This window comes from Enterobacter sp. BNK-16 (genome assembly GCF_048684955.1).
In the GTDB taxonomy this organism is placed as follows: Bacteria; Pseudomonadota; Gammaproteobacteria; order Enterobacterales; family Enterobacteriaceae; genus Enterobacter; species Enterobacter bugandensis.
In genome coordinates, this window is sequence record NZ_JBLQTQ010000001.1 from 4,618,818 (window position 1) to 4,734,160 (window position 115,343).

Annotated in this window: 101 protein-coding genes (1 of these 101 only partly in view); 32 read left to right on the plus strand and 69 right to left on the minus strand. The window is 57.7% G+C overall.

Annotated features, from left to right (window positions below; translation table 11 throughout):
- Both bamC and dapA read right to left on the minus strand, forming a co-directional pair.
- Positions 1-89, minus strand: the beginning of a protein-coding gene (bamC, locus tag ACMGGH_RS22175) for an outer membrane protein assembly factor BamC (RefSeq protein WP_028014020.1). Its footprint begins 946 nt before the window's first position; the window shows 89 of its 1,035 coding nt (coding positions 1-89); it begins with the start codon at positions 87-89; its stop codon lies off the left edge, out of view.
- A 16-nt stretch (positions 90-105) separates the two neighbouring features.
- Positions 106-984 (minus strand): 4-hydroxy-tetrahydrodipicolinate synthase, encoded by an 879-nt coding sequence (gene dapA, locus ACMGGH_RS22180; RefSeq protein WP_028014021.1) that lies wholly within the window; start codon positions 982-984, stop codon positions 106-108.
- A gap of 145 nt (positions 985-1,129) precedes the next feature.
- Here dapA and ACMGGH_RS22185 point away from each other — a divergent pair, with 145 nt between their 5' ends.
- Entirely contained in the window at positions 1,130-1,699 is a 570-nt protein-coding gene (locus ACMGGH_RS22185; protein WP_028014022.1) for a glycine cleavage system transcriptional repressor, read from the plus strand.
- On the plus strand, positions 1,699-2,169 hold the full coding sequence (gene bcp, locus ACMGGH_RS22190) for a thioredoxin-dependent thiol peroxidase (protein ID WP_232948913.1): 471 nt from the start codon (positions 1,699-1,701) through the stop codon (positions 2,167-2,169). Before ACMGGH_RS22185 ends, bcp begins: the two co-directional genes overlap by 1 nt.
- Positions 2,170-2,264: 95 nt before the next feature.
- On the opposite strand, the gene ACMGGH_RS22195 is transcribed toward bcp, so the two are convergent.
- Positions 2,265-3,329, minus strand: coding sequence for an AI-2E family transporter (locus tag ACMGGH_RS22195; protein WP_028014023.1), 1,065 nt, complete (start codon positions 3,327-3,329; stop codon positions 2,265-2,267).
- Positions 3,330-3,550: 221 nt separating this feature from the next.
- On the opposite strand from ACMGGH_RS22195, the gene bepA reads away from it, so the two are divergent.
- Both bepA and arsC read left to right on the plus strand, forming a co-directional pair.
- The gene (gene bepA, locus ACMGGH_RS22200) at positions 3,551-5,014 is read left to right on the plus strand and encodes a beta-barrel assembly-enhancing protease (protein ID WP_232948914.1); all 1,464 of its coding nucleotides are present in this window, start codon (positions 3,551-3,553) and stop codon (positions 5,012-5,014) included.
- A gap of 13 nt (positions 5,015-5,027) precedes the next feature.
- Entirely contained in the window at positions 5,028-5,384 is a 357-nt protein-coding gene (arsC, locus tag ACMGGH_RS22205; RefSeq protein ID WP_047368071.1) for an arsenate reductase (glutaredoxin), read from the plus strand.
- On the opposite strand, the gene ACMGGH_RS22210 is transcribed toward arsC, so the two are convergent.
- Positions 5,381-6,205, minus strand: a complete 825-nt coding sequence (locus tag ACMGGH_RS22210; protein WP_136343622.1) for an XRE family transcriptional regulator — start codon at positions 6,203-6,205, stop codon at positions 5,381-5,383. The two genes, arsC and ACMGGH_RS22210, sit on opposite strands and share 4 nt — an antisense overlap.
- A gap of 147 nt (positions 6,206-6,352) precedes the next feature.
- Here ACMGGH_RS22210 and celB point away from each other — a divergent pair, with 147 nt between their 5' ends.
- Genes celB through ACMGGH_RS22225 form a run of 3 tightly spaced genes read left to right on the plus strand, consistent with a single transcriptional unit; the run spans position 6,353 to position 10,050 of the window.
- Positions 6,353-7,672, plus strand: coding sequence for a PTS cellobiose transporter subunit IIC (celB, locus tag ACMGGH_RS22215; protein ID WP_232948915.1), 1,320 nt, complete (start codon positions 6,353-6,355; stop codon positions 7,670-7,672).
- Positions 7,673-7,675: 3 nt separating this feature from the next.
- Entirely contained in the window at positions 7,676-8,632 is a 957-nt protein-coding gene (locus ACMGGH_RS22220) for a N(4)-(beta-N-acetylglucosaminyl)-L-asparaginase (protein WP_232948916.1), read from the plus strand.
- Positions 8,632-10,050: a leucyl aminopeptidase family protein gene (locus ACMGGH_RS22225; RefSeq protein WP_232948952.1), complete on the plus strand. Its 1,419-nt coding sequence runs from the start codon at positions 8,632-8,634 to the stop codon at positions 10,048-10,050. The genes ACMGGH_RS22220 and ACMGGH_RS22225 overlap by 1 nt, the downstream gene beginning before the upstream one ends.
- A gap of 86 nt (positions 10,051-10,136) precedes the next feature.
- On the opposite strand, the gene ACMGGH_RS22230 is transcribed toward ACMGGH_RS22225, so the two are convergent.
- From ACMGGH_RS22230 to ACMGGH_RS22245, 4 genes are all read right to left on the minus strand, one after another.
- Positions 10,137-10,838: a DnaA inactivator Hda gene (locus tag ACMGGH_RS22230; protein WP_211438414.1), complete on the minus strand. Its 702-nt coding sequence runs from the start codon at positions 10,836-10,838 to the stop codon at positions 10,137-10,139.
- A 96-nt stretch (positions 10,839-10,934) separates the two neighbouring features.
- On the minus strand, positions 10,935-12,224 hold the full coding sequence (gene uraA, locus ACMGGH_RS22235; protein WP_017692944.1) for a uracil permease: 1,290 nt from the start codon (positions 12,222-12,224) through the stop codon (positions 10,935-10,937).
- Positions 12,225-12,306: 82 nt separating this feature from the next.
- Positions 12,307-12,933 (minus strand): uracil phosphoribosyltransferase, encoded by a 627-nt coding sequence (upp, locus tag ACMGGH_RS22240; RefSeq protein ID WP_008501641.1) that lies wholly within the window; start codon positions 12,931-12,933, stop codon positions 12,307-12,309.
- A gap of 217 nt (positions 12,934-13,150) precedes the next feature.
- Positions 13,151-14,581, minus strand: a complete 1,431-nt coding sequence (locus ACMGGH_RS22245) for a 6-phospho-beta-glucosidase (protein ID WP_028014031.1) — start codon at positions 14,579-14,581, stop codon at positions 13,151-13,153.
- A 266-nt stretch (positions 14,582-14,847) separates the two neighbouring features.
- On the opposite strand from ACMGGH_RS22245, the gene purM reads away from it, so the two are divergent.
- The 4 genes from purM (at position 14,848) to ppx (ending at position 20,309) form a co-directional block, all read left to right on the plus strand.
- The gene (gene purM / locus ACMGGH_RS22250) at positions 14,848-15,885 is read left to right on the plus strand and encodes a phosphoribosylformylglycinamidine cyclo-ligase (RefSeq protein ID WP_008501643.1); all 1,038 of its coding nucleotides are present in this window, start codon (positions 14,848-14,850) and stop codon (positions 15,883-15,885) included.
- The gene (purN, locus tag ACMGGH_RS22255; protein ID WP_028014032.1) at positions 15,882-16,523 is read left to right on the plus strand and encodes a phosphoribosylglycinamide formyltransferase; all 642 of its coding nucleotides are present in this window, start codon (positions 15,882-15,884) and stop codon (positions 16,521-16,523) included. Before purM ends, purN begins: the two co-directional genes overlap by 4 nt.
- A 183-nt stretch (positions 16,524-16,706) precedes the next feature.
- Positions 16,707-18,767: a polyphosphate kinase 1 gene (gene ppk1 / locus ACMGGH_RS22260; protein ID WP_420299204.1), complete on the plus strand. Its 2,061-nt coding sequence runs from the start codon at positions 16,707-16,709 to the stop codon at positions 18,765-18,767.
- A 3-nt stretch (positions 18,768-18,770) separates the two neighbouring features.
- A complete protein-coding gene (gene ppx / locus ACMGGH_RS22265) occupies positions 18,771-20,309 on the plus strand; it encodes an exopolyphosphatase (RefSeq protein WP_028014034.1) in 1,539 nt (512 codons plus the stop codon).
- A gap of 4 nt (positions 20,310-20,313) precedes the next feature.
- On the opposite strand, the gene ACMGGH_RS22270 is transcribed toward ppx, so the two are convergent.
- Entirely contained in the window at positions 20,314-22,554 is a 2,241-nt protein-coding gene (locus ACMGGH_RS22270) for an EAL domain-containing protein (RefSeq protein ID WP_420299205.1), read from the minus strand.
- 369 nt (positions 22,555-22,923) lie between these two features.
- Here ACMGGH_RS22270 and ACMGGH_RS22275 point away from each other — a divergent pair, with 369 nt between their 5' ends.
- A complete protein-coding gene (locus ACMGGH_RS22275; RefSeq protein ID WP_023337595.1) occupies positions 22,924-23,094 on the plus strand; it encodes a YfgG family protein in 171 nt (56 codons plus the stop codon).
- Here ACMGGH_RS22275 and ACMGGH_RS22280 read toward each other — a convergent pair.
- Positions 23,091-23,981, minus strand: coding sequence for a LysR family transcriptional regulator (locus ACMGGH_RS22280; protein WP_045631007.1), 891 nt, complete (start codon positions 23,979-23,981; stop codon positions 23,091-23,093). The two genes, ACMGGH_RS22275 and ACMGGH_RS22280, sit on opposite strands and share 4 nt — an antisense overlap.
- Positions 23,982-24,078: 97 nt before the next feature.
- Between ACMGGH_RS22280 and ACMGGH_RS22285 the strand changes: the two genes are divergently transcribed.
- The 3 genes from ACMGGH_RS22285 to ACMGGH_RS22295 are packed head-to-tail and all read left to right on the plus strand — an operon-like array spanning position 24,079 to position 26,580.
- Positions 24,079-25,308 carry an MFS transporter gene (locus tag ACMGGH_RS22285; RefSeq protein ID WP_232948918.1) on the plus strand — a complete coding sequence of 410 codons (1,230 nt, stop codon included), beginning with the start codon at positions 24,079-24,081 and terminating at the stop codon, positions 25,306-25,308.
- Between the two features lie 49 nt (positions 25,309-25,357).
- On the plus strand, positions 25,358-25,825 hold the full coding sequence (locus ACMGGH_RS22290; RefSeq protein ID WP_232948919.1) for a DUF6130 family protein: 468 nt from the start codon (positions 25,358-25,360) through the stop codon (positions 25,823-25,825).
- Between the two features lie 11 nt (positions 25,826-25,836).
- Positions 25,837-26,580, plus strand: a complete 744-nt coding sequence (locus ACMGGH_RS22295; RefSeq protein WP_232948920.1) for an alpha/beta fold hydrolase — start codon at positions 25,837-25,839, stop codon at positions 26,578-26,580.
- A gap of 89 nt (positions 26,581-26,669) precedes the next feature.
- Here the strand turns inward: ACMGGH_RS22295 and iolB are convergent, their stop codons facing one another.
- The 10 genes from iolB to ACMGGH_RS22345 all read right to left on the minus strand — a co-directional run bounded on the left by iolB (position 26,670) and on the right by ACMGGH_RS22345 (position 39,791).
- Positions 26,670-27,494 carry a 5-deoxy-glucuronate isomerase gene (iolB, locus tag ACMGGH_RS22300; protein ID WP_420299206.1) on the minus strand — a complete coding sequence of 275 codons (825 nt, stop codon included), beginning with the start codon at positions 27,492-27,494 and terminating at the stop codon, positions 26,670-26,672.
- 9 nt (positions 27,495-27,503) lie between these two features.
- Positions 27,504-28,394, minus strand: a complete 891-nt coding sequence (gene iolE / locus ACMGGH_RS22305; protein ID WP_045260203.1) for a myo-inosose-2 dehydratase — start codon at positions 28,392-28,394, stop codon at positions 27,504-27,506.
- Between the two features lie 11 nt (positions 28,395-28,405).
- Positions 28,406-30,310 (minus strand): bifunctional 5-dehydro-2-deoxygluconokinase/5-dehydro-2-deoxyphosphogluconate aldolase, encoded by a 1,905-nt coding sequence (locus ACMGGH_RS22310; protein WP_232948922.1) that lies wholly within the window; start codon positions 30,308-30,310, stop codon positions 28,406-28,408.
- Between the two features lie 12 nt (positions 30,311-30,322).
- Complete coding sequence (locus tag ACMGGH_RS22315; RefSeq protein ID WP_232948923.1) at positions 30,323-31,456, minus strand: Gfo/Idh/MocA family protein; 1,134 nt, start codon at positions 31,454-31,456, stop codon at positions 30,323-30,325.
- A gap of 8 nt (positions 31,457-31,464) precedes the next feature.
- Positions 31,465-32,493 (minus strand): ABC transporter permease, encoded by a 1,029-nt coding sequence (locus ACMGGH_RS22320; RefSeq protein ID WP_028014045.1) that lies wholly within the window; start codon positions 32,491-32,493, stop codon positions 31,465-31,467.
- Positions 32,494-32,504: 11 nt separating this feature from the next.
- Positions 32,505-34,052: a sugar ABC transporter ATP-binding protein gene (locus tag ACMGGH_RS22325; protein ID WP_048957773.1), complete on the minus strand. Its 1,548-nt coding sequence runs from the start codon at positions 34,050-34,052 to the stop codon at positions 32,505-32,507.
- A 48-nt stretch (positions 34,053-34,100) separates the two neighbouring features.
- Positions 34,101-35,030, minus strand: a complete 930-nt coding sequence (locus tag ACMGGH_RS22330) for a sugar ABC transporter substrate-binding protein (protein WP_041908742.1) — start codon at positions 35,028-35,030, stop codon at positions 34,101-34,103.
- Positions 35,031-35,061: 31 nt separating this feature from the next.
- A complete protein-coding gene (iolG, locus tag ACMGGH_RS22335) occupies positions 35,062-36,048 on the minus strand; it encodes an inositol 2-dehydrogenase (protein WP_232948924.1) in 987 nt (328 codons plus the stop codon).
- A gap of 300 nt (positions 36,049-36,348) precedes the next feature.
- Complete coding sequence (gene iolD / locus ACMGGH_RS22340) at positions 36,349-38,274, minus strand: 3D-(3,5/4)-trihydroxycyclohexane-1,2-dione acylhydrolase (decyclizing) (protein ID WP_232948925.1); 1,926 nt, start codon at positions 38,272-38,274, stop codon at positions 36,349-36,351.
- Between the two features lie 11 nt (positions 38,275-38,285).
- Positions 38,286-39,791, minus strand: coding sequence for a CoA-acylating methylmalonate-semialdehyde dehydrogenase (locus ACMGGH_RS22345; protein WP_045630997.1), 1,506 nt, complete (start codon positions 39,789-39,791; stop codon positions 38,286-38,288).
- Positions 39,792-40,084: 293 nt separating this feature from the next.
- On the opposite strand from ACMGGH_RS22345, the gene ACMGGH_RS22350 reads away from it, so the two are divergent.
- The gene (locus ACMGGH_RS22350; protein WP_008502123.1) at positions 40,085-40,915 is read left to right on the plus strand and encodes a MurR/RpiR family transcriptional regulator; all 831 of its coding nucleotides are present in this window, start codon (positions 40,085-40,087) and stop codon (positions 40,913-40,915) included.
- A gap of 56 nt (positions 40,916-40,971) precedes the next feature.
- Here ACMGGH_RS22350 and guaA read toward each other — a convergent pair whose 3' ends face one another.
- Positions 40,972-42,549 carry a glutamine-hydrolyzing GMP synthase gene (gene guaA / locus ACMGGH_RS22355; RefSeq protein ID WP_003860599.1) on the minus strand — a complete coding sequence of 526 codons (1,578 nt, stop codon included), beginning with the start codon at positions 42,547-42,549 and terminating at the stop codon, positions 40,972-40,974.
- A 66-nt stretch (positions 42,550-42,615) separates the two neighbouring features.
- Positions 42,616-44,082 carry an IMP dehydrogenase gene (gene guaB, locus ACMGGH_RS22360; RefSeq protein ID WP_014884799.1) on the minus strand — a complete coding sequence of 489 codons (1,467 nt, stop codon included), beginning with the start codon at positions 44,080-44,082 and terminating at the stop codon, positions 42,616-42,618.
- A gap of 158 nt (positions 44,083-44,240) precedes the next feature.
- On the opposite strand from guaB, the gene xseA reads away from it, so the two are divergent.
- Genes xseA through ACMGGH_RS22375 form a run of 3 tightly spaced genes read left to right on the plus strand, consistent with a single transcriptional unit; the run spans position 44,241 to position 47,043 of the window.
- Positions 44,241-45,614: an exodeoxyribonuclease VII large subunit gene (gene xseA / locus ACMGGH_RS22365; RefSeq protein ID WP_232948926.1), complete on the plus strand. Its 1,374-nt coding sequence runs from the start codon at positions 44,241-44,243 to the stop codon at positions 45,612-45,614.
- 58 nt (positions 45,615-45,672) lie between these two features.
- Complete coding sequence (locus ACMGGH_RS22370) at positions 45,673-46,692, plus strand: M4 family metallopeptidase (protein ID WP_028014052.1); 1,020 nt, start codon at positions 45,673-45,675, stop codon at positions 46,690-46,692.
- Positions 46,693-47,043: a protealysin inhibitor emfourin gene (locus ACMGGH_RS22375; protein WP_028014053.1), complete on the plus strand. Its 351-nt coding sequence runs from the start codon at positions 46,693-46,695 to the stop codon at positions 47,041-47,043.
- On the opposite strand, the gene ACMGGH_RS22380 is transcribed toward ACMGGH_RS22375, so the two are convergent.
- Genes ACMGGH_RS22380 through ACMGGH_RS22390 form a run of 3 tightly spaced genes read right to left on the minus strand, consistent with a single transcriptional unit; the run spans position 47,040 to position 49,946 of the window.
- On the minus strand, positions 47,040-47,261 hold the full coding sequence (locus ACMGGH_RS22380) for a zinc ribbon domain-containing protein (protein ID WP_232948927.1): 222 nt from the start codon (positions 47,259-47,261) through the stop codon (positions 47,040-47,042). The genes ACMGGH_RS22375 and ACMGGH_RS22380 overlap by 4 nt on opposite strands.
- A 47-nt stretch (positions 47,262-47,308) precedes the next feature.
- Positions 47,309-48,343 carry an oxidoreductase gene (locus ACMGGH_RS22385; RefSeq protein WP_232948928.1) on the minus strand — a complete coding sequence of 345 codons (1,035 nt, stop codon included), beginning with the start codon at positions 48,341-48,343 and terminating at the stop codon, positions 47,309-47,311.
- Between the two features lie 58 nt (positions 48,344-48,401).
- Positions 48,402-49,946: a peptide MFS transporter gene (locus ACMGGH_RS22390; protein ID WP_232948929.1), complete on the minus strand. Its 1,545-nt coding sequence runs from the start codon at positions 49,944-49,946 to the stop codon at positions 48,402-48,404.
- Positions 49,947-50,505: 559 nt separating this feature from the next.
- Here ACMGGH_RS22390 and ACMGGH_RS22395 point away from each other — a divergent pair.
- Both ACMGGH_RS22395 and ACMGGH_RS22400 read left to right on the plus strand, forming a co-directional pair.
- A complete protein-coding gene (locus ACMGGH_RS22395; RefSeq protein WP_131631813.1) occupies positions 50,506-51,408 on the plus strand; it encodes an abortive infection family protein in 903 nt (300 codons plus the stop codon).
- A gap of 96 nt (positions 51,409-51,504) precedes the next feature.
- Entirely contained in the window at positions 51,505-52,464 is a 960-nt protein-coding gene (locus tag ACMGGH_RS22400) for a hypothetical protein (protein ID WP_232948930.1), read from the plus strand.
- 460 nt (positions 52,465-52,924) lie between these two features.
- Here ACMGGH_RS22400 and ACMGGH_RS22405 read toward each other — a convergent pair whose 3' ends face one another.
- The 15 genes from ACMGGH_RS22405 to ACMGGH_RS22475 all read right to left on the minus strand — a co-directional run bounded on the left by ACMGGH_RS22405 (position 52,925) and on the right by ACMGGH_RS22475 (position 74,766).
- Complete coding sequence (locus ACMGGH_RS22405; RefSeq protein WP_420299207.1) at positions 52,925-53,428, minus strand: DNA-binding protein; 504 nt, start codon at positions 53,426-53,428, stop codon at positions 52,925-52,927.
- Between the two features lie 228 nt (positions 53,429-53,656).
- On the minus strand, positions 53,657-55,132 hold the full coding sequence (gene der / locus ACMGGH_RS22410) for a ribosome biogenesis GTPase Der (RefSeq protein WP_028014057.1): 1,476 nt from the start codon (positions 55,130-55,132) through the stop codon (positions 53,657-53,659).
- Positions 55,133-55,244: 112 nt separating this feature from the next.
- On the minus strand, positions 55,245-56,423 hold the full coding sequence (gene bamB / locus ACMGGH_RS22415; protein ID WP_028014058.1) for an outer membrane protein assembly factor BamB: 1,179 nt from the start codon (positions 56,421-56,423) through the stop codon (positions 55,245-55,247).
- Between the two features lie 10 nt (positions 56,424-56,433).
- Positions 56,434-57,054 (minus strand): YfgM family protein, encoded by a 621-nt coding sequence (locus ACMGGH_RS22420; RefSeq protein WP_028014059.1) that lies wholly within the window; start codon positions 57,052-57,054, stop codon positions 56,434-56,436.
- A 13-nt stretch (positions 57,055-57,067) separates the two neighbouring features.
- On the minus strand, positions 57,068-58,342 hold the full coding sequence (gene hisS / locus ACMGGH_RS22425) for a histidine--tRNA ligase (protein ID WP_028014060.1): 1,275 nt from the start codon (positions 58,340-58,342) through the stop codon (positions 57,068-57,070).
- A gap of 80 nt (positions 58,343-58,422) precedes the next feature.
- The gene (gene ispG / locus ACMGGH_RS22430; protein WP_025757688.1) at positions 58,423-59,541 is read right to left on the minus strand and encodes a flavodoxin-dependent (E)-4-hydroxy-3-methylbut-2-enyl-diphosphate synthase; all 1,119 of its coding nucleotides are present in this window, start codon (positions 59,539-59,541) and stop codon (positions 58,423-58,425) included.
- A 26-nt stretch (positions 59,542-59,567) separates the two neighbouring features.
- Positions 59,568-60,575 (minus strand): cytoskeleton protein RodZ, encoded by a 1,008-nt coding sequence (rodZ, locus tag ACMGGH_RS22435; RefSeq protein ID WP_047368095.1) that lies wholly within the window; start codon positions 60,573-60,575, stop codon positions 59,568-59,570.
- A 291-nt stretch (positions 60,576-60,866) separates the two neighbouring features.
- Positions 60,867-62,033: a bifunctional tRNA (adenosine(37)-C2)-methyltransferase TrmG/ribosomal RNA large subunit methyltransferase RlmN gene (locus ACMGGH_RS22440; RefSeq protein ID WP_028014062.1), complete on the minus strand. Its 1,167-nt coding sequence runs from the start codon at positions 62,031-62,033 to the stop codon at positions 60,867-60,869.
- A 147-nt stretch (positions 62,034-62,180) separates the two neighbouring features.
- On the minus strand, positions 62,181-62,612 hold the full coding sequence (gene ndk, locus ACMGGH_RS22445; protein ID WP_003860625.1) for a nucleoside-diphosphate kinase: 432 nt from the start codon (positions 62,610-62,612) through the stop codon (positions 62,181-62,183).
- 123 nt (positions 62,613-62,735) lie between these two features.
- Entirely contained in the window at positions 62,736-63,611 is an 876-nt protein-coding gene (locus ACMGGH_RS22450; protein WP_232948932.1) for a 4Fe-4S binding protein, read from the minus strand.
- Complete coding sequence (locus ACMGGH_RS22455; RefSeq protein WP_232948933.1) at positions 63,611-64,399, minus strand: dimethyl sulfoxide reductase anchor subunit family protein; 789 nt, start codon at positions 64,397-64,399, stop codon at positions 63,611-63,613. Before ACMGGH_RS22455 ends, ACMGGH_RS22450 begins: the two co-directional genes overlap by 1 nt.
- Positions 64,392-65,021 carry a DMSO/selenate family reductase complex B subunit gene (locus tag ACMGGH_RS22460; RefSeq protein ID WP_003860631.1) on the minus strand — a complete coding sequence of 210 codons (630 nt, stop codon included), beginning with the start codon at positions 65,019-65,021 and terminating at the stop codon, positions 64,392-64,394. The genes ACMGGH_RS22455 and ACMGGH_RS22460 overlap by 8 nt, the downstream gene beginning before the upstream one ends.
- Positions 65,018-67,396 carry a DMSO/selenate family reductase complex A subunit gene (locus tag ACMGGH_RS22465; RefSeq protein ID WP_332909148.1) on the minus strand — a complete coding sequence of 793 codons (2,379 nt, stop codon included), beginning with the start codon at positions 67,394-67,396 and terminating at the stop codon, positions 65,018-65,020. The genes ACMGGH_RS22460 and ACMGGH_RS22465 overlap by 4 nt, the downstream gene beginning before the upstream one ends.
- A gap of 88 nt (positions 67,397-67,484) precedes the next feature.
- Entirely contained in the window at positions 67,485-69,812 is a 2,328-nt protein-coding gene (gene pbpC / locus ACMGGH_RS22470; RefSeq protein ID WP_045630989.1) for a peptidoglycan glycosyltransferase PbpC, read from the minus strand.
- 1 nt (position 69,813) lies between these two features.
- Complete coding sequence (locus ACMGGH_RS22475; RefSeq protein WP_232948935.1) at positions 69,814-74,766, minus strand: alpha-2-macroglobulin family protein; 4,953 nt, start codon at positions 74,764-74,766, stop codon at positions 69,814-69,816.
- 287 nt (positions 74,767-75,053) lie between these two features.
- Between ACMGGH_RS22475 and ACMGGH_RS22480 the strand changes: the two genes are divergently transcribed.
- The 4 genes from ACMGGH_RS22480 to ACMGGH_RS22495 all read left to right on the plus strand — a co-directional run bounded on the left by ACMGGH_RS22480 (position 75,054) and on the right by ACMGGH_RS22495 (position 79,684).
- Positions 75,054-76,598 (plus strand): PTS transporter subunit EIIC, encoded by a 1,545-nt coding sequence (locus tag ACMGGH_RS22480; RefSeq protein ID WP_063943553.1) that lies wholly within the window; start codon positions 75,054-75,056, stop codon positions 76,596-76,598.
- Positions 76,599-76,610: 12 nt separating this feature from the next.
- Entirely contained in the window at positions 76,611-77,978 is a 1,368-nt protein-coding gene (locus ACMGGH_RS22485) for a 6-phospho-alpha-glucosidase (protein ID WP_150145448.1), read from the plus strand.
- A gap of 90 nt (positions 77,979-78,068) precedes the next feature.
- Positions 78,069-78,914, plus strand: coding sequence for a 3-mercaptopyruvate sulfurtransferase (sseA, locus tag ACMGGH_RS22490; RefSeq protein ID WP_150145446.1), 846 nt, complete (start codon positions 78,069-78,071; stop codon positions 78,912-78,914).
- A complete protein-coding gene (locus tag ACMGGH_RS22495) occupies positions 78,914-79,684 on the plus strand; it encodes a MurR/RpiR family transcriptional regulator (protein ID WP_028014071.1) in 771 nt (256 codons plus the stop codon). The genes sseA and ACMGGH_RS22495 overlap by 1 nt, the downstream gene beginning before the upstream one ends.
- Before the next feature lie 17 nt (positions 79,685-79,701).
- On the opposite strand, the gene sseB is transcribed toward ACMGGH_RS22495, so the two are convergent.
- From sseB to trmJ, 11 genes are all read right to left on the minus strand, one after another.
- Entirely contained in the window at positions 79,702-80,478 is a 777-nt protein-coding gene (gene sseB, locus ACMGGH_RS22500; RefSeq protein WP_153656508.1) for an enhanced serine sensitivity protein SseB, read from the minus strand.
- Positions 80,479-80,574: 96 nt separating this feature from the next.
- Positions 80,575-81,861, minus strand: a complete 1,287-nt coding sequence (gene pepB, locus ACMGGH_RS22505) for an aminopeptidase PepB (RefSeq protein ID WP_088204541.1) — start codon at positions 81,859-81,861, stop codon at positions 80,575-80,577.
- Positions 81,862-81,921: 60 nt separating this feature from the next.
- The gene (gene iscX, locus ACMGGH_RS22510) at positions 81,922-82,122 is read right to left on the minus strand and encodes a Fe-S cluster assembly protein IscX (protein ID WP_003860650.1); all 201 of its coding nucleotides are present in this window, start codon (positions 82,120-82,122) and stop codon (positions 81,922-81,924) included.
- Position 82,123: 1 nt separating this feature from the next.
- Entirely contained in the window at positions 82,124-82,459 is a 336-nt protein-coding gene (gene fdx / locus ACMGGH_RS22515) for an ISC system 2Fe-2S type ferredoxin (RefSeq protein ID WP_003860652.1), read from the minus strand.
- A 1-nt stretch (position 82,460) separates the two neighbouring features.
- Positions 82,461-84,311 (minus strand): Fe-S protein assembly chaperone HscA, encoded by a 1,851-nt coding sequence (hscA, locus tag ACMGGH_RS22520; RefSeq protein WP_232948936.1) that lies wholly within the window; start codon positions 84,309-84,311, stop codon positions 82,461-82,463.
- Positions 84,312-84,325: 14 nt separating this feature from the next.
- Positions 84,326-84,841, minus strand: coding sequence for a co-chaperone HscB (gene hscB / locus ACMGGH_RS22525; protein ID WP_193066279.1), 516 nt, complete (start codon positions 84,839-84,841; stop codon positions 84,326-84,328).
- Positions 84,842-84,917: 76 nt separating this feature from the next.
- On the minus strand, positions 84,918-85,241 hold the full coding sequence (gene iscA / locus ACMGGH_RS22530; RefSeq protein ID WP_003860659.1) for an iron-sulfur cluster assembly protein IscA: 324 nt from the start codon (positions 85,239-85,241) through the stop codon (positions 84,918-84,920).
- 13 nt (positions 85,242-85,254) lie between these two features.
- Positions 85,255-85,641 (minus strand): Fe-S cluster assembly scaffold IscU, encoded by a 387-nt coding sequence (gene iscU, locus ACMGGH_RS22535; RefSeq protein ID WP_003860661.1) that lies wholly within the window; start codon positions 85,639-85,641, stop codon positions 85,255-85,257.
- A 24-nt stretch (positions 85,642-85,665) separates the two neighbouring features.
- Entirely contained in the window at positions 85,666-86,880 is a 1,215-nt protein-coding gene (iscS, locus tag ACMGGH_RS22540; protein ID WP_193066278.1) for a cysteine desulfurase, read from the minus strand.
- 117 nt (positions 86,881-86,997) lie between these two features.
- Positions 86,998-87,489: a Fe-S cluster assembly transcriptional regulator IscR gene (iscR, locus tag ACMGGH_RS22545; protein WP_008502158.1), complete on the minus strand. Its 492-nt coding sequence runs from the start codon at positions 87,487-87,489 to the stop codon at positions 86,998-87,000.
- A gap of 216 nt (positions 87,490-87,705) precedes the next feature.
- Positions 87,706-88,431 (minus strand): tRNA (cytosine(32)/uridine(32)-2'-O)-methyltransferase TrmJ, encoded by a 726-nt coding sequence (gene trmJ, locus ACMGGH_RS22550; RefSeq protein ID WP_193066277.1) that lies wholly within the window; start codon positions 88,429-88,431, stop codon positions 87,706-87,708.
- A 132-nt stretch (positions 88,432-88,563) separates the two neighbouring features.
- On the opposite strand from trmJ, the gene suhB reads away from it, so the two are divergent.
- Positions 88,564-89,367 (plus strand): inositol-1-monophosphatase, encoded by an 804-nt coding sequence (gene suhB, locus ACMGGH_RS22555; protein WP_232948937.1) that lies wholly within the window; start codon positions 88,564-88,566, stop codon positions 89,365-89,367.
- 5 nt (positions 89,368-89,372) lie between these two features.
- On the opposite strand, the gene ACMGGH_RS22560 is transcribed toward suhB, so the two are convergent.
- Together ACMGGH_RS22560 and ACMGGH_RS22565 are read right to left on the minus strand one after the other, a co-directional pair.
- Positions 89,373-90,365 (minus strand): nickel/cobalt transporter, encoded by a 993-nt coding sequence (locus tag ACMGGH_RS22560; RefSeq protein ID WP_028014078.1) that lies wholly within the window; start codon positions 90,363-90,365, stop codon positions 89,373-89,375.
- Positions 90,356-90,994 carry a DUF1007 family protein gene (locus ACMGGH_RS22565; protein WP_028014079.1) on the minus strand — a complete coding sequence of 213 codons (639 nt, stop codon included), beginning with the start codon at positions 90,992-90,994 and terminating at the stop codon, positions 90,356-90,358. Before ACMGGH_RS22565 ends, ACMGGH_RS22560 begins: the two co-directional genes overlap by 10 nt.
- A gap of 125 nt (positions 90,995-91,119) precedes the next feature.
- Between ACMGGH_RS22565 and csiE the strand changes: the two genes are divergently transcribed.
- The gene (csiE, locus tag ACMGGH_RS22570; RefSeq protein WP_193066276.1) at positions 91,120-92,397 is read left to right on the plus strand and encodes a stationary phase inducible protein CsiE; all 1,278 of its coding nucleotides are present in this window, start codon (positions 91,120-91,122) and stop codon (positions 92,395-92,397) included.
- Here csiE and ACMGGH_RS22575 read toward each other — a convergent pair whose 3' ends face one another.
- Positions 92,398-93,537, minus strand: a complete 1,140-nt coding sequence (locus ACMGGH_RS22575; protein ID WP_048960048.1) for a 3-phenylpropionate MFS transporter — start codon at positions 93,535-93,537, stop codon at positions 92,398-92,400. It lies immediately after the preceding gene.
- 172 nt (positions 93,538-93,709) lie between these two features.
- Here ACMGGH_RS22575 and ACMGGH_RS22580 point away from each other — a divergent pair, with 172 nt between their 5' ends.
- A complete protein-coding gene (locus ACMGGH_RS22580; RefSeq protein WP_028014082.1) occupies positions 93,710-94,132 on the plus strand; it encodes a DoxX family protein in 423 nt (140 codons plus the stop codon).
- A 54-nt stretch (positions 94,133-94,186) separates the two neighbouring features.
- Here the strand turns inward: ACMGGH_RS22580 and glyA are convergent, their stop codons facing one another.
- Complete coding sequence (gene glyA / locus ACMGGH_RS22585; protein ID WP_025757663.1) at positions 94,187-95,440, minus strand: serine hydroxymethyltransferase; 1,254 nt, start codon at positions 95,438-95,440, stop codon at positions 94,187-94,189.
- A gap of 303 nt (positions 95,441-95,743) precedes the next feature.
- Here glyA and hmpA point away from each other — a divergent pair, with 303 nt between their 5' ends.
- Positions 95,744-96,934 (plus strand): NO-inducible flavohemoprotein, encoded by a 1,191-nt coding sequence (gene hmpA, locus ACMGGH_RS22590; RefSeq protein WP_232948938.1) that lies wholly within the window; start codon positions 95,744-95,746, stop codon positions 96,932-96,934.
- A gap of 52 nt (positions 96,935-96,986) precedes the next feature.
- Here hmpA and glnB read toward each other — a convergent pair whose 3' ends face one another.
- From glnB to purL, 5 genes are all read right to left on the minus strand, one after another.
- Entirely contained in the window at positions 96,987-97,325 is a 339-nt protein-coding gene (gene glnB / locus ACMGGH_RS22595; RefSeq protein ID WP_003860685.1) for a nitrogen regulatory protein P-II, read from the minus strand.
- A gap of 65 nt (positions 97,326-97,390) precedes the next feature.
- Complete coding sequence (gene glrR, locus ACMGGH_RS22600) at positions 97,391-98,728, minus strand: two-component system response regulator GlrR (RefSeq protein WP_028014084.1); 1,338 nt, start codon at positions 98,726-98,728, stop codon at positions 97,391-97,393.
- Entirely contained in the window at positions 98,715-99,452 is a 738-nt protein-coding gene (gene qseG, locus ACMGGH_RS22605) for a two-component system QseEF-associated lipoprotein QseG (protein ID WP_232948939.1), read from the minus strand. Before qseG ends, glrR begins: the two co-directional genes overlap by 14 nt.
- Positions 99,453-99,456: 4 nt before the next feature.
- The gene (qseE, locus tag ACMGGH_RS22610) at positions 99,457-100,881 is read right to left on the minus strand and encodes a two component system sensor histidine kinase QseE/GlrK (protein ID WP_232948940.1); all 1,425 of its coding nucleotides are present in this window, start codon (positions 100,879-100,881) and stop codon (positions 99,457-99,459) included.
- A 533-nt stretch (positions 100,882-101,414) separates the two neighbouring features.
- Entirely contained in the window at positions 101,415-105,302 is a 3,888-nt protein-coding gene (purL, locus tag ACMGGH_RS22615) for a phosphoribosylformylglycinamidine synthase (protein WP_232948941.1), read from the minus strand.
- A gap of 267 nt (positions 105,303-105,569) precedes the next feature.
- Here purL and mltF point away from each other — a divergent pair, with 267 nt between their 5' ends.
- Positions 105,570-107,120, plus strand: a complete 1,551-nt coding sequence (gene mltF, locus ACMGGH_RS22620) for a membrane-bound lytic murein transglycosylase MltF (RefSeq protein WP_232948942.1) — start codon at positions 105,570-105,572, stop codon at positions 107,118-107,120.
- Here the strand turns inward: mltF and tadA are convergent.
- From tadA to murQ, 4 genes are read right to left on the minus strand one after another with little or no spacing between them, the layout of a single operon-like run.
- Complete coding sequence (gene tadA / locus ACMGGH_RS22625) at positions 107,008-107,547, minus strand: tRNA adenosine(34) deaminase TadA (RefSeq protein ID WP_032644904.1); 540 nt, start codon at positions 107,545-107,547, stop codon at positions 107,008-107,010. The two genes, mltF and tadA, sit on opposite strands and share 113 nt — an antisense overlap.
- A gap of 24 nt (positions 107,548-107,571) precedes the next feature.
- The gene (yfhb, locus tag ACMGGH_RS22630) at positions 107,572-108,207 is read right to left on the minus strand and encodes a phosphatidylglycerophosphatase C (RefSeq protein WP_028014089.1); all 636 of its coding nucleotides are present in this window, start codon (positions 108,205-108,207) and stop codon (positions 107,572-107,574) included.
- A 3-nt stretch (positions 108,208-108,210) separates the two neighbouring features.
- On the minus strand, positions 108,211-109,572 hold the full coding sequence (locus tag ACMGGH_RS22635; RefSeq protein ID WP_232948943.1) for a PTS transporter subunit EIIC: 1,362 nt from the start codon (positions 109,570-109,572) through the stop codon (positions 108,211-108,213).
- A gap of 11 nt (positions 109,573-109,583) precedes the next feature.
- Positions 109,584-110,477 carry an N-acetylmuramic acid 6-phosphate etherase gene (gene murQ / locus ACMGGH_RS22640; RefSeq protein ID WP_232948944.1) on the minus strand — a complete coding sequence of 298 codons (894 nt, stop codon included), beginning with the start codon at positions 110,475-110,477 and terminating at the stop codon, positions 109,584-109,586.
- A gap of 118 nt (positions 110,478-110,595) precedes the next feature.
- Between murQ and ACMGGH_RS22645 the strand changes: the two genes are divergently transcribed.
- Positions 110,596-111,444 (plus strand): MurR/RpiR family transcriptional regulator, encoded by an 849-nt coding sequence (locus tag ACMGGH_RS22645; protein WP_028014092.1) that lies wholly within the window; start codon positions 110,596-110,598, stop codon positions 111,442-111,444.
- A 46-nt stretch (positions 111,445-111,490) separates the two neighbouring features.
- Positions 111,491-111,751: a YfhL family 4Fe-4S dicluster ferredoxin gene (locus tag ACMGGH_RS22650; protein ID WP_028014093.1), complete on the plus strand. Its 261-nt coding sequence runs from the start codon at positions 111,491-111,493 to the stop codon at positions 111,749-111,751.
- Here the strand turns inward: ACMGGH_RS22650 and acpS are convergent.
- Genes acpS through rnc form a run of 5 tightly spaced genes read right to left on the minus strand, consistent with a single transcriptional unit; the run spans position 111,748 to position 115,201 of the window.
- Positions 111,748-112,128 carry a holo-ACP synthase gene (gene acpS, locus ACMGGH_RS22655; RefSeq protein WP_048999420.1) on the minus strand — a complete coding sequence of 127 codons (381 nt, stop codon included), beginning with the start codon at positions 112,126-112,128 and terminating at the stop codon, positions 111,748-111,750. The genes ACMGGH_RS22650 and acpS overlap by 4 nt on opposite strands.
- Entirely contained in the window at positions 112,128-112,859 is a 732-nt protein-coding gene (pdxJ, locus tag ACMGGH_RS22660; RefSeq protein WP_041908673.1) for a pyridoxine 5'-phosphate synthase, read from the minus strand. The genes acpS and pdxJ overlap by 1 nt, the downstream gene beginning before the upstream one ends.
- Before the next feature lie 33 nt (positions 112,860-112,892).
- Positions 112,893-113,600, minus strand: a complete 708-nt coding sequence (recO, locus tag ACMGGH_RS22665) for a DNA repair protein RecO (protein ID WP_028014096.1) — start codon at positions 113,598-113,600, stop codon at positions 112,893-112,895.
- Positions 113,601-113,618: 18 nt separating this feature from the next.
- Positions 113,619-114,524 carry a GTPase Era gene (era, locus tag ACMGGH_RS22670; protein WP_028014097.1) on the minus strand — a complete coding sequence of 302 codons (906 nt, stop codon included), beginning with the start codon at positions 114,522-114,524 and terminating at the stop codon, positions 113,619-113,621.
- The gene (gene rnc / locus ACMGGH_RS22675) at positions 114,521-115,201 is read right to left on the minus strand and encodes a ribonuclease III (protein WP_003860711.1); all 681 of its coding nucleotides are present in this window, start codon (positions 115,199-115,201) and stop codon (positions 114,521-114,523) included. The genes era and rnc overlap by 4 nt, the downstream gene beginning before the upstream one ends.
- Positions 115,202-115,343 lie beyond the last annotated feature (142 nt).

The following is a 115,343-nucleotide window of genomic DNA, read 5'->3' on the forward strand; positions in this document are numbered from 1 at the left end:
CGCGAGTCTGAACTACAGGCAGCGAGCAGCATAACAAGCGAAACACTCGCAACCTTCGCCAGGCGCGACTTCTGTACTGAATAAGCCATCAAATCTCCCTAAACTTTACAGCAAACCGGCATGCTTCAGCGCTGCCCTGACGATGTCGCGACCGTGGTCGGTAATCGGTGTCATTGGCAAACGCAGCGTATCGGATGCTACAAGCCCCAACTCCTTACACGCCCATTTCACTGGGATCGGATTGGGTTCGACAAATAATTTATTGTGCAACGGCATCAGACGCTGATTAATGACACGCGCTTCATTATAGTGACCGGCTGCGGCCAGTTTGCACATTTCAGCCATATCGCGCGCCGCAACGTTCGCCGTTACGGAGATCACGCCATGACCACCAAGCTGCATAAAGTCCAGCGAGGTCGCATCATCACCACTCAACAGGATAAAGTCGTCTGAAACCAGCTCTTTGATCTGATGAACGCGGCTTAAGTTCCCTGTCGCCTCTTTAATACCGATAATATTTTTTACTTCCGAGAGACGACCAACGGTTTCCGGCAGCATATCGCAGCCGGTACGTGACGGCACATTATACAGAATTTGTGGCAAGTCAGTATGTTCAGCGATGGCTTTGAAGTGCTGGAACAAACCTTCCTGAGTAGGACGGTTGTAGTAAGGGGTGACCGTCAGACAGCCCACGATGCCGCTGTCGTTAAAACGTTTGGTCAGGCTGATCGCTTCTGCGGTCGCATTAGCACCTGTCCCCGCAATGACCGGAATACGTCCGTCAGCCAGTTCCAGGGTCAGCATAACCACATCGCCGTGCTCTTCGTGGCTCAGCGTTGCAGATTCACCGGTAGTCCCTACCGAAACGATCGCCGAGGTTCCATTGGCGACATGGTAATCAATCAGCTTTTTCATGCTGGACCGGCAGACATTACCTTTTTCATCCATCGGTGTAACAAGCGCGACAATACTTCCCGTGAACATGAGCCATCCTCTGTGCGAACAAGAGCCTCAATGGTACGTTTGGAACTGTAATAAAAGCAAGCGACCTGAGGCCCTCTGGCGGTTGTATGCACGTTTTTTTTATGCTTTCCTTAGGAAGACTTAACCATGCAAAGGAAGAACAGGTTTGACAACCTCATCACAACATTACCTGGTTATCACCGCGCTGGGTGCCGACAGGCCGGGTATCGTGAACACCATCACCCGTCACGTGAGCAGCTGCGGCTGTAACATCGAAGACAGCCGCCTGGCGATGCTCGGCGAAGAGTTCACGTTTATCATGCTGCTGTCCGGAACATGGAATGCCATTACCCTTATTGAATCCACCCTGCCGCTGAAAGGCGCGGAGCTGGATTTGCTGATCGTCATGAAGCGCACCACCGCGCGCCCGCGTCCGGCCATGCCCGCGACCGTCTGGGTGCAGGTTGAAGTCCCTGATTCTCCGCATCTGATTGAGCGCTTTACCGCGCTGTTCGACAGCCATCAGATGAACATTGCGGAACTCGTCTCTCGCACGCAGCCGGGCGACGAAAGCACCGTTCCTACGCTCTTTATTCAAATTACCGCACACAGCCCTGCCTCGCAGGATGCGTCAAATATCGAGCAAGCGTTCAAAGCCCTCTGTACAGAATTAAACGCGCAGGGCAGTATAAGCGTCGTCAATTATTCGCAGCACGAACAGGATGGAGTTGAGTAATGAATCCACTGAAAGCCGGTGACTTCGCACCGAAATTTAGCTTACCGGATCAAGACGGTGAGCAAGTAAATTTGACCGACTTCCAGGGACAGCGTGTTCTGGTCTATTTCTACCCGAAAGCCATGACCCCCGGCTGCACCGTACAGGCCTGCGGCTTACGCGACAACATGGACGAGTTGAAGAAAGTCGGCGTGGAAGTGCTGGGAATCAGCACGGATAAACCAGAAAAGCTGTCACGATTTGCGGAAAAAGAGTTGCTGAACTTCACGCTGCTTTCCGACGAAGACCACCAGGTCTGCGAGCAGTTCGGCGTCTGGGGTGAAAAGACCTTTATGGGTAAAACCTACGACGGCATTCACCGCATCAGCTTCCTGATTGACGCTGACGGTAAAGTTGAACATGTGTTTGACGACTTCAAAACCAGCAACCACCACGACGTGGTGTTGAACTGGCTGAAACAAAGCGCCTGATAAACAGCAAAATGGCAACCCAGGTTGCCGTTTTTAGTGTTTTCCCCTCTCCCACAGGGAGAGGGTCGGGGTGAGAGCATCAGGCCGCACAAAAACTACTTCTCTTCCACCGCAGGCACATCCGGCCACGCGTGCACCACCGCTTTAATCAGCGTCGCCAGCGGAATGGCAAAGAACACGCCCCAGAATCCCCACAGCCCGCCGAAAATCACCACCGACAGGATAATCACCAGCGGATGCAGGTTCACGGCCTCGGAGAACAGCACCGGCACCAGCAGGTTACCGTCCAGCCCCTGAATAATCAGGTATACCGCAAAGCAGCTCCAGAACTCGGTACCCAGACCAAACTGGAACAGCGCAACGCCCACCACCGGAATGGTTACCACAAACGCGCCGATATACGGGATCAGAACCGAAAATCCGACCAGCACCGCCAGCAGCAGCGAGTAGTTCAGGCCGAAGATCAGGAAGCCAATCCAGGTGGCGACTCCCACGACTATCATCTCCAGCACCTTGCCGCGAATGTAGTTGGTGATCTGCTGGTTCATCTCCTGCCAGACCTGCCCGGCCAGCCCGCGATTGCGCGGCAGCACGCGGCGTACCGCGTTCAGCATCTGCTCTTTGTCCTTGACCAGGAAGAACACCATTAGCGGCACGAGCACAAGATAGACGGCCAGCGTCAGCAGCCCCACCAGCGAGGCCAGAGAGTATTTCACCACCGAATCGCCCATCGTCATGATGCGGGCGCGCATGTTTTCGGCCATCGCATCTATGATCCCCGCATCCATCAGCGCGGGGTAACGACGCGGCAGCGTGGCGGCGAAATCAGACAGCTTGTTCAACATGCCGGGCATATCGCGGATCAGGTAGATCCCCTGCTGCCAGGCAACCGGCATCACCACAAATGCCATCAGCAGCAGAATGCCGACAAACAGCACCAGCACGATACTCGTTGCCCAGCGGCGCGAACAGCCGATATGTTCCAGGCGCGCCGTTGGCCACTCCAGCAGGTACGCGAGCACAATCGCCACCAGCAGAGGGGCGAGAAGGCCGCTGAAGAAGAACAGAATACCGAACCCGGCAACCAGAATAACCAGCAAAGCAATGGCTTCCGGGTCACTGAACCGACGCCGATACCACTGCATTAACATTTCGAGCATACAACCCTTCCCTGAATCGATTGGCGGGAGTGAGACGGTGAATTGTATCTAACTGTCACAAAAAAGACTTTCGCTTTTTGTATCCCTGTCACAATCCGCAAAAGCCTGATGAATGGGATTTTCTTCATGCGGTAACACGGCTACACTCGCAGGGCAGCAGAGATGAACGATATGCCGGTTCATCGGTCAAATTAGCACCTCCAACATACAGGACAGTGGTTATGTTCAGGCAGTTGAGAAAAACACTGGTTGCAACACTGATTGCCGCAGTGACGGTCGGTCAGGTGTTGCCCGCTTTCGCTGACTCGTCCGATTCATTGCCGGACATGGGCACCACGGCAGGAAGCACGCTCTCTATCGGGCAAGAGATGCAGATGGGTGATTACTATGTGCGCCAGCTGCGCGGTAGCGCCCCGCTGATCAACGACCCTTTGCTGGTGCAGTACATTAACGGGCTGGGGATGCGCCTGGTGGCGCACGCCGACTCGGTAAAAACGCCCTTCCACTTCTATTTGATTAATAACGACGAAATCAACGCCTTCGCCTTCTTCGGCGGAAACGTGGTGCTGCATTCGGCGTTATTCCGTTACTCAGACAACGAAAGCCAGCTGGCTTCGGTAATGGCGCACGAAATTTCGCACGTTACCCAGCGCCACCTCGCGCGTGCAATGGAAGACCAGAAGCGTAACGCCCCGCTCACCTGGGTGGGCGCACTGGGCTCTATTCTGCTGGCGATGGCCAGCCCGCAGGCCGGGATGGCGGCCCTGACCGGTACGCTTGCAGGAACGCGTCAGGGGATGATCAGCTTCACCCAGCAAAACGAGCAGGAAGCTGACCGCATCGGCATTCAGGTTTTACAGCGCTCCGGCTTTGACCCGCAGGCCATGCCGAGCTTCCTGGAAAAACTGCTCGACCAGGCACGGTATTCTTCCCGTCCGCCGGAAATTTTGCTCACCCACCCGCTGCCGGAAAGCCGTCTCTCGGATGCACGCAACCGTGCCAACCAGATGCGCCCGGTGGTCGTGCAGTCTTCGCAGGACTTCTACATGGCGAAAGTAAGAACGCTCGGCATGTACAACTCCGGACGTAACCAGCTCACCAGCGATCTGCTGGATACCCTGGTGAAAGGCAACGTGCGGGAAAAAAATGCCGCGCAGTATGGTCAGGCGCTACAGGCGATGGAAGCCAGTAAATACGACGAGGCGCGTAAAGCGCTGCAGCCGCTGCTGGCAGCCGACCCGAACAATCCGTGGTATCTCGATCTCTCGACGGATATCGATCTGGGGCAGAAGAAAGCCACTGACGCGATTAACCGCCTGAAAGGGGCGAAAGACATACGGACCAACCCGGTGCTGCAGCTTAACCTGGCGAACGCTTACTTGCAGGGCGGTCAGCCTGCGCAGGCCGTAACCATTCTGAACCGCTACACGTTTAACAATAAAGACGACCAGAACGGCTGGGAGCTGCTCGCTCAGGCACAGGGGCAACTGGGTAACCGCGATCAGGAACTGGCGGCGCGTGCTGAAGGGCTGGCGCTGGCGGGCCGTCTCGATCAGGCTATTTCCCTGCTCAGCAGCGCCAGCTCGCAGGTGAAGCTCGGCAGCCTGCAGCAGGCCCGCTACGACGCGCGTATCGACCAGCTGCGCGGCCTGCAACAACGCTTTAAGCCGTACGAGAAGATGTAATAAAGGAGAAGTCATGACAGACGCGGTACAAATTTACCATAACCCTCGCTGCTCCAAGAGCCGCGACACCCTCAGCCTGCTGAAATCTAACGGCATCGACCCGGAAGTGGTGCTGTATCTGGAGACGCCGCCGGACGCGCAGACGATCCGCGAGCTGCTGCACATGCTGGGGATGGGCAGCGCGCGCGAACTGATGCGTCAGAAAGAGGATCTGTATAAATCGCTTAATCTGGATGACAACCGCCTCACCGAGGCTGAGCTGGTACAGGCGATGGTCGACAATCCAAAGCTGATTGAGCGCCCGATTGTGGTGGCGAACGGCAAGGCGCGCATTGGCCGTCCGCCGGAAGATGTGCTCGAAATTCTCTAGTCCCTACGCCGCAGCGCTTCCAGAAACGCCTGCGGCGTACTCTCTCCCAGCTTTTTCTGCGTTTTGCCCCGGTTATAAAACTCGCACAGCGCGATCAACACCTCTCCCGCCGGTTCATCATTCACGCGAGGAATAACATCGCCTAATGGCACCGCTACCTGAAGCGCGTTGTGTTTTTGGGGATGCGTTTTTACAGCCACATCTTTTGCAGCCTCCGTCAGCTCAAAACCAAAAGTCTCAATAGATTGTATATCAGCCGGACAGTCATCAAGCAGCGCCCGCGTCCAGGTATTGAGCAACTGGGGCGACAGTCCCGCATAGAGCCGGGCATAACACCAGCCGCTCACCGGTTCGCGCGCCCAGAGCAGGTGTTGTTCACCCCCATCGTCCATGTGCAGGGATAAAGGCAGATGATGGAGCATCAGCGTATGCGGCCGCATGCCAGCCTTCAGTGCTTTTATTCCCTGCAACGGCCCCCCTTTTAGCTTCGCGGAGGCCGGTTTGAGATAGCGATTCAGCGTTGCCCTTGAAACGCGGATCCCCAGCACGTCGTTAACCATCTGCAGCAGTTCATCTAACGGCGCCCCTGAGATGTCGCGCAGCGCATTCACCAGCGCCACCTGTTCCTGTCTCAACGCTTTGTGTATCACTTTTGGCGTGGTGTGGTTATCCGAAACCTGGTCGCGGTTGCGCCAGCGCCTGACGGTCGTGACCGAGATCCCCAGCTCAACGGCAAGCTCTCTGTCGCTTTTATCTGACTGTTGCAGATAGCGGCGGATGCGCGGCGTGGTGGTCGCATTGGCGTGAAGTTTAATTTCCATCGCAACAATTCCGTTAACTAATCATATGAGATTTATATAACACAGGCGATTGCTTTGTGACCGGTTTCACCTTTCGCTCGCCGCGCTTCACTGATAATCCACAGACATAACATAAACAACACCCCTCAATCTTGTACGGAGTTCACAATGAACAATGTTCTGGGATTTCTTGAAGCAAAACTGATGCCCCTGGCGGCGAAAACGGCCCAGCAGCGTCATCTCGGGGCCATTCGCGGTGCCTACGTGTCATTCATGCCTTTTATTATCGTCGGCTCCATTCTGCTGGTTATCTCCTCCTTCCCTAACCAGGCCTATCAGCAGTTTATGTCTCAGGCCTTTGGTGAGAGCTGGAGCGCGATTATTGAAATTCCATTCAACGCGGTGTTCTCCACCATGTCGCTGTTCATCAGCTTCCTGGTCGCCTTCCGCCTGGCGGAACACTACGGCGAGGACCGCATCTCCTGCGGCATTCTGGCGCTGGTCGCGTTTCTGATCCTGACGCCGTTTATTAAGGTGGCGGAAAACGGCGGTATTACCGTGATGCCGGTGGAGTGGATTGGCAGCAAAGGATTGTTCGTGGCGATGATCGGCTCGCTGCTCTGGACGGAGCTGTTCTGCTGGCTGAAGCGCAAAAATCTGGTCATTAAAATGCCGGATGGCGTGCCTCCTGCGGTGCAGGAGTCGTTCGCGGCGCTGATCCCCGCCCTGCTGGTGATGATTCTGGTGCTGGGTATCCGCATCGTCTTCGAAAACACTCACTACAACACCATCCACCAGTTTATTTATGAAGTGGTTGCTACCCCGGTGCGCCACTACGGCACCTCCTATTTAGGTGCGCTGATGACCGTCTTCAGCATCACCATTCTCTGGTCAGTGGGCATTAACTCCGGCTCGATGATTAACGGCATCATTCGTCCGCTGTGGATGGAGAACCAGACCGACAACATCGCTGCGATCCAGGCGGGGACGACGCCGCCGCACATTATCACGGAACAGTTTTTTGACATGATCTGGATGGGCGGCGCGGGTGCCACGCTGTCGCTGGTAATTGCGATGCTGATTTTCGCCCGCAGTAAAAACATGCGCGAAGTGGCGCGCCTCGGCGCCGGGGCGTCGGTGTTTAACATCAACGAGCCGATTCTGTTTGGCCTGCCGGTGATCATGAACCCGATCATGCTTATTCCGTTCAACCTGGTGCCGCTGGTGCTGGTCACCGTGCAGTATGCGGCGATGAAGGTTGGCGCGGTCGCCGTCACCACCGGGGTGTTTATCCCCTGGACGCTGCCGCCGGTGATCAGCGGTTTTATCGTCACCGGACACCTGAGCGGCAGCGTGATGCAGCTAATCAACCTGCTGATTGGCGCCATGCTGTACCTGCCTTTCATGCGTATCGTGGACAAACAGTACCGCGCGGCGGAAATTGCCACCGTTACGCAAACCGACACCACCCTTGCAAAACAGGAGTAAAGCATGTGGGGAATTATCGCAACCTGGCGAATGGCGCTTGAAGGGGTAACGGAATCTGCGTCTGCCCTGGCGGCGGGAAAACCGGTCGCTACGGCGGTGGTTGATGCCGTCGCCGCCGTCGAAGACTTTCCGTTTTATAAATCCGTCGGCTACGGCGGGCTGCCGACCGAAAACGGCGAAGTCGAGCTGGACGCGGCATTCATGGACGGCGACACGCTGGCGTTCGGTGCCGTGGGGAACCTGGTGAATATCGCCAACCCGGTGCGCGTGGCGCACGCGCTCAGCCGCCAGCGCTACAACAGCCTGCTGGTCGGCCAGGGCGCGCGTGAATGGGCGCTGAGTCAGGGCTTTGCCGACAAAAGCATGCTCACCGAACGGGCTATGCAGCACTACCGCAAACGCTGCCGCGAGACGCTGGATAAGGGCTTAAGCCCGTACGACGGACACGACACCGTCGGCATTATCGGCCTCGATAAGCAGGGGTCGATGAGCGTTGCCACCTCCACCAGCGGCCTGTTTATGAAAAAACGCGGCCGCATTGGGGATTCGCCGATTATCGGCTCCGGCTTTTACTGCGACAGCGAAACCGGCGCGGCCACCGCTACGGGCGTCGGTGAAGATCTGATGAAAGGCTGCACGAGCTACGAAATCGTTCGTCGCATGGCGCAGGGTATGACGCCGCAGCAGGCGGCAGACTCCGTGGTGTTCGAGCTTGAAGACAAGCTGATGTCGCGCTTCGGTCGCGTGGGCGATCTCTCCGTGGTGTGCATGAACAACAGGGGCGAATTTGGCGCCGCCACTAACATCAAAACCTTCTCGTTTGTGGTGGCGACGGCCCGTCAGCCCCTCACCGTTTTTCGTACCGAGCGCCAGCGGGAGAAAACGCACTATCACGCCGTGGACGAAGAGTGGATGCAGGCCTACGCCGCGCGGATCCGCGCACCGATTGAGGAGTCATGATGATCTCGTATCAGTTTATCACCGCGCTTTCTGACGCGAAGCCACGAAGCCATTTAATCGCCCGCGTCTCCTGCGCGCAGTTGCCGCAAACCGCGCTTGTTGCGGAAATGCGTGACTCTGACGGCATCGCGGACACCCGCTTTGGCTGCGCGCCCTTTGCGCGCATCACCCTGCTGCCGGATGCGCTCTGGCATGACGCGCTCACTGAAGGCCTGCTTGCCGCCCTGCGACCGCTGATTGCCTCTCCCGTCAGCGCAGATATCGTGCTGGACGTGACGGATATCGACGAGGTGGTGCTGGCGCAGGTGCTGCGTTTTCTCTTTAATCAGGCGCACAGGCTGAGCGATTTACAGCTGAAAAAAACCAGTGAGTGCGTTCGTATTAAGCACATCACCGCCCTCTGCCTGCCGGAGCAGCAGGCAAAGCTGGAAACAATTTTCCGCCAGCAGCAGGCCATCGCTCACGGCATGGTCGCAGCGCGTCGCCTAGCGGATATACCGTCCGATCGCTGTACGCCGCAGTTTATGGTCGAAGAGGCGCAAAAACTGTGTGCCGCCTACCCTGCCCTGCGCTGCGAGGTGCTGAACGAAAAGGCTATTGTTGAGCAGGGTCTTGGGCTGCTGAACGCCGTCGGCAAAGGGGCGACCTGCCCGCCACGTCTGCTGGCTATTCATTACGACGGCGTTTCTGACGGCCCGGTGCGCTGCTACGTAGGTAAAGGCATCACCTTCGATACCGGCGGCCTGTGGCTGAAGGAAGGCGCAGGCATGTACACCATGAAATACGACATGTGCGGTGCGGCCAACGTGCTGGGGCTGATGCTGACCGTAGCAGAGCTGGCGCTGCCCGTACGCATCATGGGCGTGCTGGCGCTGGCGGAAAACGCCATCGGACCGGACGCCATGCAGCCCGGCTCGGTAGCAACGGCCTGCAACGGCATGACGGTTGAAATCAACAACACCGACGCCGAAGGCCGACTGGTGCTGGCGGATGCCATCGCCTGGGCCAGCCAGCGCCATCCGCAGGCGCGCTATATCATTGATATGGCGACCTTAACCGGTGCGGTGGTGAAAGCGCTGGGGTATGAGCTGAGCGGGCTGATGACGCAGGATGAACCGCTGCGCGCCGCGTTGACGCAGGCGGGAAAACGGAGCGGTGACGAGGTGTGGTCCCTGCCGCTGGATGCGCGGCTGAAAAAGCAGACCGACAGCGCGATTGCCGATCTGTGCAACACCCCGACAAACAACGCGGCAATCAGCGCCTCAGCGGCGTGGCTGCTTCACCATTTTTGCCCGCAGACGATCCCGTGGGCGCATCTGGACATCAGTGGCACGGCGCTGTGGCGCGAGAACGGCAGGAGCGTGGCGTCAGGAAGGCCGATTCCGCTGCTGGTGGAGCACTTGGTGGGGGATCTTTAGCCGGGTGACGGCTGCGCCTTACCCGGCCTACAAGGGGAGCGGTTTTCGTAGGCCCGGTAAGGCGTAGCCGCCACCGGGCAAAAAACTCAAAGCTTAAGAATATCTTTCACAAACGGAATGGTCAGCTTGCGCTGGGCGGTAATGGAGGCGCGATCGAGCTGATCGAGTGTATCAAACAGGGTACGCATCTCACGGTCCAGACGCTTGAGCAGGAAACGGCCCACGTCTTCCGGCAGCTCAAAGCCGCGCTGCTTTGCTCGCAGCTGTAACGCCTGCAGCTTATCTTCATCTGATAGCGGCTGGAGCTTGTAGATTTGTCCCCAGTCCAGACGAGACGCCAGATCCGGCAGCCCAAGATTAAGCTGGCGCGGCGGACGATCGCCGGTGATCAGCAGCCGGGTTTTGCCCGACTCCAGAATGCGGTTGTAGAGGTTAAAGATCGCCATTTCCCACGGCTCGTCCCCCGCCACGCATTCGATATTATCGATGCAGACCAGCGAGAGATGTTCCATGCCCTCAAGCACTTCAGGCACAAACCAGGTACGTTTATCCAGCGGCACATAGCCGACCGCATCGCCGCGCGCCGAAAGCTCGGCACAGGCCGCATGCAGCAGGTGACTGCGCCCCGCGCCTTCGCGTGACCAGATATAGATGTATCCGCTGTGATCCTGACGCAGCACGTTTTGCAGTGCAGCCAGTAAAGAGGGGTTATCACCCGGCCAGAAACTCGCAAAAGTTTCGTCGTCAGGGAGATAGAGTGGCAGAGAGAGCTGTGCCGGTCCGTTCAGAAATACCTCAACCAGAGATCTTACATAAAATCGGCGATGAGTTTAACACGGAACCCGCCAGGAGAGAACCGGGCGATCCTTCGCCCAGTTAATGGATCAGTGTGGGGCTTTTTCGCTTTCGTCAGCGTCCAGCACCACCTCTTCCGGGCGGATCACCGAGATCAGCTTGAAAATCAGGCTCAGGCCCACGCCCACGATGGTCGCCAGCGCCATGCCCTTCAGCTCGGCCGCACCGATGTGCACCTTCGCGCCGCTCACGCCGATGATCAGGATAACCGAGGTCAGGATCAGGTTTTGCGCCTTGCTGTAATCCACTTTGGATTCAATCAGCACGCGAATACCGGAGGCACCGATCACCCCGTACAGCAGCAGGGAAACGCCGCCCATTACCGGGACCGGGATAATCTGGATCGCTGCCGCCAGCTTGCCCACGCAGGAGAGCAGAATGGCGATGATCGCCGCGCCGCCGATAACCCAGGTACTGTAGACGCGGGTAATCGCCATTACGCCGATGTTTTCACCGTAGGTGGTGTTTGGCGTGGAACCGAAGAAACCGGAGATGATGGTGGAGAAACCGTTGGCAAACATGGAGCGGTGCAGACCCGGGTCGCGGATCAGGTCGCGCTTCACGATGTTCGCCGTCACCACCAGGTGGCCAACGTGCTCCGCAATTACCACCAGCGCGGCAGGCAGAATGGTGAAAATGGCGAACCATTCAAAGCGTGGGGTGTAGAAGGTTGGCAGCGCGAACCAGTGCGCCTCGGCAATCGGGGTGGTATCCACAACGCCCATGACGAAGGAGAGCGCGTAGCCCGCCAGCACGCCAATCAGGATCGGGATAATCGCCATAAAACCGCGGAACAGCACGGAGCCAAATACCGTCACGCCCAGCGTCACCAGCGAGATGATAATGGTTTTGGAGTCCGGTGACTGGCCGTCCGCAGGCAGCAGGCCGGCCATATTCGCCGCCACGCCCGCCAGCTCCAGGCCGATAACGGCAACGATGGCGCCCATCGCCGCAGGCGGGAACATCACGTCCAGCCAGCCGGTACCGGCTTTCTTCACAATGAAGGAAACCAGGCAGAACAGCACGCCACACATGATAAAGCCGCCCAGCGCGACCTCATAACCCAGGGGCAGCAGCAACAGCACCGGCGAGATAAAAGCAAAGCTCGACCCCAGATACGCCGGGATTTTGCCTTTACAGATAAAGAGGTACAGCAGCGTCCCGATGCCGTTGAACAGCAGCACGGTAGCCGGGTTAATGTGAAACAGGATTGGCACCAGCACGGTTGCGCCAAACATGGCGAACAGGTGCTGCAAACTAAGCGGGATAGTCTGTAAAAGCGGCGGTCTTTCACTCACCCCGATAGCACGGCGCGTCATAGCGTTTTCCTCTGTGTAGTATTGTTGGTTTTTATTCAAAAAAAAGCCGACTATCAAAGTCGGCTTATTTATCGTTATTCGATTATTTCGTACCAAAGATCTTATCGCCGGCATCGCCAAGCCCTGGGATGATGTACCCGTGCTCGTTCAGCCCCTGGTCGATAGAGGCGGTGTACAGCTCAACGTCCGGGTGCGCTTTTTCCAGCGCCGCGATCCCTTCCGGAGCAGCAACCAGCACCAGCACCTTGATGCTGCTGCAGCCCGCTTTTTTCAGCAGATCGATGGTGGCGATCATTGAACCGCCGGTCGCCAGCATTGGGTCAACCACCAGCGCCATGCGCTCGTCGATGTTAGAGACCAGCTTCTGGAAGTAAGGTACCGGCTCCAGCGTCTCTTCGTTACGGTAGATACCGACCACGCTGATGCGCGCGCTCGGTACGTGCTCCAGCACGCCTTCCATCATGCCAAGACCGGCACGCAGGATAGGCACTACGGTAATTTTCTTACCTTTGATCTGCTCAACCTGCACCGGGCCGTTCCAGCCTTCGATGGTCACTTTTTCCGTTTCCAGATCGGAGGTTGCTTCGTAGGTCAGCAGGCTGCCCACTTCAGAAGCCAGTTCGCGAAAACGCTTCGTGCTGATGTCATGCTCACGCATCAGGCCCAACTTGTGTTTAACGAGTGGGTGTTTCACTTCCACAATCTTCATTCTCTTTCTCCTCTGAGGTGGCATCCGCAAAAAAATCGCGGGATTATACCGCTTTTTTCGGATTGCGCCATACCCAACTTGCTTGACGTATATCAATCAAAAACAAAAAAACCGGAGGCTGGGCTCCGGCTTGGGTGCGGGGTCTTGCCCGGTGGCGCTGCGCTTACGCGGGCCTACGTGTATTGTAGGTCGGGTAAGCGTTAGCGCCACCCGACAATTAGAGGTTATCGCCGTTGCTCGCAATCACCTGCTTATACCAGTCGAACGATTTCTTCTTGCTGCGGTTCAGGGTGCCGTTACCTTCGTTATCTTTATCGACAAAGATAAAGCCGTAGCGTTTTTTCATTTCGCCCGTTCCGGCAGACACCAGGTCGATACAGCCCCACGGGGTATAGCCCATCAGATCCACGCCATCCTCCACCACTGCTTTTTTCATCTCGCGGATGTGCGCAGAAAGGTAATCGATGCGGTACTGGTCGTTCACCGTGCCGTCGCTCTCCTGCACGTCGATCGCGCCAAAGCCGTTCTCAACGATAAACAGCGGCAGCTGATAGTGATCCCAGAACCAGTTCAGGGAGTAGCGCAGCCCGACCGGATCAATCTGCCAGCCCCAGTCGGATTTCTGCACGTACGGGTTGGAGACCAGGCTCTTGCTCTCGTCGTAGTCCAGCGCCGGGTTATCTGCCGTCGCTTTGGTGGCGAAAGACATGTAGTAGCTGAACCCGATGTAATCCACGCAGCCCTGCGTGAGCGCCGCCTTATCTTCTTCGGTAATATCCAGCGCGAAGCCGCGACGTTCGAAGTAGTTGAGCAGATGCTGCGGATATTTGCCGCGCACGTGAACGTCGGTAAACCAGTAGCGACGGTGCATGGCGTTCATCGCCATCATCATGTCGTCCGGCGCACAGGTCAGCGGGTAGATAGGGCACATGGCAATCATGCAGCCGATCTGCAGCGACGGGTTAATCTCGCGGCCCGCCTTCACCGCCAGGGCGCTGGCCACCAGTTCGTAGTGCGCCGCCTGGAACATCACCGGCTCGCGGTCTTCACCCGGCGCGTACTTCAGCCCGGAGTTGGTAAATGGCGCAAAGTCTTCGTGGAAGTTGGCCTGGTTGTTGATCTCGTTAAAGGTCATCCAGTACTTCACTTTATGCTGGTAGCGCTCAAAAACGACCTTCGCGAAGCGGACAAAGAAGTCGATCAGCTTACGGTTGCGCCAGCCGCCGTATTCCGTCACCAGGTGGAACGGCATCTCGAAGTGGGAAAGCGTAATAACCGGTTCAATGCCGTACTTCAGGCATTCGTCGAACAGATCGTCATAGAATTTGAGGCCCGCCTCGTTCGGCTCCAGCTCGTCGCCTTTCGGGAAGATACGCGTCCAGGCGATGGAGGTACGGAAGCATTTGAACCCCATCTCGGCAAAGAGTTTGATGTCTTCTTTATAACGGTGGTAGAAATCGATAGCCTCATGGTTAGGGTAGTTTTTCCCCTCCAGCACGCCGTTGGTGATTTCACGCGGCACGCCGTGGGCGCCCGCGGTCATGACGTCGGCAACGCTTACGCCCTTACCGCCCTCTTTCCAGCCGCCCTCAAGCTGGTGCGCCGCAACGGCCCCACCCCACAGAAAATCTGCTTTGAATCCTGACATTCGCTTTCCCTCATTCTGCGTTATTTTCTGCAAAAACAATTACAGAAACCGGTTTCAGTTCGATGATGTGCAAAGGGGATATTCGTTGCAAGCAGATCGCCGAAACCGGTTTCATTTTCGTGAACGGAGTCAAGTTTGGCTGCATTTACGGGCTATACAGAAAAAAAGATCCCCACGTCCAGAATAGGCTCGCAAACGTTTGCCTGGACTGTTAGAATTGCGCCGATTTTTCTTACTAGCTATGCAATCGCGTGGGGATTTAAGCCGTGACCAACAAAACTTCTCTCAGCTACAAAGATGCCGGTGTTGATATTGACGCAGGTAATGCGCTGGTTGACCGAATCAAAGGTGTGGTGAAGAAAACCCGCCGCCCGGAAGTGATGGGTGGTCTGGGTGGATTCGGCGCACTGTGCGCGCTGCCGCAAAAATATCGTGAACCTGTTCTGGTCTCGGGTACTGACGGCGTAGGCACCAAGCTGCGCCTGGCGATGGATTTAAAACGTCACGACACGATCGGTATCGATCTGGTTGCGATGTGTGTGAACGACCTGGTGGTTCAGGGCGCAGAGCCGCTGTTCTTCCTCGATTACTACGCGACCGGCAAACTGGATGTGGATACCGCAGCCAGCGTCATTAACGGTATCGCCGAAGGCTGTCTGCAGTCCGGCTGTGCGCTGGTGGGCGGTGAAACCGCTGAAATGCCGGGCATGTACCACGGCGAAGATTATGACGTCGCGGGCTTCTGCGTCGGCGTAGTAGAAAAATCAGAAATTATCGACGGCAGCAAAGTGGCCGATGGCGATGTGCTGATCGCGCTGGCCTCCAGCGGCCCGCACTCTAACGGCTACTCTCTGGTGCGTAAAATCCTCGAAGTAAGCGGCTGCGATCCGCTGACCACCGAGCTGGACGGTAAACCGCTGGCCGACCACCTGCTGGCCCCAACCCGCATCTACGTGAAAAACGTGCTGGAGCTTATCGAGAACGTCGACGTGCACGCCATTGCCCACCTGACCGGCGGCGGCTTCTGGGAAAATATCCCGCGCGTGCTGCCGGACAACACCCAGGCGGTGATCGACGAATCCTCATGGCAGTGGCCAGCCGTCTTTAACTGGCTGCAGACTGCAGGCAACGTGAGCTCTCACGAAATGTACCGTACCTTTAACTGCGGCGTGGGCATGGTTATCGCCCTGCCGGCAAGCGAAGCGGATAAAGCGGTTAAGCTGCTGACCGAGAAAGGTGAAAACGCGTGGAAAATCGGTACGATTAAAGCCTCCGATTCCGAACAGCGTGTGGTCATTGAATGAAAAACATCGTGGTGCTCATTTCCGGCAACGGAAGCAATTTGCAGGCCATCATAGACGCCTGCAAACAGAAGAAAATCAATGGCACCATTCGGGCAGTTTTCAGCAACAAGGCCGACGCGTTCGGCCTTGAGCGCGCACGGGAAGCGAACATTCCCGCTCACGCGCTGGAAGCCAGCCAGTTCGCCGGACGTGAAGCCTTTGACCGCGAGCTGGTGCAGGAGATTGACGCCTACGCGCCCGACCTCGTAGTGCTGGCGGGCTATATGCGTATTCTGAGCCCGGCCTTCGTCGAACACTACGCCGGTCGACTGCTGAATATTCACCCTTCCCTGTTGCCAAAATATCCCGGCCTGCATACCCATCGTCAGGTGCTGGAAAACGGTGACGAGGAGCACGGTACCTCCGTCCATTTCGTGACCGACGAGCTGGACGGTGGCCCGGTGATCCTGCAGGCGAAAGTCCCGGTCTTTGACGGCGACAACGAAGACGACGTGACCGAACGCGTGCAGACGCAGGAGCACGCCATTTACCCGCTGGTGGTAAGCTGGTTTGTCGACGGGCGTCTGGAGATGCGCGACGGCGCAGCCTGGCTGGACGGCGTGAAGTTGCCCCCGCAGGGTTATGCGGCCGAAGAGTAGTTTGCTATGTCGGGTGGCGCTTCGCTTACCCGATATTCCCTCCCCCAACCCGCTAAATTCCCCAACAAAAAAAATAACTGTCATACTTTTCTGGCACTGTTGGACATATCGTGGAAATGCTCGCCATAATAAGGACGAGACGGATTTACCACGTCCTGTGATTGAACTGGAGTGTGAGCTGTAATGGGTCAGGAAAAGTTATATATCGAGAAAGAGCTAAGCTGGTTAGCATTTAACGAACGTGTACTCCAGGAAGCGGCAGACAAAAGTAACCCGCTGATCGAACGCATGCGTTTTTTAGGCATTTATTCCAACAACCTGGATGAGTTCTACAAGGTTCGCTTTGCCGAGCTGAAAAGACGCATCATCATCAGCGAAGAACAGGGCTTAAACTCGCACTCGCGGCATCTGCTGGGCAAAATCCAGTCCCGCGTGCTGAAAGCCGATCAGGAATTTGACGGCCTGTATAACGAACTGCTGCTGGAGATGGCGCGCAATCAAATCTTCCTGATTAATGAACGTCAGCTTTCCGTTAACCAACAAAACTGGCTGCGCCACTACTTTAAACAGTACCTGCGCCAGCACATTACCCCGATTCTCATCAACCGCGAAACCGATCTGGTGCAATTCCTGAAGGATGACTACACCTACCTGGCGGTGGAAATTATTCGCGGTGAATCCATCCGTTATGCCCTGCTGGAGATCCCGTCCGACAAGGTGCCGCGCTTCGTGAACCTGCCGCCGGAAACCCCGCGCAGACGCAAGCCGATGATCCTGCTGGATAACATCCTGCGCTACTGCCTGGACGACATTTTCAAAGGCTTCTTCGATTACGATGCGTTAAACGCCTACTCGATGAAGATGACCCGTGACGCCGAATATGACCTGGTGCACGAGATGGAAGCCAGCCTGATGGAGCTGATGTCCTCCAGCCTGAAACAGCGCCTGACGGCCGAGCCGGTGCGCTTTGTCTATCAGCGCGATATGCCGGACGCCATGGTGGAAATGCTGCGCGAGAAGCTGACCATTTCGCGCTATGACTCCATCGTGCCGGGTGGCCGTTACCACAACTTTAAAGACTTCATTGGCTTCCCGAACGTTGGCAAAGCCAATCTGGTGAACAAACCGCTGCCGCGCCTGCGTCATATCTGGTTCGATAAGTTCCGCAACGGATTCGACGCCATCCGCGAGCGCGACGTGCTGCTCTACTACCCGTACCACACCTTTGAACACGTGCTGGAGCTGCTGCGTCAGGCCTCGTTCGACCCGAACGTGCTGGCGATCAAAATCAACATTTACCGCGTGGCAAAAGATTCCCGCATCATCGACGCGATGATCCACGCGGCACACAACGGCAAAAAAGTCACCGTGGTGGTTGAGCTGCAGGCGCGCTTCGACGAAGAGGCGAACATTCACTGGGCGCGCCGCCTGACGGAAGCGGGCGTGCACGTGATCTTCTCCGCGCCGGGTCTGAAAATTCACGCCAAACTGTTCCTGATCTCGCGTAAAGAGGGTGATGACGTGGTGCGCTATGCCCACATCGGCACCGGGAACTTTAACGAAAAAACCGCGCGGATTTATACCGACTACTCGCTCTTAACCGCTGACGCCCGCATTACCAACGAAGTGCGCCGGGTGTTTAACTTCATCGAAAACCCGTACCGCCCGGTCAGCTTCGACTATCTGCTGGTCTCACCGCAGAACTCGCGCCGTCTGCTGTACGATATGATCGATAAAGAGATTGCCAATGCCCAGAATGGGCTGTCGTCCGGCATCACGCTGAAGCTCAACAACCTGGTGGACAAAGGCCTGGTGGACAGGCTGTACGCCGCGTCCAGCTCCGGCGTGCCGGTTAACCTGCTGATCCGCGGCATGTGCTCGCTGATCCCGGAACTGGAAGGCATCAGCGACAATATTCGCGTTATCAGCATCGTTGACCGCTACCTTGAGCACGATCGGGTCTATATTTTCGATAATGCGGGCGATAAACAGGTCTATCTCTCTTCGGCAGACTGGATGACGCGCAATATTGACTATCGAATTGAAGTCGCGACGCCGCTGCTGGATCCGCGTCTGAAACAGCGTATCCTCGACATTATCGAGATCCTGTTCAGCGATACGGTGAAGGCGCGCTATATCGACAAAGAACTCAGTAACCGCTACGTACCGCGCGGCAACCGCCGTAAAGTGCGGTCACAGCTGGCGATTTACGACTATATCAAATCACTCGAGCACCCCGATTAACCTATGCCGATAAATGATAAGACCCCACGCCCGCAGGAATACGCCGCGGTCGATCTTGGCTCTAACAGTTTTCACATGGTCATCGCCCGTGAGGTGGATGGCGCGCTGCAGATCATCGGTCGTCTGAAGCAGCGCGTACACCTGGCGGATGGGCTTGATGAGCGCAGCATGCTCAGCGAAGAGGCGATGGAGCGTGGTTTAAACTGCCTGTCGCTGTTTGCCGAACGCCTGCAGGGCTTCTCGCCCTCCAGCGTTTGCATCGTGGGCACCCACACGCTGCGCCAGGCGCTGAACGCGCCGGAGTTCCTCAAGCGGGCCGAAAAAGTGATCCCCTACCCGATTGAGATCATCTCCGGTAACGAGGAGGCGCGTCTGATTTTCATGGGCGTTGAACATACCCAGCCGGAAAAAGGGCGCAAGCTGGTGATCGACATCGGCGGTGGTTCTACGGAGCTGGTGATCGGCGAAGACTTTGAGCCGCGCCTGGTGGAGAGCCGTCGCATGGGCTGCGTCAGCTTCGCGCAGATGTACTTCCCCGGCGGCACCATTACCCGTGAAAACTTCCAGCGGGCGAAAATGGCTGCGATCCAGAAGCTGGAGAATCTGGCCTGGCAGTACCGCATTCAGGGCTGGAACGTGGCGCTGGGCGCGTCGGGCACCATCAAGGCGGCGCATGAAGTGCTGCTGGCGATGGGTGAAAAAGACGGTTTTATCACGCCTGAACGCCTGACCCTGCTGACCGAAGAGGTGCTGAAGCATAAAAGTTTTGACGCCCTAAGCCTGCCGGGGCTTTCCGACGAGCGTAAGGCAGTCTTCGTGCCGGGCCTGGCTATTCTCTGCGGCGTGTTTGACGCCCTGGCGATTAAAGAGCTGCGCCTTTCCGACGGCGCGCTGCGTGAGGGGGTGCTGTATGAGATGGAGGGCCGCTTCCGCCATCAGGACATTCGCAGCCGCACCGCGCAGAGCCTGGCCAACCAGTACAACATCGACCGCGAGCAGGCGAAGCGCGTCCTGGAAACCACGGTGCAGATGTACGAGCAGTGGCAGGAGCAGAACCCCAAGCTAGCGCACCCGCAGCTTGCCGCGCTGCTGAAATGGGCCGCGATGCTGCACGAGGTGGGGCTGAACATCAACCACAGCGGGATGCACCGCCATTCAGCGTATATTCTGCAAAACAGCGATCTGCCCGGCTTCAACCAGGAGCAGCAAACCATGATGGCAACCCTGGTGCGCTATCACCGTAAAGCCATCAAGCTCGACGATCTGCCGCGCTTCACGCTGTTTAAGAAAAAGCAGTTCCTGCCGCTTATTCAGCTACTGCGCCTGGGCGTGCTGCTGAACAATCAGCGTCAGGCCACCACCACACCGCCGACGCTGAAGCTGAAAACCGACGATCACCACTGGACGCTGAGCTTCCCGCACGACTGGTTCAGCCAGAACGCGCTGGTCCTGCTGGACCTGGAAAAAGAGCAGCAGTACTGGGAAGCGGTCACCGGCTGGATGCTCAAAATCGAGGAAGATAGCGCCGACGTCGCCGCGTAACGGCTCAGGCGTCCGCCGTGGACGCCTCTGCTTCCAGCAGTGACTCAAGCGGTGCCGGTCTGCCAATCAGATAGCCCTGCACATAATCAATGCCTAGCGCGTGCACCGCGCTACGTATCTCTTCGGTCTCGACATATTCCGCCACCACCAGCATCTTCTTCATGCGCGCCAGATGACAGATAGAGGCCACAATCTGGTAATCCAGACTGTTGTTGACGATATTGCGGATGAAATCGCCGTCGATTTTGAGAATGTCCGCATCCACGCTTTTCAGCCGCGCATAGCTCGCATAGCCGGTACCAAAATCATCGATCGCAATGCGTACCCCCATTTTCTGCAGCTGCCGCAGAATATGGAGCCCCTGCTCCGCGTTGCAGAAGGTGCTGCACTCCGTCACTTCAAAGATCAGCTGCCACGGCTCTATGGCATATTTCGCCAGCAGGCGACTCACCTCAAGCGGGAACTGCACCCGACACACCGTTGAAGGGGCCAGATTAATGGCAAAGCGCTGGCCGGGCAGCCGTTCGCGATGCGCGGCGAGGAAGCGCAGCGTATGCTCCAGCACCCACAAATCCACCCGCGAAGAGAGGCCAAACTCCTGGGCTATCGGCAGGAATTGTTCAGGGGAGATCAACAGCCCGTTTGCATCAGTCATCCGCAGCAAGATCTCATGATACCTATCGCCACGCAGGCCGCGTACGGGCTGAACGAGCAGCGTGAATGCGTTGTTATCCAGCGCACGCTGCAGGCGACTCATCACCACGACTTTATCCTTCAGGCTGCGCTGCAGATGGACGGCGCCGCGCTGCTGAAGATTTTCCGGATGGTTAGAGGAGAGCGACAGATCGGCCACCACCCCCAGCTCACCCAGCACCAGATAGAGGTGGTTAACCGGCGAACGCACATAGCAGTAGCTCACCCCCACCTGCGGCTGCAGCGGCATGCCGTCCCAGACAAAGCGGAACTGCTTGATGTGCTCGTCCAGGGTTTCAATCCGCTGCTGGTGCGATTCGGCATTTAGGCGAACCGCCATGTCACAGCCCGTCAGGTGATAGACCTGCTCATTGGGCTGGAGCGTGCCGTTAACCCATTGCGCCAGCTGCTGTTTGTACTGAATGCGCAGTAACACGCCATAGTTACGGCCCAGAATTTCAAGCTCCGGAACGCGGAGTAAACAGAGCGCCGACCACGGGTTTTTTGCCAGATCTCGCGAAAGCGCCCGCAGGTTAGGCATATGCAGAACCGGGTCGAGCAGCGCCAGCCTGCGGGAGCGTTTGTTCACCGCCCGCTGCCGGGTCGCCAGCATCGACATGTAAATCACCACAAACGAGAAGACCAGATAGCTGGAAGAGGTGATTGCCAGCTGAATGTCGTACCCCTGGTTCACGGGGATATAGCGGTAAAAATAGTGAATAGACACCAGCAGTATCGGGATCCAGATAAGCGAAATCAGCTTATAGCCAAAGCGCATCGCCCCCCAGAGCATCACCGGCATCAGCAGCGACAGGGTGTAGTTAGTGGTGAAAATCGAACTGTTTTCATTCATCGGCAGCAGCAGGAGCGAAAGCAGCCCGGCAAGCGCAATGGCCCAAATCAGAAACTCAGCGCGCGTCACCTTTTTGTCTATCTGGGTACGGATCTGCGAGATGAGGCTTTTGAGATAGCGCGGATGACGAATCAGGCGGATCAGCAGATAACTTAACGGCACGCCCGTCAGACCGCTTACCAGCAAGGCCTGATAGTTGATCAGCGTGCGAATGTTGAGGGGGTTAAGCCCTGCCAGGCTCTGGCGACTCTCGTACACGCCCAGATACACCGCAAACTGGAACAACAGCAGAAACAGCGTCGCGGGGCAGAAGGCCTGCCAGAAGATGCGCTGCGCCATCAGCCGTACGTCGCCGTACGCCGTCATATTGCGTCTGGGCGCAAACACCCGGTAGCCGCCCCAGCTAAGCACTATAGGGACAATAAAATGAAGCACGCCGGCGACGGTTTCAAACATCCCGACCGACGGGTAATAACGGATAAACAGCGACAACACGATCCCGGGAAGGGCTTCCAGACCAAAAAACATCATCAGCGAAAGCAAAAACGAGAGCGGTAAATAATAAAGTGCCGCTATCCCGTCGCCCAGGTGCGTGAACGTATTCGCCACGCTCAGTACGGGAAGTAAAACCACCGGTAAAATAAGCGGCAATACCCACCAGCGGTGTTGATTCTTTTTCAGGAAAGCAAAAATGTTCATAGATGCCCGGTTAAACCCTTTTTCTCCAGAAGGAAAATAATGACAGGCATCCAACCTGACCTGGCGCAGCCCGGCGACGTGCGGGGCGAACGGTATGGAGGAGGGATTTTAAATATCAGGGCCGGAAATCCGTTGACATAAATCAAACTATTTTACGCAAATAAGCTTTGCACCGCTTTTTTTGAAATAATTTTCTTCATATTATCAATATGGTAAATGCAAATATTAATTTCAATAACAATAATTAATGTAAACGTTGACGGTTATTTACACATGACGGAATTGACCCTCTCTTTCCGCTGTGCCTTAATATCCCCGTCGCCCAGAAGGGCATGCCCAGGAAAAAGAAGAGTGAGTCAGGCCACGCGTATGCGCAAACGACACCGTTTTAACACCCGGATGACCCGCATTATACTGCTCATCAGCTTTCTGTTTTTCTTTGGCCGCTTCGTTTACTCTTCCATCGGCGCCTGGTATCACCATCAGGACAAAATCCAGTCGCAGCAGTCCAGCCTGAACGTCGACGCCGCTGACCGCTAGCCCTGCGATGGGTTTTGTACCAGCCGAATTATCCCCGCGATCCCTTTGCTGAGGATCTTGTCCTGCCGCATCACGATGGCGAGCTGGCGCTGCAGCACGGGCGTGAGCGACATGACGCAGAGCCCTTCACGGTCAGCGTCATGCTCAACCGCCATTCGCGGAACGATACTGTAGCCGAGCCCCACCCGAACCATACGCTTAATCGCCTCAATGCTGCCAAGCTGCATCACCGGCGCGATCGCTAACCCATTGGCCGCAAACCAGCCATCAATGAGCGCCCGGGTACCGCTGCCAGACTCAAAGGCGATCAGCGGCTGAGCATGGAGCGCCTCCGGGGTTAACTCCCTGAAAGCATCCTGCTGTTCCCGCGATGCGATAAAAACAAACTCCTCGTCCATCACCGGCATAACGTCCAGCGCTCTGCCGCTGACCGGCAGCGTCACCAGCCCCATATCAAGACGGTTCTCTTCGATGGCCCTGACGATGTCGAGGGTGTTGCCCGTTGTTACGCCCACCCGCAGGAGCGGATAGTCGCGGCGCAGCTGCTCCAGCAGGGGCGGCAGAAGATGGATACAGGCCGTCGCCCCCGTACCAAGAGTAATGGTCCCGCTGACATCGTGGCTGAACGCGCTCACGGACCGCAGGGTTTCGTCCACAACCTGCTGAATGCGCTCTCCGTGAACCAGCAGTGACTCTCCTGCCGCCGTGGCCTTAATGCCCCGCCCGGTACGCTCCACCAGCCGCGTTTGCAGAAACTGCTCCAGCTGACGTATTTGCAGACTAACGGCGGGCTGGGAAATGCCCAGCAGATCCGCCGCCGCCGAAAAGCTGCCGCGCTGGATCACCAGACGGAACGTCGCGAGATAGCCAAGGTTAAGCGTCGTCATTCAAAGTTTCTCTTATACAGCGCATAAGGTTGCAGGCCTGCCAGCACAATACCGCGCTCGCTATGCTCAGGACAACTGCATAACGGAATGAAAAACAATGGAAACACCTGCCCTGCCTCGTCGCCTTGCCCTTACTGCCGGATGTAATCAGCTTATCAACTGGGGGATCTCGTTTTATCTGCCCGGCACCTTTGCGCGGACCATTTCAGCCGACCGGGGATGGTCGTCACCGCAGATTTACCTCGGCCTGACGCTGGCGATGCTGGTGATGGCCGCGGTCTCCCCTTTCGTCGCCCGTCTGCTGGCACGCTTTGGCGGACAGAAAGTGGTAATGGGCGGAACGCTGCTGATTGCCGCAAGCTGCGCCGGTATGGCGTATACCCGGACGCTGTCTGGCTGGTACGGCGCCTGGCTACTGTGCGGCATCGGGATGCGTCTGTCGCTGTATGACGCACTGTTCGCCGCGCTGGTTAATCTATATGGTCAGCAGGCACGCGGGACGATCTCACGTATTACGCTGATGGGCGGGCTGGCGTCTGCCGTCTTCTGGCCGCTGGGCGATTGCCTGCTTCACATCATGAGCTGGCAGGACGCGTTACGCATTTATGCCCTGCTTGGCCTGCTGAGCGCAGTGCTGATCCGCACGCTTCCCCGGCAGCGGCTGATGGAAAACACAAAGGCCATCGCGCCGCCCCTGCGCAACGAGCGGCGTAACGCCTGGCTTTATGCGGCCTTCATCGCCCTTATCACCTTTGTCTCTAACGGCACCTCCACCCATCTGCCGGAGTTTATTGCCCACTTTGGCCTGCCGGTCGCCATCGGCATGCTGTGGGGGATCGGCCAGACGGGCGCGCGCTCGCTGGAGGTGCTGGCAGGTGGCCGCTTAACCCCCTTCAAACTTACGCTTTTTACCGCCCTCGCCTTGCCGCTCTGCTTTATTCTGGGGATGAGCAGCCCCCTCTTTGCGTGGTGCGCGGCCGGGTTTGTGCTGGGCTACGGCGCCATCAACGGGCTGGTCACCATAGTAAAAGCCACGCTGCCACTGGAGCTGTTTAGCACGGAAAGCTATGCCCGCCGCACGGGCATGCTGCTTATCCCGGGCCAGCTGATGGCCGCAGCCGCACCGTTTGCCTATGCGTGGCTGAACAAAACGCTGGGGCTCGCGGGTGCAATGGGAGTGTCGACGGGGTTAACGCTGGTGATTGCCGGGCTGGCGATAGCGATCGTGCGCCATCCCGGGAGGCAAACTGTATCGCACTGTATCCCGCGCGACGCGCTGACAAACGGGTACAAAACGCCCCCTCCGGCAAATATCTCCGATACATAAAAATGGTTTTCTTTCCCTGTCGTCATTCAGAACTGATGAGGAGAGAACCATGATTCGTCGTTACGCAATTTTACCCCTGCTCGTCCTGGCCTCTGTAACACATGCCCAGGCCACGCCGCTGGACAACCTGAGCGCCGCGGACGTTAACGGCCCTGCCGCCGTTGCGCCGCTGGAACACCCGCAGCCGCCCGCCAGGCTGATCGTCGATCCCCCGCTCCCGGGCCCGCTGAGCAAAGGCGCGGTGTTTATTCAGTACCGGGCCGAAAACCTGCGCATCGAGCCGGTATTCGGCCCCGAGGCGCTCAAGGTGACCCCGCGCATCGGGCACATTCACGTGGTGGTGGACGGCGCGCCGTGGCACTGGGCTGACGCCAGCGGCGAGCCGGTGATCCTGGTGGGGCTGCCCGCCGGCAAGCACAAGGTAACGATCATCCTGGCTGGCCCGACGCACAAGCCACTCGACCACAAAACCATTGAATTCACCGTCCCGCCCCACGCGGCGATCCACCATTTTTAAGGAGTCTGAACATGAAAGCACTTTCTGTACTGACGGCGGGTCTGCTGGCGCTTTCTGCCAGCGCCTTCGCGGAAAATAAAACCAGCGTCGTGCTGGTGCACGGCGCGTTTGCCGACGGCAGCAGCTGGAATAAGGTGATAACCCTTCTGCAGAAACAGCACGCAGAGGTCATTGCCGTCCAGCTCCCGCTCACCTCGCTTAAGGATGATGTTGCCGCCACAAAACGGGCCATCGTCCGGGCGCACGGCGACGTGGTGCTGGTAGGCCACTCCTGGGGCGGCACCGTGATTAGCGAGGCGGGCAACGATGCACGGGTAAAATCGCTGGTCTATGTGGCGGCGTTCGCGCCGGATTCCGGCCAGTCGACGGCGGATCTGGCAGGTAGCTTCCCTCCGCCGCCGGGTAGCGCGGGCATCGCTAAAACGGCGGACGGCTATTTATACCTGCCGACGGAGGCCGTCAGGAAGGACTTCGCGCCTGACGTGAAGCCGGGTGAACAAAACGCTATCGCGGCCACGCAGGGGCCCATTAAGGCCGATGCGTTTGGTGAAAAGGTGACTCACGCGGCGTGGCATGATAAACCGAGCTGGTTTGTGGTCAGCAAGCATGACCGGATGATCAACCCCGACCTGGAACGTGCGATGGCGAAGGCAATACATGCGAAAACCACCGAGGTGGCCGCGAGCCACGTGTCGATGGTGAGTCAGCCGGAGGCCATCGCCCGGACGATTGAGCAGGCGAGGCGGACGCACTGAGGACAATTCGCCCGGCGGCGCTACGCTTGCACGAACCTACGATTTCGTAGGCCGGGTAAGCGCAGCGCCACCCGACAAGAAAGGCCGTCTCAGCCCCCCCTCTCTGCGGGATAATCGCGATTAATCCACGCGTGGTCCTCTTCCCAGGTGAACATCCATTTGCGCACCGGACCGGCCATCACGTTGAGGTAGTAGCTGTCATACCCGGCCATCGTCGCCACCGGATGATACCCCTTCGGCACCATCACCACGTCACGGTTGTAGACCGCCATACACTCATCCAGCGTTCTGTCTTCGGTGTAGACGCGCTGCATGCAGAACCCCTGCTCCGGGTTGAGGCGATGATAGTAGGTCTCCTCCAGGTAGGTCTCCTGCGGCGGGTTATCCGTGTCATGCTTGTGGCTCGGGTACGAGCTGGTACAGCCCTCGTTAGTCCAGACCTCCACCACCAGCAGGCTGTCGGCGGGCTTGTCTTCCGGCAGGATGTTGTGCACGTAGCGCTGGTTGTGCCCCTTGCCGCGCGCTTCAGCGTCGATATCCTGCGGGGCAATCAGCCGCGTCGGGTACGAGCCCTTGCCCGGCGCGGCGCAGATCGCCAGCTCCAGCGCCGTCAGCGCCTTCACCTGCACCGTCTCCTGCGGGGTGACGTATACCGCCCACGGTTTGATGCGCTCGAAGGGGCTCATCCGCTCGCCGATATCGTTAAACTGCGCGGAAGGAGTGGTGATAGAGGCGCGCCCGGCGACCAGCACCAGGCAGCGTTCTTCCCTGACGGCGGGCAGCGTCAGCGTCTGCCCCTCCTGCAGCTCATACGCCTCAAACCCGACGTACCCCCACCCTGCGCGTTCCGGGGTGACGGACTGAGTGCGCCCCTCCGCGTTCGGCTGCTGCCAGCGTGATAACAGACGTGACATGTCACCTCCTCAAATAAGCCCGGCGTCGCGCGCCAGGCGGCTCAGGTTGTTATACCCCAGACGAGCGTAGGTCAGCGGATGGGCAATCGCCGGATCCTGCTCGGCCTCCACCACCAGCCAGCCGCGATAGTCCTGCGCCTTCAGCAGACTCATGATCGGCGGGTAATCGACGCAGCCGTCGCCCGGCACGGTAAACACGCCGCTCAGCACCGCATCGAGGAAGCTGGTTTTGCGGTTTTTCACGTCCGCCAGCACGTCGGCGCGCACGTCTTTGCAGTGAACGTGGTTGATGCGCGACGCCCAGCGCTGCGCCACCGCCAGCGGATCGGCCCCGGCAAAGGTCAGGTGACCGGTGTCCAGCAGCAGTCCCACCGCCTCTCCGGTGTGGGTCATCAGGTTGTCCACGTCGTCGGCGGACTCAATCACCGTGCCCATATGATGATGGTAAGCAATCTGGACTCCCTGCTGCTGCGTATAGCGGGCAAATTCGGTGAGCTTCTCGCCGTACTCCTTCCAGCGCGCCTGAGGGAAGCGCGGACGCAGATGCACCGGGGTCTGCTGCTCGCCGTGAATGCAGCCGCTCACTTCCGCAAACACCAGCACCTTCGCCCCCAGCTCGCGCAGCAGCGTCAGGTGCGGCTGCACGGCGGCGATCTCCTCCTCCACGCTGCGCTCCAGCAGGCGGCCGGAGTACCAGCCGGAGACCAGCTGCAGGTCGTGGCGCTGCAAAATCGGGCCAAGCAGGCGCGCTTCACGCGGAAATTTGTTGCCCAGCTCAAAGCCAGCAAAACCGGCCTCTTTCCCTTCGCTCAGGCAGGTCTCCAGCGAGGTTTCCGCGCCGAGGGAAGGCAGATCGTCGTTAGTCCACGTCAGCGGGTTAATGCCTAATTGCACACTCATTGTTATCTCCATTATGCGTGTCCGCGCTTGCGCCACCAGGCGATAAGCTGCAGGTAGTTGTCCCGGATGCGCGCCACCAGCTGCGCATCGTCAATATCGTGCTTCAGCCACGCGCGGGAGGCGTCGCCAAACAGCGTGCGCCCCACGGCGAAGCCTTTAACCAGCGGCTGCCCCGCTGCGGCCTTGAAGCCCGCGCGCAGCTGTTCCGCCGGCGCGTCCAGACCGAGGATCACCACCCCGCGGCAGTGCGGGTCCCGGCGTTCGATAATCTCGCCGAGCGCCGTCCAGCCGTCGGCGGAAAGCGGCGGCAGCTTCCACCAGTCCGGGTAAATGCCCAGGTTGTAGAAGCGGGAAATGGCGCGCAGGTAGAGCTCGTCGCTGCGCGGCATGCTGGCGGGCAGGATCACCTCCAGCAGCAGCTCGTGCCCGGACCGGCAGCAGGCGTGGTACACCTCAGCGATTTTCTGCTCCTGCTCCAGGCGCAGGCCATGGGCGTCTTCCGGGTGGAAGAAGACCAGGCACTTCACCACGTGCTCCTGCGGCCAGCTGATAAGCTGGGTGCCGATATTGCCGTGCTCCATCTCCAGCGGGCGGGAGCCCGGCAGCTCAATGGGGCGACCAATCCACCACCCTTCCCCGGTGATCGCGTTCAGCGCGTCCTGACCAAAGGTGCCGTCACACAGCAGGCCGGCTTTGCCCTCAAGCCCGGCGCGGCTCGCCGCCTCGCGGCTGGCCTGCAGGATCAGCTGCTTCAGCGCCGGAATGCGCTTAAGCGACGCGCCGCACTGCATCGCCATATCCTCGAGCTGGCTGCGGTGATCGAAGGCCATCACGCACAGCTCCGGCCATTCGCGGCGGCGGGTGGTCACCCGGTGGAGATGGTTAAGACGCGGGTCAAGATCCGGGCGCGGCACAACCGCAGCGCGGGAGAGATAGTCATCCAGCTCGATTTTGCTCGGCATCGCCGGGGCGCAGCCGTGGCGCGAGACCACCAGCGCGCCGCAGGCGTTGGCGTAGCGGCACGCCTGCTCCCAGCCCTCGTCGTTCAGGTAGCCGCGCAGCAGGCCGGACATAAACGCGTCCCCCGCCCCGAGAACGTTCAGCACCTCCACGCGCACGCCGGTCACCGTCAGGCCGTCGTCCAGCCGGGACGGAATGGCGTCGGTATAGACCGAGCAGCCCAGCGCGCCGCGCTTGCAGACCAGCGTTGCGTGACTCACGGCGCGCACCTGCCCCAGCGCCTGCAGCGTATCCGTGCTGCCGCCCGCAATGTGGAACTCCTCTTCGGTGCCGACAATGACGTCGAAAAGGTGCAGTACCTCCTGCAGCTCGCGGGTGACCTGGTCGGCGGCGATAAAGCGCGTTTCGCCGTCGCCTAAGGAGGTGAGCCCCCACAGCACCGGACGGTAGTCGATGTCCAGCACCGTGCGCACGCCGTGACGGCGGGCATAGCCCAGCGCCGTCAGCACCGCCTCGCGGGTCTGCGGATGAGAAAGGTGGGTCCCGGTGATGGCAAGACAACGTGCGGAGGCAATGTAGCTTTCATCCACATCGCTGGCGGTAATCGCCATATCCGCGCAGTTATCGCGATAAAAAATCAGAGGAAAGGTGTCCCGGTCTTTAATGCCGAGTAGCACCAGCGCCGTGAGGCGCTCTTTATCGGTAATCAGATGGCTGGTATCGCAGCCTACCTGGTTGAGCTCTTCGCGCAGGAAGCGGCCCATATGTTCATCGCCGACGCGCGCCAGCATCGACGAGCGCAGGCCCTGGCGCGCGGTGCCGTACGCCACGTTGCCGGAGGATCCGCCAAGGTATTTGGCGAAGCTCGACACGTCCTCCAGGCGGGCACCAATCTGCTGACTGTAGAGGTCTACCGCCACGCGGCCCATGCATATCACATCAAACTGCTTTTCCACGTTGATACCTCATCAGACAATGTCGTTCACGTTCAGCCAGCGGCCTTCCCGGTGCGAGAGCGCAATCGCGTCCAGCACGCGCGACACCTTCCAGCCCTCTTCGAAGTCCGGCCACATCGGCGCGTCGGCGGCAATCCCGTCCACCAGGTCGCGCACCTCCACCGTTTTTTGATCGTTAAAGCCAATTCCGTGGCCTGCGCCCATGCAGAACGCGGCGTAGTCCGGGTGCGCCGGGCCGACGAGCAGCGTGCGGAACCCCTGACGGTTCACCGGATCGTCATGCAGATAGAGCTTTAGCTCCGCCATGCGCTCCTGGGTGAAGCTGATGGCGCCCTTCGTCCCGGTGATCACGTACGAGAGCCCCATCTTGCGGCCGCAGGCGACGCGGGAGGTTTCAATGACCCCCTGCGCCCCGCCCGCGAAGCGCACCATCGCGTGGGCCTGATCCTCGTTTTCCACCGCAATCATCTCTGACGATCCGGCCTTCGCCGGGCGCGCCGGGACCACGATCTTCAGATCGCCGCAGACCTGCTCGATATCGCCCACCAGGTACTGAGCCATATTGACGATATGCGCCGCAAGGTCGCCCAGCGCGCCCAGCCCGGCGGTCTCTTTAAAGCAGTGCCAGTGGATGGGCGACAGCGGGTCGGCCATGTAGTCTTCGTTGTGGGTGCCGTAGAAGTGGATCACATCGCCAATCTCGCCGCGGGCGATAATCTCCTTCGCCAGCTGCGCCGTCGGGTTCTTCATGTAGTTGAACCCCACCAGCGTTTTCACCCCGGCCCGCTTCGCGGCGTCGACCATCTCGCGCGCGTCGTGGGCGTTAAGCGCCAGCGGCTTCTCCGAGTAGACGTGCTTGCCGTGGCGGATCGCCTCCAGCGCCATCTCTTTATGCAGGTGGTTGGGTGAGCAAATATCCACCACGTCAATGGCCGGGTCGGCCACCAGCGCCCGCCAGTCTCCCGTTGAACGGTTAAAGCCAAACGCCCGGGCGCGCTCTGCCGCCAGCTCCGGCGTGACTTCCGCCACCATCTCGCGCACCAGCCTGCCGCGCAGGTTGAACACCGTCGGGGCCTGTGCATAGGCGATAGCGTGCGCCTTGCCGATATACCCGGTGCCAATCAATCCAATACGAACCTCTTTCATCACGATCCTCACAGTGCGCCGCGACGGCTCTTGGCGTAGGTATCAAACGCCACCGCCAGAACGATAATTAACCCGGTGATAATCTGCTGGTAGTAAGCCGAGACGTTCATCAGCACCAGGCCGTTAATCAGAATGCCCATAATGATGGAGCCGATAATGGTGCCGCCGATGCGCCCGTAGCCGCCCATCAGCGAGGTGCCGCCAATCACCACCGAGGCGATAACGCGCAGCTCAAAGGAGATCCCGGCCACCGCCTCGGCGCTCCCCAGACGCGCGCTCAGGATGAAGCCCGCCAGCCCGGCCAGACAGCCGATCAGCACGTAGACGCTGACGAGCACGCGCTTGACGTTAACCCCCGCCAGGCGCGCCGCCTCCGGGTTGCCGCCGATGGCGTAGACGAAGCGGCCCCAGCGGGTTTTATGCAGCGCCAGATAGCCGCCGACGGCGACGATGGCGAAGATCCAGATCGGAATGGAGATGCCGAGCAACTCCCCGCGCCCCCACCAACGGTAGCCAGGATCAAAACCGGCAATCGGCGCGCCGTCGTTGATCACCAGCGTCAGGCCGCGCCAGATGGTCATCCCGCCGAGGGTGACGATAAACGGCGGCAGGCGCAGGCGGGTGACGCCCAGACCGTGCAGGAAGCCAATCGCCGTGCCCATCGCCAGACAAATCCCCAGCCCGATCAGCCAGCTCATGCCACCCCAGGCGTTCGGGTCGACGGTGGTGAAGTTGTCGCCCTTAATGACGTACGCCGCGGTCATGGCGCACACCGCCAGAATGGAGCCCACGGAGAGGTCGATCCCGGCGGTCAGAATGACGAAGGTCATCCCCACGGCCATGATCCCGTAGATGGACACCTCGGTCAGGATGTTGAAAATGTTGCGTTCAGAGAAAAAGTTACTGTTCTGCGACTGGAAGAAGATCAGCAGCAGGATCATGAAAATCAGCACCCCGAAGCGCTCGAAGAAGGCGATGGGATCGATGCGTCCGGCGCGTTTGACCGGGGCCTGCGTTTTAGAAATCATCTGCGTCATGAGAAACTCCGTTATGCCGCGTTCAGGGCGTTGTGGTTGATGGCCATCATCGTCATCAGCCGTTCTTCGTTAGCGTCGTCACCGTGGATCTCGCCGGTCACCCGGCCTTCGCTGAGGGTGATGATCCGGTCAGACACCGCCATCACTTCAGGCAGATCGGAGGAGATCACGATCACCGCCACGCCCTTTTTCGCCATGTCAAACAGCACCTGGTGCACTTCCGATTTGGTCCCCACGTCAATGCCTCGCGTCGGCTCATCGACGATCAGCACCCGCGGGTTGAGCGCCATGCAGCGCGCGAGGATCACCTTCTGCTGGTTACCGCCGGAGAGCTTGCGCACCTCCTGCGCGCTGTTGACCATTTTGATCTGCAGGGCCTGCCGGTAGGACTCAATCAGATCGTCCTCTTTGCGGGTGTTCACGAACCAGCGCCACTGCAGCAGCGAGGAGAGGCACGAGAGCGACAGGTTGTCGCGAATCGACAGCCCGAGCACCGCCCCCTCTTTTTTACGGTCTTCGGGCACCAGCGCCACGCCCTGGTCGAGGGCATACAGCGGGTCGCGCGGCTGGTACGGCACGCCGTCCAGCTCAAAGCTCCCGGAGGTAAAGGCGTCTGCGCCAAACAGGCAGCGGGCCACCTCGGTGCGTCCCGCGCCCACCAGCCCGGCAATGCCCAGAACTTCCCCGGCGTGGACGTGGAAGCTGATGTCGTGCAGGGCGATGCCGTGCGGATCCAGCGGCGGCTTTTCGCGGCTCAGCCCCTTCACCGCCAGGCGGACAGGTTTGTCTTGATGATGGGTTTCGCTGGCAGGGCGACGGTTAAAGGCCACGTCGCGCCCGACCATCAGGCGGATCAGCTGTTCGACGTTGGTCTCCGCCACCGCGCCGGTGCCGGTGAAGCGGCCGTCCTGAAATACGGTGAAGCGATCGCAGAGCTGGAAAACTTCGTGCAGGCGGTGGGTTACGTAAATAATGCTCACGCCGCGGTTTTTAAGCTCCCGCACCACGCGGTGCAGGCTTTCCACCTCGCTGTCGCTCAGCGCGGCGGAAGGTTCGTCCATGATGATCAGGCGAGCGTTGAGGGTCAGCGCCCTGGCGATCTCCACCATCTGCTGCTGGGCGACGCTCAGACGGGCGACCGGCGTGGTCGGCGCAACGTTTAGCTGCAGGTAATCGAGAATGACCTGCGCCTCCTGATTGACCGCCTTTTCGTCGACGATCAGGTTCCGTTTACGCGGCTCGCGCCCGAGAAACATGTTTTCCGCGACGGTCATGTTGGGCAGCAGGTTGAATTCCTGATAGATGGTGATAATGCCCTTGTTCTGCCGTTCCACCGGGGAGTCGTCCACCGGCAGCATTTCGCCGTTGAACCAGATATCCCCGCGGGTTTGCGGCTGCGCGCCCGCAAGCGCCTTCAGCAGCGTGGATTTTCCCGCTCCGTTTTCCCCCAGCAGGGCGTGGATCTCCCCCGCGCCGACGGTCAACTGGGCGCTGCTTAGCGCCCAGACGCCGGAAAAGCTTTTTGCCAGGTCGGTCACTTTCAGTAAGGGTTGCGACATCGGTCTGCTCCTCCTCATGTTGAGCCGCCAGAGGCGGCTCGGGACATATCAGTTACCGGCCTCACCGATACGCTCAGCCTGCTGCAGGTTCTCTTTGGTGATAAGCGTTGGCGGGTAGTCGGCCCCGGTGATGGCTTTCTTCTCGCGCACGTTGGCCACCAGTTGGCTCATCGCCGTCTGCACCGCAAAGCCCGGACGCTGATCCGCCGTTACCGCCAGCCAGCCGTCGCGCACGCGGGCCAGCGCTTCCGGCACCGCATCAAAACCGGTCACGAGGATTTCACCCGGCTTCACGCCCTGGCTCTGCAGGGCTTCAATCGCGCCCAGCGCCATATCGTCGTTGGCGGAGAGGATCACCTGCGGGCGTTTCGGTAGCGAAGGCAGAACGCTTTCGACGATGCGCATCCCTTCAGAACGCATCCAGTTGCCGGTCTGATCGGCGACGATCTTGTACTTATCCCCGCCCGCCTTCAGGCTGTCGCGGATCCCTTTGGTGCGTTCAATATTGGAGGAGGAGCCCGGCTGGCCGGTGAGCAGGATGATCTCTGCCCCGTCGGGGAATTTGGTTTTAACGAAGTCGCCAATCGCCTGGCCGCCTTTGTAGTTGTTGGCGCCAAAGTGAGGCACTTTCTTCTGGCTGTCGACGGAGCGGTCTAGGGTGACCACCGGCAGCTTCGCATCCTGAATTTCATCCACCGCGCTGGAGACCGCGTTCACGTCGTTCGGGGAGACGATAAAGCCCTGCGCCCCGCGGGTGATGGCGTTTTCCAGGTCAGCCACCTGCTTCGGTGAACTGCCCTGCCCGTCCAGTACCTGAAGCTTCACGCCCATCTCTTTCGCGGCTTTCACCGCCGTGCGCTGCATGTGAACCTCAAACGGCATGGCCAGGTTTGGCGTACTGAAAACAATCTGCTCGTTTTCGGCGAGGGCGGCCCCGGACGTCATGGCGATGAGGGCGGCTAAGATCAGTTTTTTCATTATTATGTCTCTCTGTGTAGGGTTGTTGTGTTTAGAGGACGATCTCGCGCTGGCTACGCAGCGACTCCAGCGCTTTATCCGCGAGGTACAGCGCACGTTCACCATCATCGCCGCTGCAGTCAGGCACCGCTTCGCCGCGCAGGACCGCAACAAAGTGTTCCCATTCCGCGGCGTAAGCGGATTTGTAGCGCTGCAGGAAGAAATGTTCCGGCAGCGCGCTGGTGCAGCCCTGTTTGCCGTAGTGCTGCACCTGGTTTTCCAGAATATTGCCGGCGCACAGCAGCCCTTCGGAGCCGTGCAGCTCCAGGCGCTGGTCGTAACCGTAAGAGGAGCGGCGGCTGTTGACGATGGTCGCCATCGCGCCGGAGGCATATTTCAGAACGATAAACGCGGTATCGATATCCCCCGCCTCGCCAATCGCCGGATCCACCAGGTTACTGCCCTGGGCATACACCGACACCGGCTCTTCGCCCATGATGAAACGGGCCATGTCGAAGTCGTGAATGGTCATATCGCGGAACATGCCGCCGGAGACGCGCACGTACTCCGCGGGCGGCGGAGACGGGTCGCGGGAGATGATCAGCAACGATTCCGGCTTGCCGATGCGCCCGGCCTGAGCATCGGTTTTCACGCGGCGGAACTGCGGGTCAAAGCGGCGGTTAAAGCCGATGAACAGCGGCACGTCGTACTCTTTAACCACTTTCAGGCAGTCGCGCACGCGGGCGAGGTCGAGGTGTACCGGCTTTTCGCAGAAGATAGCCTTGCCGTGGCGGGCGGCCATTTCAATCAGATCCGCGTGGGTGTCGGTGGCGGAGGCGATCAGCACGGCGTGAACGTTAGGGTCGGTCATCGCCTCACTCACGCTCTGCTGGCGGGCCTGATAGTGTGCGGCGAGACGGGTGGCAAATTCCTGATTCGGGTCAACCACGGACCAGAGCGTGGTCGCGCCGTGGCTGGCGATGTTAGCTGCATGTACCTGGCCAATTCGGCCAGCGCCCAGTAAAGCAATGTTAAACATAACGGCTCCCGGTGTTGGTGAATGCTGTAAACTAACGACCCTATAAATAAAACATTTATTTCATTTTTATAAATAGTGAAAATTATGTTTTTGAGTGCGGGTTAACACTTTTGAGATGTATGAGATAATTTTTGTTATCAATCTCACAACATGAAAGAAGGTACTGCTCACCCCTCACCCCGGCCCTCTCCCCAAAGGAGCGAGGGAGAAAAGAGTGCACCACCCCATCCCCTCTCCACTTTTGGGAGAGGGTTAGGGTGAGGGGAAAATGAAATGAAAATTTCGTTAAGACAGGAAAACTCAATACTGACGGGCTTTTTTCACCTGCGCCAGCGTTTGCTCCGCGGCCTCACGCACGGCAGACGACTCTGCCACCTGCGCGTCACCGGTTCGCCACCACGAGGCGTAGTCATGGGTCATGGTCTTCGGCAATACCTTGATGTCCAGCAGCGTCGGGCCCGGGTGGGCGCGTGACGCCTCAAGCGCCGCCAGCAGGCTCTGCTCGTCGTTCACCCGCCACGCGCGGCAACCGTAGCTTTCCGCGTTTTGCGCAAAATCGACTTTCACCAGCGGCCCGTCAAGCCGCCCGGTTTCCGGGTTGCGATGGCGATTTTCCGTGCCGAAGCTGCCCATCCCGTGACCCATCTGCAGGTTGTTAATGCAGCCGAAGCTGGCGTTATCAAACAGCAGAACGGTGACCTTAATGCCCTCCTGTACGGCGGTTTGCAGCTCGGAGTGCAGCATCATGTAGGAGCCATCCCCCACCATGGCGTAAACCGGCTGCCCGGGTCGGGCGAGCTTCGCGCCGATGGCCGCCGCAATCTCGTAGCCCATGCAGGAGTAGCCGTACTCCAGGTGATAGCTGTCCGGCGTTTTGACCTGCCAGAGGCGCTGTAAATCTCCCGGCAGCGAACCGGCCGCGCCCACCACGATGGCGTTATCTTCCACATGCTGATTGATCAGCCCCAGCACCCGCGTCTGGGTCAGGCGGGTGTTGAGCGTCTCGCCGTATTCCGCCAGCTGCGCGTCCAAATGCCCCGCCACTTCGGGCGCGTCGTCCGGATGCCACTGGCGATCCCACAGGCGGCGGCACTCATCGCGCCACGCGGATTTCGCCTGGGCGATCGCCTCTCCCCAGCCGCTGCGGTAATCGCCGAGCGCGTGGGTTAAGGCCTGGAGCCCGGTTTGGGCATCGGCAATCAGCGCGGTGGCGTCCAGCTTCAGGGCGTCAAACTCGGCCACGTTCAGCAGCAGGAATTCGACGTCCGGATGGGAAAAGAGCGCCTTGGAGCCGGTGGTAAAGTCGGTCAGGCGCGTGCCGACACCAATCACTAAGTCAGCCTGTGGCGCGAGCTGGTTGGCGGCCATTCCGCCCGTCACCCCTACGCCGCCGAGGTTAAGTGGGTGGTCACTTACCAGCGCCCCCTTCCCGGCCTGCGTTTCGGCAAACGGCAGCTGCAGCGTCTCGACAAATTCGCGAAACGCCTCATGCGCGCCGGAGTAGCGCACGCCGCCGCCGCACACCACCAGCGGACGGCGCTTGCGGGCGATCAGCGCCCGCGCCTGCGCCAGTCGCTGCGGATCGGGCGGACGGCGTTCGATGTGGTGCACCCGACGCGCGAAGAAGCTTAGCGGGTAGTCCCACGCTTCCCCCTGCACGTCCTGCGGCAGACAGAGGGTCACCGCTCCGGTATCTGCGGGGTCAGTAAGCGTTCGCATCGCGCTTAGCATGGCGCTCATGAGCTGTTCGGGGCGGTTGATGCGGTCCCAGTAGCGGGAAACCGGACGGAAGCAGTCGTTGGTGCTGATGCTGAGATCGTGATACTGCTCGATCTGCTGCAGCACCGGGTCCGGCTGGCGGCTGGCGTAGATATCGCCCGGCAGCAGTAAAAGCGGGATGCGGTTCGCCGTGGCGGTGGCCGCCGCCGTGACCATATTGGCGGCGCCCGGCCCGACCGAGGAGGTGACGGCAAAAATGCGCTGGCGGCGGTGCTGTTTGGCGAATCCCGTCGCCATGTGGGCGATGCCCTGCTCGTTGCACCCCTGCATGATTTTCAGATGACCGGGATCCTGCTCCAGCGCCTGGCCAATACCCAGCACGTTGCCGTGCCCAAAGATCGTCGCCACGCCCTCCACAAAGGGCGTTTCGTTGCCGTCAACGCTGACGTACTGTTGATTCAGGAACCGGACCAGCGCCTGGGCCATGGTCATACGTTCGGTTTGCATAATGCCTCCTGTCAGCCCAGCGTCGGCATGGAGAACGCAGCGCCTGTCTCCTGCTGCATTTCCGGCCAGCGCGCGGTGATGGTTTTCATTCGGGTGTAGAAACGCACGCCGTCGTTGCCGTGCACGTTGAGCGCGCCAAAGATGGAACGCTTCCAGCCACCGAAACTGTGGAATGCCATCGGCACCGGGATCGGCACGTTGACCCCCACCATGCCCGCCTGCACCTCTTCGCAGAAGCGGCGCGCGCAGCCGCCGTCACGGGTGAAGATCGCCGAGCCATTACCATATTCATGGCGGTTAATGAGGTCCACCGCGCTGGCGTAATCTGCTACGCGCACCACAGAAAGCACCGGGCCAAAAATCTCTTCTTTATAGATGGTCATCTCCGGTGTGACGTTATCGAACAGCGTCGGCCCGACGAAGTAGCCCTGCTCGTGGCCCTTCACGCTGAAGCCGCGCCCGTCCACGCGCAGTTTCGCCCCCTGCGCTTCCCCGCTGTCGATATAGCCCAGCACCTTGCTGCGGTGCGCGGAGGAGATAAGCGGCCCCATTTCGTTTTCCGGTGTCTGGTCCAGCCCCGGCCCGACGCGTAGCGCTTCAATCTGTTTTTCCAGCCGGGTGCAGAGGTCATCGGCGGTTTTATCCCCCACCGCCAGCACCACCGAGAGCGCCATGCAGCGTTCCCCCGCCGCGCCGTACGCCGCGCCCATGATGGCGTTGGTCGCCATCTCCATGTCGGCATCCGGCATTAAAATGCAGTGGTTTTTCGCGCCGCCCAGCGCCTGACAGCGCTTACCGTGGGCGGAGGCGGTCTGGTAAATGTATTCGGCAATCGGCGTGGAGCCGACAAAGCTCACCGCCTGCACGCGCGGGTCGGTCAGGAGCACGTCAACGGACTCTTTATCCCCCTGCACCACGTTGAAGACGCCGTCCGGCAAGCCTGCCTCTTTTAGCAGCTGCGCCAGCGCGAGCGCGAGAGAAGGGTCTTTTTCCGACGGCTTCAGCACGAAGGTATTCCCGGTCGCCAGCGCAATGGGGAACATCCACATCGGCACCATCGCCGGGAAGTTAAACGGCGTGATCCCGGCGCAGACGCCGAGCGGCTGCATCAGCGAGTGGCTGTCGACGCCGGTACCGACGTTCGCAGAGTGTTCACCCTTTTGCAGATGCGGGATACCGCAGGCAAATTCCACCACTTCCAGGCCGCGGGTCAGTTCGCCCACCGCGTCGGAGAAGACCTTGCCGTGCTCTTCGCTGATGATGCGGGCCAGGCGCGTCATGTTCTCTTCCAGCAGCGCCTTGAAGCGAAACATCACGCGCGCGCGCTTAAGCGGAGCCTGGCGCGCCCACGCGGGAAACGCCTGCTGCGCGGCGGCAATCGCCTGCTCCGTTTCCTGTGCCGTACTCATCACCACCTGGCGGATCTGCTCGCCGGTGGCCGGGTTGAAGATCGCCTGAACGCGCTGGCCTGAACCGGTGACACATTCGCCGTGAATAAAATTCGCTACCGTCTCCATCCTTAACCTCTCGCTGTTGATACGTGACTGTTACCTGAAACGCTGTGTACTGGACACTATATATGAAACAAATATTCCATTTTAAGTTGAAATAAAATAAATGATGATTATTGTGATCAAGGATGGATTTTTATGTTAACAGCCAGCAACACTGACGCTGCGTGCGCTATTAAGGGATTTCGGGCGAGGAAATGACTGAAGCTTCTGTTTCATTTTTGCTGCCAGATGGATGGCCGACATTTAAAAGACGCGGTTTTGCGTTTAGAATCATCAGACTGTATTTGGGGGATAACATGACGACAGCTACCAGCCTGAACGAACTGCAGCAGCAAATCCGCGATCGCTACGATAGCCTGAGCAAGAGGCTGCAGCAGGTCTCCCGCTACGTGCTGGATAACACCAACAGCGTGGCCTTTGATACGGTTGCCGTCATTGCCGAGCGCGCCGACGTGCCGCCTTCGACGCTGATCCGCTTTGCCAACGCCTTTGACTTCACCGGCTTCAACGAAATGAAACAGCTGTTTCGCATGAACCTGGTGGAGGAAACTGCCAGCTACAGCGACCGCGCGCGGCTGTTCCGTGAAATGGAGAGCGAGGCCGTGCCGGAAACGCCGCTCGATATTCTGCAGGAGTTCGCCCGCTCGAACGCGCAGGCGCTGCAGCAGCTGGCCGCCCGCGCCGAGCCGGAAATGCTGGAGCGCGCGGTACAGCTGCTGGCCGACGCCGACACTATCTACATCGCCGGACTGCGCCGCTCGTTTAGCGTCGCTGCCTACCTTACCTACGCCCTGAGCCACCTGGAGTGCCGCCCTATCCTGCTCGACGGCATGGGCGGGATGCTGCGCGAGCAAATCAGCCGCATTAAGGCGCGCGACATCGTGGTATCGATCAGCTTCTCGCCATATGCGGAAGAGACGGTGATGGTCAGCGAAACCGCCGCCAGCGTCGGCGCCCGGCAGATCGTGATTACGGACAGCCAGATAAGCCCGCTGGCAACGTTCAGCGATCTCTGCTTTGTGGTGAAGGAGGCGCAGGTGGATGCGTTCCGGTCTCAGTCGGCGACGCTGTGCCTGGTGCAGTCGCTGGTGGTGGCGCTGGCGTATAGGTTGGGTGAAGGGAAATAAGGCAATAAAAAACCCCCTGCGCAGGCAGAGGGTTTGGGTGTTAATTCAGAGGGAAATCATTCCCACTCAATCGTAGCCGGTGGCTTACCGCTGATGTCATACACCACGCGGGAAATACCGTTCACTTCGTTGATGATGCGGTTAGATACGCGGCCTAAGAAGTCATACGGCAGGTGCGCCCAGTGCGCGGTCATGAAGTCGATGGTTTCCACCGCACGCAGGGAAACAACCCAGTCGTACTTACGGCCATCGCCCATTACCCCGACGGAGCGAACCGGCAGGAACACGGTGAACGCCTGGCTTACCTTGTTGTACAGGTCAGCTTTGTGCAGCTCTTCGATGAAGATCGCGTCCGCGCGACGCAGCAGGTCGCAGTACTCTTTCTTCACTTCGCCCAGCACGCGCACGCCCAGACCCGGACCCGGGAACGGGTGACGGTAGAGCATGTCGTACGGCAGACCCAGTTCCAGACCGATTTTACGCACTTCGTCTTTGAACAGCTCGCGCAGCGGTTCAACCAGACCCATCTTCATCTCTTTCGGCAGGCCGCCCACGTTGTGGTGAGATTTGATGACGTGCGCTTTACCGGTGGCGGATGCCGCAGACTCGATCACGTCCGGATAGATGGTACCCTGCGCCAGCCACTTCACGTCTTCCAGCTTCAGCGCTTCTTCGTCGAACACTTCCACGAACACGCGGCCGATGATCTTACGTTTCGCTTCCGGATCGTTCTCGCCTTTCAGCGCGTCCAGGAAGCGCTGCTCGCCTTCTACGTGAACGATGTTCAGACCGAAGTGGTCGCCGAACATGTCCATGACCTGCTTCGCTTCGTTCAGACGCAGCAGACCGTTGTCCACGAAGACGCAGGTCAGGTTTTTGCCGATGGCGCGGTGCAGCAGCATCGCGGTGACGGAGGAGTCCACGCCGCCGGAGAGGCCGAGGATCACTTTGTCATCGCCAACCTGCTGGCGGATACGCTCAACGGCGTCGTCGATGATTTTTGCCGGGGTCCACAGGGCTTCACACTGGCAGATGTCACGCACGAAGCGCTCCAGCATGCGCATACCCTGACGGGTGTGGGTCACTTCCGGGTGGAACTGCACGCCGTAGAAGCGTTTTTCTTCGTTCGCCATGATGGCGAACGGGCAGCTTTCGGTGCTGGCAACGGTCACGAAGTCGGACGGGATGGCGGTGACTTTGTCGCCGTGGCTCATCCACACGTCCAGCAGCGGCTTGCCGTCTGCGGTCAGGGAGTCTTCGATACCGCGCACCAGCGCGCTGTCGGTGACGACTTCAACCTGCGCGTAGCCGAACTCGCGCTCGTTAGAGCCTTCTACGTGGCCGCCCAGCTGCATCGCCATGGTCTGCATGCCGTAGCAAACGCCGAATACCGGTACGCCCGCTTCGAACACGTACTGCGGCGCGCGCGGGCTGTTCTCTTCGGTGGTGCTTTCAGGGCCGCCGGACAGGATGATGCCGCTTGGATTGAATTCGCGAATCTGTGCTTCCGTGACATCCCACGCCCACAGCTCACAGTAAACGCCCAGTTCACGTACGCGACGCGCCACCAGCTGAGTGTACTGAGAACCGAAGTCCAGGATGAGAATGCGATGTTTATGAATGTTTTCCGTCATTGACGCTAATTCCGAGGCAAGTGAAACAAAACAAAGCGCCCGGCAGAAGCCGGGCGCGGAAACTTATCAGGAGCCCAGACGGTAGTTCGGGGACTCTTTGGTGATCGTCACGTCGTGAACGTGGCTCTCCTGGATACCCGCACCGCTGATACGTACGAATTCCGCTTTGGTACGCAGCAGGTCAATGGTACCACAGCCGGTCAGCCCCATACAGGAACGCAGGCCGCCCATCTGCTGGTGAATGATCTCTTTCAGACGGCCTTTATAGGCCACGCGGCCTTCGATACCTTCCGGTACCAGTTTGTCAGCAGCGTTATCGGTCTGGAAGTAACGGTCAGAGGAACCTTTGGACATCGCGCCCAGGGAGCCCATCCCACGGTAAGATTTGTAAGAACGGCCCTGGTAGAGTTCGATTTCGCCCGGGGATTCTTCGGTACCAGCGAGCATGGAGCCAACCATTACGGCAGCAGCGCCCGCGGCGATGGCTTTAGCGATGTCGCCAGAGAAGCGGATACCGCCGTCAGCGATAACCGGAATACCGGTGCCTTCCAGCGCTTCAACCGCGTCAGAAACCGCGGTGATCTGCGGAACGCCCACGCCGGTCACGATACGGGTGGTACAGATAGAGCCAGGGCCGATACCCACTTTCACCGCGCTGCAGCCGGCGTCAGCCAGCGCGCGAGCGCCTGCGCCGGTCGCCACGTTGCCGCCGATGATCTGCAGGTCAGGATATTTCGCACGGGTGTCGCGAATACGCTGCAGCACACCTTCGGAGTGACCGTGGGAGGAGTCAATCAGCAGGACGTCAACGCCCGCCGCCACCAGCGCGTCAACGCGCTCTTCGTTACCTGCACCCGCGCCAACCGCAGCACCGACGCGCAGACGGCCATGCTCGTCTTTACAGGCGTTCGGTTTACGTTCTGCTTTCTGGAAATCTTTAACGGTGATCATGCCGCGCAGGTGGAAGTTCGCATCCACAACCAGCGCTTTCTCAACGCGTTTTTCGTGCATTTTCGCCAGTACCACGTCGCGAGTTTCGCCTTCGCGGACGGTCACCAGACGCTCTTTTGGCGTCATATAGACGCTGACAGGCTGGTTCAGGTCAGTCACGAAGCGCACGTCACGACCGGTGATGATGCCCACCAGTTCATTGTCTTCGGTCACTACCGGGTAGCCGGCAAAGCCGTTACGTTCGGTCAGGGCTTTCACTTCGTGCAGGGTAGTGGTTGGCAGAACGGTCTGAGGGTCGGACACGATGCCGGACTCATGCTTCTTCACGCGGCGAACTTCTTCCGCCTGACGCTCGATAGACATGTTTTTGTGGATAAAGCCAATGCCGCCTTCCTGTGCCAGGGCGATAGCCAGGCGCGCTTCAGTCACGGTGTCCATTGCCGCGGAGAGCATAGGAATGTTCAGACGAATGGTTTTCGTCAACTGCGTGCTGAGGTCGGCAGTATTCGGCAGAACGGTGGAATGAGCGGGAACGAGGAGGACGTCGTCAAACGTCAGTGCTTCTTTAGCGATACGTAGCATGGGCAATATCTCTGACCTGGGTGGTTAAATATTGCCGTGGCATTATACAGAGCGTAACCGATTGCATCTACACTTTTTTGAAAAAATGCTTGCGAATGCCTCTCAGCAGGTTACTATCGACTGAATAACTTGCTGATTTAGAATTTGATCCCGCTCACATGTTATCCTCTCAATCCCCCTCAATTTATACTGTCAGCCGCCTTAATCAGACGGTGCGTTTGCTGCTTGAGCAGGAAATGGGGCAGGTCTGGATCAGCGGTGAAATCTCTAACTTCACGCAGCCGTCTTCCGGACACTGGTACTTTACCTTAAAAGACGATACCGCCCAGGTGCGCTGCGCGATGTTCCGCAACAGCAACCGTCGCGTGACGTTCCGTCCGCAGCACGGCCAGCAGGTTCTGGTTCGCGCTAATATCACCCTGTATGAGCCGCGCGGCGATTATCAAATCATCGTTGAAAGCATGCAGCCCGCGGGCGAAGGTCTGCTGCAGCAAAAGTATGAACAGTTAAAGACGAAGCTCTCCGAAGAGGGACTTTTCGACCAACAGTTCAAAAAGCCGCTGCCCTCACCTGCCCACAGCGTGGGTGTCATCACCTCGAAAACCGGTGCCGCCCTGCACGACATTTTGCACGTACTGAAGCGTCGCGATCCTTCCCTGCCCGTCATTATCTACCCGACCGCCGTTCAGGGTGACGATGCGCCAGGCCAGATTGTACGCGCCATTGAACTGGCAAATGCGCGTAAGGAGTGTGACGTGTTGATCGTCGGGCGCGGCGGCGGCTCGCTGGAAGACCTGTGGAGCTTTAACGACGAGCGCGTGGCGCGGGCAATCTTTGCAAGCGAGATCCCCGTGGTGAGCGCCGTCGGGCATGAAACGGACGTGACAATCGCGGATTTTGTTGCGGATCTGCGTGCGCCTACGCCGTCCGCGGCGGCGGAAGTGGTGAGCCGTAATCAGCTGGAGCTGCTGCGTCAGCTTCAGAACGGCCAGCAGCGTCTTGAGATGGCGATGGACTACTTCCTTGCCAACCGTACCCGCCGCTTTACCCAGCTTCATCACCGTCTTCAGCAGCAGCACCCGCAGCTTCGTCTGGCGCGTCAGCAGACCGTGCTGGAACGCCTGCGTCAGCGCATGAACTTTGCGCTTGATAATCAGCTTAAGCGCGCGGTGACGCGCCAACAGCGTGTGACCCAGCGCCTGAACCAGCAGAATCCGCAGCCGAAAATCTATCGTGCGCAAACGCGCATTCAGCAGCTGGAATATCGGCTGGCGGAGACTCTCCGGGCGCGCCTGAGCACCACACGTGAGCGTTTTGGCAACGCGGTGACCCATCTGGAAGCCGTCAGCCCCCTCTCCACGCTGGCGCGCGGCTATAGCGTAACGACAGCAGCGGACGGCAAAGTGCTGAAGCAAACCAAGCAGGTGAACACCGGTGACGTTCTTACCACCCGCCTGTCTGACGGCTGGGTGGAAAGCGAAGTGAAATCAATTAAACCGGTGAAAAAGACGCGTCAGCGCAAAACCGGATAATTCTTCGCCGGTTACTTACTATACTGCTGCTATTCCCTTTTTTAATAAGGAGAGCAGCATGTCCCATCTTCGTAGCGTTATTCCCCCTTATATTCTTCGTCGTATTATCGAAAGCGGTTCCGAACCGCAGCAGCGCTATGCCCGTCAGACCTTAACCCACGTCCAGACGCTGATGGCGCATATGCCGGGCAAACCCGCCGCGCCGCACGTGAATAAAGCCGGTCAGCTTGAGCGCGATATCTACGATGCGAAACAGACCCAGGAGCTGCCGGGTACCCAGGTGCGTTACGAAGGCCAGCCGTCGAATGGCGATGTGGCCGTGGACGAGGCGTACGATTATTTGGGTATCACCCATGATTTCTTCTGGAAAGAATATCAGCGCGATTCGCTCGATAATAAGGGGCTGATTTTGACCGGCACCGTGCATTACGGTCGGGAATATCAGAACGCCTTCTGGAACGGTCAGCAGATGGTGTTTGGCGACGGCGACGGGGAGATCTTTAACCGCTTTACGATTGCCATCGACGTGGTGGCGCATGAGCTGAGCCACGGCGTCACCGAGACCGAAGCCGGGCTAATCTATTTCGAACAGTCAGGCGCGCTGAATGAGTCCCTGTCAGACGTGTTTGGTTCGCTGGTGAAACAGTACCATCTCAAGCAAACCGCCGATAAAGCAGACTGGTTGATTGGTGAAGGGCTGCTGGCTGCGGGCATTAACGGCAAAGGGCTGCGCTCCATGTCTGAACCCGGCACCGCCTACGACGATCCCCTGCTCGGCAAAGACCCGCAGCCCGCGCACATGAAAGATTTCATCAAAACGCGCGAGGATAACGGCGGCGTCCATCTTAACTCCGGCATCCCCAACCGGGCGTTTTACCTGGCCGCGACGGCGATTGGCGGTTATGCCTGGGAAAAAGCCGGTTATGCCTGGTACGACACGGTTTGCGATCGCAATCTGGCGCAGGATGCGGATTTTGATGCCTTCGCAAAACTGACGATAGCGCACGGAGAGAAACGTTCCGGTAGCGACGTCGGGGCGGCGATAAAACAGGCCTGGGAACAGGTGGGAGTGCTGTAAATGCAGGTTCCGGAACTGACGGATGACGCCGTGGTTGAGCTGGCCCGGGAAGGCGGCGTCGCTTTTATTCCTAAGCTAAGCGGCCAGCGTACCATCGCGCTCTCCTCGCTTAATGAGGCCCAGCGCCAGCGCCTGGTGAGCATCCTGGAGCAGGCCTTTCCACGCGGTCAGCCGCCGGGTCAGACGTCGTCACCCGGCAGCGGTGACCAGCGCTATTTCCGCATCCAGATTATCTGGACCGGCCAAAATCAGGCGCACTATGCCGATATCATCGTGCTGGTACCTGAGCAGGAAGCGCCCGAGTCGCTGGTCGAGCTGTGGAAAAAAGGCGAAGACTGCGTTTGCGATTAATCTTCGGCCGGAACAAACTCCACGCGCTTTTTAGAAATTAAGCCGTGGCCGTTCTGGCAGAAATAGTCCACCGCCCCGCAGGCCTTTAAGACCTGGAGTGGCTGATGGCACTCCGGGCAGCGGGCTTCGAGCGCAATATCTTTATCACAGCTGTCACAGTGCACCGCCCCGTTCAGGGGTTCAAGCTGTGCCTGGCAATCCGGGCAGGTAATGGTCATGGTGTCTCCTTCAGGGCGTTCAGGTCTGCGATAATTTTACCACGTCTTCAGTGCGGGCCACGCAACTGTTGCTGCAAGGTCAGCAGCAGCGCCACCTCATCGATCCTGCGGCGCGTTGTGCGGCTCACCTCCTGTGGATCGCGCTCAAACAGACTGTTTGCGCCAAGAATATGACCGGCAAGACAGCGTTCGTAGATCGTGCCGGGGATATGCCAGCGCTGAATATTCTTACCTTTAACTAGCTCCAGCAGATCTTCCGCGCCGCGTCGGTCGTAGTTGATAATGCGGCCGTCGCGTAAATAGAGACGCAGGCCCTTTTGCCCGCCCGCGGGTCCCGCGTATTTATTAAGCCAGATATCCACCGGCACGCCGCTGATGGTTCCCTGCAAGTGCGCCTCGCCTTCCGCGGTGGTCTGGTCACCCTTTGCGATATCGTGGCCCAGGCGGTCTTTAGCCGTTACCACCTGCAGCGTCATATCGTCCTGACCGCCCAGATAGCGCAGCGTTTCACGCAGCATCGCCAGCACGTGCGTTCCGATATCCAGAATCACGCCGTCCGGGTGGCGAAGCGTTCTGGTATCCGGTTCTCCGGTCGCGAAATTGAGCGCGATGGGTTCCCCTGCGGCGTTATATCCGCTCGGCTCCTGCAAAAAACCTTCGATTCTGGCAATGTCAGATATATGGCCGACCAGCGACCGCTTCACCGTTTCGATGCGCGCCATCCAGTGGTCGAGCGCCAGCACGCGGGACGCCACGCCGGGTGTTGCCAGCAGCGCGTTGAGTTTTTCGATTTGAGAAAGCGTGGCGACAATCGGTTTTTCAATCACAATCCGCGGAACCGGCGAGGCAATCGCCAGCTCAAGCACCTCAAGGTGGTGCAGCGATGCGGTGGTAATAAAAAGGGTATCCAACGGGGTGGCTAAAAGCGCAGCAAGCGAGGCGCAGCGCGTAACGCCTTCAGGGTGCTTTGCGGGGAGATCATCAAAGCCGAAACAACGAACAGCGCCATCGAACAGATTACGTAGTGCGGGCAGATAGGCTGTTTCCACTACCGCACCAAGACCAACAAATCCTAACTGCATGGTTTCACCTCAGGAAGTACAGTGCCGGGGCATAACGCCTGCCCCGGCACACTGAGGTTTATGAGGCGCTAGCTGCCGGTTTAGTTTGTGCATTTTCCAGCATGCGGCGCACCGGAACAATGAGGACGATCAGCACTGCGGCACAAATCAGCAGCGCGATGGAGCAGCGCGCGAAGAGATCCGGCAGCATATCCAGCTGGTCGGCCTTCACGTGACCGCCAATCAGGCCCGCCGCGAGGTTCCCCAGCGCGCTGGCGCAGAACCACAGCCCCATCATCTGGCCGCGCATTCTCTCCGGCGCCAGCAGGGTCATGGTCGCCAGACCGATCGGGCTCAGGCACAGCTCACCCAGCGTCAGCATCAAGATACTGCCCACCAGCCAGAACGGCGATACGCCCGCCCCGCCGTTGCTCAGCACGTTCTGTGCCGCCAGCATCATCAGGCCAAAGCCCGCTGCCGCACACAGAATACCGATAACAAACTTGGTGATGCTGCTCGGGCGAATGCTCATGCTCGCGAGCTTTGGCCATGCCCAGCTGAACACCGGGGCCAGCAGGATGATGAACAGGGCGTTGATCGACTGGAACCATACCGCCGGAATTTCAAAATCACCGATCATGCGGTTAGTGTAGTCGTTGGCAAACAGGTTGAACGAGGTTGGCTTCTGCTCAAACGCGGACCAGAAGAACGCGGCGGAGACCAGCAGAATAAAGCAGACCAGCAGCCTGGCGCGCTCTTTACGGTTCAGGCCCGCGAAGATGAACAGGTAGATGAAGTAGAGGGCAACGGACGCCGCAATTACGTAGACCAGCACGCTGGCTACCGCGACCGGGTTAATGACAATCACGCCCTGCGCGATCAGCGTCACGAGCGTTGCCACGCCTGCCGCCAGCGCCAGCAGCCAGACGCCCACGCCGTTGCGCTTCACCACCGGGCTGTTCCATGTGGAGTCCAGACCGACTTCGCTGTCGTAGCGCTTCATCGCCGGAACCGCAAACACGCGGAAGATAATCAGCGCCACCAGCATCCCGATGCCGCCAATACCAAAGCCCCAGTGCCAGCCGTGGGTTTTTATCAGCCAGCCGGAAATCAGCGGGGCGATGAACGAGCCCATATTAATGCCCATGTAGAACAGCGAGAAACCGCCGTCACGACGTGCATCGCCTTTTTTATACAGGGTGCCGACCATTACCGAGATACAGGTTTTGAACAGGCCAGAGCCGAGCACGATGAACATCAGGCCGATAAAGAACAGGTTGTTGCCCATGATGGCCGACAGCGCAATCGACAGGTGGCCGAGCGCGATCAGAATCGAACCGTACCAGACGGCTCTCTGCTGGCCGAGCCAGTTATCCGCCAGCCAGCCGCCCGGCAGCGCGGCCAGGTACATGGTACCGGCAAAAATACCGACAATCGCCGAGGCGTTTTCGCGCGCCAGCCCCATCCCGCCGTCATAGACGGTGGCGGCCATAAACAGGATCAGCAGCGGGCGAATGCCGTAGAACGAGAAACGCTCCCACATCTCGGTAAAGAACAGCGAACCGAGCGGATAAGGATGGCCGAAGAAGGTTCGGCTCTCTTTGTGATTAACAGAGGATTGCATAATTCTCCCGAAAGGTATGTGTCGTGCTTGTAAACACCAGCAGGTACGCCGGCCAGTTACGTATCTGACCGATTTTTTACATGCGGCGAAAAGTTAGTTAACCATTTGATAACCAGTCGCTAGTTTTGTCTAGTACCGGACCAGGGACTTTAAGATGAAAATTCGACGATTGTCTACTTTTCTGGATTTAAAGATGGTTGGGAGTGAATAGTGATTGACTTCACACAGAGAGAACCGACGGTATGATTGGGCCAAAAAAAAGCCCGCGATAAACGCGGGCCTTTGTGAGATCGGCAATGATTATTTGCTTTTCTTAATGTGAAAGCTTATTAATAAATTAACTTATTGTTATTAATGAACTTTAAACATGAAATCACACTAATGTGTACACCCTTGGGTACACAAAAAACAGCGTTCGAGACCCTTTTGAAGGCTAGTTGACCGTTGACGCTGACTGTAACAAAGTGCATTTTAGGATTTTGGTATGGTGATGCGATTTATTCGCGCCGATATCAACAACAGTACTTATCGAAAACAACCAATGCTCTGGAGGTTACGCATGTTTGAAAAGTTGTTTGATGTATTTTCCAGGCGAGACAAAGGCAGCACAACGGCTAAAGTTAAGCCATTAACACAAGAATTCAGAAATCGAGTACTAATGCTTTTGCGTAATAAGCTTAATTACGAATTCACTACATTTCTTCGTGAACTTCATCAGCAAGCAGCTTATCTTTATGGAAAATTTGAACTCTCTGGGACATCCGCTCAGTCCTCACCAGAAAATGATCTGGTGAATTTCTTCCTTACCTGTCCAGATGAGCATTGTTTGGATTTGATAGAACTCATATTCCGTTCAAATCTGCGCGGGATCTCTTGGCCAGATAACCCTCTGATCCCAACCATTAATCAGTTTTTCAGTATTGATGCGCTTCCTTATCACCTCACTAACTACACAACAGAAGAATATGAAACCATGTTATATGGATCACCTGCCACAGGAAGGCGCATTGCTGAGTTTCCACAAATCATTCGAAAAGATAGTGAATTAGTGCATCAAAATGCTATGGAACCCGCACTCCGTTTGCTTACAGCACCAATATTCAAAAATGCTAATGAAGAATTTCTAAAGGCTTTGGAGGATCACAGGAAGGGAGATTATCGAGACTGCTTAACAAAATGTGGTAGCGCCTTCGAAAGTGTAATGAAGGTACTTTGTGAGAAGAACTCGTTATCGTTCAAGGCAACAGACCCAGCTTCCACCTTACTAAGAACGTTGCTAGCTAACGGGCAACTGGATCAGTTTTGGGAACAACCATTGATTCTAATTGCAACTTTAAGGAATCGTTTAAGTTCATCACATGGTGCTGGCTCACAAGAAAAAATAATACCTGAACATGTGGCTACGTACACAGTAAACTCTACAGCTTCCGCAATACTACTGTTATGTTCCGCTTTTAGTTGATGGTAGACATCTTCAATTATTTAATAAACAGACTCAAGGAAAATTGAGCAAGGAATAAAATGTTGTTTCAGTAGCACTACTAATTAAGGAACCAAAATGTCAGAAAATAAGAAATGGAAAGAAAAATTAATATCCTCAAGCTTCCCTCTTGAATATATAGTTTCAAGAAAGCTTGCATCCTTTGGCATAGCAGTTTCAAATGATTTTTCTTATTCAAGAAATGATGCAGGAATTCTGAAAGATTTCTCCATTGATATACAAGGAAATTACTGGGATGAAGAATGCACTTATCATTTAAATTTCCTTATTGAATGCAAGCAAAGACATGATAATAATAAATGGCTTTTCATGAGAGATCCCAACACCCCTGATTTTAGTGCGTTAACTCTAGGTTATACTTTACGAGCCATTGATAATTTCACAAGAATAGATCTTCCTGCAAATGCCACAATTGCACTAGATGAAGATATGGCCTATGCGGTGAAGGGGGTTGAGATTGATACTAGTAACGGCAACGTTTACGATAGTGAAATTAAACACGGCATCTCACAACTAGCTTATTCCCTACCAGATGTGATAATAAAAAACATAGCGGGATGCATAAACTCCCACCCAGAGGATAACCTCCCATTTTTCATTGTACCTATTTTGGTAACCACTTCTGAACTTTATCTAACGCGTGATGAATTCTCAACAGAGAATATTAGAGGTGCAAAAGATTTAAGTGATATAGCTGATCTCGTGCCGTATTTAGTGATAGAAAACCAGCATACACCTGGATTCGGAATGCACCGAGTGCAACGTTTTTCATCATTTAAATATTTTCTAGAATCTGAACAGTTGCATATCATAAATGACATTAGGAAAAAACATGAAAACCCTCCATTCCTATTACCTGAACAAAGATTGCTAGATTTAATTCACCAGCCACATCTACCATTCAATGAATACTTCTCACAAATAATTGTCTGTTCCCTGCAAAACTTGGAACCATTGATAGATAAAATCATAGAAATTGCAAATGATGCATTATTGAAGTCCAAAAAATTGTCTTAAGGGTTCTTTGTAACAGATGAAAGCAACTGTAACTTAGAGCGCTTGTAGCAAAAAATCCCCAATGGCGGTGGGTGACAACTTTTGACAACTCAATCTGAACGCCAGCGTCCGGGCAAACCAGAACAGCGATCTGAAAGAGGCTCGAGGATGGTTGCAAAGGGGGAGTGCTTAACACCTCCCCTTCACGAGTTCGTGTACCTGAAGTTTTCTGAAGCGGTAGCGGTTGTCACTTTCCCCCTGGTTTTCCCTAGTAAGGCTTAACAAACCATAACAGGCTGACACATGCCCTGCTTCGCATCAGGATTAACAAAAGCTAACAGCCAAGGCTCAACAATTCTCAACGCCAGCCCTTTACACTTCTGCTGTAGCTGCTGTTCGTAGGCGTCAGGATCCGTTAGGTTGGGTTGACACTTTTCCCAGTTTCTCGCGTAAAAGTGTCAAGTTTGAGGGGCTGGGGGGTTTACAGTTTTTCGCCGTCCAGCAGGCAGAGTGACATTAAACCAGTTTTGTTCCAGTCATCCAGCGTATCGGGGTGCATTGTGGCAACGTAAGCCAGCTCAGAACGAAGAAACCGTAAAGCGCCTGCTGCACGGTCTTTGCCATAGAAGCTGTGGGTTTCTTCATCCGGCCGGAAGAGAATCAGCAATTGTTCATCGGGCTCGTGCTGAACATCAAAACCCAGCTCAGCGGCTGCTGCCTCTATACGCTGGCCAGCATCAATATCAGCCGTCAACTCTTTCCCGCCGTCATGCTTCCATACCCATGCGGCGGCCTGCGCCCACGTCATAGCATTGTGATGATCACCAGCACCAGCACCAGCACCAGCAGAATTTTGTTTAGCCTGCGATGCTTCGACATCCACTTTATCGCCTGAAATTACAATTTCACCGCGGGCTATCCAGCCGTAAACAGTTTGCCGGCTAACGCCCATACGCCTGGCGTAGGCCGATTTACTTAACAGCATCCTGCGTTTCCCTCCGGGCAGAAAAAAGCCGCCCTCAGGCGGCCTGCTTCGGTACATCTTAAAGTGTACCCAAAAGCGTAAAGGTGTACCCAAAAACGACATATCAGCATGCTGGGTACACCTCTGTGTACACGTTTCTTGTACTCTTATGATAGCCCCTGAAAACAAAAAGCCCGAAATATTCGGGCTTTAGGATGCTCATGATAGCTAGCAATTCACTATGAAAGCTTATTTGCTTTTCTTAATGTGCTTAATCAAACGCTTACGCTTACGCATCTGGTTCGGCGTCAGGGTGTTGCGCTTGTTGGCGAACGGGTTTTCCCCTTCCTTGAACTGGATACGAATAGGCGTGCCCATCACGTCCAGCGATTTACGGAAGTAGTTCATCAGGTAGCGCTTGTAGGAATCCGGCAGGTCTTTCACCTGGTTGCCGTGAATCACCACGATTGGCGGGTTATAGCCACCGGCATGGGCATATTTCAGCTTCACGCGACGACCGCGCACCAGCGGCGGCTGGTGATCTTCTGCAGCCATATTCATGATACGGGTCAGCATGGCGGTGCTCTGACGACGGGTGGAGCTGTCGTAGGCTTCACGCACGGATTCGAACAGGTTACCGACGCCGCTGCCGTGCAGCGCAGAGATAAAGTGCACGCGGGCAAAGTCGATAAAGCCCAGACGGAAGTCCAGGGTCTCTTTCACCTGCTCGCGCACTTCATTGCTCAGGCCGTCCCACTTGTTGACGACGATGACCAGTGAGCGCCCACTATTGAGGATAAAGCCGAGCAGAGAGAGATCCTGATCGGAGATACCTTCACGCGCGTCGATGACCAGCAGCACCACGTTGGCATCTTCAATCGCCTGCAGGGTTTTGATAACGGAGAATTTCTCCACCACGTCGGTGATTTTTCCGCGCTTACGTACACCGGCAGTGTCGATGAGGACATACTCACGTTCATCGCGCTGCATCGGGATGTAGATGCTGTCACGCGTAGTGCCCGGCATGTCGTAAACCACCACGCGCTCTTCACCCAGAATACGGTTAGTAAGCGTAGACTTACCTACGTTTGGACGACCGACGATAGCCAGCTTGATCGGCAGATCCTGCGGGTTGAAGTCATCCTCAGGCTCTTCTTCTTCGCCCTCTTCACCGTCTTCGAACTGCGCCCAGTATGCGGCGTCTTCGTCCACCTCTTCCGGCGGATTCACTTCGTCCACCCACGGCAGCAGAACGGTTTCCAGCAGGCTGGTCACACCGCGACCATGCGATGCCGCAATCGGGTGGATATCCCCCATGCCCAGAGACCAGAAGTCCGCGATAGCCTGATCGGCATCGATGCCGTCAGTTTTGTTCGCCACCAGGAAAGTTGGCTTTTCGCGAGAACGCAGGTGCTTAGCGATTGCGGAGTCCGCCGGCATCAGGCCAGCGCGCGCATCCACCATGAACAGTACGACATCCGCTTCTTCAATCGCCAGCAAGGACTGTTCCGCCATGCGGGTTTCAACGCCATCTTCTGTGCCGTCAATACCGCCGGTATCAATACAGATGAACTCGCGTCCTTCCACCTCTGCACGACCGTACTTACGGTCACGCGTCAGCCCCGGGAAATCCGCAACCAGCGCATCACGGGTGCGTGTTAAACGGTTAAAAAGAGTGGATTTTCCAACGTTAGGGCGCCCGACAAGCGCGACCACAGGTACCATGTTTGAAGCCTCATAAAATTCAAATAAACGTCGCATTCGCGGCGTTTTTAAAAATGTCAAAACGGCTCCTGAGTGAACAGGAGCCGTTTAGTATACTACAACCGCCGGGTAATTAACGCGTGATCGCGTACAGCGTGCCGTCTTTTGCCTGAATCAGCAGTTTGCCGTCAGCCACAACCGGGTCGGTCAGGAAGCCTGAACCGTCCACTTTCTGCTGCGCCACAAAGCGGCCATTCTCTGGATCAACCCAGTGCATATAGCCTTCGCTGTCGCCAACCACCAGGCTACCGTTGTACAGCACTGGCGCGGTCAGCAGACGGTGCAGCAGATCGCTTTGCGTCCACAGCGTCACGCCGCCTTCGGTGCTCAGCGCCAGCAGGCGATCGTTCTGGTCAACCATATAGATGCGGTTACCGTCCACAATGAAATCATTCACAGAGCCCAGCTCACGTTTCCACATGATCTGGCCGCTGCGCAGGTCCAGCGCGGTCAGGTTGCCGTTATAGGCCAGGGCGTAAACCACACCGTCAACGATAACCGGGGTAGTGTCTACGTCGCTCAGGCGGTCGATTTCCGTTGAGCCAGTGGCCTGCGAGATACGCTGCTGCCAGATCATCTGGCCCTGCTGCATCAGCACGGCACTCACGCGACCGTTGTCACCGCCCACAATGGCAGCGCCAAATGCGGTTGCAGGTGCGGATTCACCGCGCAGAGACAGCGCAGGCATATCCAGGTTAACGGTCCATTTCACCAGACCGTCCGCTTCGTTCAGCGCCTGCAGCTGGCCGTTGCTGGTATGGATCAGCACCAGCCCGTCGCTCACGACCGGACGTGACAAGGATTCACCGGCTACGGCGGTCTGCCATGCAACAGAACCATCGCTGGCATTCAGCGCGTAAACCTGCGCTTTTTCGCTGCCCACGTAGACATGCCCACCGGAAACGGTCAGGCCGCCAGACAGCAGTGCAGGTTTACGGGAGAACCAGCCGTCTTTTTCCGCCAGGTTAACGGACCACACTTCTTTCCCGTCATCGGCGTTCACCGCTTTCACGGTACCTTTGCGGTCAGCGGCATAGACAACGCTGTCTGCATACGCAGGATGAAGGTTGGAATAGAAATCACCAATCCCACTGCCCACGGAGACATCCCACGCGGTGGATGGGGTAAACTGGTTTTCAACCGTCGGCAGTGGGGACATTTTCACAACGTCTTCTTCGCCACTGAACAGTGAACAACCACTTAATAACGTAACAGAAAGCAGTCCTGGCAGAAGTAATTTACGCAATTGCATCGGGTCCCTCTCAGACGGACAAATTATTTATTTTCATCTGCATCATTTCGCTCAGCGCAGGTGACGCTTTGCTCTCTACACCAGCTTGCCACGCTTTACGCGCGCCCGCTTTGTCACCTTTGCTCAGCAGTGCTTCACCGCGCAGATCGGCAACGATGGCAGCAAAACCTTCGCCTTTGATGGTATCGAGCGTTTTCAGCGCGTCGTCAGCTTTTTTCTGCTGAACCTGAATACGTGCCAGGCGCAGATTGATCACCGCTTTCAGGTTTTCATCGCTGGCAGCAGCAAGGCCCTGAGACAGCTGAGCAGCGGCTTTATCCAGTTCGTTTTTATCAACGTACTGCTGAGCCACTTCCAGCGCTGCCAGTGCACCGTAGGTGTTTTTGTTGTCAGCGGCAAATTTCTCTGCCGCAGCCAGCGTTTGCGGCTGGTCGGCACGAATCGCGCTAACGGTATTTTCATAGGACAGGGACGCGCCGCGCGCGGAATCCGCCTGATGGTTGTTCCAGTAACGCCAGCCCACTAGCGCACCCACACCTAAAATAACCCCAACAACCAGCGCTTTGCCGTTTTCAGCAAAGAAGCGTTTAATCGCGTCGACCTGATCGTGTTCGTTCTCGTACATTTCCACGCCGTCTTTCTCCTTAGCCCAATAGAGTGCGCAAGTGCGCCGCAACGCCGTCCTGCGTTACCGTTGTCTGCTCACCAGAGCGCAGGTCTTTTACTACCACTTCGCCGTTAGCCACTTCGGACTCGCCCAGCACCAGTGCAATACTTGCGCCCCACTTATCGGCACGAGCAAACTGTTTTTTGAAGTTGCCGCCGCCATGGTTGGTCATCAGCTTAACGCCCGGCAGCGCATCGCGCACGCGTTCGGCAAGCTGCATCGCCGCAGACTGCGTTTCCGCGCCTGAAGCCACCAGGTATATATCGACAACGGAATCTGCTTTAAATTCCGGATTAACTGCCTGAACCAGCAAAACAAGTCGTTCAAGACCCATCGCGAAGCCAACCGCAGGCGCGGCACGGCCACCCAGTTGCTCAACCAGACCGTCATAACGGCCGCCGGCACACACGGTGCCCTGAGAACCGAGGCTGGTGGTTACCCACTCAAACACGGTGCGATTGTAGTAGTCCAGACCGCGCACCAGACGCTGGTTCACGGTGTAGGCAATGCCCGCCGCTTCGAGCAGCTTGCACAGGCCGGTAAAGTGTTCGCGAGACTCGTCGTCCAGGTAGTCACCCAGCGCAGGGGCATCGTTCAGCAGCGCCTGAACATCAGGGTTTTTGGAATCCAGCACGCGCAGCGGGTTGCTGTACATGCGACGTTTGCAATCTTCGTCCAGCTTCTCTTTATGCTGCTCCAGGAACGCCACCAGCGCATCGCGGTAGTTAGCACGCGCTTCCAGAGAACCGATTGAGTTCAGTTCCAGCGAAACGTGCTCAGAGATACCGAGGGCGCGCCACCAGCGAGCGGTCAGCATAATCAGTTCGGCATCGATGTCCGGGCCCTGTAGGCCAAAGACTTCCACACCCAGCTGGTTAAACTGGCGATAACGACCTTTCTGCGGACGTTCGTGGCGGAACATCGGGCCGATATACCACAGGCGCTGCTCCTGATTGTACAGAAGACCATGTTCGATGCCGGCGCGTACGCAGCCCGCCGTACCTTCCGGACGCAGGGTCAGGCTGTCGCCGTTGCGGTCCTCAAAGGTGTACATCTCTTTTTCAACCACGTCGGTCACTTCACCGATCGCGCGTTTGAATAACGGGGTCTGCTCTACAATCGGCAAACGGATTTCGCTGTAACCGTAGCTGCCGAGCACCTGCTTCAGCGTGCCTTCAATGCGCTGCCAGATGGCGGTTTCGCCAGGCAGGTAATCGTTCATGCCGCGGATGGCTTGAATGTTTTTTGCCACGTTTATTCTCTTTCTATATACAAAAAAAACCCAAAGAATGGGTTCAATCATACATGGGAAGCGGCACGCTTCCCATCACGTTATTTTTCAACCTGCTGAACGCTGATACGCTGTGTCTCGTCCATCATCGCGGCTTTGGCGCGGATGCGGGCTTCAAGCTGGTCAATCATGTCGCTATTATCCAGACGATCTTTACGAACGCCATCTTCATAGAGACCACTTTTCTTGTTACCGCCGGTTACGCCCAGGGTTGAGACCAGCGCTTCACCCGGACCGTTCACGACACAGCCGATGATGGAGACGTCCATCGGGGTGATGATGTCTTCCAGACGCTGCTCCAGGGCATTCACCGTGCCGATCACGTCAAATTCCTGACGCGAACAGGTTGGGCAGGCAATGAAGTTGATCCCACGCGAGCGGATACGCAGCGATTTCAGAATATCGAAACCGACCTTGATCTCTTCTACCGGATCCGCCGCCAGCGAGACGCGCAGGGTGTCGCCTATCCCTTCGGAGAGCAGCAGGCCCAGGCCGATCGCAGACTTCACCGAACCGCTACGCAGGCCGCCCGCTTCGGTGATCCCGAGATGCAGAGGCTGGTCGATCTGTTTTGCCAGCAGGCGATACGATTCAACGGCCAGGAAAACGTCAGAGGCTTTTACGCTGACCTTGAACTGATCGAAGTTAAGACGATCCAGATGATCGACGTGACGCATGGCGGATTCGAGCAGCGCCTGCGGCGTTGGCTCGCCATATTTTTCCTGCAGATCTTTTTCCAGAGAGCCGGCGTTTACGCCGATACGGATTGGAATGTTTTTGTCGCGGGCGCAGTCAACCACCATGCGAATGCGTTCTTCATTGCCGATGTTGCCCGGGTTAATACGCAGGCAATCAACGCCGTATTCAGCAACTTTCAACGCGATACGGTAGTCGAAGTGGATATCTGCAACCAGCGGCACGCTGACCTGCTGTTTGATCAGCTTGAACGCCTCAGCGGCATCCATCGTGGGCACTGAGACGCGGACAATGTCCGCGCCTACACGCTCTAATGCTTTGATTTGGTTGACCGTTGCTTCCACATCCGTGGTGCGCGTATTGGTCATCGACTGGACGGCGATAGGTGCCCCATCGCCGACTGGCACATTCCCAACGTAAATCCGTTTCGATTTTCTACGTTGAATCGGAGCCTGGTTATGCATGAAAAATCTCCCGCGTTGCCCGTCTGTTACTGTGCTGCTGATTGTTCGGCATTAACGGTAAGACGTGCAACCTGGTTAGTTCTGATAAAGCGGCTCAGGTCGACAGGTTTTCCTTGATACTGGATCTGTACCGCTGCCGGAGCGCCGATTTTAAGTTTGTAAGGTGCCTGACCCGTTAGGTTTAACGTGCCATCTTTCCGCTGCAGGCCGCTGAACAGTTTTTTACCTGTCGCGTCAGTCACTTCCAGCCAACAGTCAGCCGTGAAGTTCATCACCAGCGCGTTTGGATCGGCGGCTGGCGCGGCGGTTGCCGCCGGGTCGGTCGGCAGGGACGCTGCGGCGTTGTTCGCCGGCTGAGTCGCTGCAGGGACGTTCGCCGCAGTATCGACATTTGCCTGAGAAGGGGCGACGACCGCGTTTTGATCCTGAGCCTGAGGCGCAGCGGTGTTCGCCGTTGCGGCCGGAGCCTGTGCTGCATCGGTTGCCGGAGCCGTTGTTTGCGGCTCGCTTGAGGCCGCCGCACCGTCGGTGTTCAGCGGAACGCTCTGGGCACCACCATTGCTCGCCTGATTGAGTTCAGCGGAGGATTGATCGGCCATAGTGGTGATCTCTTCCTGCTGCGCCTTGTGGTTTTGCCACCACCATGCGCCAGTCAGGCCGACAACAACAAACAGCACCAGCCAGGTAAAGCTCATCAGCCAGCCATCACGTTTTTTACGACGTTTCCCCAGGGAGAAAGTTTGCATCGGGGCAACTTTTGCTGCACGAACCGGTGCCTGCTTCTCCATCATTGGCAGTAATTCGTTTTCGGGGATGTGCACCAGTTTTGCGTAAGAGCGGATATAGCCGCGCAGAAATGTTGAAGCCAGATCGGCAGGCGCCTTATCTTCTTCAATATCGCGAACCGTGGAAACTTTCAGGCACAAGCGTTCTGCAACAGCTTGCTGGCTGAGTCCGAGTTGTTCACGGGCGTTGCGAAGACGAACGCCAGTGGAGAGTGCTTCATGTTGGTCGTGAGTGGCTTCAGTATTCATTCGCTACAACTACTGGTACGTGAAAAAAAGGGTTCAGGTGCCGGTGAGTCACAATGCCGCCCGCACCGCGAAACTTCAGGTCAGTTAACCTTGAACAGACAGTATAAGACTGTCAGCCGGTAGATGACAGTGCAGCTCTGCCCGCGTGGCTAAACTGTTGTTACGTCGTTACATACTGCCCGAAACTCATATGAAACGCACCGTAATTATTAATCAAACGTCACGAATCTGACTGATTATTCAGTCAGATTATGCATCACAGCGTAGATAATGCGCCGTGATGCATAATAATCAAACAGCTTTAACCGCAATGGTCTCGCCCTGCATGCGTTTACGCAGGGTACGTTTGGTACGGTCAATGACGTCACCGGCCAACTGTCCGCATGCAGCATCAATATCATCACCGCGGGTTTTACGCACGATGGTGGTGAAACCATACTCCATCAGCACCTTGGAGAAACGGTCGATACGGCTGTTCGAGCTACGGCCATACGGCGCGCCCGGGAACGGGTTCCATGGGATCAGGTTGATTTTGCATGGCGTATCCTTCAGCAGTTCAGCCAGCTGATGCGCGTGCTCAGTACCGTCGTTGACGTGGTCCAGCATCACGTACTCGATGGTGACGCGGCCCTGGTTTGCGTTGGATTTCTCCAGGTAGCGACGCACGGCAGCGAGGAAGGTTTCGATATTGTACTTTTTGTTAATCGGTACAATTTCGTCACGAATTTCATCGTTTGGCGCGTGCAGGGAGATAGCCAGCGCAACGTCAATCATGTCGCCGAGCTTATCCAGCGCAGGCACAACGCCTGAGGTAGACAGCGTCACGCGGCGCTTGGACAGGCCAAAACCGAAGTCATCCAGCATGATTTCCATCGCCGGCACCACGTTGGTCAGGTTCAGCAGCGGTTCGCCCATCCCCATCATTACCACGTTGGTGATCGGACGCGTGCCGGTCACTTTTGCTGCACCCACGATTTTCGCGGCGCGCCAGACCTGACCGATGATTTCAGACACGCGAAGGTTACGGTTAAAACCTTGCTGAGCCGTAGAGCAGAATTTGCACTCCAGCGCACAGCCCACCTGAGAAGAGACGCACAGCGTGGCACGATCGTCTTCCGGGATGTAGACGGTTTCAACGCGCTGATCGCCTACGGCAATCGCCCATTTGATGGTGCCGTCTGCCGAGCGCTGCTCTTCCACCACTTCCGGCGCGCGGATTTCAGCCACTTCTTTGAGCTTGTTGCGCAGCACTTTGTTGATGTCGGTCATCTCATCAAAGTTGTCGCTGCAGTAGTGGTACATCCATTTCATTACCTGATCGGCACGAAACGGCTTCTCACCCATATCTTTAAAGAACTCGCGCATCTGCTGACGGTTCAGGTCCAGCAGGTTAATTTTTCCATTTTTATTGGGAACCGCAGGAATGGCGACTTCGGAGGTATTCACTAGTTCAGACATAATTTTTTCCGGCCTCGTTGTTACACGTTGTGGCCCTTGGTGGGTTGAAAAGAAACGCCCCGGTAAGCAGTCTGCTCGTCCGGGGCGTTGCATTGTACAAAGTCTGGCGCAGGGATGCCACGTTTGCACGCGGCATTTACGAAATTATTAGCGAGTGCGCGGGCACACTTCGCCTTCAGCGAAGAAGAACGCGATTTCGCGTGCGGCAGACTCAACGGAGTCGGAACCGTGGGTGCCGTTCTCGGTGAAGCTGTCCGCGTAGTCAGCGCGCAGGGTACCTGCCAGCGCGTTGTCCGGGTTGGTTGCACCCAGCAGATCGCGGTGACGCTGTACTGCGTTTTCGCCTTCCAGCACGGAGACCACGATTGGACCGGAGGTCATGAACTCCACCAGGCCGTCAAAGAATGGACGACCTTCGTGCTCAGCGTAGAAACCGCGAGCCTGCTCAACGGTCAGGTGCAGCATTTTGGTGCCAACGATCTTAAACCCTGCTGATTCAAAGCGAGCGAAGATGCTGCCAATAACGTTTTTTGCCACCGCGTTTGGTTTGATGATGGAAAAAGTACGTTCAATAGCCATTGATAACCTCTGTAAAATGTTCTGTTGTTTTGCATACCTGAGTATGGTGTGGCGCGGATTATAAAGAGCAATAGCGCCATTGCCTATGGTTCTGCATAACATTTTTTTAAAATGAGACGAAGATTAGCAACAGGCCGGATTTCGCATACCGTGTTGATGGCGTAAACAGAGCGGGCATTGCTTTTCATCAGGCGTAAATGACCAGAACTGGCGCTGGCACGTCAGGCAAACTGCTTTATATGCGGGAGTGGCCACGTTTTTTGCCGGTCCATCTGTTTCTGCGACGTTTATCGCCTCGTGCTGACATACTGCTTCACAGCCACCGCAGCCGGTACAGCGCCCGGTCTCCACCACCAGCGCGGCGTTCTCAAACCGAATCGCGTTTTCCGGGCAGCTTCGCCAGCACGCACCGCACAGCACGCACTTATTAATATCGAGTGCGATATCTGACTCGCTAAACGTCGAGAATGCCCTGCGCAGCTCCCGCGGCCCCGGGGAAACGCGACAGGCTTTTACATCCTCGCGGGGAACGTGCATCAGCGCACGACGAGCGATATTCACCTCGCCGATCGGTATGAGCTTAAACCCCCACTCCGCTTCACCACGGCGACGAAGCGCAAGATTAAGCCGGGCAAGCGCCAGCAGCCAGTCAGGGTATTGCTCTGCGTCGATACTGATAAAACGAACCTGGCGTTGCGCGTGCCACAGCAGCAGCTCATTCACCCCAGGTGCGCGTTCAGTAAAAGGCCCAACAAGGGTATCTCCACGCAGAAATCGCTTTCGCGGCGCGATGCCGGTAATGGCCCCGGAGGGGCAGACGAACAGGCAGTCACCGCATTCAATACAGCGATTTTCATCAACCAAGACGCCGGTTTCCGTAAAAGAAAAAGCCTGCGCTGGACAAACGTCCGCGCAGGCGCAGCAGGAAGCGTGGCGAAAACGGCGACGGACGCACGAATGCGTCACGTCCATCGCCGGGGCAAACGTCAATCTGCCCATCAGCCAATACTGAAGAAAACGAAGCGCAGCATCAGCTCACCCGCAATCAGCAAGGCGCTGCCCAGCAGCAGCGTGCCGCGCGCCGCTTTCAGGCCGCCCGCAGCAAAGCAGAGCATACCTGCAACGGACACGCACCAGCTCAGCAGATGTACCGCGCGCAGCTGTTCGAGCATCCGTAGCGGTGCGTGAGGGAACGTCACCACGGTATTGTCCATGGCAGTGATGTCTGCCAGCCAGACGGGCTGCATCACCAGACGCACAAGCACCACCAGCGTGGTAATGACAACCGCCGCACGCAAGGTGGTCTGGGAACGCATCCCAATTGCCATGCAGGCTGAACCGATGATACCCACCGAGCCGATAAACAGTACCAGCGTGTTAATGTGCTTCCAGGTCACTACGGACGCGTGCATGTAGATTTGTGCCATGCAGAACACGTCCACCAGCCCGACAAGACCCGCCACGGCCAAAAGCAGCTTCCAGCCTGGCTTATTGGAAAACATCAGCAGCACGGCGAGGCCAAGCGCCGCCAGGTAAAGGCTGGCGAAGATAATCTCGCGGCTCAGCCACGAACTGGAGACGTGGCGTAGCGCGTTCAGGGCGTTGAGCGGATAGCCCATATGCAGCGCTGAGGCGAGCAGCCCCAGGCTCGCCAGCACAAACGCCCCAGCGGCAGGCAGTAGCGCGCTACGCGGTGTAGTATACGCCCCCCCGAACGCCAGCCAGAGCGTCACGCCAACCGATCCCTGCAGGAACAGCGTAAAAATCAGCAGCGGTAACTCATGCATGACGTTTCCCCTCTTTCTCTGCGCCCTGATGCGCTTTGATCACCAGGTTCGGTTTTGTAATCGAGGAATCAGGCAAGCCCTTCACATCGCATACCGCACCGTATTTCGCCCGAAGTTCATCAATAGGCCCAAATTTGATCGCCTCAAGCGGACAGGTTGCCACGCAGACGGGCTGCTCGCCCTTCGCCTGCAGATCCACGCAAAAATCGCATTTGGACATCTGCCCGGTCTGCTCGTTGAGCTGTGGCGCGCCGTAAGGGCAAGACCACGCGCAGTAGCCGCAGCCAACGCACTTGTCCGTATCGACGCGCACGATGCCGTCGCCCGGACGCTTGTGCATTGCGGTGGTCGGACAGTTTTTGGTGCAGATCGGGTCCGCACAGTGGTTACAGGAAATAGAGAGCGTGTAGGCAAAAACGTTGTTGCTAACGCCGCCCTGCCCGGTTGGGATGAAATTCCCGCCGTTGACTTCGTATACGCGACGGAAACGACGTCCGACCTCAAGGTTGTTTTTGTCTTTGCACGCCACCTGGCATGCCTTGCAGCCCGAGCAGCGGGAAGAGTCAATATAGAAACCCAGCTGTTTATCGCTCACCGGCGCATAGTGTTTAAACTGACTCATGCTTTTGCTACCTCCACCAGCATGGTTTGATGGGAATTCCCTTTCGCAAGCGCGGTAATACGGGCAGAGCTGAGCACGTTCGCGCAGCCGCCTTTATCGACACCCTGTTCGTCCGGCTGCCACCAGGCGCCTGCCTGCATGGCAACAACGCCCGGAATGATGCGCGGCGTGACCTCAGCCGGAATTTCACAAATGCCGCGCGCGTTATGAATACGCACGGTATCCCCCTGGGAAATGCCGCGCTTTTGCGCGTCCTGCGGGTTGATCCACAGCTTTTGCTGCTGCGCCTCAATCAGCCACGGGTTGGCGTACTGGGTTGAGTTAGCACGGTTTTTCCCTTTCCAGGTGATCAGCTGCAGCGGGAAGGTTTTCGCCAGTTCGTCTTCCGGCCCTTCATGGGCAGGCACGTAGTGCGACAGCGCCGGAATCTCCGGATGGTGCATGTCGTACAGACGCTTCGAGAAGATCTCAATTTTCCCGGACGGCGTCGGGAACGGATGATTTTGCGGATCGCGAATATTGTCTTCAAAAGCGACGAACGGCGCGCTTTTGAAAAGATGCTGGCGCGTCTTTTGTAACGTCGCGAAGTCCGGCAGGTTTTCATCTGGCATGGAGAGCCGTGTCTGCTCCCAGATGTGCTCAATCCACGCTTTTTCGTCACGGCCCTCGCTGAATGCAGGTTCGACGCCAAGCTTAGCAGCAACTTCCCGCAGCCAGTCGTAGTCTGAACGGCGTTCGAATTCAGGTTCAATCAGCTTTTCCGACAGGATCAGATAGCTTGCCGTGCCCCAGGTTTCGCCGATATTCCAGCGTTCCATAAAGCTGGTTTCCGGCAGGAGAAGATCGGCGTATCTGGCGCTCGGCGTCATAAACAGATCACTTGCGACGATAAACTCGATTTTCGACTCGTCTTCCAGCACGCGCGTCGCCTGATGCAGATCCGGGTTCTGGTTAGCCAGATAATTTCCCGCCAGCGAAAATAGGATGCGGATATTGCTGTCCAGCTTCTCTGCATCCTTCAGGCCGTCTTCCGCCGTTACCTTAGAAGCATCATCGGCGGCCTGCACCCAGTTCATCACCGATATTTTGGCTTTTACCGGGTTATCCAGCATCTCCGGCCCGGCAGCAAATTTACGATTAGCGCAGCCGCCATAGCCTGCCGCCCAGCCGCCCTTCACCCCAACGTTACCCGTCAGCGTTGCCAGTAACGTCGAGCCGCGCGCGGTGCGCTCGCCGCAGTTATGGCGCTGCGGTCCCCAGCCCTGGATCAGCGCGGCGGGTTTGGTGGTTGCGTAGTCGCGCGCCAGCTGACGAATGGTCTGCGCAGGCACGTGGGTGATTTTCTCTGCCCACTCGGGCGTTTTCGCCACGCCATCTTTTGCGCCGCTCAGATAAGCCATCAGGGATTCATTGGCCGGAACGCCTTCCGGCATGGATGCTTCGTCAAAGCCCAGGGTATAGCGCTGGATGAAGTCGCGATCGTGCAGGTTCTCCGTGACGATCGTGTACATCATGGCGTCCATCAGGGCGTTGTCTGTTGTGGGAAGCAGCGGGATCCACTGGTCGGCAAGAGAGGAAACCGTATCGGAATAGCGCGGATCGACAACGATAAAGCGCGTGCCGTTTTGCTTCATCTTCTGATAGAAGTAGTTGCTGTGACCAAAGATCGTCTCCGTCGGGTTATGTCCCCAGAGAATGACCAGTTTGGTGTCCAGCAGCGTGTCCAGAGAGCTGCCGCTGGCGGCGGTGCCGTAGGTATACGGCGTGGCTGCCGCCGTGTTGCCCATACTGACCGAGTGATAGCTTTCAAGATAGCCGCCGGTTAAGTTAAGCAGACGACGAACCATTTTATCACCGGAAAACGTTCCGCCGGATACCGCAGTGCCCACATGCACATAGCGTGAGGCAGCGCCGTATTTTTGCGTAATCGTTTTTAATTGATTCGCAATAAGCGTGGTGGCTTCGTCCCAGGTAATACGCTCGAATTTTCCTTCGCCACGTTTACCCACGCGTTTCATTGGATATTTAAGCCGATCGGGATGATAAACAAATTTTCGATACGCGCGTCCACGAACGCAGGCGCGCATAACAGGCATTTGAGGATCCAGCTCATTATCCGGACGCGTTGAAATTCTTGTGACTACGCCCTCACTGACGTGAGCGCGAATATCACATTTACCGCCGCAGTCAAACGTGCTGCAGGTTTGCACCACTTTTTCTTCAGGCGTCGCGTGTGTTGCCGCCGCACTCTGTGCCTGTGCTTTACCTGTTGTCGCTACAAAAGGAAGGGCGGCGAGCGCCGACCCTGCCTGAATAAAATGACGCCGGGATAGCGCGGGAATAAGCCCCTCTCCCTGATTTTTATTTTTCTTCATTGCTCGTTCCTTAAAATAAAAACGCATTCTCGTTTTTTTTCAGGAACGAATATTGATAATTATCAAACTAACTCTTCGGGGGTAACACTTAACGGTCTAATTCAAAATTCACCGTCGCCGTTTGTCCTGAGTCATCCATTACAAGTAATTGATATTCGCCAGGCAAATATAATTTTAATGAATGAGTATTATTGCGGCCTTCTAACGGTTCTCCATTTAAAAACCACCAGCGCCCACCTTCTCCTCCAGTCGTAATAACAGATAGGGTCACGTTCCCTTCACCAGGGAGTCGCTTAATAACAGCCCCCTCTCTGATACCCGAAATCATAAGCGGTGCTGCATTGTTATTATCCAGCGGCGGGCAGAGCGTCGATCTCGCAGGAAGACGCGCAGCCCTTTTTTCCGCTGCGGGCAGCCACGGCTCCAGCGGCAGCGGCCAGACGTCGAGAACTTTTTCTGTGGCATCAGGGCAATCTGCCGCCACACGCTTGCCCGTTTTATCCAGCCAGACCGGGAAACGAATGCCGCGAATGCCTTCCTGTTCCGGCAGCAGCAGCGTGGGTGGTTCACTCCCTTCCAGCAGCCAGGTCGAAAGACGACGCCGACAGTTTTCACTGCCTTCCGGCAGCGACTGGCCGCCCGGCCAGCAGATCACGCCCCGCCCAACGCTTTCCGGGCGAGGATCGCGCGGCAGGCGGGCCTCGTCTATTGTCGAGCGTGACTGAAGCAGGTTATTCACCTGGTTTAATAGCGGAACCGCGCTGGCAAAACCAAACTGCCCAGCTACCGGCGTGCCGTCAGGTCGCCCTGTCCAGATACCTATTACATACCGGGCATTCAGACCGATGGCCCAGGCATCGCGGTAGCCATAGCTGGTGCCCGTTTTCCACGCCAGCGGCGCAATTTGCGGCAGCGCACTGTCCGGCAGCGGCTGCGCTTCATTCGCCAGAATACGGCGAATAATCCACGCCGAACCTGGCGATAACAGCGGGCGTTCAGTTAGCGGGTCGCCCGGCTGTAAGCGCAGCCGGCCCGCCTTGCCATGCCTTGCAAAGGCGCTGTATGCGGCGGCGATATCCGCCAGCCTCGCGCCTGCGCCACCCAGGATCAGCGACAGATTCGGCTGCGCTCCGGCAGGCAGGATCAGCGGCAGGCCTGCGTTACTCAGCATCCCGGCAAACCGTTTGGGACCGTAGGCTTCCAGCACCTGGACGGCTGGCAGGTTGAGCGAGCGCACCAGCGCTTCACTCATGCTGACCGGCCCGTGGAACCCGCTGTCAAAATTTCCCGGGCGATAATCACCGGTTTTTCTGGGCACGTCCTGAAGCAGCGAGGCGGGATGGATCAGGCCATCATCCAGCGCCATACCGTAGATAAACGGTTTCAATACCGATCCCGGGGATCGGATCGCGTTAACCATATCCACATGGCTGAAACGCGTGTCATCGTTGATATCCACCGAGCCGACCCAGCCGCGCACCTTCATGTCGGTATGATCGACCACGATCATCGCCAGCGAACTGCGTGCCGGCAGGCGGGATTTCCAGTTCATCGCCAGCTCTTCCAGCTGCCGTTGCAGTCCGGCATCCAGCGTAGTGACAATCTTTGTGTCGCGGCTTTTGCCAAGCATCATGCGTGCAAAGAGCGGCGCCAGCTGCGGCATCTGCCGGGGAGCCAGCCATACAGGCTCTTCACGGGACTCCTTCACCTGCTTTGCTGACCAGACGCCCTGAATCATCATGCGATCGAGCACTTTGTTGCGTGCCGCTTCGGCCCGCTCGGGCCAGCGATCCGGGCGCAGACGGCTGGGTGCCTGCGGCAGTACCGCCAGCAACGCCGCGTCGGAGTAGCTCAGCTGCGACGGGGGTTTCCCAAGGTAGGTCCAGCTTGCTGCTCCCACGCCCTGCAGCGTGCCACCAAACGGAGCACGATTGAGATAGAGCGTAAGAATGTCACGCTTAGAGAGGTGCCATTCCAGCTGCATCGCCCGCCAGAGCTGACGAATTTTGCCGCCAAAGGTGCGCGGATGCGGATCCAGCAGGCGTGCCACCTGCATGGTAAGCGTGCTTCCTCCCGAAACCACTCTTCCGGAACTGAGATCCTGCCAGGCGGCGCGCAGGACAGAGAGCGGGTTTACGCCCGGATGCTCCCAGAACCAGCGATCTTCGTACTGGATCAGAGCCTCAAGATAACGGGGAGAAACCTCTTCAATGGTCACCGGGTAGCGCCAGATGCCTTCGCTGTCGGCAAAACGCCAGAGCGGCGCGCCCTTCTCGTCCACCACAACTCGTGCGGGGTTAACCTCTTTCAGAGGCAGCGGCCACAGGCGATCGGCGGCGACAATCAGCCCCCCTAAAACGAGAAGCGCTCCCGCCAGCCAAAGCCAGCGGGAGCGTGTCAGACGCGCTATCAACATATTACGGAACAACAATCAGCGGGCCGCTGGCCGCACCCGTTGCCCGCCACTGCGGAACGTACATAGACTCCACCATCGGAACCGGCACCTGGTAGGTGCCCGGCGTTACGGCACGGGCCAGATAAACCAGCGTAACCGGCTGACCTTCGTTTACCGGCACGGCGGCCACAAAGCGGTCGTCGCGGAACTCCATGTGCTGAATGTCCGCCTGCTGCATCTGGCTGAGCAGGTTCTGCACTTCGCTGCCGCTGTCCTGCAGGCTTGCGCTGCTGCTCGCCAGGTTCTGGTTTTCCAGCTCCAGACCAGCCGGGAGGAGATCCACAACCAGCGCATCCGGCACGTTCTGGCTGGCTTTCACTTCAAGCCAGACCAGCACCAGCTCACCGCTCTTCAGCGAAGAGAGCGATTTGCTGCTGCCATCGGTTGCCAGGATATGACGTTCAACCTGCAGCACGTTGGAACTCGACTGAGGCGCATATTCCGGATAGCCGGTGCTGTCCAGACGTACCCACAGCGGTGCCGTGCCGGTATTGGTTACCTGAAGCGCACCAAGCTGGTCGCCGCTTACGTTTTGTACCTGCGCCTTATCGCCGCCTGATGCGGTATCAGACAACGTGGTTTTCGCCTGCCATGCGTCTGACAGGGTTTGCAGCGAACGTCCGGCCAGGAACAGCGCATTGCTCTCCTGGGTGGATAGCCAGCGCTGGCTGAATGCCTGTTCAGAAAGAGCATTCAGCAGCGTATTTTGCGCATCCGGCAGCAATTTATACTCCTCCAGAAGGGAGAGCATCAGCGCGTTATCGCGAAGCGGGCTGCCGTAATCGGCCATCCATGTTTTTCTGTCGTTACGCGGCGTTTTGAGCGCCAGATCCAGCGCCTGCTGGCTGCGCGGCGCGTCGCCCATCAGTTTGAGCGCCATACCCAGCTGCATCAGCGGCAGCCCGGAGGCGGCCTGAGCGTGGCGATCCCAGATTTCACGCAGCGCGCCCAGCGGGGCTTTTTGCTGACGCGCCAGCACCAGCGAGGCATACGCCTGCACGGCAAATTTGCTGGCCTGGGTGTCGTCGCTGTAGCGGATAGACATCATGCCCGGATCCTGCAGATAGCGCAGCAGTCGGTTGTTGGCGTTGTTCACCGCATCGGCAGGTACGCTATAACCCTGCTCGCCCGCGCGCACCAGGAAGTCAGTCACATAGGCGGTCAGCCAGTACTCTTCAGGCCCGTTTTTATCCCACAAGGCAAAACCGCCATCATCACGCTGCATCTGCAGCAGACGGGAGATCCCGATATCAATGGCAGCACGGCGCTGGTCATCGGTATCTCCTTTTATACCAAGCGCGGTAAGCTGCGCGGCGTTGGTATAGAGTGACGGGAACAGGCCGCTGGTGGTCTGCTCCAGGCAGCCATACGGATACGCCTGCAGTTCACGAATATAGCGCGCCAGGTTGAGCGGTGGTTTGCCGCTCAGCAGCAGTTGCCCCTGCAGGGTGGCTGGAGAGAAACCGTTGCTGTGCTGCGCCGGTGCGGTCCAGGATTCTCCCGGGTTCAGCATGGCCCCGGTGTTTACCGTTTGTGCCGGGAATGCCGGACGTACGCCAATTTTCCAGCTTTTCTGCTGCGGTGCGAAGGTTTCGCCCGGAAGCTGCAGGCCGGTCACCTGCGCGGTCACTTCACCGTCACCATAACCGTCCAGTGCGCGCACCGGAATAAACAGCGTGCTGCGCGCCCCCGGTGGGAGCTGGACAGGTTGAGGCTGCGCGCCTTCCAGCGCCAGTTTGCCTGTCGCGCTCAGGGCGATATTCAGCGTTTGCGGCCGATCGGTCAGGTTGGTGATATCCAGCGTCAGCCGTGAGGTATCGCCGTTCGCCATGAAGCGCGGGGTATTAAGCTCGGTAATGACCGGCGCGGCCACCACAACCTTGCTTTCGCTGCTGCCGAAATCATCTTCCGTCCACGCCTGCGCCATCAGACGCAGTTCGCCGTTGAAATCACCAATCGGCAGCGTAACGGTGCCTTCTCCGTTGGCATCCAGCGTAACCGGCTGAGCCTGCTGGGCAATAATGGTGACGTGGTTCACCGGCGGTTTACCGCCGCGCTTGAGTTCATCGCCGTCACCACCGAAACGCAGCGCGGCCATGCGGCCCTGCCCTTCAATGACCTGGCCGTAGATATCATAGATATCGGCGCCGTAACGCTTCTGGCCGAAGAAGGCCTGCCATGGATCTGGCGTAACGTAATCGGTAATGTTCAGCACGCCGCTGTCCACCGCCGACACCAGCACGTTCACTTTCTGCGGAACCGCCCCCTCTTTCACGCTGGCCTTCACCTTCACGGAGAGCGTCTGGTTTGGACGCATTTTCTGCGGGTTATCCAGTGCTATGTTCAGGCGGCGATTTTCGTCGCCCATCGGCAGATGCAGCAGACCAACCGCGCGCTTCGGCGTGGCGGATTTGGATTTATCGCCAGGACGCACCACCAGCGTACTGAGATAGAGATCGTGACGTTTCCAGGCTTTATCCACCGGAATGGAAAGATCGAGCCCGTTTGCCGGTACGTCGATCTCTTTCCACCACAGCGGCCCTTCGCTGGACTCGATCATCGCATAGCCCTTGCCTGCGGCTGGCGCTGCAATGTGCAGCTGGATGGTATCGCCTGGCTGATAGGCCGGTTTATCCAATTTAAGGGTGACGCGGTCAGGGCGCGCCGCACCCGTGCCGTCGCTGTTATCCTGCCAGCTGTAACCTGCCCAGAAGCGCACGCTGCTGACCACATCATCAGGCGCTTTCACTTCCAGACGGTATGAGCCCCACTCCACCGGGAAGGTGACTTTGCCGGTTTCATCGGCCTTAAGGCTAAGCTCCTGCTCGCCCTCAATCAGCTCTTTTTGATCAAACTGAGACTGCCAGCCTTCGCTCTCGGACCAGTTCCAGAAATAGTCACGGCGTTCACGGATCAGGCGTACCTGTAAGCCGGATACCGCTTTTTTCGCGCCGCTGGCATCGGCATAGACGATGTCAAAGCTGGCGTTGCCGTTCTCGTCGACGATCGGTTGGTTGACGGTGGTATCGGTACGGTAGTCGTAGACCGCCTTACTGGCGAACTGCGGACGGATACCCGGCAGTTGCGCCGCCGGCCAGATAGCCTGCTCCGCGCGGCGCGTCACCGGACGGCCGCCTGATTCCAGCAGGCTCGCCTGCAGGATCAGCTGCAGAGGAGAGTGTACCTCTTTCCACTGGCTTTCGATGGTGACCTGCCCGTGCCCCTGCTCATCCAGCGTAAGCTGCACTTCATCCAGACTGCGGCTCAGGTTTTCTTCCGCAATATCACCAAACTGGAAGCCGGGCAGCGCAGCAACGGCCTCACGCAGCGGACGCAGGAAAAGCTGGCCCTGAAGAGAATTGCCGTTGGCCGGAGCGCCATACAGGTAATAGCCCACGATGTTGAAGTCCACCTCATCCTGTGGGGAAACCGGTGCTTTTTGTCCCGTCAGATTGAGCGCCATACGCTCGGGCATAAAATCTTCGACGTGGAAATCCCACAGGCGCTGCTGGTTATCGCCCGTATTGGCGCGAATATGCCACATGCCGGTCTGCGCGCCGCTATCCAGCGGGTAGTTGAAGCGGTAGAGGCCGTTCTCAGGCTGAACAACGATCGTGCGTGCCACCTGGCCGTCCGGGCGCAGCACGTCAAGCTTCACGGGCTGATCGGGAAGCGGTTTTCCGTCGCTGTCGCGCAGCAGGCCGTTAAGGATCACCGTTTCACCCGGACGATAAAGATCGCGTGGGCCAAACATAAAGAATTGCTTGCTGAAGCCGGGGCTACCGGCGATGTCGAACTCTGCCAGGTCGAGCGCTGGCAGCTTGAGATCGAGCAGCGTTGTCTGGCCGTCTTTGCTGGCGAGGATCAGCGCGGCTTCTTTGTCTGTTTCAAGCTTCGCATGGCCGTCGGCGTCGCTGCTGGCTTCGGCGAGCGTCTGACCTTTGTCATTCAGCAGCGTGACGGTGACGCCGGACTGCGCCGCACCGTTTTCCAGGCTCTGGGTGAAAATGTCCAGCCGGTTATGATAGCGGTGAGCAGACAAACCGATATCGCTCAGGGTAAAGAGCGTTGCGGCATTGCTGTAGTTGTAGTGCCCTGCCTGGTTCATGACGGCGATATAAACGCCGGACTGCTGAAGCGGCTTGATATCTTTAAGCGGCAGGAGCAGTTTTTCACGCGTGTTGCGCGCCGGGTTGAGGTCAAAACGACCGGTATAGACCAGTTCCGCCATCTTCAGCAGATTGTCAGATTCCCAGTTGGTCAGCGAGTTGCGGTACTCCCACTGGCTGACAAACGAGGCCAGCGATTCCGGTTTCACGCGGTAGAAATTGACGTCCACATTGTTGACGTTAAGCGCCATCACCGGCAGCCCTTCCACCACCTTGCCCGGCAGCAGCGAGCCGCGGCTGGCAAAACCGACCGTCGGCTCTATATCTCGCGTGGTCAGAGCTTTTTCATAATCAATGCCAAAAGTCGCTTTGTTCAGCGCCACCAGCCCACGATCCACGGTGATAACCAGGTTTCGGTTAGGCTCCAGATGGCGCAGGCGAAGCTCTTTCAGGTTAGGCGCAAGTTCCCACGCCCCGTCAACTTTGCCGCTTTTCTTATCCACAACATGCACTGTTTTCGCGAAATCCTGTTCCGGATCCAGCGGGACAGAGAAGGTCAGCACCAGCGTAGCGGCGCCGTCCAGTTGCACTTCAGACGCATCAAGCAGAGTCAGCGCTTTTCCCTGACTCTGGGCGGCCATTTTAGCCAGCTTTTCAGCGTCGGGCTTTTCCGCGGCTTTCGGTGTTGATGCGGTGGATGCTGCGGGAGCCGCAGCCTGAGGTTTATCGTCGCTGTTATCACAGCCGACAAGCGTAAAGGTGGTGAGCAGCGCGAGAGAGATCGCGGCTAAGCGAAACGGTTTCATCCTGTGTCCCTGGCCTGAGGGGGCCTGTTGGTCGTCGTCCGGATAAGTATTATCCGCAAGTTTCGTTAATACAAAAAGTCCAATTTAAGAATCTGGAAAGCGCCTCGCAGAATGGCATCACGCCGCTACACCGGGATGGAACCGCGATCACAGCGCATAACGTCACATGTTACCTTTTACGTCATTTGTTTTTAAAACAAGAAGATAGCTGGATATGTTCGCTCAGAGCCTGCTAGTTTTATGACCATGACGCACCCCGAGTGCGCGGTTCAAAAAGAGAGAAAGCCATGAAACGAGCCGTGAACGCCCTACAAAATTTCGGAAAATCATTATACGGACCGGTACTTATCTTACCGATTGTCGGTCTGTTTATCGCCTTTGGCAATGTGCTGGGCAACGGTAACCTGGCCGAATACCTGCCGTTCCTTGGCCATCCGCTTATCCAGAGTATCGGCCAGCTGATCGCCAAATCTGCCGTGTCGGTGCTGGTCAACCTGGCGCTGGTGTTTGCCGTCGGGATCCCGATTGGTCTGGCGACGCGCGATAAAGGCTACGCGGCGCTGATTGGTCTGGTGACTTTCGTGGTCTTTATCAACGCCATGAACGTGACGCTGCAGCTGCAGGGCGAGCTTGCCCCTGCTGAGCAGATGAAAGCCGCCGGGCAAAGCATGGTGCTGGGCGTTCAGGTGCTGGAGATGGGCGTTTTCGCCGGGATCCTGACCGGGGCGCTCTCCGGTTATCTGTACAACAAATACTCCGGCGTACAGTTTAACGGCGCGATGGCGATTTACTCCGGCCACTGTTTTGTGGCGATTGTCATGTTGCCCGTCTCTATGCTGCTCGGCGTGGTAATGAGCGAACTCTGGCCGTACGCGCAGCATGGGATTAGCGCCCTGGCGCTGGCAATTAAAGGCTCCGGCCCGTTCGGGGTGGCGATCTACGGTTTCCTTGAGCGCATTCTGGTGCCGACCGGCCTGCACCATCTGGTTTATACGCCGTTCCTGTATACCGAACTGGGGGGCACGCAGGAGGTGTGCGGCACGGCTTACCAGGGGGCGCGCAATATCTACTTCGCCGAGATGGCCTGCCCGGACGTGAAGCAGCTCAGCAGCACGGTAGTGTGGGACGCGCGCGGCATCAGCAAGATGTTCGGCCTGCCCGCCGCCGCGCTGGCGATGTACATGACCGCGAAGCCGGAGCGTAAAGCCGTTGCGAAAGCCATTCTGATCCCGGCGGCGCTGACCTCGCTGCTGGTCGGCGTGACCGAACCGATTGAATTCTCCTTCCTGTTCGTCGCCCCGCTACTGTTCGTGGTGCATGCGGTCCTGACCGGTATTGGCATGATGCTGTTCTCGCTGCTGGGCGTTCATGCCATCGGCGCCAACGGGATTATCGATTTCATTCTCTACAACCTGCCGCTCGGCACCGAGAAATCCAACTGGCCGATGTACATCGTGGTTGGGCTGATCATGTTTGCCCTCTACTTCGTGGTGTTCCGCTTCCTTATCCTGCGTTTCAACATGAAAACGCCGGGCCGTGAGGATGAAGATCAGGAGACACGCCTCTACAGCAAGCAGGAGTACCAGGCGAAAGGCAATAACGACGGGCTGGGCGAGTCCATCGTGGTGGGCCTGGGCGGCCGGGAAAATATTGAGGTTGTGGATAACTGCTACACCCGCTTACGCGTCACGGTGAAGGATGTCGCCATCATCGACGAGCCGCGCCTGAAGGCGACCGGCGCGAAAGGGGTTATCAAACAAGGTAACAACGTTCAGGTGGTCTACGGGCTGCACGTCAAAAAAATGCGAGAAGCCGTTGAGACGTTTCTCTGAAAGGAGCTAAAGATGTTTACACCCCCATTCATTCTGTCGATTGCCGGCGGCGGCAGCACTTACACGCCGGGTATTGTGAAAAGCCTGATGATGCGCCTGCAGGATTTCCCGCTGGCTGAAATCCGCCTCTATGACATCGACGAGGCGCGTCAGAACACCATTGCGCCGGTGGTTGAGAAAGTGATTCGCGACCACAGTCAGAGCATCAAATTTACCGTCACTAGTGACCCGGAAGTGGCCTTCAGCGGCGCGCATTTCGTTTTCGCCCAGATGCGCGTCGGCCAGTACAAAATGCGCGAGCAGGATGAGAAGATCCCGCTGCGTCACGGCGTGGTCGGCCAGGAGACCTGCGGCCCCGGCGGGCTGGCCTACGGACTGCGCACGATCCTGCCAATGGTCGAGCTTATCGATCTGGTGGATCGCTACGCGCATGAGAAAGCCTGGATCGTGAACTACTCCAACCCGGCGGCGATCGTCGCGGAGGGTGTGCGACGCCTGCGACCAAATGCTCGCGTGCTGAACATCTGCGATATGCCGGTCGCGGCGATGCGTAATATGGGGGCCATTCTGGGTGTCGATCGTCGCAAACTGGAGGTGGACTACTTTGGCCTGAACCACTTCGGCTGGTTTACCCGCGTGCTGGTGGACGGCGAGGACAAATTACCGGAGCTGCGTAAACATATCGCGAAGTTTGGCCTGCTGACGGAAGATGCCGCAAAAACCGATCCGCAGCACTCGGATCCTTCGTGGGTTAAAACCTGGCGCAACATCAAGCCGATTATGGATAACTTCCCGGAGTACCTGCCGAACCCGTACCTGCAGTACTACCTGATGCCGAACCAGATTGTGGAGCATCAGAACCCGGACTATACCCGCGCCAACGAAGTGATGAACGGGCGTGAGAAAAAGCTGTTCGCCGCCGCCGAAGAGTACAAGCGCACCGGGATTTTACCGGATGCCTTCCACGTGGGCGTTCACGGCGAGTTTATCGTCGATGTCGCCTGCTCGCTGGCCTTTAACCTGCGCCAACGCCATCTGGTAATGGTGGAGAACCGCGGGGCGATTACTAATCTGCCATACGATGCGGTGGTGGAAGTACCCGCCTACATCACCTCCGAAGGGCCGGAGCCTGTGCGCGTGGGGCTGGTACCGCTGTTCCACCAGACCCTGCTGCAACAGCAGCTGGCGTCTGAACAACTACTGGTAGAGGCGACCATCGAAGGCAGCTATGAGAAAGCGCTTCAGGCGTTCACCCTCAACCGCACCGTGCCCACCATGGAGCACGCAAAAGCGATTCTGGATGAGATGATAGAAGCCAACCGCGACTACTGGCCTGCGCTGCAAAAAGCCTGGCAGGACGGCGAAACGGTGAAAAAATAGGGGCTTGCTCGCGAGTTGAACGTGGTTTGCTTGTCGGTGTCAGAAAAAACACCGACAATCCTTTTTTACGGAAAAGAATGGAGGCAACCCATGTCCACCTCATATTTTGTCGCCGCCGACTGGCTGATTGAGCACGGCGACGATCCGGAAGTCCAGATTATTGACGCGCGTATGGCCCCGCCGGGCCAGGAACATCGTGACGTTCCCGGTGAATACCGCGCAGGGCATCTGCCTGGCGCGGTATTTTTTGATATCGAAGCCCTCTCCGATCATACCTCTCCCCTGCCGCACATGCTGCCGCGCCCGGAAGCGTTTTCCGTGGCGATGCGCGAGCTGGGCGTCAGCAAAGACAAACATCTTGTTGTTTACGATGAAGGCAATCTGTTCTCCGCGCCGCGCGCATGGTGGATGCTGAAAAAGTTTGGCGTGGAAAAAGTCTCGATTCTGGCGGGCGGTCTGGCGGGCTGGAAGCGTGACGAGCTGCCGCTCCAGCAGGGCGACGTGACGCTGCCGGAAGGCGAGTTCGACGCGACGTTCGACGCTAACGTGGTGAAGCGCCTGACCGACGTACTGGTCGCGAGCCATGAAAAGACGGCGCAAATCGTCGATGCGCGCCCTGCACCACGCTTTAACGCTGAAGCGGATGAACCACGTCCAGGGCTGAGACGAGGCCATATTCCAGGTGCGCTGAACGTGCCGTGGGGCGACCTGGTGTTTGAGGGCGAGCTGAAAACTACCGACGAGCTGCGTGCCATTTTTGACCGCGCGGGCGTGGATTTACATCGCCCGATTATTGCCAGCTGCGGCTCCGGCGTGACGGCCTGCGTGGTGATCCTGGCGCTCGCCACCCTCGGCGTCAACGACGTTACGCTCTACGACGGCGCCTGGAGCGAATGGGGGGCGCGTGACGATCTGCCAGTTGAACCGGCGAAATAATGGATAACCGCCTGGCCACGCTGTTAACGCGCGGGGCGTCCCTGACCCGCGCGGAGTATCGCGTCCTCGCCCACCTGACGGAGCATCCGCTGCTGGTGGGCAACATCACGGTGCGCGAACTGGCGCAGGCGACGTTTGTTTCTACCGCCACCATTATGCGGCTGTGTCAGAAGCTGGGGTTTAGCGGCTTTAGCGAGTTTATCTGGCACTGCAAGCAGCTGCTCTCCGATACGCCGCATATTGCCGCTCAGGCGCAATCCCTTCCTGAGCTCCCGGCGCTGTTTAATCAGTTTATCGCTAACTATCAGCACACCTTCCAGTGGATCACGCAGGAGAAGCGCCAGCAGTTCGCCGACCTGCTGCGGCAGAAAGAGAGCTTTTTTCTCTACGGGGCCGGGTTTTCCTATCTCTTTGCCGAGTACCTGACCAAGAAGCTGCAGGTGCTGGGCAAAACGGCGTTCATCTCCGGGCCGGGGGACAGCCGAAACATTTTTCTCAGCAACGCTGCGCGTTATCAGGTATTTATTGCCGTCTCCCGCAGCGGCGAAACGGAACAGGTGCTGGATAAGGCGCGGATTGCCAAAAACGTCGGCATGACGGTCGTCGCCTTTACCCGCGCCTCGGCCAATACGCTGGCGGGCATGGCGGACGTGCACTTTGCGCTGTATGACGAGGCGGTGCACTTCGCCGCCGAAGCCGCGGGCGTGACGTCGTTTGAGTCGAATCTGGTGCTGCTGATGGATTTACTGCTGCTGGAGGCAACGGGGTGACATTCACCCCGCCGTAATCAGATGATGCGGTTGGTCTTGAGATCGCGCAGGAAACCGCCCCAGCGACGCTCGTAGAACGGCGTGATGTGCTCGGTGATGAAGTGGCTGATGCCCTTCTCACCTTTCGTCACCTGACAGATATCGATCGGCTCATCGCCCGGCAGCGTGTCGGTGGCCACGCTTCCCGCCGCCTGAACGATCTCGTCGAAATCGCCATCGGCTTCAATACCGATCAACAGCACCGGCTTTTCGTCCGCGCGCTCTTTAATGGAGCAGAGAAACGCGCGCCTGACGGGCTTGAGCGTTTTGAACAGCGTTGTCAGCGAATCGATCATCTGCGCAGGCGGCTCGGCCACCTCAGACAGCAGCAGCGTTTCGCCCCCTTCCAGCACCTCCTGCGTGCTAAGTGGGTTACCCTCTTCACCAATCAGGTGGCTGATCTCGCGCGGCGTGAACTCTTTCCCGGTTGGCAGCTTAGCGTTAAGGAACAGCGTCTGGCCCAGCGTCATTTCGAACAGCGTGCGCACCGGCATCACCACGAACGCCTGTTCATCTTCTACCGCTTCCTGCAACGCTTCCAATGAAGTGAAGAACGGGATCACCGACGTGCCGTCATCTTTCTCCCAGTGCAGCAGATCCAGCGCGCTGTCTTCCACTACCTGCTCACCTTCCGCCGCGGTGCCCGGCACCCAGACGGTGGATTCCAGCAGCGTGCGGAAAAATGCCGGACGATGGGCGGGCTCGGTCGCCGCCTGTTCCAGCAGGGTTTCTAATTCGTTTTTGGTATCTGACATAGTTTGGCTACTTCAATAAACGCCGGGTGGCGCTTTGCTTACCCGGCCTACAAAACCACAGGCCCGTGCAAGCGCAGCGCCGCCGGGCAAAAAAGATCACTCAGCCGTCAGCAGGTTCGCCACGGTACGCACGCCCAGACCGGTCGCACCCGCGGACCACTGCTCAACTGCCGCCTTACGGTAGGTTGCGGAGCAGTCGATGTGCAGCCAGCCTTCGTGATAGTTCTCAACGAAGTGCGACAGGAAGCCTGCTGCGGTACTTGCCCCCGCCGGGTACGCCGCGCTCGCGGTGTTATTCAGCTCGGCAAAGTTAGACGGCAGCTGGCTGCGGTGGAACTCGGCCAGCGGCAGACGCCAGAACGGTTCGTTTTCCGCAGCCGCGCTTGCCAGCAGGCGAGCGGCCAGCTTGTCGTCAAAGCTGAACAGCGCGTGGTAGTCGTTGCCCAGGGCGGTTTTCGCCGCGCCGGTCAGGGTCGCCATGTCGATAATCAGCTCTGGCTTCTGGGCAGAGGCGTCGATCAGGCCATCGGCCAGCACCAGACGGCCTTCGGCATCGGTGTTCATCACTTCGACATTTTTACCGTTGCGGTAGCGAATGATGTCGCCCAGCTTGAAGGCGTTGCCGCTCACCATGTTGTCCGCGCAGCACAGGTAGAGCTTCACGCGCTTGTTCAGACCGCGGGTGATGGCGAACGCCAGCGCGCCGGTGATGGTTGCCGCGCCGCCCATGTCGGACTTCATGGAATCCATGAACGCGCTCTGCTTCAGGCTGTAGCCGCCGGTGTCGAAGGTGATACCTTTACCGACCAGGCAGGCAAAGACAGGCGCTTCTTTATCGCCGGTTGGGTTGTAATCCAGCGCCAGCAGGACCGGAGGACGCTCAGAACCACGGCCCACGGTGTGGATGCCCATGTAGTTCTGCTCGCGCAGATCTTCACCTTTGGTGATGCGGTAGGACATGTTATCCCCCGCCACGCCGCACAGCAGGTCAACGGCGCGCTGCGCAAGCTGTTCAGGACCAAGCTCTTCCGCCGGGGCGTTGATGGTGTCGCGCACCCAGTCGATAATGTGCAGGCGGCTTTCCAGCTCTTTTTGACCGGCTTCGTCGAGGTTCGCCCATTCAATTTTGCGGGTGCCTTTCGGGCCTTTGTAGCCCGCCCAGAACGCCCAGCTGCGGTCAGTATCCCAACCTTCGCCTTCCAGCGAGACATGCTTAATGCCCAGGCCGTCAATTTTACGCGCGGCGCGCTGGATCAGACCTAAATCATCTTTGCCCGTCAGGTGCAGGGTGATACCGTCGTTGTTGATGCTGTAGCTGGCTTTCTCGCCCCAGCGCGCGTCGGCGGGCTGCGTAGAGAGCGTAATCTTCATCGCTTCGGTCATTTTATTTTTCCTTATTAGCAACTAGCAAACGGGCCGCCTGAAGGCAGCCCGTTTTGTTATTTATTCTGCTTCATCTAACCAGACTAACAGAATCGCCTCCAGAATTTTTTCATTGGATGCGTTTGGATCGTCGTCGAAATCCTCTAAATCGCAGATCCACTGGTGCATGTCGGTGAATCGTACGGTTTTGGGATCGAGATCCGGGTTCGCGTCGTAGAGCGCTTCGCCGATTTCACGGCTGTCTGTCCACTTCAGTCCCATATTAATGCTCGCGTGCGTGGTTGATGGTGTAGCGTGGGAATTCCACGACCAGATCTTCATCGGTCACCGCGGCCTGGCAGCTCAGGCGGCTGTCTGGCTCCAGACCCCATGCTTTATCCAGCATGTCGTCTTCGTCTTCGGTGCTCTCGGCGAGAGAGTCGAAACCTTCACGCACGATGCAGTGGCAGGTGGTGCAGGCACAGGATTTTTCACAGGCGTGTTCCACTTCGATACCTGCACGCAGGGCAACATCGAGAATGGTTTCACCGGTCTTCGCTTCCAGAACAGCGCCATCCGGACAGAGGTCCGCATGAGGCAAAATAACAATCTTTGGCATATTAAACCTCGTCCACGGACTGGCCTTTCAGCGCGACGCGGACAGATTTGTCCATGCGGCGAGCAGCGAAGTCCTGGGTTTGTTTATCAACGTTTTTAATGGCTTCTTCTATTGCGTTAGCGTCATTGCCTTCGGCGACTGCGCGTAAGCGCGCGGCAGCCTCGTCAATCACCTGACGCTCGGCGGCGCTTAACAGCGCGGCATCGGCAGCGAGCGCCCCGTTCAGGCTTTCCAGCACACGTGCGGCTTCAACTTTCTGTTCAGCCAGCATACGCGCCTTCACATCCTGCTCGGCGTAGCTCATTGAATCCTGGATCATGGAGGCGATTTCGCCATCGGTCAGGCCGTAGGACGGCTTCACCTGGATGGACGACTCCACGCCGGTCGATTTTTCCATCGCCGTGACGCTCAGCAGGCCGTCCGCATCTACCTGGAAGGTCACGCGAATATGCGCCCCGCCAGCTGGCAGCGCCGGGATGCCGCGCAGCGCAAAGCGGGCCAGAGAGCGGCAGTCCTGCACCAGTTCGCGCTCGCCCTGCATCACGTGGATGGACATCGCGGTCTGGCCGTCTTTGAAGGTGGTGAACTCCTGCGCACGCGCCACCGGAATGGTGGTGTTACGCGGGATCACTTTCTCCACCAGGCCGCCCATGGTTTCTAAACCGAGAGACAGCGGGATGACATCCAGCAGCAGCATTTCGCTGTCCGGCTTGTTGCCAACCAGAATATCGGCCTGGATAGCGGCGCCGACGGCAACCACTTTGTCCGGGTCGATGGAGGTCAGCGGCGTGCGGCCAAAGAACTCGCCCACCCGCTCGCGCACCAGCGGCACGCGCGTTGAGCCGCCCACCATGACCACTTCCAGCACCTCGTCAGCCTCCACGCCCGCATCCTTCAATGCGCGACGGCAGGCCAGCAGGGTGCGTTTAACCAGAGGCGCAATCAGCTCGCTGAACTGGTCGCGGGTGATTTCACCCTGCCAGCCTGCGACATTAACGCTGACCGACTGCGCATCGCTCAGCGCAATTTTGGCGTCGATGGCAGCATCCAGCAGTTCGCGCTGAACGCGCGCATCGCTGCGATCGCTGATGCCCGCCTGCTCGCGGATGTAGTCCGCCAGCAGATGGTCGAAATCATCGCCGCCGAGCGCGGAATCCCCGCCGGTCGCCAGCACTTCAAACACCCCGCGGCTCAGGCACAGGATCGAAATATCAAAGGTGCCGCCGCCCAGATCGTAGACCGCAATTACCCCTTCCTGACCGGAGTCGAGGCCGTAGGCAATCGCAGCCGCCGTCGGTTCGTTCAGCAGGCGCAGCACGTGCAGGCCCGCCAGACGCGCGGCGTCTTTGGTGCCCTGACGCTGTGCGTCGTCAAAATAGGCCGGAACGGTGATCACTACGCCGTCCAGATCGCCGCCAAGCGTCGCCGTCGCGCGCGCCGCCAGCGCTTTGAGGATATCAGCGGAAACGCGAATTGGGTTCAGCAAACCGGCCGCCGTGGCAATCATCGGCAGACCGTTTTCACTGGCCTGCAGCTGATACGGCAGGTGCGGGTAGCGGGTCTGGATATCAGCCAGCGAGCGGCCCATCATGCGCTTTACGGAGCTGATGGTGTTGGCCGGATCGCGCGCGGCGTTGGCGCGGGCGTCATAGCCGACCGCGTGACCCTGCTGCTGGTAGTGGACCACGGAAGGCAGCAGATGGCGGCCCTGCTCGTCGGCCAGCGTTTCCGCCTGGCCGCTGCGCACGGTCGCCACGAGGGAATTGGTGGTGCCCAGGTCAATACCGACCGCCAGACGACGCTGGTGCGGTGCGGCGCTTAAGCCAGGCTCACTAATTTGTAATAAGGCCATAATTGCTTCCGAAATTAAAAATCGAGCAGCTTTTCTTCGAGTTGTTCAGCGCTGCTTCGCAGTTTATCGAGAAAACGGAGTTTGCGCACAGTGTCTGCCGCCACGTCCCAGGTCTCGTTGTTCAGTTGCTTCACCATCTGCTGATGGCGGGTATCGAACATGCCCTTCACGCGCGTGATAAAACGTTCCAGACGCGCTTCGTCTTTGGCCTGTTCAATCTCATCCAGCTCTTCGCGCAACTCCAGCTGTTCCATCAGAAACGCGGTGTCGCGCACGGTGTGCTGTTCGCTCGCCAGATCAAAGCCGTGGAGCGAGAGCAGATATTCTGCACGCGCCAGCGGATGGCGCAGCGTCTGCCAGGCCTGGTTGATAGTCGCGGAGTGCGATACCGCAGCCAGCTGCTCTGCCTGCGTCCCGCTGGCGAATTTATCCGGATGATACTGACGCTGCAGATCCTGAAAACGGACCGTCAGCGCCTGAAGATCGATCGGGTATTGAGCGGGTAGTCCGAAGAGAGTGAAGTAATCCATAACAATCTCAGGGGTAGCCTGTTAGAACAAACCCCACGCGCAGCAAAGCCACGGTGGGGTTTCGGATGACGCGCGGTTAAACGTGGAAGCTTTCGCCGCAACCACACTCGTCTTTGACGTTCGGGTTCGTGAATTTGAACCCTTCGTTCAGGCCTTCTTTTACGAAGTCCAGCTGAGTGCCGTTGAGAAATTGCAGGCTTTTGCCATCGACCACCACCTTCACGCCCTTGTCTTCAAACACGGTGTCGTCAGACGCCGGCTCGTCAACAAACTCCAGTACGTAAGCCATACCAGAACAGCCGGAGGTACGTACGCCCAGTCGCAGGCCAAAGCCTTTACCACGGTTCGCCAGAAAAGAGCTTACTCGCGCGGCAGCGCTGTCGCTAAGGGTAATCGACATACTCAAACCTCAATTATTTTGCTTCACGTTTGCTTTTGTAATCCGCAATGGCGGCTTTGATCGCGTCTTCTGCCAGAATTGAACAGTGAATTTTCACCGGCGGCAGTTCGAGTTCTTCAGCAATATCCGTGTTCTTAATTGCCTGTGCTTCGTCCAGAGACTTGCCCTTCACCCACTCGGTGACCAGGGAGCTGGACGCAATTGCAGAACCGCAGCCGTAGGTCTTGAAGCGCGCGTCTTCAATGATACCTTCATTGTTGACTTTAATCTGCAACTTCATCACGTCGCCACACGCTGGCGCGCCAACCATGCCGCTACCGACAGATTCATCGCTGTTGTCAAAAGAGCCAACGTTGCGCGGGTTCTCGTAATGATCGATAACTTTTTCGCTGTATGCCATGATTGAATTCTCCTTATATACCGATTAGTGATGTGACCATTCAATGCTGTTCAGATCCACGCCCTGCTTGAACATTTCCCACAGTGGAGAAAGGTCGCGCAGACGGCCAATGGAGTTACGAACCAGCTCGATGGTGTAGTCAATCTCTTCTTCGGTAGTGAAACGACCTAAAGAGAAACGGATAGAGCTGTGTGCCAGCTCGTCAGTCATACCCAGCGCGCGCAGCACGTAGGATGGCTCCAGGCTTGCAGACGTACAGGCAGAACCGGAAGAAACGGCCAGGTCTTTCAGCGCCATGATCAGCGATTCGCCTTCAACATAGTTGAAGCTGACGTTGAGGATGTTCGGCGCGCCCTGCTCGAGATCGCCGTTCAGATACACTTCTTCCATATCTTTCACGCCGTCCCACAGACGGTTACGCAGCGTGCGCAGGCGTGCCATCTCGGTTTCCATCTCTTCTTTCGCAATGCGGTACGCTTCGCCCATGCCCACGATCTGGTGAACAGGCAGCGTACCGGAACGCATGCCGCGCTCGTGACCGCCGCCGTGCATCTGTGCTTCGATGCGGATACGTGGCTTACGACGAACGTACAGCGCGCCGATCCCTTTCGGGCCATAGATTTTGTGGCCGGAGAAGGACATCAGGTCTACTTTCAGCTGGCTCAGGTCGATAGGCAGTTTACCCACGCTCTGGGTCGCATCCACGTGGTAGATGATACCGCGCGCGCGGCACATTTCGCCGATGGTCGCGATGTCCTGAACGACGCCGATTTCGTTGTTAACGTGCATGATGGAGACCAGGATGGTGTCGTCACGCATCGCCGCTTCGAGCTCTTTCAGGTCAATAATACCGTTGCTCTGCGGCGCCAGATAGGTCACTTCGAACCCTTCACGCTCCAGCTGGCGGCAGGTGTCCAGCACGGCTTTGTGTTCGGTTTTGCTGGTGATGATGTGCTTGCCTTTTTTCTGATAAAAGTTGGCTGCACCTTTGATCGCCAGGTTGTCGGATTCGGTCGCACCGGAGGTGAAAACAATCTCACGCGGGTCGGCACCCACCAGGTCAGCAATCTGATTACGGGCGATATCCACCGCCTCTTCAGCATGCCAGCCAAAACGGTGTGAACGGGAAGCTGGGTTACCAAAGTTTCCGTCCAGGGTCAGACACTGCATCATTTTCTCGGCAACACGCGGGTCCACCGGCGTGGTTGCGGAGTAGTCGAGATAAATCGGTAATTTCATTGCTCTATAAACTCCGTACATCGCTTCAATGCAAGGAATCAGGCAACCGGCTGGATGTACGACCGAGTACGCGGGGTGTGACCACCCCGGCCTGATTCTGAAATACTTATCGTTTTATTACGCGCGTAATTTGACGTCGATAGCGTCCTGCGCGCGGGTGCTGCGTTGTGAATCATGGCTGTGCTGACGGCCTGATACGTCCAGAACTTCCTGGTTATTGACCAGTTCACCGAGGGTGATGTTGTTCAGGAAGCCGGTCAGACGGTCGCTCAGATCGCGCCACAGCGCGTGGGTCAGGCACTTATCGCCGCCCTGGCAGCCGCCTTTACCCTGGCAACGGGTTGCGTCAACGGATTCATCCACCGCGCTAATCACTTCGCCAACCGCAATACTGCCCGCGTCTTTACCCAGCAGATAACCGCCGCCCGGGCCACGAACGCTGGACACCAGTCCATTTTTACGCAGTCTGGAGAACAGCTGTTCCAGGTAAGAGAGGGAGATCCCTTGTCGTTCAGAAATATCAGCCAACGGAACCGGGCCCGCTTCGGAGTTGAGCGCAACGTCCAGCATCGCGGTCACGGCATAACGCCCTTTAGATGTCAGTCTCATGTCTTACTTAACCTCAAACTCGCCCCTGCCCGGGGTTTTTTATTGTAAAATGGGGGTATTGCATAGCAGGGCCAAGTCTGACATTCCTGACTAAAATGGTCAACTATTTACTTGACTGTTTTAGTCAGGTATTTAACCTTCTGTGCCTTCATAATATAGGTGCGGCCTGATGCCCTCACCCCAACCCTCTCCCACGGGGAGAGGGGGAAATCGGCACTACTCTTTATTCTTCTGCTCAATCGACGCCAGAATTCCGCGCAGGATGTTCAGCTCCTGGCTTTCCGGACGCGCGCGGGTAAACATGCGGCGCAGCTTATTCATCACCTGGCCAGGGTGGCCTTCACGGATGAAGCCGGTAGCGAGCAGCGTCTGCTCCAGGTGACCGTAGAAACGCTCAAGGTCGTCCACCAGCGGGTAGGCCGTATCTTCTTTCGGTTCTGCCTGCTTCTCCTGCGTCGCCAGCCAGGCCATGCGCACTTCGTAGGCGATTACCTGCACCGCCATTGCCAGGTTCAGCGAGCTGTATTCCGGGTTGGCTGCAATCGCCACGTGGTAGTGGCACTTCTGCAGTTCGTCGTTGGTCAGGCCAACGCGCTCGCGGCCAAACACCAGCGCAACCGGCGCCTGCTCTGCTTCTGAGACGCTTTTCAGGCCGCATTCGCGCGGATCCAGCATCGGCCACGGCAGCGTGCGTGAGCGCGCGCTGGTGCCCACCACCAGGCTGCAACCGGCCAGCGCTTCGTCGAGGGTATCAACGATCTGCGCATTACCGATAACGTCGCTGGCCCCTGCCGCCAGGGCGATAGCCTGAGAGTCTGGTTTCACCAGCGGATTAACCAGCCACAGGTTCGTTAAGCCCATGGTTTTCATAGCGCGGGCCACAGAGCCCATGTTGCCGGTGTGCGATGTTTCGACCAGCACGATTCGAATGTTTTGCAGCATAATTTTTAGATGTCTGGGTTCAGTGTCTGAAGAATATTCGGGCATATTATCATAAACGGGAGACATAATCCGATCCCGCTGCTATACTCTGCGCCGATTTTCCTGTTCTTTAACATCCAGTGAGAGAGACCGATGCATCCGATGCTGACCATCGCCGTGCGCGCAGCGCGCAAGGCGGGTAATGTAATTGCCAAACACTACGAAACGCCAGACTCCGTAGAAACCAGCCAGAAAGGCAGCAATGATTTCGTGACTAACGTCGATAAAGCCGCAGAAGCGATTATTATCGAAACGATCCGCAAATCTTACCCGCAGCACACCATCATCACCGAAGAAAGCGGTGAACATGAAGGTACCGATCAGGATGTTCAATGGGTTATCGATCCACTGGATGGCACCACCAACTTCGTTAAACGCCTGCCACACTTCTCTGTGTCAATCGCAGTACGCATTAAAGGCCGTACTGAAGTCGCCGTTGTTTACGATCCAATGCGTAACGAACTGTTCACCGCGACCCGCGGTCAGGGCGCACAGCTGAACGGCTACCGTCTGCGCTGCAGCAATGCACGCGATCTGGACGGCACCATCCTGGCGACCGGCTTCCCGTTCAAGGCGAAGCAGCACGCAACTACCTATATGAATATCCTGGGCAAGCTGTTCACCGAATGCGCGGACTTCCGTCGCACCGGCTCTGCTGCGCTGGATCTGGTCTATGTGGCAACCGGCCGCGTTGACGGTTACTTCGAACTGTCACTGAAGCCGTGGGACTTCGCTGCGGGCGAGCTGATCGCACGTGAAGCAGGCGCGATTGTTTGCGACTTCACCGGCGGCCACAACTACATGACCACCGGCAACATCGTTGCGGGTAACCCACGCGTTGTTAAAGCCATGCTGGCCAACATGCGTGACGAGCTGAGCGATGCGCTGAAGCGTTAATCTCCTCATCTCAGCCCTCTCCCCAAAGGGGAGAGGGTGCTAAACGGCGCCGCGCTCATCCACATCGTTACCGCCGCCACCAGCAGAATCACTCCCCCCGCCAGCGCGAGCGTTGTCCATCCTACCTGCCGCCACAGTACCGGCGTTTTATTGCCGCTGAGTTTTACCGCAAGCTGACGGAAGCTGTGAACCAGCAACGCCAAAGACGAAATGGTGAGAGAGGTTCCTGCCGCCATCGCCAGCGCCGAGAGCATGCCCCAGCCGAACACGCCAATCACTTTACTGAACAGCAGCACCATGATTGCTCCCGAGCACGGGCGCATCCCCATAGAGAGAACTATCATCAGCCGCGCGCGCCAGTCGTCACCGCTCTGTAATTGTTCCTGCGTCGGCAGATGCTGATGCCCGCAGCCGCAGTGTTCATCATGAACGTGGTGCGGCGTAAAGGTTTTGAATTTGGGCTTTTGCAGCAGCGCGCGCAGCTTTTTCAGCGCCCGCCAGCAGAGGATCAGCCCCAGCACGCCGACCAGCGCATAGCTGCCCTTCTCCAGCCAGAAGCTGCTCAGGTGCAGCTGGCGCGCGGGAAGCTGTAATAGCGAAAGCACAACCACCACCAGCGCAATCGCCACGCCCCCCTGAAGCAGCGAAGAGGCCAGCGTCAGGCCAATGCTTGATTTCAGCTTCGACGGATGGGTGGCAAGCCAGGTGGTAATAACGATTTTGCCGTGCCCCGGCCCCAGCGCGTGCAGCACGCCATAGATAAAGCTGAACGCCAGCAGGGAACCGCCCGCTTTGGTCGGGTTCTCTGCCACCGCCTTCAGCAGCCCGCTCATCTGCTGGTTGACCTCACGCTGCCAGATGATGCTTTTCATCATCACCTGCGGCCAGGCCTGCCACAACCAGAGCGAACCGCAAACGGCGAGCAGTAGAAAAAGCGCCAGCGGCCAGAGGTGCAGCCAGCGGCGCGGCTTTCGTACCGGAGAGGAGATCACTGACATTGTAACGTTACCTTCTGCGCAAATTGTTTACCCAGTTCCATGTCCTCCGGTGGGGCATCCTCTTTATCAAGAGAGACAGCAAAATTCAGCGTCTCTTCGCTGGGCTTCGGGGTGTGAACCGTAATGTTGCAGGTTTTTTGCAACGACGCAGGAAGCTGCACGTCGCTGTCCTCGGCGTAGCTCATATCGACGTAGTACGTTGGGTCAAAGGTGGAAAACGTATAGGTTTGTCCTGCCAGCGGCTGCGGATGCGCCAGTGGGAGCACGAACGTCAGCACTGCCTGATGTCCGTCGCGGGACATGCCGTATTCTGTCGGGCGATTGAGGAACTTCACCTTTTGTCCGTTATGCCAGAACTCGGTGAAGTAGTGCTGCCCGAGCACGTTGGCCATCACTTCTGCCGCCAGCTTTTTCCAGATTTCGTCGCCGGGCTTCGCGTTACCCGCATCATAAAGCAGATCCGCTGAGGTGATTTCATCCATCGTCCAGCGCATTTTCAGGCCGCTCAGCTGCGTGCCGTCGGTGACCAGCTCGGTTTTCAGGCTGATAAAACTGTGAGGATGTGCGCTGGCGGTAAAGGTTATAACCGCCAAAAATAACGCCATCGCATTTTGTTTAACTGTCTGCATCAATTCCTCACGTCAAAAATTCTGTGATGTTCCCCAGCAATCCTGAGTGAAAGGCCTGCCGGCGCGCTTTTCAGCGCCCATCCTTTAGCTATTCTTATCAAACATTCACACTGGATACCCGACAGATGATGACGACGCTTGAAATTCCATCTGTGCTTTCCAGTTCGCAGCGCCGCTGCCAGGTGCTTTTGATGCTTTACCTGCCCGATGCTGTCGTCACCGCACAGAGCATAATCGCTGCCAACGGCGTGGACGAGGTCATGGCACGGCAAGATATAGCCGAGACGCGCGATGAAATCCAGCGCTATCACCGGCTGGATATCGTCACGCACCATGACGGTAGCTACCGAATTGAAGGCACTGCCCTGAATCAGCGTTTATGTCTGCTGCACTGGCTGCGCAGGGCGCTCCGCCTTTGTCCGCAGTTTGTCTCGCACCAGTTTACCCCAGCCTTAAAAACCGCGCTTAAACAGCACGGCATCGCGCGGCCGCTCTACGACGATGCTAATCTGCGGGCGCTGATCGGCTTCTGCTCACGCAAGCTGCAGCGTCAGTTTGAATGCCGGGACGTCCAGTTCTTACAGCTCTACTTGCAATACTGCCTCATCCAGCACCACTTAGGGAATACGCCGCAGTTTTCCCACGCGCAGCGCAGCTGGACCCAGTCGCGGGGAGAGTATTTTACGGCGCAGGAAATTGTTCGTCACTGGAAGCGGCGCGTGCCGCAGGGCGCGCACGTGGATGAGCAGCTGTTTCTGGCGCTGCTGTTTATGATGCTCCGCACGCCCGATCCAGCGCTCGATAAACACCAGCAGGATCAGCGCCTGCGCCGCGCCATTGTGCGCATGGTGGCCCGTTTCCGCTCCCAGACCGGGATGAACTTCAGCGATGAGCAGGGGCTGACCGATCAGCTGTATATCCATCTGGCTCAGGCGCTGGACCGCTCGCTGTTTGAGATCGGCATCGACAATAGCCTGCCCGAGGAAATTCACCGTCTCTATCCCCGGCTGTTACGCACCACGAAAGAGGCACTCTTTGAGCTGGAAGCCGAATTTGGGCTGCGGTTCTCCGATGAAGAGATGGCGCTGGTAGCGGTTATTTTCGGCGCCTGGCTGATGCAGGAGACCGATCTGCATGAAAAACAGGTAGTGCTGCTGACCGGGGAGGATAAATCCTGTGAGGAGGTGATTGAACAGCAGCTGCGCGAATTAACCCTGCTGCCGCTCAACATTCGCTATCTGACGCTGCAGGCGTTCCAGAAAGAGGGGGCACCGCGCGAAGCCGCGCTGGTTATCACCCCCTATCCTACCGTGCTGCCGCTGTTCTCGCCGCCGCTGATCCACGCGGTTGAATCACTTAACGCGCAGCAGCAGGAACATATTCGCGCCATGCTGGAATCGTAGCTACGCCCGTGCGGCCACTTTCGGTCGAACAAACATCGCCGGGAGCGCCACCAGCGCCATGACCCAGAACACGCCGTGTCCCAGATGCTGATACAGAAAGCCCGCAAAGACCGTCATCACCGCAATGCTGCCGCCCATCGCCACCGCAGAGTAGACCGCCTGCAGACGGATCACGTCCCCGCCCTCGCGCGCCGCGATATAGCGCATCGCCGCCAGGTGGCACACGGTGAAGGTGCCGCAGTGAAGGATCTGCGCCACAATCAGCCACGGCAGTTCGGTCGTCCAGCCCATAATCCCCCAGCGCGCCACGCCGCAGACCGCGGAAAGCAGCAGCAGATCGCGCGCGCCGAAGCGGCGGAACAACTTTTTGCTCAGGGCGAAAATAATGACTTCTGCCACCACCCCCAGCGACCACAGGTAACCGACCGCAGAGGCCGAGTAGCCCGCCCCCTGCCAGTAGATGGCGCTGAAGCCATAGTACGCCGCATGCGCCCCCTGAAGCAGACAGACGCACGCCAGAAAACGCCAGCTCTGGGCCACCAGGCTCCGCCAGGCGGGCCAGCCGGCGCTCTCCTGATGGCGACTCTCCCCTTGCGGCATCACCGACGGGCGCAGCAGCATTCCCAGCAGCATCGAGGCAATACCGATACTCAGCAGCGCCAGAATCGCGCGGTAGTCGTAAAGGCTGACCAGTTTCCCCACCAACGCCGAGCCGATCACGAAGGCAATCGATCCCCAGAGGCGCACGCGACCATAATCCATGGTGATCTGCTTTTGCCAGGTGTTCGCCAGCGCATCCGTCAGGGGTACCAGCGGGGAGAAGAACAGATTAAAGCCAACCATCACCACCATCAGCCAGGCAAACTGATGGCTGACCCAGAAGCAGGCCGCGAAGACCAGCGTCAGCAGGGCCAGAATGCGCACCGCTTTAATCAGTAAGGAGGGATCGCTGACGCGGGGGGCAATCAGCAGGCTTCCGAGGAAACGCGCCACCAGCCCCGCGCCCAGCAGAATGCCGATGGTTTCTGGCGTCAAACCAATTCCCTTGAGCCAGACGCTCCAGAAAGGCAGAAAAATACCGTAGCTAAAGAAGTAGGTGAAGTAGCTGAGCGCCAGCCAGCGCGTGGAATGCAAGACCATGAATCCCTCCCGAAATGGAGGCGATAGTCTGGCGTTTATCCTGCACTTTAGCAAGTCGTTAGCGCGCTATAAATTAACGATAAATTAACGTCCTGGACAGCCGGTCGGCGTATGGCGTGAGCGGCAAAATTGTATTACGTTTAAAAGACATCGCCTGAAGAGGTCGTTTGCCATGAACAGCTTACGTTATTTCGATTTCGGCTCCTCACGCTCCTTCCTGCTATTGATTGCCCGTATTGCCATCGTTGTCCTGTTTATTATTTTTGGCTATCCCAAGCTGACGGGGTTTAGCGGCACCGTTCAGTATATGACGTCGCTCGGCGCCCCCATGCCGATGCTGGCGGCCATTATCGCCGTAGTAATGGAGGTTCCCGCCGCTATCCTGATCGTGCTCGGCTTTTTCACCCGCCCCCTCGCGGTGCTCTTTGTCTTCTATACGCTGGGCACGGCGATTATCGGTCACCACTACTGGGATATGACCGGAGATGCGGTTGTGCCGAATATGATTAATTTCTACAAGAACGTCAGTATTGCTGGCGCGTTTATTTTGCTGGCGATTGTGGGACCGGGGGCCATTTCCCTGGACCGGCGTTAAGCCATAAAAAAAGGCCGCAAGCGCGGCCTTTTTTATTTCTGCAAAGCAGAGGAATTATGCGTATACCGGGAAGCGTGCGCAGATATCCAGAACTTTACCTTTGACGCGCTCGATAACCGCTTCGTCATTGATGTTGTCCAGAACGTCACACATCCAGCCAGCCAGCTCTTTCACTTCCGCTTCTTTGAAGCCGCGGCGCGTCACGGCCGGAGAACCGATACGGATACCGGAGGTCACAAACGGGCTCTTCGGATCGTTTGGCACGCTGTTTTTGTTTACTGTGATGTTGGCGCGGCCCAGGGCAGCGTCAGCTTCTTTACCGGTCAGGTTCTTATCAACCAGGTCCAGCAGGAACAGGTGGTTTTCAGTCCCGCCGGATACCACTTTGTAGCCACGGTTCAGGAACACTTCCACCATCGCTTTGGCGTTCTTAGCAACCTGCTGCTGATACACCTTGAACTCTGGCTCCATCGCTTCTTTCAGCGCGACCGCTTTTGCGGCGATAACGTGCATCAGCGGGCCGCCCTGCGCGCTTGGGAACACGGCAGAGTTCAGTTTTTTGTACAGTTCTTCGTCACCGCCTTTCGCCAGGATCAGGCCACCGCGTGGACCCGCCAGGGTTTTGTGAGTAGTGGTGGTCACAACGTGAGCGTGAGGAACCGGGTTCGGGTAAACGCCTGCGGCAATAAGGCCCGCAACGTGCGCCATGTCAACGAACAGGTACGCGCCGATGCTGTCTGCGATTTCACGCATTTTGGCCCAGTCAACGATACCGGAGTAAGCAGAGAAGCCACCGATGATCATCTTCGGCTTGTGCTCTTTGGCCTGCTTAGCCATGTCTTCGTAGTCAATTTTACCGGACTCATCAATACCGTAAGGAATGATGTTGTACAGTTTGCCGGAGAAGTTAACCGGAGAGCCGTGAGTCAGGTGGCCGCCCTGCGCCAGGTTCATACCCAGAACGGTATCGCCCGGCTGCAGCAGCGCGGTGTAAACAGCGAAGTTAGCCTGAGAGCCGGAGTGCGGCTGAACGTTCGCGTAGTCAGCGCCGAAGAGTGCTTTCGCACGGTCGATAGCCAGCTGCTCAACGATATCAACGTACTCGCAACCGCCGTAGTAGCGCTTGCCCGGGTAACCTTCAGCGTATTTGTTGGTCAGCTGAGAGCCCTGCGCCTGCATTACGCGCGGGCTGGTGTAGTTTTCGGAGGCGATCAGTTCGATGTGCTCTTCCTGACGTACTTTTTCCTGCTCCATAGCCTGCCACAGTTCGGCATCATAATCGGCAATGTTCATTTCACGCTTTAACATCCGCATCTCCTGACTCAGCTAACAAGTAAATTTTGGCCTGAAAAGGCAGTCCTGTTGGACGACGGGCAACAGTATAACTGAATAGTTCTGTGATAACAGGTCTTGACAAACGATTTTACGCAAACGTTTTCCTTCACGCCACGCAAGGGTTTGAGGAATAAAGATCTCACTATTTCCAGCGGATTTCTTTTCAGGTTTGTGATGCGTATTTTTCATCTTGCAAAGAACCATTTACAAAGCATGGGTATTTTTTATAAGATTCATTTAAAATACATCATTAGGTAATATCAGAAGGAAGCTGCCATGCTCGACGCTCAAACCATCGCTACCGTTAAAGCCACCATTCCCCTGCTGGTGGAAACCGGCCCTAAACTTACCGCCCATTTCTACGATCGCATGTTCACGCACAATCCGGAGCTCAAAGAGATTTTCAATATGAGCAACCAGCGTAACGGCGATCAGCGTGAAGCGCTTTTCAACGCCATCGCGGCCTACGCCAGCAATATCGAAAACCTGGCGGCGTTGCTGCCTGCGGTGGAAAAAATCGCGCAGAAGCACACCAGCTTCCAGATCCAACCCGAGCAGTACAACATCGTCGGCACTCACCTGCTGGCAACGCTGGACGAAATGTTCAGCCCGGGCCAGGAGGTGCTGGACGCCTGGGGTAAAGCCTACGGCGTGCTGGCAAACGTGTTTATCAACCGTGAAGCGCAGATCTACAGCGAAAACGCCAGCAAGAACGGCGGCTGGGAAGGAACGCGCGCCTTCCGTATCGTCGAGAAAACGCCGCGCAGCGCGCTTATCACCAGTTTTGAATTTGAGCCGGTTGACGGCCAGCCGGTGGCCGATTACCAGCCGGGCCAGTATCTGGGCGTATGGCTGAAGCCTGAAGGCTTCCCGCACCAGGAGATCCGCCAGTACTCTCTGACCCGCAAACCAAACGGTAAAGGCTACCGCATTGCGGTGAAGCGCGAGGACGGCGGTCAGGTATCCAACTGGCTGCATAACGAAGCGAGCGTGGGCGACGTGGTTCATCTGGCCGCGCCGGCGGGCGACTTCTTTATGGCCATTGAAACCAATATCCCGGTCACGCTGATCTCCGCGGGCGTGGGCCAAACGCCAATGCTGGCGATGCTGGATACGCTGGCGAAAGCAAACCACAGCGCGCAGGTTAACTGGTTCCACGCAGCGGAGAACGGCAACGTGCACGCCTTTGCGGATGAAGTGAAAGCGCTGGGAGCGACCCTGCCGCGTTTCACCGCGCATACCTGGTATCGCCTGCCAACGGAGGCAGACCGCACTGCCGCACGCTTTGACAGCGAAGGACTGATGAATTTAAGCCAGATGGAAGGGGCGTTTAGCGCGCCGGAAATGCAGTTCTACGTCTGTGGACCCGTGGCGTTTATGCAGTATGCTGCGAAGCAGCTGGTTGAACTGGGCGTGAATAAAGACAACATTCATTACGAATGTTTCGGGCCGCATAAGGTGCTGTAACGCAAAAAGCCCCTCGTTCGAGGGGCTTTTTTTTTCGCCGGGTGGCGAATGGTTAAATCGCGGCGTCGTCTTCTTCGCCGGTACGGATACGGATCACGCGCGCCACGTCAAAGACGAAGATTTTCCCGTCGCCAATTTTGCCCGTCTGCGCCGTGCGGATAATGGTATCCACGCAGGTATCGACGATATCGTCGCTGACCACGATTTCAATTTTCACTTTCGGCAGAAAGTCGACCATGTACTCTGCGCCACGATAAAGCTCGGTGTGGCCCTTCTGACGACCAAAACCTTTCACTTCCGTCACGGTCATTCCGGTGATGCCTACTTCCGCCAGCGCTTCACGTACATCATCCAGTTTGAAAGGTTTAATAATCGCATCAATCTTTTTCATGGTGGGTCCTTAAACTCTTGCCTGTAAGCTGCCTCGTAATCGATTGCTCACAGTACCATACGGTATTACTCTTTAAAATCGTTTGCTTCCAGCTCGTGGCGTGAGAGCAGCTTATAGAACTCGGTGCGGTTGCGTCCGGCCATCCGCGCCGCGTGGGTCACGTTGCCTTTGGTTATCTGCAGCAGCTTGCGCAGATAGTTCAGCTCGAACTGGTTACGCGCTTCCGCAAACGTCGGCAAGGCCGTGTTCTCCCCTTCCAGCGCCTGTTCCACCAGCGCATCGCTGATAACGGGCGAGGACGTCAGCGCCACACACTGCTCAATCACGTTCACCAGCTGGCGCACGTTACCCGGCCAGCTGGCGGCCATCAGCCGTTTCATCGCATCAGTCGAAAAGGCGCGCACGAACGGTTTATGCCGATCGGCCGCCTGGCGCAGGAGGTGATTCGCCAGCAGCGGAATATCTTCCGCACGCTCCGCCAGCGCCGGGATCTTCAGGTTCACCACGTTCAGACGGTAGTAGAGATCTTCACGGAACTCGTTGCGGGCCATCACTTTGGGCAAGTCGCGGTGGGTAGCGGAAATGATTCGCACGTTAATATCAATATCGCGGTTGCTGCCCAACGGGCGCACTTTGCGCTCCTGAAGTACGCGCAACAGTTTGACCTGCAGCGGCGCAGGCATGTCGCCAATCTCGTCGAGGAACAGCGTGCCGCCTTCCGCGGCCTGGAACAGCCCTTCCCGGCTGCTTACCGCGCCGGTAAATGCGCCGCGGGCATGGCCAAAAAGTTCAGACTCAAGAAGCTGCTCTGGGAGGGCACCGCAGTTAATGGCGATAAAAGCATTTTTACTGCGCGGGCTGGCGTTGTGGATCGCCTGCGCCAGGATCTCTTTCCCGGTTCCGCTCTGGCCGTTAATCAACACGCTGACGTCTGACTGTGCGACCATTCGCGCCTGCTCAAGCAGACGCAGCATTATCGGGCTGCGGGTGACGATAGATTCACGCCATGCGTCGTCTCCGGAGGGCGCGGCGTGCTCCAGCGCGCTGTCGATAGCTTTGTAGAGCGCGTCTTTATCTACCGGCTTGGTGAGGAAGCTGAACACGCCCTGCTGAGTTGCGGCGACGGCATCCGGGATTGACCCGTGCGCCGTCAGGATAATGACCGGCATGCCAGGCTGCTGCTTCTGGATTTCGGCGAACAGCTGCATGCCATCCATTTCGTCCATCCGCAGGTCGCTGATCACAAGGTCAATCTTTTCGCGGCTGAGGACTTTAAGCCCCTCCTGCCCGCTTTCCGCGGTCACCACGGTGTAGCCTTCACTCACCAGACGCATCCCCAGCAGCTTTAACAGGCCGGGATCGTCATCCACCAGTAAAAGATGGGCTGGTTTACGGCTCGTCATGCTTCACATCCTCTTGTTTCGGCATATCGCTGTCCGATGCAGCAGATGAACTACCAGGCTGATATTTACGCGACGAGAGCTGTCTTTCGATATCGGTCAGGTTTTCCAGCTTTCGCGTCGTGGTATCCAGCTGAGTACGTAAATGCTGTTGCTGTTGGCGCAGCGTATCCAGCTCGCTGTCGGTTGACTGCTGTAGCTTGCTGTAGCGGGAGCGCTCTTCAGACAGCTGCAGCTGTAACGTCTGCCCATCCCGCCATAGCTGGTATACCGGGCGCACCTGTGCAGGAAGATTGATCACAAACGTGTCCAGACGGGTCACGTTGGCCCGACGTTCAACGGGGGTAATTTTCGCATCGGCCAGTAAAATCCCACGCTTGAAAGCGTCCTGCCAGGTGTCTTCATCCAGCATCGCCGCCTTCATGCGGGCGTCTACCGGCGCAAGCCGCTGGGCGCAATCTATTCCGCGCAGCCAGAACAGCGGATTATTTTCGACATCATGCCCTGACAGATTCCAGATATCCTCACAGCGGGTAGAGAGGAAATCCGCCAGCTGGTTATCGGGCCATTTGTCTTCCTGTTTACCGCTTATCGCACTTTGCGGCGCATGGGAAACGCACCCCGCCAGAACTAAACAGGGCAGACTCAGGCGACCCGCTTTGCTGGAAAACACCGCGCGTATGGCGCGGAAAAAGACGTGTGACATACTCACCAGATATAGATTCATTTTATTAATTTTTCCGGCTCAGGGGCAGTTCAATACGGAAGCAAACATCTGAACGTTCGTCCGTGGCAATGTTTAGCTCACCCTGCATGCGTCGTATGCAGTCCCGGGCAATGCTTAATCCCAGACCGCTTCCTTTTACCGCGCCTTTCCGCTGATGACTCCCCTGGAAAAAGGGTTCGAAGATCATGGTTTTTTCGTCATCGGGGATCGGGGTGCCGGTGTTTGCGACGTCAATAAACACCCGGGAGCCCTTCGTATAACTTCGGATATAAATGTTACCGGATTCAGTACCATAGTGCACCGCATTGGAGTAAAGATTATCCAGAACGCTCATTAATAGCATGGGTTCAGCCAGGCAGGTCAGCGCATTCAGCTCCACCCCGGTATGCATCATTTTAGCTCTTGCCGGCAAGCTATGGGCGGAGATCACCATATCCACCAGTGGCTCAATCTCCACCTCTTCCAGTACCACCGTCCCGTCAGCCAGCTTGCGGTTATAATCCAGAAGCTGCTCGATCAACTTTTGCAGGTTGCGGCTGCTGGCGTCCAGAATGTCGACAATCTCTTTCTGCTCCGGCGTAAGTGGCCCTGCCACCTCGTCCGCCAGCAGCTCCGTTCCTTCACGCATGCTGGCCAGCGGGGTTTTCAGCTCATGGGAAATATGGCGCAGGAACTGATGACGCTGGGATTCCAGCCATGCCAGGCGCTCGGATAGCCAGATAATGCGCTGACCGACGGATCGCAGCTCGCGCGGGCCTTTAAAGGCAACCGTATCCCCGAGCGATTTCCCCTCCCCCAGGCGGTTGATCATACGCTGAATACCCTTCACCGGGCCGATGATCATGCGGGTAAAGAGCAGCACCAGCCCGAGGCTCACGAGGAACAGCACCAGCGCCTGCCAGCCGAAGAACTGGCCGCGCTCGGCAATCTCCTGCTGCAGCTGCTGGCCGCGAGAGAAAATGACCGTGCGCGTTGACTGCACCATTTCGGTATTGGCGGCGGCGAATGCCTCAAGGCGCGCGGCGGCAGCCGCATCCGGGCCGCTGTTCTGGCACTGCAGCTGCGCGAGATCGTTCAGATCCTGACGTAACGCCTGATACAGCCTGTCGTCCGGCAGCACGCCCGCGTGGGCATCCAGCATTTCGCTGTAGCGCTTGCGCTGGCTCTGGTACACCTTCTCCAGCGTCCGATCGTCGAGCACGCAGTACTGACGATAGCTACGCTCCATCTCCAGCGCGGCGTTGGTCATCGCTTCACTGCGTCTGGCATCGATAAGCGTGGTGCGGTTCGTCAGCGCCGCCTGGGCACTCAGCGCGTTGAGGCTCTGCCATGCCTGCCAGGCGAGGATCAGCAGCGGCAGCAGGATCAGCAGAAAGGCCATCATCACGAGCTGTCGCAGGGAGCGGGGAAAAACGGGCCAGCGTTTCAACGCATTACTCTCTTCATGGGGGTTTACGGAGAGCGTAACTGAGTCTGCCCTTCAGATACAACAAAGCCGGGTAAAAACCCGGCTTTGTTGTGGAATAAGGCGGTGCCTAACTCGACGTTTCGCCCTGGCCTGATAAAGCATCGCTATGATCAGTAGTTGGACGGCAGGCACCTTTTTGTGCGTCATTCGAAGTTTATGTAGCACGTCCCGAAGGGGCTGACATAAGAAGGTGAATGAGCCACTGGTTAATATTATGCAACACCCATGCCAGAATGCAAAACAAAATATTAACACTTTGAAATATATATCTTTTATTCGTTTAATCTATTTATTGTGCGCTGAATGATTTCCAGGCTAAGTGTCGCTATTAAGCAACACCTTAACGGGAACCTGTCCGGCCATATATAAATCAATGGGTTAAGTGTCTCCAATTGGAGACAGCCCTATACCATCTTTGTCGCAATTTTGCGACACGCATAAAAAAACCCGGTGGCGCTACGCTCACCGGGCCTACAAAGTACCTGCTTTACATCTTAACCCAGCTGTTTACGCGCGTTGCGGAAGATACGCATCCACGGGCTGTCCTCGCCCCAGTTTTCCGGGTGCCAGGAGTTGCTCACGGTACGGAACACGCGTTCAGGGTGCGGCATCATGATGGTCGCGCGACCGCTTTCGCTGGTCACCGCCGTAATACCATTGACGGAGCCGTTCGGGTTCGCCGGATAGGTTTCCGTGACCTTGCCGAAGTTATCGACAAAGCGCAGCGCCACCAGGCCTTTGCTCTCGAGCTGCGCCAGATGGGCCGCATCGCGCACTTCTACCTGACCTTCGCCGTGGGAAACGGCGATTGGCATCTGAGAGCCAACCATCCCCTGCAGCAGCAGAGACGGGCTCTGAGTCACTTCAACCAGACTGAAGCGCGCTTCGAAGCGGTCGGACTGGTTGCGCACAAAGCGTGGCCAGGATTCGCTGCCCGGGATCAGCTCGCGCAGGTTAGACATCATCTGGCAGCCGTTGCACACGCCCAGCGCCAGGGTTTGCGGACGATGGAAGAAGGTCTCGAACTCGTCGCGCACGCGGCTGTTAAACAGAATGGACTTCGCCCAGCCTTCGCCTGCGCCCAGCACGTCGCCGTAGGAGAAACCGCCGCACGCCACCAGCGCATGGAAATCTTCCAGACCGATACGCCCGGCCAGCAGGTCGCTCATGTGGACGTCGATAGCGTCAAAGCCCGCGCGGTGGAAGGCTGCCGCCATCTCAACGTGGGAGTTAACGCCCTGCTCGCGCAGCACGGCCACTTTCGGACGCGCGCCGGTCGCAATGTACGGCGCAGCGATGTCTTCGTTGATGTCGAAGGAGAGCTTCACGTTCAGGCCAGGATCCTGGTCATTCGCTTTCGCGTTATGCTCCTGATCGGCGCATTCCGGGTTATCGCGCAGGCGCTGCATCTGCCATGTAGTTTCTGCCCACCACATGCGCAGCGTGGTGCGGCTTTCGCTGAACACGGCGTGACCGTCGGCCTCAATGACGAAGCGGTCGCCCTGAACGGCTTTCCCCAGATAGTGGACGCAGTCTGCCAGACCGTGCTTCGCCAGAATCGCTTCCACCGCCTCGCGGTCTGCGGCGCGAACCTGAATCACCGCACCCAGCTCTTCGTTAAACAGCGCCGCCAGGCGGTCTTCGCCAAGCGTTGCAATGTTCGCTTCCACGCCGCAGTGGCCGGTGAAGGCCATCTCTGCCAGGGTCACCAGCAGGCCGCCGTCGGAACGGTCATGGTAGGCCAGCAGCTTGCGCTGTGCCACCAGCGCCTGAATTGCGTCGTAGAAACCTTTTAGCTGCGCCACGTCGCGCACGTCGGCTGGCTTGTCGCCAAGTTGACGGTAAACCTGCGCCAGTGCGGTGGCGCCCAGCGCGTTGTGGCCCTTACCCAGGTCAATCAACAGCAGGGCGTTATCTTCGGTCGCCAGCTGCGGCGTAACGGTATGGCGCACGTCTTCCACGCGGGCAAACGCGGTGATCACCAGCGACAGCGGAGACGTCATCTCGCGCTGCTCGTTACCCTCCTGCCAGCGGGTTTTCATCGACATGGAGTCTTTACCCACCGGAATGGTCAGGCCGAGGGCTGGGCACAGTTCCTCACCCACCGCTTTCACGGCTTCATACAGGCCAGCGTCTTCACCAGGGTGACCGGCTGCCGCCATCCAGTTCGCGGAAAGTTTGATACGTTTGATGTCGCCAATCTGCGTCGCCGCGATGTTGGTCAGCGCTTCACCAACCGCCAGTCGTGCAGAGGCGGCGAAGTCCAGCAGCGCGACCGGGGTGCGTTCACCCAGCGCCATCGCTTCGCCGTAGTAGCTGTCGAGGCTCGCGGTGGTCACGGCGCAGTTCGCCACCGGGATCTGCCACGGGCCAACCATCTGATCGCGCGACACCATACCGGTCACGGTGCGGTCGCCGATGGTCACCAGGAAGGTTTTCTCTGCCACGGCCGGCAGGTGCAGCACGCGGTTGACCGCTTCCGCCACGGTAATGCCCTGGCGATCCAGCGCTTTGCCCGCTGCTTTACGGGTTGTTACGTCGCGGGTCATCTTCGGCGTTTTACCGAGCAGCACGTCCAGCGGCAGATCGATAGGCTGGTTGTCGAAATGGGTGTCGCTCAGAGTCAGGTGCTGCTCTTCGGTCGCTTCACCGATGACGGCATACGGCGCGCGCTCGCGGCGGCACAGCTCGTCAAACAGCGGCAGCTGGTCGGCCGCAACCGCCAGCACATAGCGCTCCTGGGATTCGTTACACCAGATTTCCAGCGGGCTCATGCCCGGCTCATCGCTCAGGATATCGCGCAGGTTGAAACGGCCACCGCGACCACCGTCGCTCACCAGCTCCGGCATGGCGTTGGACAGGCCGCCCGCGCCCACGTCGTGGATGAACAGAATCGGGTTAGCATCGCCCAGCTGCCAGCAGCGGTCGATCACTTCCTGGCAGCGACGCTCCATCTCAGGGTTGTCACGCTGCACGGAGGCAAAATCGAGATCCGCATCAGACTGGCCGGAGGCCATAGAGGAGGCCGCACCGCCGCCCAAACCGATGTTCATCGCCGGGCCGCCCAGCACGATCAGCTTCGCGCCGACGACGATCTCGCCTTTCTGCACGTGATCGGCACGGATGTTGCCGATCCCGCCCGCCAGCATGATCGGTTTGTGGTAGCCGCGCAGCTCTTCGCCGTTGTGGCTGTCCACCTTCTCTTCGTAGGTACGGAAGTAACCGTTCAGCGCCGGACGACCAAATTCGTTGTTAAACGCCGCGCCGCCCAGCGGGCCTTCGGTCATTATATCCAGCGCGGTCACAATGCGCTCTGGCTTGCCGAAATCTTCTTCCCACGGCTGTTCAAAGCCAGGGATGCGCAGGTTAGAAACGGAAAAGCCGACCAGACCCGCTTTTGGTTTCGCCCCACGCCCGGTCGCCCCTTCGTCACGGATTTCGCCGCCGGAGCCGGTTGCCGCACCCGGCCACGGAGAAATGGCCGTCGGGTGGTTGTGAGTTTCCACTTTCATCAGAATATGCGCAGGCTCCTGATGGAAGTCATAGCGCCCTGCTTCGCGATCGGCGAAGAAGCGGCCCACCTCGGAACCTTCCATCACCGCGGCGTTGTCTTTATAGGCAGACAGCACGTGGTCAGGGGTTTGTTCCATGGTGTTTTTGATCATTTTGAACAGCGACTTCGGCTGCTGTTCGCCGTCGATAATCCAGTCGGCGTTGAAAATCTTATGGCGGCAGTGCTCAGAGTTGGCCTGCGCGAACATGTAGAGTTCGATGTCGTTCGGGTTGCGGTTGAGCTTAACGAACGCGTCCTGCAGGTAGTCAATTTCGTCTTCTGCCAGCGCCAGGCCGAGACGCAGGTTGGCGTCAATCAGCGCCTGACGGCCCTGCCCCAGCAGGTCCACGCTCTGTACCGGCGCAGGCTGATGATGGGAGAAAAGCTTCTGTGCGTCATCAAGAGAGGCAAACACGCTCTCCATCATGCGGTCGTGCAATTCAGCCGCAACCGCCTGCCACTGCGCGTCGCTCAGGGTAGAGGCTTCGACGTAGTACGCTACGCCGCGCTCCAGACGGTTAATCTGGCTCAGGCCACAGTTGTGGGCAATGTCGGTGGCTTTGGAAGACCAGGGGGAGATGGTGCCCGGACGCGGTGTCGCAAGGATCAGTTTGCCGGTTGGCGTATGGCTGCTCAGATTTGGGCCATACTTGAGCAGGCGTTCCAGCTGTACGCGCTCCTCTGCATTCAGGGGGGCATTCAGGTCAGCAAAATGGACATACTCAGCGTAAATATTGCTTACCGGAAGGTCGGCCGCCTGAAAACGTGCCAGCAGTTTGGTAATACGGAAGGCAGACAGTGCAGGCGAACCACGCAGAATTTCCATCATAAGTCTCTCGTCTTCGAAGCGCCGGGGCGCTTACAGTGTGCGCAAGGGGGGAAAACGGGCGTCATTATAGAGAATCCTGAGCGCCGACGAAACCGTTTGCGTCGAAATAAAATCGACTTCAGCGTTTAACAATAGATGTGACCTGTCTCTCTAATTGGTTGCCAAGTGGCGCAAGTTTACGCAAAATGCCGCTCATTCAATGACAAACCTTATGATTAACATGGCTACAGCAGACTGAGGCAACCGGCGTCGCAGAGAATTAACTAATTGAAAAAATTAAAGATTAATTATCTGCTCATCGGCATTGTAACGTTGCTGCTGGCAGTGGCCCTCTGGCCTTCCATCCCCTGGTTCGGCAAAGCCGAAAATCGTATCGCCGCCATTCAGGAGCGGGGGGAACTGCGCGTCAGTACCCTCAACTCTCCGCTGATTTACAGCGACATCAACGGCAAAATTATTGGTCTGGATTATGAGCTGGCGCAGCAGTTTGCCGATTATCTGGGCGTGAAGCTTAAAATTACCGTCCGCCAGAACATCAACCAGCTGTTTGACGACCTGGACAACAACAACGCCGATATCCTCGCTGCCGGGCTGGTCTATAACAGCGAGCGCAGCAAGAACTACCAGCCGGGCCCGACCTACTACTCCGTTTCCCAGCAGCTGGTTTATCGCGTCGGGAGCCTGCGCCCGCGTACGCTTGCCTCGATCAACGCGCAACAGCTGACGATTGCTCCCGGCCACGTAGTGATTGACGACCTGCGTGAGTTAAAGGAGAAAAAATACCCGGATCTGAGCTGGACGGTTGACCCTAAGCTCGGCACGACGGAGCTGCTGGAGCAGGTCAAAGATCAGAAACTGCCCTACACCATCGCCGATTCGGTGGCGATCAGCCTGTTCCAGCGGGTGCATCCTGAAATCGCCGTGGCGCTGGACGTGACGGACGAACAGCCGGTGACCTGGTTTACCCATCTGGATGATGACCAGACCCTCTCGGCGGCCATGCTGGATTTTTATAACACCATCAATGAAGACGGCACGCTGGCGCGACTTGAGGAGAAGTACCTCGGCCACGGGGATGACTTTGACTACGTTGACACCCGCAGCTTCCTGCGCGCGGTTGACAGCATCCTGCCTGACCTGCAGCCGCTTTTCGAAAAATATGCCCAGGAGATTGACTGGAAACTGCTGGCGGCTATCTCGTACCAGGAGTCCCACTGGGACACCCAGGCCACGTCGCCAACGGGCGTACGCGGACTGATGATGTTAACCAAAAATACCGCGCTGAGCCTGGGCGTTAACGACCGCACCGATGCGGAACAGAGCATCAGCGGCGGGACGCGCTACCTGCAGGATATGATGGCTAAAGTCCCGGAAACCGTGCCGGAAGAAGAACGGATCTGGTTTGCGCTGGCGGCCTACAACATGGGCTACGCGCACATGCTTGACGCGCGGGCTCTGACGGCGAAAACGAAGGGAAACCCGGACAGCTGGTCAGACGTAAAACAGCGCCTGCCGCTGCTGAGCCAGAAGCCGTGGTACAACAAGCTGACGTATGGCTACGCGCGCGGACATGAAGCCTACGCCTACGTGGAAAATATACGTAAGTATCAGATTAGCCTGGTCGGCTATCTGCTGGAGAAAGAGAAAGAGGCAACAGAGGCAAAACAGCTGGCGGAAAGTTATCCGGTTGTGGCACCGGACGAGCTTAATCATCCGACAACTTCAATTCTGCCTTTTGTTGCTTTTTCTGCTGACGGCGCATTCGAAAGAAATCGCTTAATAGCCCCGAACACTCTGGTGCAAGTACCCCACCGATAGTCTGCACCTGATGATTCATTCCAGGATGACCCAGCACGTCCATCAGTGAACCGGCCGCACCGGTTTTTTCATCCCGCGCTCCAAACACCAGGGTACCGATTCGGCTGTGCACCATCGCCCCTGAGCACATCACGCAGGGTTCAAGGGTGACGTACAGGGTGGTATCAAGCAGACGATAGTTTTGCAGCACCAGCCCGCCCTGACGAAGCGCCATAATTTCGGCGTGCGCGGTAGGATCGTGGCGGCCAATAGGACGGTTCCACCCTTCCCCAATCACCCGGTTGTTATGAACCAGCACCGCGCCCACGGGCACTTCGCCCTCGTCCCAGGCCCGTTGAGCCAGCGCCAGCGCGTGGCGCATCCAGTATTCATGATTGTGTTCTGAGGTGGACAAGGATTGATACTCCAGTCGAAAAGCGGGCGGCATTATACACAGCCCTTACAGATAAGACTATTCGAGTTGCTGAAGTTCACCGAGGGGAGTAACGCGCCAGCGGTGCTGGCAAAAATAGAGCAGCGGGTTGTCCTGCTTGCTGTCGCTGTAGCCGCTGTAAAGGCGCAGCGGCGTGCCGATGCGTTTTTCCAGCTGGACCACTTTTTCATGCCCCAGACAGCGCATCGTCAGGACCCAGCCGCCGTAGCCGCGGGAGATTTGCGTGGCGATAAGATTTACGCGCGGCAGCCAGGGGGTATCAAAGTAGACCTGCTCCACCAGCGTCTGCGGGGAGCCGGTAATCAGCCAGATATCGGCATCGTTGGCGTCAAGATAGCTGGTCAGGCGCGCCTGCACCACGGGAAACGCGGCAACGTGGCCGCGGAACCAGAGAGCGAACTCCTTTTCGAGCTGTTTGAGCCGCGCTTCGCTGTGGCCAAACGTACATCCCCACAGCAGCAGGCTCATCGGCCAGCGCGCCGCCCGGCCTTTTACCAGCAGCGCGATGCCAATGAGGGGTAAGAGCGGTAAGACGAGCAGCGCGTTCAGAGGCTGACGCCGCAGCAGGTAGCGCATAAACGTACCAAACATATCCTGCTGATGCAGCGTTCCATCCAGATCGAAAAAGACAACGCGACGCTCGTGATTGGCCAAACCTTACTCCTCTGGGTCGTTGAATCCTAACAGCCAGGTAAACAGGAACCCGGCGATCACCGCTACTAAATAGCCTAACAGATAGAGCATGACTTTTCCGGTCACGATGGTTAATGCCAGCGGTAAACCGGAGAGACCAAAGGTGATAACGGTGGCGACTTTCCAGTAGCTGATGAGAGCCCCGCCTACCGCGCCCCCCAGACAGGCCGCAAGGAACGGTTTACCCAGCGGCAGCGTGACGCCGAATATCAGCGGCTCGCCAATGCCGAGCAGCCCGACCGGCAGCGCCCCTTTAATCACTTTTTTCAGGCGCGCGTTGCGGGTTTTCATCAGGACGGCAATCGCTGCCCCCACCTGCCCGACGCCCGCCATCGAGAGAATAGGCAGCAGCGCGTTATAGCCGTGCGCCTGCACCAGCTCGACGTGGATCGGCACAAGTCCCTGATGCAGGCCGGTCAGCACAAGCGGCAGGAAGGTACCTGACAGCACCGCCCCCACCAGCAGACCGCCGCGGTCGATAGCCAGAGACGCGCCGTGGGCAATGGCGTCAGAGATCCACCCGCCTAGTGGCTGAAGGACCACAATCGCGACGCTACCGGTAATTAACGTGGTCAGCAGCGGGTTGAGGATCAGCTCAATCGAGCCAGGCAGAACCGCGCGTAGCTTTTTCTCGATCCAGCACATAAGAATAACCACCAGCAGCACGGCAATCACCCCGCCGCGACCAGGCTGGAGCGCCTCGCCAAACAGCGTGATTTGCGCTAGCTGCGGGCTGGACAAGATCCCTGCCATTACGCCGCCCATGGCCAGCGAGCCGCCAAACACCTTCGCGGTATTGACCCCGACCAGAATGTTCATAATGGCAAACACCGCGCTGCCGAAGATCCCGAGAATGCCCAGCAGGTTCGGATACTGCGTGGCAAAATCCCCGACGATATCTGGCCGCTTAAGGATGTTGATGATCCCGGTGATCAAGCCGGAAGCTATAAACGCCGGGATCAGCGGGATAAAGACGTTTGCCAGCTGTCGCAGCGCATCGCTCATGGGAGCTTTGTATTTGGCCTTCGCCTGCGCTTTGGTGCGTTCAGCGTCGTCAACCGTCACGCTCGCATCGCCGACCATCAGCGCGCGCATGGCGTCGACAACCTGCGCCGCCTTGCCCGGCCCGACGATCAGCTGGTGTTGCTGCCCCTGTTTTACGTAGCCGCTGACGCCGGACAGCTTCTTCAGGCCCGGCACGTCAAGCTGGTCGTCGTTATGCACCTCGACGCGCACGCGCGTCATGCAGTTTTCCAGACGCTGAATATTTTTCTCCCCGCCTATCCCCTGCAGGATATCGCTGGCGAGCGCTGCTGTTTTGTCCATAAACGCCTCTGCTAGTTTTCTAATGCCGCCCGTAAGAAGCCGTTATGCGCATCAAGTCTGGCTCGCGCAGCCGCCGCGTCCAGCCCGCTTAAGATCATCAAAATGGCCGGTTTTACGTCGTGATCGGTCTGCCTGAGCACCGCTTCTGCCTCTTCACGGCCCGCGCCTGTCGCCTCCATCACCATGCGGCAGGCTCTGTCCACCAGCTTGACGTTGGTGGCCTGCATATCGACCATCAGGTTCTGGTAGACCTTGCCGAACTTCACCATCGCACCGGTGGAGATCATATTGAGCACCAGCTTTTGCGCGGTCCCGGATTTCAGGCGCGTGGAGCCGGTGAGCGCTTCCGGCCCAACGACCGGAGAGATGGCGATAGCGGCCACCTGCGCAATCGGCGAGCCGGGGTTGCAGGAGATGGCGACCGTCGTGCAGCCGGTCCGGTTGGCGTATTCCAGGCCGCCAATGACGTACGGCGTGCGCCCGGATGCCGCCAGGCCGACCACCAGATCGTTCGCCGTCAGGTTCAGATCCTTCAGGTCATCCTCACCCAGCTGTTTGTTGTCCTCCGCCCCTTCAACGGCCTTCAGCAGCGCGCCGGGACCACCTGCAATCAGGCCAACCACCAGGCCGTGCGGAACGCCAAAGGTGGGCGGACATTCCGAGGCATCCAGCACCCCGAGACGCCCGCTGGTACCGGCCCCCATATAGATAATGCGACCACCGGCCTTAAGAGCTTCCGCCGCCGCATCGACCGCTTTCGCCACCTCTGGCAATGTCTCTTTCACTGCCTGCGCTACCAGCGTATCCTGTTGATTAAAGCGGTTAACCAGCTCCAGGGTGGAGAGCGCATCCAGATCCATGGTTTGCGGGTTACGCCTTTCAGAAACAAGTGAGCCAAGATTCATTTTTTGTACCTCAAGAATTTTTAATTCATAATAATCACACTATAATGGAATATAAAATTCATTCAGGCGAGCAGAATTCGTTTTTGCGCAGACAATCACATTTCCGCCGGGAGTACTCATGAACTGTTTAATTCGCATTCGCCAGCGCTACGCCGGCTTTGCTCAAAGCGACAAAAAGCTGGCGGATTTTCTGCTTTCTCAGCCCGATCGCGCCCGCCACCTCAGCTCACAGCAGCTGGCAAGCGAAGCTGGAGTGAGCCAGTCAAGCGTGGTGAAATTTGCCCAGAAGATCGGGTTTAAGGGTTTTCCCGCTCTTAAGCTGGCAATCAGCGAAGCGCTGGTGAGTAACCCGAATCCGCAGTCCATGCCGGTGCATAACCAGATCCGCGGCGATGACCCGATGCGTCTGGTTGGGGAAAAGCTGATCAAGGAGAACGTGGCGGCCATGCACGCCACGCTGGACGTGAATACCGAAGAGAAATTACTGGAAAGCGTGGCGATGCTGCGGGCGGCGCGGCGTATTATTTTGACCGGTATTGGCGCGTCCGGTCTGGTGGCGCGTAATTTTGGCTGGAAGCTGACTAAAATCGGTTTTAACGCCATCGTCGAGCAGGATATGCACGCCCTGCTGGCGACCGTGCAGGCGATGGATCCTGACGATCTGCTGCTGGCCATCTCCTACTCCGGCGAGCGCCGCGAGATCAACATGGCGACCGACGAAGCCCTGCGCGTCGGCGGCAAAATTCTGGCGATCACCGGCTTTACGCCAAATGCGCTGCAGCAGCGGGCAACGCGCTGTTTGTATACCATTGCCGAAGAGCAGGCCACGCGCAGCGCGGCAATTTCGTCCACCAGCGCACAAATGATGCTGACGGACCTGCTGTTTATGGCGCTGGTACAGCAGGATCTGGAGCGCGCGCCCGAGCGCATTCGTCACAGCGAAGAACTGGTAAAGAAACTGGTTTGACGCGTATAATGCCCGCCCAGTTTGTGTTGTTTCTGAGAATTTCCTGATGGCGCTGTTAATTACCAAAAAATGCATCAATTGCGATATGTGCGAACCCGAATGCCCGAACCAGGCGATTTCGATGGGCGACAGCATTTACGAGATTAACAGCGACCGCTGCACGGAATGCGTCGGCCACTATGAGACACCGACCTGCCAGAAGGTGTGCCCGATCCCCAACACTATTCTGAAGGATCCGACACACGTCGAGAGCGAAGAGCAGCTGTGGGATAAATTTGTCCTGATGCACCACGCGGACAAAATTTAGCTTTCGATAATCACCGTCGCGCTGGCATAGTGGCGTTCATCTGCGATCGTCACGTGCATATGATTCACCCCCAGCCTCTCCGCCAGCTTTTGCGCTTCACCCCACAGACGCAGGCGCGGTTTGCCCAGATCATCATTAAAAACTTCGAACTGGTTAAATGCCAGGCCGTTACGAATGCCGGTCCCGAACGCTTTGGCTGCCGCCTCTTTTACCGCAAAGCGCTTTGCCAGAAAACGCACCGGCTGCTGGTGCGCCTCCCAGATGGCCCATTCGTTATCGCTCAGCACGCGCCTTGCGAGGCGATCGCCGCTCCGGGCGATCACCGCTTCAATGCGGGCTATTTCGACGATATCGGTGCCTAAGCCCAGAATGGCCATTACTGACGCGCTTCCAGCATCAGGCGTTTCATCTCTGAAACCGCCTCTTTCAGGCCGCTCATCACCGCGCGGCCAATAATGGCGTGGCCGATGTTCAGCTCGTGCATTTCCGGCAGGGCGGCAATGGCCTTCACGTTGTGGTAGGTCAGGCCGTGACCAGCATTAACCTTCAGTCCCAGGCTCGCGGCGTAGGTGGCCGCTTTGGCGATACGCTCCAGCTCTTTGGCCTGCTCGGCATCGTTTTTAGCATCGGCATAGCAGCCGGTGTGAATTTCGATATACGGCGCGCCCACGTCGGCTGCCGCTTTAATCTGCGCGAAATCGGCGTCGATAAACAGAGAAACCAGGATACCGGCATCCGCCAGGCGCTTGCAGGCATCGCGCATTTTGTCCTGCTGCCCCGCCACGTCCAGCCCGCCTTCGGTGGTCACTTCCTGACGTTTTTCCGGCACCAGGCAGCAGAAGTGCGGTTTGGTCTCGCAGGCAATGGTCAGCATCTCTTCGGTGACCGCCATCTCCAGATTCATACGGGTGTCCAGCGTCTGACGAAGAATGCGCACGTCGCGGTCGGTAATGTGGCGGCGGTCTTCACGCAGGTGAACGGTAATGCCGTCGGCACCAGCCTGTTCAGCGATAAACGCCGCCTGAACCGGATCGGGATACGCCGTGCCGCGCGCGTTACGCAGGGTGGCGATGTGGTCGATGTTGACGCCTAACAGTAATTCAGCCATGACAATCCTCGGTTTTCTTTCTGATGCTGTGGTCTAACGTTTGGGCATAAACTGCCTGAATAATTCGCGGCTCTTTAAGGGCTTGCCGCCAAGATACGGCTTGAGGGCAATCCGGGTAAAGCGTTTTGCTGCGCGCAGGGTATCGGCGTCCGGAAACTCGCGTTCATAAAGCGCTCTGAGCTGGCGTCCGGTAAAAGTACTGTTATCAACGACGACGCTGGCAATAAAGCCTTTTTCTTCGCGGTAGCGGTAGGTCATGGTGTCTTCCACCTCATCACCGCTGCCTGCGCAGTGCAGAAAATCCACGCCGTACCCGAGGTGGCCCAGCAGCGCCAGTTCGAAACGACGCAGGGCGGGTTCGGGCGTGCCGGTCGCACCCGCCAGTGCCTGGATACAGTGCAGATAATCGAAGAAAAGTTCCGAGAAGCGAGTCTCATGTTCAAGGACGCGGGAGATGAGCTCGTTGACATACAGACCGCTGTAGAGCGTGATGCCAGAAAGGGGAAGCGCCAGAGAGACGGCTTCAGCGCTGCGCAAGGTTTTGACTTCCCCTCGCCCGCCAAAGCGAACCAGCAGCGGCGTAAAAGGCTGTAGGGCACCCTTCAGATTAGAACGTTTGGAACGTGCGCCTTTCGCAACAAGGCGCACGCGGCCCGACTCTTCCGTGAAGACGTCCAGCATCAGGCTGGTTTCGCTCCAGGGACGACTATGGAGAACGAAGGCGCGCTGCCAACCTTCCATTATACTCGTCGTCTTGAGTTACTGATCTTCGCCGTAACCGAGGCTGCGCAGAGCACGCTCATCATCGGCCCAGCCAGATTTCACCTTCACCCACAGTTCCAGATGAACTGGCGCTTCGAACATCTCCTGCATGTCCTTACGGGCTTCGATACCGATGGTTTTGATCTTGGCGCCTTTGTTGCCGATCACCATCTTCTTCTGCCCTTCACGCTCGACGAGGATCAGGCCGTTAATGTCGTAGCCACCGCGCTCGTTGCTCTGGAAACGCTCGATCTCCACCGTCACAGAGTACGGCAGCTCGGCGCCCAGGAAACGCATCAGCTTTTCACGGATGATTTCAGACGCCATAAAGCGCTGAGAGCGATCGGTGATGTAATCTTCCGGGAAGTGGTGAATCGCTTCCGGCAAGTGCTTACGTACGATGCCCGCGATGGTATCGACGTTCAGGCCGGTCTCAGCAGACAGCGGAACGATATCCAGGAAGTTCATCTGGCTGCCCAGCCACTGCAGGTGCGGCAGCAGGTCAGCTTTTTCCTGCACGTTGTCAACTTTGTTGACCGCGAGGATCACCGGCGTTTTGCCGTCACGCAGCTTGTTTAGTACCATTTCGTCGTCCGGCGTCCAGCGGGTGCCTTCCACTACGAAAATCACCAGCTCTACGTCGCCGATGGAGCTGCTCGCCGCCTTGTTCATCAGACGGTTAATGGCACGCTTCTCTTCCATGTGCAGGCCAGGGGTATCGACGTAGATCGCCTGATACGCGCCTTCAGTATGGATGCCGACAATGCGGTGACGCGTGGTCTGCGCCTTACGCGAGGTGATGGAAATCTTCTGCCCAAGCAGATTATTCAGCAGGGTGGATTTGCCGACGTTCGGACGTCCGACGATGGCAATAAATCCGCAATAGGTTTTTTCTTCGCTCATTCCAGCTCCAGCATTTTTAACGCCTGTTCGGCGGCAGCCTGTTCAGCCTTACGGCGGCTTGAACCTGTGCCCACCACCGGTTCACTCAGGCCACTGACCTGGCAATGGATGGTAAATTCCTGATCGTGCGCTTCGCCACGAACCTGCACCACCAGATAGGATGGCAGCGGCAGATGACGGCCCTGCAAATATTCCTGCAGGCGCGTTTTCGGATCTTTTTGTTTATCGCCCGGGCTAATTTCGTCCAGACGGGTCTGATACCAGTTAAGGATCAGCTTTTCTACGGTCTGGATATCGCTGTCCAGGAACACGCCACCAATTAATGCTTCGACCGTATCGGCAAGAATAGATTCACGACGGAAGCCGCCGCTTTTCAGTTCACCCGGCCCAAGACGCAGACATTCGCCCAGTTCAAATTCGCGCGCGATTTCAGCGAGGGTGTTGCCGCGCACCAGCGTGGCGCGCATGCGGCTCATATCACCTTCGTCCACGCGCGGGAAACGATGATAAAGCGCATTCGCAATCACGAAACTTAAAATAGAGTCACCCAGAAACTCGAGACGCTCATTATGTTTGCTGCTGGCACTGCGATGGGTTAATGCCTGTTGCAACAACTCCTGATGATGAAAAGTGTAGCCCAGCTTCCGTTGAAGCCGATTAATTACGATGGGGTTCATGCGATACCAATAAATGAATGCGTCAAAAATGCAGCACACGAAACCGACCTGAGAAAACCAACGCGGTTTCGTGTGCCGTGGCACCCTTGCAGGGCCAACCTTAAACTTCGGGGGAATATTCTATACACAACGACAGGGGATG

Bases quoted from the DNA above. Each gene is read 5' to 3' on its own strand.
- glnB (WP_003860685.1), bottom strand. From the start codon at position 97,325: ATGAAAAAGATTGATGCGATTATTAAACCTTTCAAACTGGATGATGTA.
- csiE (WP_193066276.1), top strand. From the start codon at position 91,120: ATGATGACGACGCTTGAAATTCCATCTGTGCTTTCCAGTTCGCAGCGC.
- uraA (WP_017692944.1), bottom strand. From the start codon at position 12,224: ATGACGCGCCGTGCTATCGGGGTGAGTGAAAGACCGCCGCTTTTACAG.
- dapA (WP_028014021.1), bottom strand. From the start codon at position 984: ATGTTCACGGGAAGTATTGTCGCGCTTGTTACACCGATGGATGAAAAA.
- qseG (WP_232948939.1), bottom strand. From the start codon at position 99,452: ATGAATCTATATCTGGTGAGTATGTCACACGTCTTTTTCCGCGCCATA.
- ACMGGH_RS22465 (WP_332909148.1), bottom strand. From the start codon at position 67,396: ATGAAGAAAAATAAAAATCAGGGAGAGGGGCTTATTCCCGCGCTATCC.
- guaA (WP_003860599.1), bottom strand. From the start codon at position 42,549: ATGACGGAAAACATTCATAAACATCGCATTCTCATCCTGGACTTCGGT.
- ACMGGH_RS22275 (WP_023337595.1), top strand. From the start codon at position 22,924: ATGCGCAAACGACACCGTTTTAACACCCGGATGACCCGCATTATACTG.
- ACMGGH_RS22650 (WP_028014093.1), top strand. From the start codon at position 111,491: ATGGCGCTGTTAATTACCAAAAAATGCATCAATTGCGATATGTGCGAA.
- era (WP_028014097.1), bottom strand. From the start codon at position 114,524: ATGAGCGAAGAAAAAACCTATTGCGGATTTATTGCCATCGTCGGACGT.
- iolD (WP_232948925.1), bottom strand. From the start codon at position 38,274: ATGCAAACCGAACGTATGACCATGGCCCAGGCGCTGGTCCGGTTCCTG.
- rnc (WP_003860711.1), bottom strand. From the start codon at position 115,201: ATGAACCCCATCGTAATTAATCGGCTTCAACGGAAGCTGGGCTACACT.
- celB (WP_232948915.1), top strand. From the start codon at position 6,353: ATGAACAATGTTCTGGGATTTCTTGAAGCAAAACTGATGCCCCTGGCG.
- purL (WP_232948941.1), bottom strand. From the start codon at position 105,302: ATGATGGAAATTCTGCGTGGTTCGCCTGCACTGTCTGCCTTCCGTATT.
- pdxJ (WP_041908673.1), bottom strand. From the start codon at position 112,859: ATGGCTGAATTACTGTTAGGCGTCAACATCGACCACATCGCCACCCTG.
- arsC (WP_047368071.1), top strand. From the start codon at position 5,028: ATGACAGACGCGGTACAAATTTACCATAACCCTCGCTGCTCCAAGAGC.
- iscX (WP_003860650.1), bottom strand. From the start codon at position 82,122: ATGGGACTGAAGTGGACAGACAGCCGTGAAATCGGCGAAGCGCTCTAC.
- ACMGGH_RS22280 (WP_045631007.1), bottom strand. From the start codon at position 23,981: ATGACGACGCTTAACCTTGGCTATCTCGCGACGTTCCGTCTGGTGATC.
- ACMGGH_RS22345 (WP_045630997.1), bottom strand. From the start codon at position 39,791: ATGGAGACGGTAGCGAATTTTATTCACGGCGAATGTGTCACCGGTTCA.
- ACMGGH_RS22475 (WP_232948935.1), bottom strand. From the start codon at position 74,766: ATGAAACCGTTTCGCTTAGCCGCGATCTCTCTCGCGCTGCTCACCACC.
- iolE (WP_045260203.1), bottom strand. From the start codon at position 28,394: ATGAGTGTGCAATTAGGCATTAACCCGCTGACGTGGACTAACGACGAT.
- guaB (WP_014884799.1), bottom strand. From the start codon at position 44,082: ATGCTACGTATCGCTAAAGAAGCACTGACGTTTGACGACGTCCTCCTC.
- bcp (WP_232948913.1), top strand. From the start codon at position 1,699: ATGAATCCACTGAAAGCCGGTGACTTCGCACCGAAATTTAGCTTACCG.
- ACMGGH_RS22385 (WP_232948928.1), bottom strand. From the start codon at position 48,343: ATGCAGTTAGGATTTGTTGGTCTTGGTGCGGTAGTGGAAACAGCCTAT.
- glyA (WP_025757663.1), bottom strand. From the start codon at position 95,440: ATGTTAAAGCGTGAAATGAACATTGCCGATTATGATGCCGAACTGTGG.
- hmpA (WP_232948938.1), top strand. From the start codon at position 95,744: ATGCTCGACGCTCAAACCATCGCTACCGTTAAAGCCACCATTCCCCTG.
- ACMGGH_RS22245 (WP_028014031.1), bottom strand. From the start codon at position 14,581: ATGTCAGGATTCAAAGCAGATTTTCTGTGGGGTGGGGCCGTTGCGGCG.
- ACMGGH_RS22315 (WP_232948923.1), bottom strand. From the start codon at position 31,456: ATGAAAGAGGTTCGTATTGGATTGATTGGCACCGGGTATATCGGCAAG.
- ACMGGH_RS22460 (WP_003860631.1), bottom strand. From the start codon at position 65,021: ATGAGTCAGTTTAAACACTATGCGCCGGTGAGCGATAAACAGCTGGGT.
- ACMGGH_RS22390 (WP_232948929.1), bottom strand. From the start codon at position 49,946: ATGCAATCCTCTGTTAATCACAAAGAGAGCCGAACCTTCTTCGGCCAT.
- bepA (WP_232948914.1), top strand. From the start codon at position 3,551: ATGTTCAGGCAGTTGAGAAAAACACTGGTTGCAACACTGATTGCCGCA.
- sseB (WP_153656508.1), bottom strand. From the start codon at position 80,478: ATGTCAGATACCAAAAACGAATTAGAAACCCTGCTGGAACAGGCGGCG.
- iscA (WP_003860659.1), bottom strand. From the start codon at position 85,241: ATGTCGATTACCCTTAGCGACAGCGCTGCCGCGCGAGTAAGCTCTTTT.
- hscA (WP_232948936.1), bottom strand. From the start codon at position 84,311: ATGGCCTTATTACAAATTAGTGAGCCTGGCTTAAGCGCCGCACCGCAC.
- der (WP_028014057.1), bottom strand. From the start codon at position 55,132: ATGGTACCTGTGGTCGCGCTTGTCGGGCGCCCTAACGTTGGAAAATCC.
- ACMGGH_RS22485 (WP_150145448.1), top strand. From the start codon at position 76,611: ATGTTTACACCCCCATTCATTCTGTCGATTGCCGGCGGCGGCAGCACT.
- ACMGGH_RS22270 (WP_420299205.1), bottom strand. From the start codon at position 22,554: ATGAACATTTTTGCTTTCCTGAAAAAGAATCAACACCGCTGGTGGGTA.
- ACMGGH_RS22480 (WP_063943553.1), top strand. From the start codon at position 75,054: ATGAAACGAGCCGTGAACGCCCTACAAAATTTCGGAAAATCATTATAC.
- ACMGGH_RS22395 (WP_131631813.1), top strand. From the start codon at position 50,506: ATGTTTGAAAAGTTGTTTGATGTATTTTCCAGGCGAGACAAAGGCAGC.
- iscS (WP_193066278.1), bottom strand. From the start codon at position 86,880: ATGAAATTACCGATTTATCTCGACTACTCCGCAACCACGCCGGTGGAC.
- ppx (WP_028014034.1), top strand. From the start codon at position 18,771: ATGCCGATAAATGATAAGACCCCACGCCCGCAGGAATACGCCGCGGTC.
- ACMGGH_RS22645 (WP_028014092.1), top strand. From the start codon at position 110,596: ATGAACTGTTTAATTCGCATTCGCCAGCGCTACGCCGGCTTTGCTCAA.
- tadA (WP_032644904.1), bottom strand. From the start codon at position 107,547: ATGCCGCCCGCTTTTCGACTGGAGTATCAATCCTTGTCCACCTCAGAA.
- ACMGGH_RS22450 (WP_232948932.1), bottom strand. From the start codon at position 63,611: ATGGGCAGATTGACGTTTGCCCCGGCGATGGACGTGACGCATTCGTGC.
- ACMGGH_RS22495 (WP_028014071.1), top strand. From the start codon at position 78,914: ATGGATAACCGCCTGGCCACGCTGTTAACGCGCGGGGCGTCCCTGACC.
- fdx (WP_003860652.1), bottom strand. From the start codon at position 82,459: ATGCCAAAGATTGTTATTTTGCCTCATGCGGACCTCTGTCCGGATGGC.
- iolB (WP_420299206.1), bottom strand. From the start codon at position 27,494: ATGTCACGTCTGTTATCACGCTGGCAGCAGCCGAACGCGGAGGGGCGC.
- ACMGGH_RS22580 (WP_028014082.1), top strand. From the start codon at position 93,710: ATGAACAGCTTACGTTATTTCGATTTCGGCTCCTCACGCTCCTTCCTG.
- ACMGGH_RS22350 (WP_008502123.1), top strand. From the start codon at position 40,085: ATGACGACAGCTACCAGCCTGAACGAACTGCAGCAGCAAATCCGCGAT.
- upp (WP_008501641.1), bottom strand. From the start codon at position 12,933: ATGAAGATTGTGGAAGTGAAACACCCACTCGTTAAACACAAGTTGGGC.
- ACMGGH_RS22330 (WP_041908742.1), bottom strand. From the start codon at position 35,030: ATGAAAAAACTGATCTTAGCCGCCCTCATCGCCATGACGTCCGGGGCC.
- ACMGGH_RS22440 (WP_028014062.1), bottom strand. From the start codon at position 62,033: ATGTCTGAACTAGTGAATACCTCCGAAGTCGCCATTCCTGCGGTTCCC.
- glrR (WP_028014084.1), bottom strand. From the start codon at position 98,728: ATGACGAGCCGTAAACCAGCCCATCTTTTACTGGTGGATGACGATCCC.
- hscB (WP_193066279.1), bottom strand. From the start codon at position 84,841: ATGGATTACTTCACTCTCTTCGGACTACCCGCTCAATACCCGATCGAT.
- iscR (WP_008502158.1), bottom strand. From the start codon at position 87,489: ATGAGACTGACATCTAAAGGGCGTTATGCCGTGACCGCGATGCTGGAC.
- ACMGGH_RS22455 (WP_232948933.1), bottom strand. From the start codon at position 64,399: ATGCATGAGTTACCGCTGCTGATTTTTACGCTGTTCCTGCAGGGATCG.
- ACMGGH_RS22285 (WP_232948918.1), top strand. From the start codon at position 24,079: ATGGAAACACCTGCCCTGCCTCGTCGCCTTGCCCTTACTGCCGGATGT.
- ppk1 (WP_420299204.1), top strand. From the start codon at position 16,707: ATGGGTCAGGAAAAGTTATATATCGAGAAAGAGCTAAGCTGGTTAGCA.
- recO (WP_028014096.1), bottom strand. From the start codon at position 113,600: ATGGAAGGTTGGCAGCGCGCCTTCGTTCTCCATAGTCGTCCCTGGAGC.
- pepB (WP_088204541.1), bottom strand. From the start codon at position 81,861: ATGACCGAAGCGATGAAGATTACGCTCTCTACGCAGCCCGCCGACGCG.
- sseA (WP_150145446.1), top strand. From the start codon at position 78,069: ATGTCCACCTCATATTTTGTCGCCGCCGACTGGCTGATTGAGCACGGC.
- suhB (WP_232948937.1), top strand. From the start codon at position 88,564: ATGCATCCGATGCTGACCATCGCCGTGCGCGCAGCGCGCAAGGCGGGT.
- xseA (WP_232948926.1), top strand. From the start codon at position 44,241: ATGTTATCCTCTCAATCCCCCTCAATTTATACTGTCAGCCGCCTTAAT.
- ACMGGH_RS22295 (WP_232948920.1), top strand. From the start codon at position 25,837: ATGAAAGCACTTTCTGTACTGACGGCGGGTCTGCTGGCGCTTTCTGCC.
- pbpC (WP_045630989.1), bottom strand. From the start codon at position 69,812: ATGTTGATAGCGCGTCTGACACGCTCCCGCTGGCTTTGGCTGGCGGGA.
- acpS (WP_048999420.1), bottom strand. From the start codon at position 112,128: ATGGCCATTCTGGGCTTAGGCACCGATATCGTCGAAATAGCCCGCATT.
- ACMGGH_RS22565 (WP_028014079.1), bottom strand. From the start codon at position 90,994: ATGCAGACAGTTAAACAAAATGCGATGGCGTTATTTTTGGCGGTTATA.
- bamB (WP_028014058.1), bottom strand. From the start codon at position 56,423: ATGCAATTGCGTAAATTACTTCTGCCAGGACTGCTTTCTGTTACGTTA.
- ACMGGH_RS22225 (WP_232948952.1), top strand. From the start codon at position 8,632: ATGATCTCGTATCAGTTTATCACCGCGCTTTCTGACGCGAAGCCACGA.
- rodZ (WP_047368095.1), bottom strand. From the start codon at position 60,575: ATGAATACTGAAGCCACTCACGACCAACATGAAGCACTCTCCACTGGC.
- ACMGGH_RS22370 (WP_028014052.1), top strand. From the start codon at position 45,673: ATGTCCCATCTTCGTAGCGTTATTCCCCCTTATATTCTTCGTCGTATT.
- ACMGGH_RS22320 (WP_028014045.1), bottom strand. From the start codon at position 32,493: ATGACGCAGATGATTTCTAAAACGCAGGCCCCGGTCAAACGCGCCGGA.
- ispG (WP_025757688.1), bottom strand. From the start codon at position 59,541: ATGCATAACCAGGCTCCGATTCAACGTAGAAAATCGAAACGGATTTAC.
- murQ (WP_232948944.1), bottom strand. From the start codon at position 110,477: ATGAATCTTGGCTCACTTGTTTCTGAAAGGCGTAACCCGCAAACCATG.
- trmJ (WP_193066277.1), bottom strand. From the start codon at position 88,431: ATGCTGCAAAACATTCGAATCGTGCTGGTCGAAACATCGCACACCGGC.
- ACMGGH_RS22560 (WP_028014078.1), bottom strand. From the start codon at position 90,365: ATGTCAGTGATCTCCTCTCCGGTACGAAAGCCGCGCCGCTGGCTGCAC.
- ACMGGH_RS22635 (WP_232948943.1), bottom strand. From the start codon at position 109,572: ATGGACAAAACAGCAGCGCTCGCCAGCGATATCCTGCAGGGGATAGGC.
- ACMGGH_RS22375 (WP_028014053.1), top strand. From the start codon at position 46,693: ATGCAGGTTCCGGAACTGACGGATGACGCCGTGGTTGAGCTGGCCCGG.
- iolG (WP_232948924.1), bottom strand. From the start codon at position 36,048: ATGTTTAACATTGCTTTACTGGGCGCTGGCCGAATTGGCCAGGTACAT.
- ACMGGH_RS22195 (WP_028014023.1), bottom strand. From the start codon at position 3,329: ATGCTCGAAATGTTAATGCAGTGGTATCGGCGTCGGTTCAGTGACCCG.
- ACMGGH_RS22220 (WP_232948916.1), top strand. From the start codon at position 7,676: ATGTGGGGAATTATCGCAACCTGGCGAATGGCGCTTGAAGGGGTAACG.
- ACMGGH_RS22325 (WP_048957773.1), bottom strand. From the start codon at position 34,052: ATGTCGCAACCCTTACTGAAAGTGACCGACCTGGCAAAAAGCTTTTCC.
- ACMGGH_RS22400 (WP_232948930.1), top strand. From the start codon at position 51,505: ATGTCAGAAAATAAGAAATGGAAAGAAAAATTAATATCCTCAAGCTTC.
- ACMGGH_RS22290 (WP_232948919.1), top strand. From the start codon at position 25,358: ATGATTCGTCGTTACGCAATTTTACCCCTGCTCGTCCTGGCCTCTGTA.
- iscU (WP_003860661.1), bottom strand. From the start codon at position 85,641: ATGGCATACAGCGAAAAAGTTATCGATCATTACGAGAACCCGCGCAAC.
- ACMGGH_RS22380 (WP_232948927.1), bottom strand. From the start codon at position 47,261: ATGACCATTACCTGCCCGGATTGCCAGGCACAGCTTGAACCCCTGAAC.
- ACMGGH_RS22210 (WP_136343622.1), bottom strand. From the start codon at position 6,205: ATGGAAATTAAACTTCACGCCAATGCGACCACCACGCCGCGCATCCGC.
- ndk (WP_003860625.1), bottom strand. From the start codon at position 62,612: ATGGCTATTGAACGTACTTTTTCCATCATCAAACCAAACGCGGTGGCA.
- purN (WP_028014032.1), top strand. From the start codon at position 15,882: ATGAAAAACATCGTGGTGCTCATTTCCGGCAACGGAAGCAATTTGCAG.
- ACMGGH_RS22575 (WP_048960048.1), bottom strand. From the start codon at position 93,537: ATGGTCTTGCATTCCACGCGCTGGCTGGCGCTCAGCTACTTCACCTAC.
- ACMGGH_RS22405 (WP_420299207.1), bottom strand. From the start codon at position 53,428: ATGCTGTTAAGTAAATCGGCCTACGCCAGGCGTATGGGCGTTAGCCGG.